The organism is Azospirillum canadense, from assembly GCF_025961225.1.
GTDB lineage: Bacteria > Pseudomonadota > Alphaproteobacteria > Azospirillales > Azospirillaceae > Azospirillum > Azospirillum canadense.
The window spans coordinates 1,233,583-1,328,175 of sequence record NZ_JAOQNG010000007.1; the positions used below are offsets into that span (position 1 = coordinate 1,233,583).

81 protein-coding genes and 1 pseudogene (1 of these 82 only partly in view) are annotated in these 94,593 nt (G+C 68.4%); 30 read left to right on the plus strand and 52 right to left on the minus strand.

Annotation, left to right across the window (positions count from 1 at the left end; all coding sequences use genetic code 11):
- Both M2351_RS33375 and M2351_RS33380 read right to left on the minus strand, forming a co-directional pair.
- Nucleotides 1–919 carry the 5' portion of an AMP-binding protein gene (locus M2351_RS33375; RefSeq protein ID WP_264660286.1) on the minus strand. The gene continues 575 nt to the left of window position 1, outside the view, so 919 of the gene's 1,494 nt are visible here — the first part of the coding sequence; the start codon lies at nucleotides 917–919; its stop codon lies off the left edge, out of view.
- Nucleotides 916–2,082 (minus strand): acyl-CoA dehydrogenase family protein, encoded by a 1,167-nt coding sequence (locus M2351_RS33380; RefSeq protein WP_264660287.1) that lies wholly within the window; start codon nucleotides 2,080–2,082, stop codon nucleotides 916–918. Before M2351_RS33380 ends, M2351_RS33375 begins: the two co-directional genes overlap by 4 nt.
- Before the next feature lie 206 nt (nucleotides 2,083–2,288).
- On the opposite strand from M2351_RS33380, the gene M2351_RS33385 reads away from it, so the two are divergent.
- From M2351_RS33385 to M2351_RS33405, 5 genes are all read left to right on the plus strand, one after another.
- Nucleotides 2,289–3,137 (plus strand): phytanoyl-CoA dioxygenase family protein, encoded by an 849-nt coding sequence (locus M2351_RS33385; RefSeq protein ID WP_264660288.1) that lies wholly within the window; start codon nucleotides 2,289–2,291, stop codon nucleotides 3,135–3,137.
- Nucleotides 3,138–3,142: 5 nt separating this feature from the next.
- The gene (locus M2351_RS33390; protein ID WP_264660289.1) at nucleotides 3,143–4,264 is read left to right on the plus strand and encodes an alcohol dehydrogenase catalytic domain-containing protein; all 1,122 of its coding nucleotides are present in this window, start codon (nucleotides 3,143–3,145) and stop codon (nucleotides 4,262–4,264) included.
- Nucleotides 4,257–5,057 (plus strand): enoyl-CoA hydratase-related protein, encoded by an 801-nt coding sequence (locus M2351_RS33395; RefSeq protein ID WP_264660290.1) that lies wholly within the window; start codon nucleotides 4,257–4,259, stop codon nucleotides 5,055–5,057. The genes M2351_RS33390 and M2351_RS33395 overlap by 8 nt, the downstream gene beginning before the upstream one ends.
- A 240-nt stretch (nucleotides 5,058–5,297) precedes the next feature.
- Nucleotides 5,298–6,590, plus strand: a complete 1,293-nt coding sequence (locus M2351_RS33400; protein WP_264660291.1) for an ABC transporter substrate-binding protein — start codon at nucleotides 5,298–5,300, stop codon at nucleotides 6,588–6,590.
- A gap of 132 nt (nucleotides 6,591–6,722) precedes the next feature.
- Nucleotides 6,723–7,442 (plus strand): GntR family transcriptional regulator, encoded by a 720-nt coding sequence (locus M2351_RS33405; RefSeq protein ID WP_264660292.1) that lies wholly within the window; start codon nucleotides 6,723–6,725, stop codon nucleotides 7,440–7,442.
- Nucleotides 7,443–7,559: 117 nt separating this feature from the next.
- Here M2351_RS33405 and M2351_RS33410 read toward each other — a convergent pair whose 3' ends face one another.
- The 7 genes from M2351_RS33410 to M2351_RS33440 all read right to left on the minus strand — a co-directional run bounded on the left by M2351_RS33410 (nucleotide 7,560) and on the right by M2351_RS33440 (nucleotide 15,277).
- A complete protein-coding gene (locus M2351_RS33410) occupies nucleotides 7,560–8,198 on the minus strand; it encodes a dihydroxyacetone kinase subunit L (protein WP_264660293.1) in 639 nt (212 codons plus the stop codon).
- A gap of 1 nt (nucleotide 8,199) precedes the next feature.
- Nucleotides 8,200–9,201 carry a dihydroxyacetone kinase subunit DhaK gene (locus M2351_RS33415; RefSeq protein WP_264660294.1) on the minus strand — a complete coding sequence of 334 codons (1,002 nt, stop codon included), beginning with the start codon at nucleotides 9,199–9,201 and terminating at the stop codon, nucleotides 8,200–8,202.
- Nucleotides 9,202–9,229: 28 nt separating this feature from the next.
- On the minus strand, nucleotides 9,230–10,978 hold the full coding sequence (locus tag M2351_RS33420) for an acetolactate synthase catalytic subunit (RefSeq protein WP_264660295.1): 1,749 nt from the start codon (nucleotides 10,976–10,978) through the stop codon (nucleotides 9,230–9,232).
- A 70-nt stretch (nucleotides 10,979–11,048) separates the two neighbouring features.
- Entirely contained in the window at nucleotides 11,049–12,254 is a 1,206-nt protein-coding gene (locus tag M2351_RS33425) for a CaiB/BaiF CoA transferase family protein (protein ID WP_264660296.1), read from the minus strand.
- Between the two features lie 9 nt (nucleotides 12,255–12,263).
- A complete protein-coding gene (locus M2351_RS33430; protein WP_264660297.1) occupies nucleotides 12,264–13,109 on the minus strand; it encodes a CoA-transferase subunit beta in 846 nt (281 codons plus the stop codon).
- Nucleotides 13,102–14,007, minus strand: coding sequence for a CoA transferase subunit A (locus M2351_RS33435; RefSeq protein WP_264660298.1), 906 nt, complete (start codon nucleotides 14,005–14,007; stop codon nucleotides 13,102–13,104). The genes M2351_RS33430 and M2351_RS33435 overlap by 8 nt, the downstream gene beginning before the upstream one ends.
- Nucleotides 14,008–14,119: 112 nt before the next feature.
- Nucleotides 14,120–15,277: a LacI family DNA-binding transcriptional regulator gene (locus M2351_RS33440; protein ID WP_264660299.1), complete on the minus strand. Its 1,158-nt coding sequence runs from the start codon at nucleotides 15,275–15,277 to the stop codon at nucleotides 14,120–14,122.
- A gap of 150 nt (nucleotides 15,278–15,427) precedes the next feature.
- Here M2351_RS33440 and M2351_RS33445 point away from each other — a divergent pair, with 150 nt between their 5' ends.
- From M2351_RS33445 to M2351_RS33465, 5 genes are all read left to right on the plus strand, one after another.
- Nucleotides 15,428–16,942, plus strand: coding sequence for a sugar ABC transporter ATP-binding protein (locus tag M2351_RS33445; protein WP_264660300.1), 1,515 nt, complete (start codon nucleotides 15,428–15,430; stop codon nucleotides 16,940–16,942).
- The gene (locus M2351_RS33450) at nucleotides 16,939–17,937 is read left to right on the plus strand and encodes an ABC transporter permease (protein WP_264660301.1); all 999 of its coding nucleotides are present in this window, start codon (nucleotides 16,939–16,941) and stop codon (nucleotides 17,935–17,937) included. The genes M2351_RS33445 and M2351_RS33450 overlap by 4 nt, the downstream gene beginning before the upstream one ends.
- A gap of 30 nt (nucleotides 17,938–17,967) precedes the next feature.
- The gene (locus tag M2351_RS33455; RefSeq protein WP_264660302.1) at nucleotides 17,968–18,981 is read left to right on the plus strand and encodes a substrate-binding domain-containing protein; all 1,014 of its coding nucleotides are present in this window, start codon (nucleotides 17,968–17,970) and stop codon (nucleotides 18,979–18,981) included.
- Between the two features lie 196 nt (nucleotides 18,982–19,177).
- Nucleotides 19,178–20,077 carry a CoA transferase subunit A gene (locus M2351_RS33460; protein ID WP_264660303.1) on the plus strand — a complete coding sequence of 300 codons (900 nt, stop codon included), beginning with the start codon at nucleotides 19,178–19,180 and terminating at the stop codon, nucleotides 20,075–20,077.
- A complete protein-coding gene (locus M2351_RS33465; RefSeq protein WP_264660304.1) occupies nucleotides 20,074–20,943 on the plus strand; it encodes a hypothetical protein in 870 nt (289 codons plus the stop codon). The genes M2351_RS33460 and M2351_RS33465 overlap by 4 nt, the downstream gene beginning before the upstream one ends.
- A gap of 96 nt (nucleotides 20,944–21,039) precedes the next feature.
- Here the strand turns inward: M2351_RS33465 and M2351_RS33470 are convergent, their stop codons facing one another.
- Nucleotides 21,040–21,441 (minus strand): 6,7-dimethyl-8-ribityllumazine synthase, encoded by a 402-nt coding sequence (locus M2351_RS33470; protein WP_264660305.1) that lies wholly within the window; start codon nucleotides 21,439–21,441, stop codon nucleotides 21,040–21,042.
- A 220-nt stretch (nucleotides 21,442–21,661) separates the two neighbouring features.
- On the opposite strand from M2351_RS33470, the gene M2351_RS33475 reads away from it, so the two are divergent.
- Nucleotides 21,662–22,105, plus strand: a complete 444-nt coding sequence (locus tag M2351_RS33475; protein ID WP_264660306.1) for a cupin domain-containing protein — start codon at nucleotides 21,662–21,664, stop codon at nucleotides 22,103–22,105.
- An 11-nt stretch (nucleotides 22,106–22,116) separates the two neighbouring features.
- Nucleotides 22,117–22,569, plus strand: a complete 453-nt coding sequence (locus tag M2351_RS33480) for a carboxymuconolactone decarboxylase family protein (RefSeq protein WP_264660307.1) — start codon at nucleotides 22,117–22,119, stop codon at nucleotides 22,567–22,569.
- Nucleotides 22,570–22,589: 20 nt separating this feature from the next.
- Here the strand turns inward: M2351_RS33480 and pdxR are convergent, their stop codons facing one another.
- On the minus strand, nucleotides 22,590–23,981 hold the full coding sequence (pdxR, locus tag M2351_RS33485; RefSeq protein ID WP_264660308.1) for a MocR-like pyridoxine biosynthesis transcription factor PdxR: 1,392 nt from the start codon (nucleotides 23,979–23,981) through the stop codon (nucleotides 22,590–22,592).
- Between the two features lie 405 nt (nucleotides 23,982–24,386).
- Here pdxR and M2351_RS33490 point away from each other — a divergent pair, with 405 nt between their 5' ends.
- Nucleotides 24,387–24,890, plus strand: a complete 504-nt coding sequence (locus M2351_RS33490; protein ID WP_264660309.1) for a VOC family protein — start codon at nucleotides 24,387–24,389, stop codon at nucleotides 24,888–24,890.
- 84 nt (nucleotides 24,891–24,974) lie between these two features.
- Here the strand turns inward: M2351_RS33490 and paoC are convergent, their stop codons facing one another.
- The 10 genes from paoC to tauA all read right to left on the minus strand — a co-directional run bounded on the left by paoC (nucleotide 24,975) and on the right by tauA (nucleotide 36,061).
- Nucleotides 24,975–27,194 carry an aldehyde oxidoreductase molybdenum-binding subunit PaoC gene (gene paoC, locus M2351_RS33495; protein ID WP_264660310.1) on the minus strand — a complete coding sequence of 740 codons (2,220 nt, stop codon included), beginning with the start codon at nucleotides 27,192–27,194 and terminating at the stop codon, nucleotides 24,975–24,977.
- A 4-nt stretch (nucleotides 27,195–27,198) separates the two neighbouring features.
- Nucleotides 27,199–28,149: an FAD binding domain-containing protein gene (locus M2351_RS33500; RefSeq protein WP_264660311.1), complete on the minus strand. Its 951-nt coding sequence runs from the start codon at nucleotides 28,147–28,149 to the stop codon at nucleotides 27,199–27,201.
- The gene (gene paoA / locus M2351_RS33505; RefSeq protein ID WP_264660312.1) at nucleotides 28,146–28,817 is read right to left on the minus strand and encodes an aldehyde dehydrogenase iron-sulfur subunit PaoA; all 672 of its coding nucleotides are present in this window, start codon (nucleotides 28,815–28,817) and stop codon (nucleotides 28,146–28,148) included. Before paoA ends, M2351_RS33500 begins: the two co-directional genes overlap by 4 nt.
- Before the next feature lie 150 nt (nucleotides 28,818–28,967).
- Nucleotides 28,968–29,969, minus strand: coding sequence for an MFS transporter (locus M2351_RS33510; RefSeq protein ID WP_264660313.1), 1,002 nt, complete (start codon nucleotides 29,967–29,969; stop codon nucleotides 28,968–28,970).
- 363 nt (nucleotides 29,970–30,332) lie between these two features.
- On the minus strand, nucleotides 30,333–31,745 hold the full coding sequence (locus M2351_RS33515; RefSeq protein WP_264660314.1) for an aminotransferase family protein: 1,413 nt from the start codon (nucleotides 31,743–31,745) through the stop codon (nucleotides 30,333–30,335).
- Between the two features lie 43 nt (nucleotides 31,746–31,788).
- Nucleotides 31,789–32,550: an SDR family NAD(P)-dependent oxidoreductase gene (locus tag M2351_RS33520; protein ID WP_264660315.1), complete on the minus strand. Its 762-nt coding sequence runs from the start codon at nucleotides 32,548–32,550 to the stop codon at nucleotides 31,789–31,791.
- A 14-nt stretch (nucleotides 32,551–32,564) separates the two neighbouring features.
- Entirely contained in the window at nucleotides 32,565–33,317 is a 753-nt protein-coding gene (locus M2351_RS33525; protein ID WP_264660316.1) for a sulfite exporter TauE/SafE family protein, read from the minus strand.
- Between the two features lie 27 nt (nucleotides 33,318–33,344).
- Nucleotides 33,345–34,211 carry an ABC transporter permease subunit gene (locus tag M2351_RS33530; protein WP_264660317.1) on the minus strand — a complete coding sequence of 289 codons (867 nt, stop codon included), beginning with the start codon at nucleotides 34,209–34,211 and terminating at the stop codon, nucleotides 33,345–33,347.
- Nucleotides 34,208–34,999: a taurine ABC transporter ATP-binding subunit gene (gene tauB / locus M2351_RS33535; protein WP_264660318.1), complete on the minus strand. Its 792-nt coding sequence runs from the start codon at nucleotides 34,997–34,999 to the stop codon at nucleotides 34,208–34,210. The genes M2351_RS33530 and tauB overlap by 4 nt, the downstream gene beginning before the upstream one ends.
- A 54-nt stretch (nucleotides 35,000–35,053) precedes the next feature.
- On the minus strand, nucleotides 35,054–36,061 hold the full coding sequence (tauA, locus tag M2351_RS33540) for a taurine ABC transporter substrate-binding protein (protein ID WP_264660319.1): 1,008 nt from the start codon (nucleotides 36,059–36,061) through the stop codon (nucleotides 35,054–35,056).
- Between the two features lie 295 nt (nucleotides 36,062–36,356).
- Between tauA and M2351_RS33545 the strand changes: the two genes are divergently transcribed.
- Complete coding sequence (locus M2351_RS33545; RefSeq protein WP_264660320.1) at nucleotides 36,357–37,898, plus strand: aminotransferase-like domain-containing protein; 1,542 nt, start codon at nucleotides 36,357–36,359, stop codon at nucleotides 37,896–37,898.
- A 27-nt stretch (nucleotides 37,899–37,925) separates the two neighbouring features.
- Here M2351_RS33545 and M2351_RS33550 read toward each other — a convergent pair whose 3' ends face one another.
- From M2351_RS33550 to M2351_RS33575, 6 genes are all read right to left on the minus strand, one after another.
- On the minus strand, nucleotides 37,926–39,608 hold the full coding sequence (locus M2351_RS33550; RefSeq protein ID WP_264660321.1) for a methyl-accepting chemotaxis protein: 1,683 nt from the start codon (nucleotides 39,606–39,608) through the stop codon (nucleotides 37,926–37,928).
- A 172-nt stretch (nucleotides 39,609–39,780) separates the two neighbouring features.
- The gene (locus M2351_RS33555) at nucleotides 39,781–41,091 is read right to left on the minus strand and encodes an MFS transporter (RefSeq protein ID WP_264660322.1); all 1,311 of its coding nucleotides are present in this window, start codon (nucleotides 41,089–41,091) and stop codon (nucleotides 39,781–39,783) included.
- A gap of 211 nt (nucleotides 41,092–41,302) precedes the next feature.
- The gene (locus M2351_RS33560; protein ID WP_264660323.1) at nucleotides 41,303–41,944 is read right to left on the minus strand and encodes an N-carbamoylsarcosine amidohydrolase; all 642 of its coding nucleotides are present in this window, start codon (nucleotides 41,942–41,944) and stop codon (nucleotides 41,303–41,305) included.
- Between the two features lie 14 nt (nucleotides 41,945–41,958).
- Nucleotides 41,959–42,711 carry a maleate cis-trans isomerase family protein gene (locus M2351_RS33565; protein ID WP_319801957.1) on the minus strand — a complete coding sequence of 251 codons (753 nt, stop codon included), beginning with the start codon at nucleotides 42,709–42,711 and terminating at the stop codon, nucleotides 41,959–41,961.
- An 18-nt stretch (nucleotides 42,712–42,729) separates the two neighbouring features.
- Nucleotides 42,730–43,542, minus strand: coding sequence for an alpha/beta fold hydrolase (locus M2351_RS33570; RefSeq protein WP_264660324.1), 813 nt, complete (start codon nucleotides 43,540–43,542; stop codon nucleotides 42,730–42,732).
- Nucleotides 43,539–44,687, minus strand: a complete 1,149-nt coding sequence (locus M2351_RS33575; RefSeq protein WP_264660325.1) for an FAD-dependent monooxygenase — start codon at nucleotides 44,685–44,687, stop codon at nucleotides 43,539–43,541. Before M2351_RS33575 ends, M2351_RS33570 begins: the two co-directional genes overlap by 4 nt.
- 402 nt (nucleotides 44,688–45,089) lie before the next feature.
- On the opposite strand from M2351_RS33575, the gene M2351_RS33580 reads away from it, so the two are divergent.
- The 5 genes from M2351_RS33580 (at nucleotide 45,090) to M2351_RS33600 (ending at nucleotide 51,670) form a co-directional block, all read left to right on the plus strand.
- On the plus strand, nucleotides 45,090–46,142 hold the full coding sequence (locus tag M2351_RS33580) for a 2,5-dihydroxypyridine 5,6-dioxygenase (RefSeq protein WP_264660326.1): 1,053 nt from the start codon (nucleotides 45,090–45,092) through the stop codon (nucleotides 46,140–46,142).
- Between the two features lie 179 nt (nucleotides 46,143–46,321).
- Nucleotides 46,322–46,804 (plus strand): MarR family winged helix-turn-helix transcriptional regulator, encoded by a 483-nt coding sequence (locus M2351_RS33585; protein WP_264660327.1) that lies wholly within the window; start codon nucleotides 46,322–46,324, stop codon nucleotides 46,802–46,804.
- Nucleotides 46,805–46,920: 116 nt separating this feature from the next.
- Entirely contained in the window at nucleotides 46,921–47,388 is a 468-nt protein-coding gene (locus M2351_RS33590) for a (2Fe-2S)-binding protein (protein WP_264660328.1), read from the plus strand.
- A 16-nt stretch (nucleotides 47,389–47,404) separates the two neighbouring features.
- Nucleotides 47,405–50,992, plus strand: coding sequence for a molybdopterin-dependent oxidoreductase (locus M2351_RS33595; RefSeq protein WP_264660329.1), 3,588 nt, complete (start codon nucleotides 47,405–47,407; stop codon nucleotides 50,990–50,992).
- Between the two features lie 87 nt (nucleotides 50,993–51,079).
- A complete protein-coding gene (locus M2351_RS33600; RefSeq protein WP_264660330.1) occupies nucleotides 51,080–51,670 on the plus strand; it encodes a HutD/Ves family protein in 591 nt (196 codons plus the stop codon).
- On the opposite strand, the gene M2351_RS33605 is transcribed toward M2351_RS33600, so the two are convergent.
- The 3 genes from M2351_RS33605 to hutG are packed head-to-tail and all read right to left on the minus strand — an operon-like array spanning nucleotide 51,649 to nucleotide 54,643.
- Nucleotides 51,649–52,440 carry an IclR family transcriptional regulator gene (locus M2351_RS33605; protein ID WP_264660331.1) on the minus strand — a complete coding sequence of 264 codons (792 nt, stop codon included), beginning with the start codon at nucleotides 52,438–52,440 and terminating at the stop codon, nucleotides 51,649–51,651. The genes M2351_RS33600 and M2351_RS33605 overlap by 22 nt on opposite strands.
- Nucleotides 52,437–53,834, minus strand: coding sequence for a formimidoylglutamate deiminase (locus tag M2351_RS33610; RefSeq protein ID WP_264660332.1), 1,398 nt, complete (start codon nucleotides 53,832–53,834; stop codon nucleotides 52,437–52,439). The genes M2351_RS33605 and M2351_RS33610 overlap by 4 nt, the downstream gene beginning before the upstream one ends.
- An 8-nt stretch (nucleotides 53,835–53,842) precedes the next feature.
- Complete coding sequence (gene hutG, locus M2351_RS33615; RefSeq protein ID WP_264660333.1) at nucleotides 53,843–54,643, minus strand: N-formylglutamate deformylase; 801 nt, start codon at nucleotides 54,641–54,643, stop codon at nucleotides 53,843–53,845.
- 299 nt (nucleotides 54,644–54,942) lie between these two features.
- Between hutG and M2351_RS33620 the strand changes: the two genes are divergently transcribed.
- From M2351_RS33620 to M2351_RS33635, 4 genes are all read left to right on the plus strand, one after another.
- Nucleotides 54,943–55,740 (plus strand): transporter substrate-binding domain-containing protein, encoded by a 798-nt coding sequence (locus tag M2351_RS33620; RefSeq protein ID WP_264660334.1) that lies wholly within the window; start codon nucleotides 54,943–54,945, stop codon nucleotides 55,738–55,740.
- 31 nt (nucleotides 55,741–55,771) lie between these two features.
- Nucleotides 55,772–56,434 carry an amino acid ABC transporter permease gene (locus M2351_RS33625; protein WP_209773676.1) on the plus strand — a complete coding sequence of 221 codons (663 nt, stop codon included), beginning with the start codon at nucleotides 55,772–55,774 and terminating at the stop codon, nucleotides 56,432–56,434.
- A gap of 4 nt (nucleotides 56,435–56,438) precedes the next feature.
- Nucleotides 56,439–57,248: an amino acid ABC transporter ATP-binding protein gene (locus M2351_RS33630; RefSeq protein WP_264660335.1), complete on the plus strand. Its 810-nt coding sequence runs from the start codon at nucleotides 56,439–56,441 to the stop codon at nucleotides 57,246–57,248.
- Between the two features lie 113 nt (nucleotides 57,249–57,361).
- Complete coding sequence (locus M2351_RS33635) at nucleotides 57,362–58,597, plus strand: MFS transporter (RefSeq protein ID WP_264660336.1); 1,236 nt, start codon at nucleotides 57,362–57,364, stop codon at nucleotides 58,595–58,597.
- Between the two features lie 4 nt (nucleotides 58,598–58,601).
- Here M2351_RS33635 and M2351_RS33640 read toward each other — a convergent pair whose 3' ends face one another.
- From M2351_RS33640 to M2351_RS33650, 3 genes are read right to left on the minus strand one after another with little or no spacing between them, the layout of a single operon-like run.
- Nucleotides 58,602–59,834 carry an adenylate/guanylate cyclase domain-containing protein gene (locus M2351_RS33640; protein WP_264660337.1) on the minus strand — a complete coding sequence of 411 codons (1,233 nt, stop codon included), beginning with the start codon at nucleotides 59,832–59,834 and terminating at the stop codon, nucleotides 58,602–58,604.
- Between the two features lie 35 nt (nucleotides 59,835–59,869).
- On the minus strand, nucleotides 59,870–61,438 hold the full coding sequence (locus M2351_RS33645; protein ID WP_264660338.1) for an MDR family MFS transporter: 1,569 nt from the start codon (nucleotides 61,436–61,438) through the stop codon (nucleotides 59,870–59,872).
- 27 nt (nucleotides 61,439–61,465) lie between these two features.
- The gene (locus M2351_RS33650) at nucleotides 61,466–62,581 is read right to left on the minus strand and encodes an HlyD family secretion protein (RefSeq protein ID WP_264660339.1); all 1,116 of its coding nucleotides are present in this window, start codon (nucleotides 62,579–62,581) and stop codon (nucleotides 61,466–61,468) included.
- A gap of 160 nt (nucleotides 62,582–62,741) precedes the next feature.
- Here M2351_RS33650 and M2351_RS33655 point away from each other — a divergent pair, with 160 nt between their 5' ends.
- From M2351_RS33655 to M2351_RS33680, 6 genes are all read left to right on the plus strand, one after another.
- Entirely contained in the window at nucleotides 62,742–63,668 is a 927-nt protein-coding gene (locus tag M2351_RS33655; RefSeq protein ID WP_264660340.1) for a LysR family transcriptional regulator, read from the plus strand.
- A 209-nt stretch (nucleotides 63,669–63,877) separates the two neighbouring features.
- A complete protein-coding gene (locus M2351_RS33660; protein ID WP_264660341.1) occupies nucleotides 63,878–65,089 on the plus strand; it encodes a hypothetical protein in 1,212 nt (403 codons plus the stop codon).
- Nucleotides 65,090–65,336: 247 nt separating this feature from the next.
- Nucleotides 65,337–66,392: a catalase family peroxidase gene (locus M2351_RS33665; RefSeq protein WP_264660342.1), complete on the plus strand. Its 1,056-nt coding sequence runs from the start codon at nucleotides 65,337–65,339 to the stop codon at nucleotides 66,390–66,392.
- Between the two features lie 350 nt (nucleotides 66,393–66,742).
- Entirely contained in the window at nucleotides 66,743–67,711 is a 969-nt protein-coding gene (locus M2351_RS33670) for a VOC family protein (RefSeq protein ID WP_264660343.1), read from the plus strand.
- A 111-nt stretch (nucleotides 67,712–67,822) separates the two neighbouring features.
- Nucleotides 67,823–68,248, plus strand: coding sequence for a putative quinol monooxygenase (locus M2351_RS33675; RefSeq protein WP_264660344.1), 426 nt, complete (start codon nucleotides 67,823–67,825; stop codon nucleotides 68,246–68,248).
- 242 nt (nucleotides 68,249–68,490) lie between these two features.
- Nucleotides 68,491–69,504 (plus strand): aldo/keto reductase, encoded by a 1,014-nt coding sequence (locus M2351_RS33680; RefSeq protein ID WP_264660345.1) that lies wholly within the window; start codon nucleotides 68,491–68,493, stop codon nucleotides 69,502–69,504.
- Between the two features lie 24 nt (nucleotides 69,505–69,528).
- On the opposite strand, the gene M2351_RS33685 is transcribed toward M2351_RS33680, so the two are convergent.
- The 5 genes from M2351_RS33685 to M2351_RS33705 form a co-directional block, all read right to left on the minus strand.
- Nucleotides 69,529–70,419 (minus strand): LysR family transcriptional regulator, encoded by an 891-nt coding sequence (locus tag M2351_RS33685; protein WP_264660346.1) that lies wholly within the window; start codon nucleotides 70,417–70,419, stop codon nucleotides 69,529–69,531.
- Nucleotides 70,420–70,509: 90 nt separating this feature from the next.
- Nucleotides 70,510–72,585, minus strand: a complete 2,076-nt coding sequence (locus M2351_RS33690) for a 2Fe-2S iron-sulfur cluster-binding protein (protein WP_264660347.1) — start codon at nucleotides 72,583–72,585, stop codon at nucleotides 70,510–70,512.
- Between the two features lie 66 nt (nucleotides 72,586–72,651).
- Nucleotides 72,652–73,266 (minus strand): glutathione S-transferase family protein, encoded by a 615-nt coding sequence (locus M2351_RS33695; protein ID WP_264660348.1) that lies wholly within the window; start codon nucleotides 73,264–73,266, stop codon nucleotides 72,652–72,654.
- A gap of 191 nt (nucleotides 73,267–73,457) precedes the next feature.
- Nucleotides 73,458–74,747 (minus strand): MFS transporter, encoded by a 1,290-nt coding sequence (locus M2351_RS33700; RefSeq protein ID WP_264660349.1) that lies wholly within the window; start codon nucleotides 74,745–74,747, stop codon nucleotides 73,458–73,460.
- A 536-nt stretch (nucleotides 74,748–75,283) separates the two neighbouring features.
- Entirely contained in the window at nucleotides 75,284–76,180 is an 897-nt protein-coding gene (locus tag M2351_RS33705; protein WP_264660350.1) for a LysR family transcriptional regulator, read from the minus strand.
- 112 nt (nucleotides 76,181–76,292) lie between these two features.
- On the opposite strand from M2351_RS33705, the gene M2351_RS33710 reads away from it, so the two are divergent.
- Nucleotides 76,293–77,705, plus strand: a complete 1,413-nt coding sequence (locus tag M2351_RS33710) for an MFS transporter (protein WP_264660351.1) — start codon at nucleotides 76,293–76,295, stop codon at nucleotides 77,703–77,705.
- 16 nt (nucleotides 77,706–77,721) lie between these two features.
- On the opposite strand, the gene ppc is transcribed toward M2351_RS33710, so the two are convergent.
- The 14 genes and pseudogenes from ppc to M2351_RS33775 all read right to left on the minus strand — a co-directional run.
- Entirely contained in the window at nucleotides 77,722–80,556 is a 2,835-nt protein-coding gene (gene ppc, locus M2351_RS33715; RefSeq protein ID WP_264660352.1) for a phosphoenolpyruvate carboxylase, read from the minus strand.
- Between the two features lie 148 nt (nucleotides 80,557–80,704).
- Nucleotides 80,705–81,337, minus strand: a complete 633-nt coding sequence (gene eda / locus M2351_RS33720) for a bifunctional 4-hydroxy-2-oxoglutarate aldolase/2-dehydro-3-deoxy-phosphogluconate aldolase (RefSeq protein WP_264660353.1) — start codon at nucleotides 81,335–81,337, stop codon at nucleotides 80,705–80,707.
- Between the two features lie 21 nt (nucleotides 81,338–81,358).
- Nucleotides 81,359–81,715: a GntR family transcriptional regulator gene (locus tag M2351_RS45360; protein WP_406567462.1), complete on the minus strand. Its 357-nt coding sequence runs from the start codon at nucleotides 81,713–81,715 to the stop codon at nucleotides 81,359–81,361.
- A 205-nt stretch (nucleotides 81,716–81,920) separates the two neighbouring features.
- Nucleotides 81,921–82,145, minus strand: a pseudogene (locus tag M2351_RS45365) (GntR family transcriptional regulator); the annotation flags it as partial.
- Between the two features lie 39 nt (nucleotides 82,146–82,184).
- Nucleotides 82,185–83,132, minus strand: a complete 948-nt coding sequence (locus tag M2351_RS33730) for a sugar kinase (protein WP_264660354.1) — start codon at nucleotides 83,130–83,132, stop codon at nucleotides 82,185–82,187.
- Nucleotides 83,133–83,166: 34 nt separating this feature from the next.
- Complete coding sequence (locus M2351_RS33735; RefSeq protein WP_264660355.1) at nucleotides 83,167–83,412, minus strand: hypothetical protein; 246 nt, start codon at nucleotides 83,410–83,412, stop codon at nucleotides 83,167–83,169.
- Nucleotides 83,413–83,474: 62 nt separating this feature from the next.
- Nucleotides 83,475–84,482, minus strand: coding sequence for a type I glyceraldehyde-3-phosphate dehydrogenase (gap, locus tag M2351_RS33740; RefSeq protein ID WP_264660356.1), 1,008 nt, complete (start codon nucleotides 84,480–84,482; stop codon nucleotides 83,475–83,477).
- Nucleotides 84,483–84,563: 81 nt separating this feature from the next.
- Nucleotides 84,564–85,757, minus strand: a complete 1,194-nt coding sequence (locus tag M2351_RS33745) for a phosphoglycerate kinase (RefSeq protein WP_264660398.1) — start codon at nucleotides 85,755–85,757, stop codon at nucleotides 84,564–84,566.
- Between the two features lie 153 nt (nucleotides 85,758–85,910).
- Complete coding sequence (locus M2351_RS33750) at nucleotides 85,911–86,825, minus strand: DMT family transporter (RefSeq protein WP_264660357.1); 915 nt, start codon at nucleotides 86,823–86,825, stop codon at nucleotides 85,911–85,913.
- Nucleotides 86,822–88,402: a 2,3-bisphosphoglycerate-independent phosphoglycerate mutase gene (gene gpmI / locus M2351_RS33755; RefSeq protein ID WP_264660358.1), complete on the minus strand. Its 1,581-nt coding sequence runs from the start codon at nucleotides 88,400–88,402 to the stop codon at nucleotides 86,822–86,824. The genes M2351_RS33750 and gpmI overlap by 4 nt, the downstream gene beginning before the upstream one ends.
- A 66-nt stretch (nucleotides 88,403–88,468) precedes the next feature.
- Nucleotides 88,469–90,754, minus strand: coding sequence for a formate C-acetyltransferase (pflB, locus tag M2351_RS33760; protein WP_264660359.1), 2,286 nt, complete (start codon nucleotides 90,752–90,754; stop codon nucleotides 88,469–88,471).
- A 424-nt stretch (nucleotides 90,755–91,178) separates the two neighbouring features.
- On the minus strand, nucleotides 91,179–92,702 hold the full coding sequence (locus tag M2351_RS33765) for a UxaA family hydrolase (RefSeq protein WP_264660360.1): 1,524 nt from the start codon (nucleotides 92,700–92,702) through the stop codon (nucleotides 91,179–91,181).
- A 60-nt stretch (nucleotides 92,703–92,762) separates the two neighbouring features.
- Entirely contained in the window at nucleotides 92,763–94,169 is a 1,407-nt protein-coding gene (uxaC, locus tag M2351_RS33770) for a glucuronate isomerase (protein ID WP_264660361.1), read from the minus strand.
- A gap of 210 nt (nucleotides 94,170–94,379) precedes the next feature.
- Nucleotides 94,380–94,593, minus strand: a 214-nt coding sequence (locus M2351_RS33775; RefSeq protein WP_264660362.1) for a methylglyoxal synthase, incomplete at its 5' end; no start/stop codon positions are given.

The window sequence follows — 94,593 nt, forward strand, 5'->3', positions numbered from 1 at the left end:
AGCGCGAGGCGGCGGCCGTGTTCATGGTCACCCAGCCGCCGGTTTCCGTCATGCCGTAGAGTTCACGGACGGCGATGCCCAGCAGGGCCTCGATCTCCCGCCAGACGGCCGGCGGCGCTCCACCGCCGACCGCCCAACGCAGCGGATGGTCGCGGTCGGGCTCCGCAAGGCGCTTCGTCAGGATGCTCAGCACCGTGCCGACGTAGGTGAAGCCGGTCGCGCCGTAGCGGCGCGCGTCGTCCAGCAGGCGCGAGGCCGAAAAGCGCGGCAACAGGGCCAGCGCGGCCCCCGCGTGCAGGCAGGACATCACCCCGTACATCTGCGGATTGGCGTGGAACAGCGGCAGGAACACCAGGATGCGATCGGCCTCGCTGAGATCCAGGGCCGCCGCCATGTGCGCGCCGGCCAACTCGTAGCAGGTGTTCGGGATCACGGCCCCCTTGGGCAGTCCGGTCGTGCCGGACGTGTAGAGGATGGCGTTCGCCGTCGCGCCGGCCAGGGCTAGTCGCTGCCGCACCGGACGCTCCGTCCCGGCATCGGCTTCGAAGCTTTCGTCCATCACGATCAGGGGCGGCCCGCGGTCGGGAAGGCCGGCCACAAAGGCGTCCTCCGTAATCAGTAGGGAGGCTTCGCTCTGCTCCAGCAGGTAGCGCAGGCCGTCGCCGACCATCGCCGTGTTGATCGGCACCGTGATGGCGCCCAACTCCGACAGGGCGAACCAGGCGACCAGGAAGCCGGGCCGGTTGCCGACCAGCATCGCCACCGTCTGTCCGGCCTGGATGCCGTGCCCAGCAAGACGCTCCACGGCGGCGTCCACCAGCGCGGCCATGGCGCCGTAGGTGATGGTCTGCTCGCCGAACAGCAGGAAGGGGCGGTCTGGCGCAAGGGCGGCCCGGGCGTAGAGGGCGTCGGCGATCACGGGCGGTTCTCCCCTGCTTCCGCTCTGGTCTCGGCCGCGTGCTGCTGCAAGCGCTTGGCGATCGTGTTCTTGAGGATCTCCGACGAGCCGCCGGCGATTTCGTAAGCCTTGGCGTCGCGCAGGTAGCGGCCGAAGCGCGCCGACTCCATGACGCCGTAGGCGCCGCAGATCTGAACGGCGCGGGCAGCGGTGTCGGTCGCGACCCGGCTGGCCAGCAGCTTGGCCTCGCTGCCGAAACGGGCGATGTCGGTGTGGCTGTCCAGCGCGCGGGCGGCGGCGTAGGTCAGCAGGCGCGCCGCGTCGATCTCCGCCAGCATGTCGGCGAAGTACCATTGAATTCCCTGGAAATCCAGGATCCGCCGGTCGAAGGCGGTGCGGCCGGCGGCGAAGGCCAGCGCGCCGTCGAACGCGGCGCGGGCGATGCCGAGGCTGATGGCGGCGGCCATGGTGCGCGAATAGTCGAGCGTCGTGACCGCTTGGCGCACGCCCTTGCCCTCGACCCCGATCAGGTGGTCCAGGGGCAGCGCGACACGGTCCAGCACCAGATCCACGTGCGGGCCGTTGCGCAGTCCGAAGGTCGCGGCGTTCGGTCCCCCCTCGGTCGACACACCCTCCATCCCCTGGCGCACGAAGAAGGATGACACCCCGACCGGCGTTTCCGCCAGGATCACATAGGCCTCCGCCGCGGAGCCGGAGGTGATGAAGGACTTGCGCCCCGTCAGCACCCAGCGGTCGCCCTCCAGCACCGCCTTCGTGTCCAGGCTGCGGATGTCGCTGCCGTGGTTGGCTTCGGTCAGGGCGTAGGAGGTGATCAGCCCCCGGCCGAACTCCGGCAGGACGTCACGCTTGAGGCTGTCCGCCCCGAAAATCCGGATGATCGTCTGCGCCTGGAGAATGGTGATCAGGCTGATTCCGACGGCGGCGCTGGCGTAGGAGGCTTCCTCGAACAGGGCGGCGCAGTGGGCGAACCCCAGTCCCCGGCCGCCATGCTCCAACGGCAGGGTCAGGCTGGTGTAGCCGTCGCGCGCCAACGCCTTGATCGCCGCGACGGGGTAGACGTCGTCGCGGTCGATGGCGTCGGCCTGCGGCTCCACATGCTCCGCAACGGCGCGCCGCAGCGGGTCCAGAAAGTCAGGGTCAACCAGATCGGTCCACAAAGCCATCGTTCCGCTTCCTCCCTTCAGAGCCGTCCGCGCCCACAGCAAAGGGCCCCTGCCGGCCGCCTCTGCCGACCATCGACGGATCCTGAACGTTTGTTCGTTTGTCCGATGATTGGCGATTCCCATTGCCAACGTCCGCATACAGCAATACGGTACCGATATATCGGCTGTGCATCAACAATATCCTGAACCGTTGCGAGGAGGACGCCATGAGACTGACCGACGCCCAGATGGCCGAGTATGAGGACCGCGGGTTCCTGGTGTTCCCCGGCCTCGTGTCGCGCGACGAGGTCGAGATCCTGCGCCAGGACCTTCAGCGTGTGATGGGGATCGAGAACGAGGCCGTGATCCGGGAAAAGACCGGCACCGTGCGCACCGTGTTCCGCGTCCATGACGAGGCCAGTCCGACCGCCTCGCCCCCGTTCCAGGCGCTGTCGACGCTGCCGCGCGTGCTGGACCCGGCCCGCCAGGTGCTGGGGGACGAGGCGGTCTACGTCTACCACACCAAATGCAACCTGAAGGACGCGATCGACGGCGCCATATGGCAGTGGCACCAGGACTACGGCTATTGGAAGACCGACGGCGTGGCGCGGTCGGACATGACCACGTCGCTGCTGATGCTGGACGAGGCGACGGAGATCGGCGGCTGCCTCTACTTCATCCCCAGCAGCCACAAGCTCGGACGGCTCGACCCGGAGATGGACGAGACGACCACCTCCTACAAGCTGTGGACCGTGCCGAAGCCGCAGGTCATCGCGATGATGGAGCGGTTCGGCGATCCGGTCGCTATCACCGGCAAGCCGGGCACCGTGGTGCTGTTCCACCCGAACCTCGTCCACGGGTCGGGCCACAACATGTCGCGCTATTCGCGCTGGCACATCTACACCGTCTACAATCAGGTCTCCAACCGGCCGCAGGGCGTCGAGAAGCCGCGCCCGGAATGGGTGGTGGCCCGGCGCTGCGAGCCGTTGGCGACCGGCGACGACGACGGCATCCGGCAAACCGCCACCCAAACCGCCACCCAAACCGCTGCCGACAGCGCCCGCGCGGCGGAGTAGGCCCGATGGCGGGAGCCCCCTTTCGGGCGGCGGTGCTGCGCGAGGTCGGCGCGCCGCTGTCCATCGAACGCCTGACCCTGGCGCCGCTGGAACCGGACGACGTGCTGATCCGCATGCACGCTGCCGGCCTCTGTCACACCGACCGGGAGGCGATGACGGGCGCCTTCGGCGTCCCGGTGCCGGTGGTGCTCGGCCACGAGGGCGCCGGCGTGGTCGAGGCGGTCGGGTCGGCGGTGCAGCGGGTCAAGCCGGGGCAGCATGTCGTCTGCACCATCTACGCGGCCTGCGGCCAGTGCTACTACTGCCGCCACGACCAGCCGATGCTGTGCGAGATGGTGGTGCCCAACCACCGGACGGCGTCCCTGTCGGCCGGGCGCAAGCGGCTTCGCGATGGGAACGGGGCGGAGGTCGGGCATTTCCTCAGCGTCTCCTCCTTCGCGGAATACGCGGTGGTGCCGGAGGCCGCGGCCATCCCCGTTCCGTCCGAGATGCCGTTCGACCGGGCCTGCCTGCTCGGCTGCAGCGTCATCACCGGCGTCGGCGCGGCGTTGCGGGTGGCACGGGTCGGCCTGGGCGACAGCGTCGTGGTGGTTGGCTGCGGACCGGTCGGGCTGAACGTGGTGCAGGGCGCCCGCTTGGCCGGGGCCGGCGCGATCATCGCTGTGGACCGCCGCGCCGACAAGCTGGAACGCGCCCGCGCCTTCGGCGCCACCCACACCCTGCTGTCGGAGCCGGGGGAGAGCGTCGCGGATCAGGTGCGCGCCATCACCGGCGGCCGAGGCGCCGACCATGCCTTCGAAGCGGCGGGAGTCGTCGGTTCGCTCCAGGAAGCGGTGGACGGATCCCGGCCGGGCGGCAGCGTGACCATCCTCGGCAAGACCGATCCGAACCGGCTCGTGGAGCTGCGCTTTGGGTCGATCACCGGGGAACGGCGCATCCTGCGCTCCAGCCTCGGTGGAGCGAAGGCGGCCGACGATTTTCCGGCCTACGCGCGGGCCTATCTGGATGGCCGCCTGTGCCTGGACGAACTGATCGACCGCCGGCTGCCGCTGGACGCCATCAACGACGCCTTCGAGGACGTGGAGCGCGGCGACGTGATCCGCGCCGTGGTGGTGCTGCATGAGTGAGGGAACGGGCGACGCGGGGACCGTTCGGCTGGAACGCCAGGGCGCGGTCGCCGTGCTGACCATCGACGCGCCGAAAACCCGCAACGCGGTGACCGACCCGCCGGTCCTCGGGCCTCTGGTCGCCGCCTTGGACGAGGTCGGGAGCGACCGCGGCGTGCATGCGCTGGTGATCACCGGGGCTGGCGCGGCCTTCAGCGCCGGGGGCAACATCCACGACATCCGCAACCGGCGGGGCATGTTCGGCGGCCCGGCGGACCAGGTGCGCAACGCTTACCGCAACGGGGTGCAACGCATCCCGCGCGCCATGGCCAACCTGGAAATCCCGGTGATCGCGGCGATCAACGGCCCGGCCTTTGGTGCTGGCTGCGACCTCGCCTTCATGTGCGACCTGCGCATCGCCGGGGAGTCCGCGCGCATCGCCTCGAACTTCGTCAAGCTCGGGCTGATCTCCGGCGACGGCGGGCTGTGGTTCCTGTCGCGCGCTGTCGGATCGGCTGTTGCCGCGGAGCTGGCCTTCACGGGCCGGGCGGTCACCGGGGCCGAGGCGGCAGCGCTGGGGCTGGTGTCCCGCGTCGTTCCTGATGGTGACCTGATGCCGGTCGCCCTGGCGCTCGCGCAGGAGATCGCGGCAAACCCGCCGGAGGCGGTGCGCATGACCAAGCGGATGCTGCAGCAGGCTGGGCGCGTCGACCTGCCCACCATGCTGGACATGGCGGCCGCCCTCCAGGGCATCTGCCACGCCGGCGAGGAATCGCGGCTTGCCATCGCAGCGGCGACGAAGCCGGCGTCCTGAGGGCCGGCGCTTAAAGCGGATTGTGATCCGCTTTGGACCGCGACCGCGGTCCCGGCCCCGCGTGCGGCCGAAGCCCGGCCTCTCGCGGGAACTGCGTTCCCGCTGGCGGCAGGCGGATGCCACGGGCATCCGCTGAGAGCCGGCAAATGAGGCCATATGAATCTAAAGCGAACAAAAATTCGCTTTAGAAAAGCGAAAACGCTGGAACGAACACACGAACGAATAAGGGAGGAACGATCCATGACGAGACGCTTCACGCGGGCGATCCTGGCGGCCACCACGGTCCTGGCGCTCCATGCCTTCCCCTGGCCGGCGGCGCCCGCGGCGGCCCAGCAACCCGCCGGAAGTCAGCCGGCTTCCTCCCCATCATCGGCGTCGAAGGGACCGATCCGCATTGGCGTGCTGACCGACCTGTCCGGCTCGCTCGCCGACCTGTCGGGCAGTGGCAGCGTCGAGGCGGTGAAGATGGCCGTGGAGGATTTCGGCTCCTCCGTGCTCGGCCGCCCCGTCGAGGTGCTCTCGGCCGACCACCAGAACAAGGCCGACGTCGGCTCGCAGATCGCTGCCGACTGGTACGACAACAAGAACGTCGAGGTCATCATCGACCTGCCCAACTCGGCGGTGATGCTGGCGATCCAGGAGATCACCCGGCGCAAGAACAAGATCGTCTTCGGCACCGCCGGCGGGTCGTCGGACTTCACCGGCAAGGCCTGCTCGCCCAACGGCATCCACTGGGTGTACGACACCTACGCCCTGGCGGCCGGCACCGGGCGGACCATGGTGAAGCAGGGCGGCGACAAATGGTACTTCATCACGCTGGACTATTCCTTCGGCCTGTCGCTGGAGCGCGACACCTCCGCCTTCGTCACCGGCGCCGGGGGTAAGGTCCTGGGCTCCTCCCGCCACCCGCTGAACAGCAGCGATTTCTCGTCCTATCTGTTGCAGGCGCAGTCGAGCGGGGCAAACGTCATCGGGCTGGCCAACGCGGGCGGCGACCTGATCAACACCGTCAAGCAGGCGGCGGAGTTCGGCATCACCAACCAGGGGCAGAAGCTGGCGGGCCTGCTGATGTTCCTGTCGGACATCCACGCGCTCGGGCTGGAGACGGCGCACGGGCTGGTCTTGACCGAGGCCTTCTACTGGGACCAGAACGACGGGACGCGGGCCTTCTCCAAGCGGTTCTTCGAGCGGACCGGGCGGATGCCGACCATGGTGCAGGCTGGCGACTATGGGGCGATCACCCACTACCTGAACGCGGTCAAGACCGCGGGCACCGCCGACACGGCGACGGTGCTGAAGACGATGCACGACACGCCGATCAACGACTTCATGACGAAGAACGGGCGCATCCGCGAGGATGGCCGGGTTCTGCGCGACATGTACCTGTTCGAGGTGAAAAGCCCGTCCGAGTCCAAGGGCCCCTGGGACTACTACAAGCAGCTGGGCGTGATCGCGGCGGCCGACGCCGCCCGGCCCCTGTCGGAGAGCGAATGCCCGCTGGTCCAGGGCAACGCCAAGCTTGCGAAGCCCTGAACGCACCATTCGGCGTGATGCACCCGCCGAATCTTGCGTCCCAGGCGCGAGCACGCTAAAGCCAGGGTCTGGGGCGCGTCTCGCGTCGGGCGAGGCCGGACAGCGGCCGGGGACAAGGACGGGGGCGGTGCCGTGACGGATCCGGGCAATCAGAACGGAGCGGGCCAGATCGAAGCGGGGCAGAGCGATGCTGGCTCGATGGCCGACCAGGCCTACGCCCGCATCGAGGAGCTGATCGTGTCCGGCACCCTGCCGCCGCGCGGGTTCGTCTCCGAAAAGCAGCTCAGCGCGCAGACCGGCATCGGCCGCACCCCGGTCCGCGAGGCGCTGAAGCGGCTGGAGCTGGACGGCATGGTCACCATCGTGCCGTCGCGCGGAATCATGGTGACGGAGGTGGACGTCAAGCTCCAGCTCTACGTGCTGGATGTCCGGCGCGAGCTGGAACGGCTGATCGCCCGCCGCGCCGCCCGCTACGCCCTGCCGGCGGAGCGGGAGCGTTGCCGGACCATCGCGGAGGCGATGCTGGACGCGGCCCGGTCGGGGGACGGGATGCGCTTCATGCATCTCGACCAAGAGGTCAACCAGCTTCTCGACCAATGCGCCCGCAACCCGGTGGCCACCCAGACCATCCGTCCGTTGCGGTCGCTGTCGCGGCGCTTCTGGTTCCAGAACTACCACGTGCATTCCGGCAGCCTGGAGGACGGCGCACGCACCCACGCCGACCTGATGCTGGCCGTGCACAGCGGGGATGTGGAGGCGGCGGCGGCCGCCTCTGACCGCCTCATGGCCTACGTTGAGGCCTACGCCCGCGAAACCTTGCGTTATCCGTTCGGAGACCAGGCGGCGCAGTGAAGCGTCTGCGCTGGATATCCCAAGAAAAGGGCTGGGCGCTTTCTTAAGGCACCCAGCCGCTGAGGTACCTTCGGCCGATGAAAGCCGAAGGGGGACGCACCGGGAGAGAGAGAAGCGTCAGGCCGGACCCAGGCTGGCGAGCATGTGGCGGAACGCGATCATGCCCGGATCGTCCAGCCCGATGGAGCGGTCGGCGAACATGCGGGCGCGCCCGATGCGGTTCGGCCGGTCGCGGAACGCGTCCACCGTCGCCGCAACGGTGGCACTGGCCGCGCGGTGCTGGGCGGACGGATCGTTCCGATCGTCCTCCGGCAGCCCAGCCAACGCCGCGCGTGCCGCCTCCAGCGTGTCAAGCACGGTCTTGTCGCCGAGCGACGCGCCGCCGCGCGCGGTCAGGGCGTCAAGGACGGTGCCGAGCAGCGCCGGCAATTCCGCCCACGGCACCGCGGTCCGCCCGGCGGTCGCCTTGGACAGCGTCAGGAAGGCGACGGCCAGAAGCGTGCCGAAGCTCGACCCCGACGCCTTGGAGCAGGCCATGGCGCAGCTCTTGAACGCCTGACCCAGGTCGGGCGGCAGCGTCGGCCGCACCTCCCGCAGGTTGCGGGCGCATTTTTCCAGCGTGGCGCCGAGGTCGCCGTCGCCGAGACGGCCGTCCAGCTCGTTCAGTTCCGGAGCCACCCCCTCCAGCTTGGTGGTTAGGCGGTCGAGCGCCGGACCCAGAGTGTCAATGGTCAGCGTACCGATGGTCGGGGCCATGTCAGACGCTCCAGAACGGGCAGTGGGCCGGGGCGCGCAGCAGCGATTCCAGCGCCTCGTCCAGCCGGAACAGCGTCACCGAGGCGCCGGCCATCTCCATGGAGGTCGCGTAGCGGCCGACCAACGGGAAGGTCACCGTGATACCCTTGTCCGCCAGTTCCTGCGCGATGCGGCGGTAGAGGATGTACAGTTCCTCGTGCGGCGTGGCGCCCAGCGAGTTGACCAGGACCGAAACGCGCTCGCCGCGGCCGATGCCGGTGTCGGCGAGCAGCCGCTCCATCATCTCCGCAACGATGGCGTCGGCCGGCTTCAGCGGGCCGCGCCACAGGCCGGGCTCCCCATGGATGCCCATGCCCATCTCCATCTCGTTGTCGGCGATGGTGAAGGTGGGCTTGCCGGCTTCCGGTACGATGCAGGGCGTCAGTGCCACGCCGATGGTCGCCGTGGCCTCGACGGCCTTCCGGGCCGCCGCCGTCACGTCGCCCAGCGTGGCGCCCGGCCGGTCGGCCATGGCGCCGGCAATCTTGTAGGCGTAGAGCAGGCCGGCGACGCCGCGCCGCTTGGCCTTCTCCCCGCGCGGGGCGCTGGCGATGTCGTCGGCCACCAGCACGGTGGTCGACTCCATCCCCTCCATCTCCAGCATCTCGCCCGCCATGTCGAAGTTCATGCGGTCGCCGCCGTAGTTGCCGTAGAGGCGCAGCACGCCGGCCCCGCCGTCGGCCGCCCGCATGGCGTCCACACAGTCGCCCACGCTCGGCCCGGCGAAGACGTTGCCGATGGAGCAGGCGTCGAGCAGCCCGCGCCCGACATAGCCGGTGAAGGTCGGCAGGTGGCCGGAGCCGCCGCCCGACACGACGCCGACCTTGCCCTGGACCGGCGCGTCGGCGCGGACGATCACGCGCCCGCTCTCACCCGCGCGGCGGTAGCTGTCCGGATGGGCTGCGCACAGCCCATCCAGCATCTCGTCGACGTAGTCGGCGGGGTTGTTGAGGATCTTCTTCATGATGTTCCTCCCTGATGCCTTTTCCAGGTCAGTAGTTCAGCCGGGCGTTGCCCTCGAACATCGTGACGGGCGGGTGGGCGCGCTGCTCGGTGACGATGTCCAGCACCGTGGTGGTGTTGGCGGCCAGCGCCCGCTTCAGGGCCGGCAGAAAATCCTCCGGCTTCTCGATGCGCTCGCCGGCGCAGCCGCAGGCCCGGGCGATGGCCGCGTGGTCGACGGCGGCGAAGTCGCAGACGTCGGAGTAGTCGTTGAACAGGATCTTCTCCGCGTGCTTTTGGTAGCCGAGGATCTGGTTGTTCAGCACCGCGACCACGACGTTCAGCCCCTTACGGCGGGCGGTTTCCAGCTCCGACCAGACGTGGGCGAAGCCGCCGTCGCCGACCAGCGCGAAGACCGGGGCGTCGGGACGCGCGCACTTGGCGCCGAGCGCGAAGGGCAGGCCCCAGCCGAGGCCGGCGAGGCCGCGCGGCGTGACGAAGCGCATGCCCGGCTTGCGCGAGGTCAGGTAGTTGGCGACCCAGATGGAGGAGTAGCTGGCGTCGGCGACCACGATGGCCTCCGGCGTCAGGACCGTGTCGAGGTCGCGCATCAGGCGCTCCGGACGGATCGGCGAGGCGTCCATCGGGATGGCGCGGGCGACGTCCTGCTTCCAGGCGTCGAGGCCGGCGGCGATGGCTTTCTCGATGGCCGGGCGGGCGCCCCGGCGGGCGGAAAGATCCTGGCCGCGCAACGCCTCCGTCAGGGCGGCCAGCGTCAGCTTGGCGTCGCCGACAAGGCGCAGCGCCTCGTAGTTGCGGCCGATCTCCTGCCCGTCCACGTCCAGGTGGATGTAGCGGGCGTTCTTCGGATAAAGCGACCAGCTGTCCGTACCGTTCTGGTTGGTGCGGTTGCCGATCAGCAGGATGACGTCGGCCTCCTCGACCATCGGGCGCAGGTGGCGGGTGCGCCCGCCGGTGCCCATGAAGTAGCCGACCGGGCCGAGCGACAGCGGGTGGGTCTCGTCGACCGCGCCCTTGCCCATGGCGGTGGTGGCGATGGGGAGGGAGGCTTCCTCCTGAAGGGCGGCCAGCTCCGCCGCAGCGTCGGACAGGTGGACGCCGCCGCCGGCGATGACCAGCGGCGCCTTGGCGGAGGCGAGCAGGGCCGCCGCCTCACGCACCTTGGCCGGGTCGGCGCCGACGCGGTCGAGGGGGTAGTGGCCGAGCGAGGCGAAGCGCTCCCCCGCACCGGGAGCGGGGATGTCGTTGAACAGGTCGATGGGGGCGATCAGCACGGCCGGGCCCGGCCGCCCGGAGGCGGCTGCGGTGAAGGCCATGTCGACGTAGTCGTCGATGCGCTCCACCTCCGACACGCGGCGGATCCACTTGGCGCAGCCGCGGAACAGCTCCAGGTGGTCAAGCTCCTGGAAGGCGTTCTTGTCGGTCTGCTTGCGGTGGACGTCCTGGACGATGGCGACGATCGGCACGCTGGCCTTCAGCGCCTCAGCGAGGCCCGGCACCAGCAGCGTGGCGGCGGGGCCGTTCTGCGCGGTGACGACCGGGACCTTGTGGGAGACGCGGGCGTAGGCGTCGGCCATGGCCGTGCCGGCGTTCTCCGTGCGGTAGCCGATCTGGCGGATGCCGAACTCCGGCGCCACCAGGAACAGGGCGGACGGGATGCTCTGGCCGAAGATCACCTCGACGCCGTGCCGGCGAAGGGCCGCCGCGAAGACATGGGCGCCGGTCTTGTTGGAAGCGGGAGCCGCGGCGGGCTTTTCGGCGGCGATGCGGGTGTCCATGGGATTCCTCCTCGGGGAATATATAAATCGTTTTAGTTTTTGAGCGCGCAAAAGCGCGTTGAGTGGGGCGTCAGACGATTCCGCCGTCGCGCAGGGATGCCACGTCGGAGTGGGTCATGCCCAGCCATTCGCCCAGCACGTCCTCCGTGTGCTCGCCCAGCACAGGGGCGGCGCGGCGGATGGAGCCGGGGCTGTCCGACAGGCGCACGGTCAGGCCGTGGGTGGTGAAGTTGCCGGTCTTGGTGTGCGGGATGTCGACGATCTGCTTGGCCTCGCGCATGTAGGGGTTGGCCAGCAGGTCGGGCAGGGTGGCGATCTTCGCGGAGGGAAGTTCCGCCTGCCGCAGCAGGGCGACGACCTCGTCGGCCGGCATGCCGGCGATCCACTCCGCCACGATGGCCTCGATCGCCTCGATGTTGCGCATGCGGGCGTCAAGCGTGGCGAAGCGCGGGTCCTCCAGCAGGTCCGGGCGGTTCATGATGCGGGTCAGACGCGGGAAGTGCGCGTCGTTGCCGGCCACCATGTGCAGCCACTTGCCGTCGCCGGCCTGGAAGGTCTGCGCCGGGGCGGAGTAGCGGTCACGGTTGCCGACGCGGGTCATGGCGCGTCCGAGCATCGCCTGCTCCGGGATGGCCGTGACCAGCATGGACACGGCGCTGCCCATCAGGCTGGCATCGACCATCTGCCCCTTGCCGGTCTTGTGGCGGTCTTCCAGGGCGGCCAGGATGCCGACGGTGGCATAGAGCGCCGTTGCGTAGTCCACCAGGAAGGTGCCGCCCATGGTCGGCGGGCCGTCGGGGTCGCCGGTGATCTCCATCAGGCCGGAGGTCGCCTGGGCGATGCCGTCGAAGCAAGGCTCCCCGGCCATCGGGCCTTCCTGGCCGTAGCCGGAGATGCGGGCCATGATCAGGCGCGGGTTGATGGCGCGCAGGTCGTCCCAGCCGCAGCCCATCTTCTCCATGGTGCCGGGGCGGAAGTTCTCGATCAGGATGTCCGCCTGCTTGACCATCTCGCGCAGGATGGTGTGGGCGCGCGGGTCCCGGAAGTTCAGCGTGATGCTGCGCTTGTTCCGGTTGAACACCATGAAGTAGAGGCTCTCGCCCCCGACGTGCGGCTCCAGCGCGCGGGTGTCGTCGCCGCGCTTGGGCCGTTCCACCTTGACCACGTCGGCCCCCAGGTCGCCCAGCTGCATGCCGCAGTGCGGCCCGGCGATGAAGCGCGACAGGTCGAGGACCTTCAGCCCGTGCAGCGGGCCGTTCTTGGCGGGACCAGACATCAATGCACCTCAGACGCGCAGGAGGACGCGGTTCGGGTCGATCACGCGGCGGATCAAATCCAGCTCGCGCTCGGTGGGCAGCGGGGTGGTCGGGATGCTGTCCGGGACCACCGGCCGGAAGGACAGGCGGTCCAGCACCTCCTCCAGCGTCACGCCCGGATGGAGGGAGCGGATGCGCATCAGCTTGCTCTCCGGCTCGAAGTCGAGGATCGCCTTGTCGGTGACGACCAGATGCGGGCCGCCGGGCTGCAGGCCGGCCTCCTCGCGCGAGCGACCGCCGTGCAGGTGGCCGACGCTGGTGATAAAGTCGACCTTCTCCACGAACACGCGGCGGTCGAGGTCGACCACGACGATCGGGCGCGGCACGAAGGCGAAATGCTCGGGCTGGGCCAGGCAGCCGACCAGACGGACCTTCGGCTTGCGATAGTCGCCGATGGCCGTGATGTTCAGGTTGCCGAAACGGTCCACCTGGGCGGCGGAGTCAAAGCAGACGTCGAAGGCCCGTCGCGCCAGCATGTCGCACTTCACGCCGGTGTCCGACGGGGAGGCGGCGGCCTGCCAGCGGGTGAAGCTGTCCTGCTTCAGGTCGGCCGGCACGCTGGACAGGTCCGGCTCCAGCAGGTTGCCCCAATAGACCGCGGCGGACGGGGCGTGCAGCATCTGGGCGAGGCGCACCGCCGTCAGCGGGATGCCCACCGCCAGCGTGAAGGCGCGGCCGTTGGTGCCAACACCGACGAAGGCGAGGTCGCCGTCGCGGATCTCGCGGGCAATGACGGCCGTGACCAGCTCGTTGGTCGTGGCCGGGGCGGTGCTGCCCGGCGCGTCGGCAGCTGAAACGATTTTATTTTCAGACATGGTTCAGCTCATTGGGCTGGACGTCGAGACGGTTCAGCGCGGAAAGGCCGCCGACCTTGGCGATGTAGGCGCTGTGGCTGGGGATCGCCCGCGCGTATTCGTCCAGGTAGGCCGCGGCCCCCGCGGCGCTGCGGCTGCGCTCCAGGTAATCGGTCAGGTGGGCGTCATCCTCGTCGTACATGGCGTCGACGGACACGGGGTGGGCGCCGTAGGGCACCTCCACGATCGCCTCCACCCAGTTGCCGGGGATGTAGGTCAGCGTCGGGCGCTTCTTGATCTCCTCATGCGGGATGATCTTCTCCACCGTCACGATCACGCGCTTGCCGGCGCTGGCGATCATCTGGTCGATGTCGTCGCTGTCGCGCACGATCGGCCACTGTACGTTGCCGTACTTGTCGCCGACGTAGCCGTGGACGATCGTGAAGTCCGACGTCGCGGCGGCGACGGCCTGCAGCTTCTCCCCCGTGAAGGGGCAGGAGAAGGGGCGGATCTGCTCCGGGTTCTTGTCGGCGATGTCGGATCCCAGCAGCGTCTTGATCGGCAGGAAGGCCAGCCCCTGCGTGGCGGCGCGGAAGCGGGCGACCATGGCCGTCTCGGAGAAGTCGCGCACCTCGATGGCGCCGCTCTCCACCGCCCGGCGGAAGTTGGGGGCGAGGCCGTAGCTGAACATACCGGTGTAGATGCCCTCGTACCGGCGCAAGGCGCCGGCGGCGGCCAGCATGTCGGTGGCGGTGGTCGCCGCCCAGGTCTGCACGGTCAGGTCGGTAACGCCGCGCCGGATCAGGGAGCGAATGGCCGCGTTCGGCTGGCGGCGCAGCAGGCTGCCGCCGATCGCGATGGTGCTGCCCGACGTGACGGGGGCAAGCGCGTCCTCCAGCGATACCAGTTTTTCTTTCACGGTTGATCACTCGCGTGGGTGGGGGTTCCGGCCGAGGAGGTCGGCCGGGTGTCGGTTGCACAGGGCGCGGGGGCGGCGCGGGGCCGCGGCCCGCAAAGACATCAGGTCAAGGTCAGGTCCCGGCCGTCTGGTTCTTCTCGGCCTGGGTTTTCTCAGCCTGGGAAGAGCCACGGCGGCGCGGCTTGGCGACGGCAACCGCCGGGGGCGGGGCCGAGGTGCCGCGCACGATCAGCGACGGCTTCAGGATCACCGACCGCGGTGGGTCGCCGCGGTCGCCGGCGATACGCTGCAACAGCAGGCGCGCCGCGCTGTCGCCGGTTTCACGTTTGGGGTGGTTGATGGTGGTGAGGTTGAGCAGCGGGTGTTCGGCCAACTGGATGTTGTCAAAGCCGACCACCGAGACGTCGGACGGCACCTTGATGCCCAGGTCGTGCAGGGCGCCCAGAGCGCCGAGCGCCATCAGGTCGTTGGCCGCGACGATGGCGGTCGGGCGCTGCGCCGCGGCCATCATCGTGCGGGTGGCGCTGTCGCCGGATTCGATGCTGTAGTCGCCCTGGACGACCAGCGACGGGGCGCTGTCCAGCCCGTGGGCGGCCACCGCCTCCAGATAGGCGGCCAGCCGGTCGTCGGCGGAGCTGGAGCGGAACAGTCCCTTGATGAAGCCGACCCGCCGGTGTCCCAGGCTGACGAGGTAGTCCATCGCCATCCGCACGCCGGCCTGGTTGTCGATCCCCACATAGTCGCAGGAATGGCCCGGCGCCCGGCGGTTGACCGTGACCAGCGGAATGCCGGCCGCCTCCACCCGCTCCATGTCCTGGTCGTCCAGGATTTGCGACAGAACGATCATGCCGTCGATCTGTTTGTCCAACAGGGAGCGAACGTAGGCGGTCTTCTTCTCCGCCTGGAAATCCGTGTTGCAGAGGATGAGGTTCTTGCGCTCCCGCCACACCACGTCCTCCACGCCGCGGACGACGTCCGGCACGAAGGGGTTGGCGATGTCGCCGACGACGAGCCCGATCGACCAGCTGCGCCCCATGCGCAGGCCGCGCGCCGTGGAGGAGGCGTGATAGCCGATCTCCCGCGCCTTGCGGAGCACCAGTTCGCGCGTCTGCGCCTTCACGTTCGGCTTGCCGGCCAGCGCGTTGGAGACGGTGGCCGGCGACACGCCGCAGAGTGCCGCGAGATCAAGGATGGTCGGCCGAGCCGGCGAGCCTTGGCCGGCGTCGGTGCCGCCGTTGGCCTCTTCCTGGGGGAGTCGATTTCTGCTCATGCCACACCAAAAAATGCTTGCAGGACGGAGTAAAAACGTTTTAGCTCGGAACTGCAAGCGGAAAAAACAGTGGGCTTGCCGAACCAAGCCAGCCAAAACAAGCCGCCAGAACAAGCGGAACGAACGGATCACAAGGGGGGATGGGAAGCGATGCGCGATTCTGCGCCCCTGCTGCGCCTGACGGCGATTTCGAAAAGCTTTCCCGGCGTGCGTGCCCTGGATGGGGTGGACCTGACGGTCGGCGCCGGTGAAGTGGTTGCGTTGATTGGAGAAAACGGGGCCGGCAAGTCGACGCTGATGAAGATCCTGAACGGGATCTACCAGCCCGACGGTGGCGAGATCGCGCTGGACGGCGCGCCCGTCCCCTTCCCGACCCCGCACGCGGCCTTGTCGCGCGGGGTCAGCATGGTCCACCAGGAACCGAAGCTGTGCCTCGCGCTCAGCGTTACCGAAAACGTTTTAATTGGCAGGCTCCCGAAGGGCCGGCTCGGCGCGATCGATTGGCGCCGGGCGCATGAGCGCACGCGGGAGCTGCTGCAACGGGTCGGCATGCGCGTGGAGCCGACGACCGCGACGGAACGCCTGTCCATCGCCGAGCGGCAGCTGTTGCAGATCGCCAAGGCGCTGGCGTCGGACTCGCGCCTGATCGTGCTGGACGAACCGACCGCCAGCCTGACCCCGGTGGAGGTGGACGTGCTGTTCGGCATCGTCCGCGATCTTCAGGCGGGCGGCGTCAGTTTCATCTACATCTCCCACCATCTGGAGGAGATCTTCCGGATCGCCCAGTCGGTGTCCGTGCTGAAGGACGGCCGCAAGGTCGCCGACCGCAAGGTGGCGGAAACGACGAAGGAGGAGCTGCTGTCCCTGATGGTCGGGCGCGACCTCGGCAACCGCTTCCCGGCCAAGGGCCGGCGCCCCGGCGCCCCGGCGCTGGAGGTGCGCAACCTGACGGGCCGCGGCTTCCGCAACGTGTCCTTCCGCGTCCACAAGGGCGAGGTGGTGGGCATCGCCGGCCTGGTCGGCGCCGGCCGCACCGAACTGGCCCGCGCCATCTTCGGCGCCGACCCCATCAAGGGCGGCGAGATCCTGGTGAACGGCAAGCCCGCCACCATCCGCAACCCGGCGGACGCCATCGGCCTCGGCGTCGCCTACATCGCGGAGGACCGGCGCGACGGGCTGTTCATGCCGCTGCCGGTGCGCGAGAACATCACCGTCGTGGCGCCGGAGGCGATCGCCACCAACGGGATCATCCGGGAGCGCACGCAGAAGTCCATCGCGCTCGACTACATAAAACGTTTGAACATCCGCACGCCGAGCGGGGAACAGCCGATCCGTTTCCTCAGCGGCGGCAACCAGCAGAAATGCATCCTGGCGCGCTGGATCATCAAGGGCGTGCAGACGATCATCTTCGACGAGCCGACGCGGGGCATCGACGTCGGCGCGAAGACCGAGATCTACCGCCTGATCGACCAGTTGGCCAGCGAAGGCAAGGCCGTCATCCTGATCTCGTCCGAACTGCCGGAAATCCTCGGCATGAGCGACCGCGTCCTCGTCATGGAGCGCGGGCGCCTGAGCGGCGAGGTCGATGGGCATGAAGCGACCGAGGAAAACCTCCTGGCGCTCGCCCTTCCGACCAACACCCCTTCCCACGAGTTGCAGCCATGACCGAACAGTCCCCCCCGATCGCCGGCCCCGGAGCGGGCGCGGCCTCGGCCACCTCCGCCCGGTCCGTCAACTGGACGGGCTACCTGGTCCAGTACAGCAACGTCCTCGCCTTGGTCGCCATCCTGGTGGTGGCGTCGATCCTGTCGCCGTATTTCTTCTCGTCGCGCAACATCTTCAACGTGCTGCGCGGCGCGACCATGGTCGGCATTGTCGCCGTGGGCATGACCTACGTCATCCTGAACCGGGGCATCGACCTGTCGGTCGGCTCGCTGGTCGGTTTGTCGGCGGCGCTGACGGCCTCCTTCGCGCAGCACGGCCTCCTGGTCGCCGCCTCCATCGGGCTGGCGTCGGGCCTGGCGCTCGGGCTCGCCAACGGGCTGATGATCACGGCGCTGCGGCTGCAACCCTTCATCGCCACGCTCGGCATGATGATCTTCGCGCGCGGTTTGGTGTTCGTCTACACGGGCGGCAGCAACATCGTGGTCGACAACCCGACCGACGCCTTCTCCTTCCTGGGGTCGGGCTACGCCGGGCCGATCCCGGTGCCGGTGCTGGTGTTCATCGCCATCTGGGCGGTGGCCGCCTGGGTGCTGCGCTACACCGTGTTCGGCCGCTCCATCTACGCGGTCGGCGCCAACGAAGAGGCGGCGCGCCTGTCCGGCATAAACGCCGACCGCAACAAGATCCTGGTCTACTGCATCAGCGGCGTGCTGGCGGCCTTCGCCGGCGTGGTGATGGCCAGCCGTCTGACCGTGGGCGAGCCGAACGGCGGCACGCTGTACGAACTGGACGCCATCGCCGCGGTGCTGATCGGCGGCACGACGTTCGACGGCGGCGTGGGCAGCGTGCACGGCACGGTGCTGGGCATCCTGATCCTGGCCTTTCTGTCCAACGTGTTGAACCTGCTGAACATTTCCCCCTACTCGCAGATGCTGCTGAAGGGCGTGATCATCGTCCTGGCTGTCGTCGTCAGCGAGTGGCGGAAGCGGAAGTAAGCAAAAAACCATTCCCTGAGGAAACGCATCATGGCCAAGAACGATCTCTGGACCCCGAGCCGCCGCCACGTCCTGAAGCTGGGTGCGGCGGGCGGCCTCGCCGCCGCCGGGCTGCCCCTTATCCAACGCACCGCCTGGGGCGAGACCGGCGTGGAAGGGAAGACCATCGGCTTCACGATGTCCTTCTCGAACACCGAGTGGATCAAGCAGATGCACCTCGGTGTTGTGGACACCGCCAAGAAGTACGGCATGAACACGGTGGTCTACGACGCCAACGACCAGCCGACCAAGCAGATCCGCGACATTGAAGACCTGATCGTCCGCAACGTCGACGTTATCATCATCTCCACCTACTACGCCGACGCCATCCGCCCGGCGGTGCAGGAGATCAACCGCGCCGGCATCCCCATCGTCGTGCTCAGCTCGCCGCTGCCGGCGGGGGTGAACTTCAACTGCCTGCTGTCCACCGACATGGTCGGCACCGCCCGCAAGGCCGGCGAGTACTATGTGAAGAAGCTGAACGGCCAGGGCAACGTCGTGCAGATCGACGGCAAGCCCGGTTCGCTGATCAACCAGCAGCGCGGCAGCGGCTGGCGCGAGGTGATCGACAAGAACCCGGGAATCAAGGTCGTTTCCCACGTCGTCGCCAACTACGACCGCACCCAGGCGATCCGCGGCATGGAGGACGCGCTCCAGGCCAACGGCAAGATCGATGCCGTCTACTGCCACAACGACGACATGGCGCTGGGCGCGGTGCGCGCCGCGACGGAGTTCGGCCGCAACAAGGACATGTTCTTCACCGGCTACGACGGCCTGACGCCGGAGGCGCTGGAGGCCATCCACAACGGCACGCTCGACGCCGTGTGGGAGTACCTGCCCTTCGGCGTGGAGGGCGTGGAAGCCGCGATCCGCATCCTTCAGAAAAAGCCGCTTCCGAAGACCATCGCCTTCGAATCGCCGATGATCACGAAGGATAACGTCCTGGAATGGTACGACCCGAAGGAGCGCAAGCGCCGCGTCCTGCCGTCGCGCCTGTCGCTCTGACGCCCGAAGGGCCATCTGGAAACCCCGTTGTTCCCCTCGCCCGCCTCCGGCGGGAGAGGGAGGGGCCCAAGCCTCTGGCTTGGGAGGGTGAGGGCTTGGTTCCTCGGAAAAACCTTGCCCTCACCCTCCCGCCTGCGGCGGGTCCCTCCCGCTCCCAGTGGGGCTGGGAGCGGGTGATGAGACTGGACGGTTCGACGTGACGAACAAGACTTCCAAGGTCGGCAGCATCGCCGACGCCGTGACCCTGATCCCGGACGGGACGCGGCTGGCGATCGGCGGCTTCGCCATCTACCAACACCCCATGGCGGTGGTGCGTGCGCTGATCCGCGCCGGCCGCCGCGACCTGGCCATCGTCGGCACCGTGAACGGCAACGAAGTCGACCTGCTCGTCGGCGCCGGCTGCGTGAAGCGGGTCGAGACATCCTACGTCGGCCTGGAGAAATACGGCCTCGCCCCCAATTTCCGCCGCGCGGTGGAGGAGGGCCGGGTGGAGGTCGTGGACTATCCGGAGGTGCTGAGCTTCGACCGCTTCCGCGCCAGCCAGGAGAACTTCACCTTCTGGCCCTGCGACTATTTGGGCGGCACCGACGTGCTGGCCCGCAACCCGGACATCAAGCCGTTCATCTGTCCGGCGACCGGCCGGACGCTGCACGCCGTGCCGCCCGCCGACCCGGAGGTCGTGGTCCTGCACGCCATCGCCGCCGACGAGCGCGGCAACGTCATCCTGCCGCAACGCCACCTGCTGCCGCAGGGGCTGGACGTGATCATGGCGCGCGGCTGCGACACGGTGATCGTGACCGTGGAGAAGATCGTGCCGCAGAGCATGATCCGCCGCCACGCGGCGCAGGTGCAGATCCCGTCCTACAAGACGACGCTGGTGGTGGAGGCGCCCTGGGGCGCGCACCCGACCGCTCTGCTTGGCCGCTACGCCACCGACGACGCGCATTTCCGCGATTATGTGGCCGCCTCGGCCAGCCCGGACGGCTTTGCCGCCTACCTCGACCGCTACGTGCACGGCCCCGCCGACCACCAGGCCTACCTCGACGCGGTCGGCCCCGGGCGCCTGGGCAGCCTGACGGAGTTCGACACGCTATGAGCGCGAACCTCAACGATACCCTGCTGGATAGGGCGCTGGACGGCACCCCGGACGGCGCGACGCTGGCGGAGACCATCGCGGTCAACCTCGCCCGCTCCTTCGCGGACGGGGAGGTCGGCTTCACCGGCCTTGTCACCGGCGGGGCGGCGGCGCTGTTCGGCACCTCCATTCCGCTCGCCGCCATGTCTCTGGCGCAGGCGATGCACGCGCCGAACCTGACCATCCTGCTGGCCGGCTGGTCGCACAACCCGGATCTCGGCTCCCTGTCGGTCATGCCGGATTCGGAGTTCGATTCCGTGCTGCGCGACCTTCCCTGCGACGCGCAGATGCTGACCTACCCCGGTCCCTGGGCGATCAAGCGCGGCGACATCGACTTCGGTTTCAGTTCCGGCGTGCAGGTCGACGCGGTCGGCAGCATCAACAGCGTCTGCATCGGCGACCCGGCCAAGCCCAAGGTCCGCCTCGTCGGACCGATCCTCCAGCCGGAACACATGACCCTGTTCGGGCGCGAGTATGTGATGATGCCCCACCACGCCCGTCGCAACTTCGTGGAGAAGGTCGACTATGTCTCCGGCGTCGGCTATCCGGGCGGGCTGGAAGGGCGCAAACGCCTCGGCCTGAACCACGGTGGGCCGGAATGGGTGGTCACGCCGAAATGCGTGTTCGACTTCGACAAGGAAGCCGGGCGCATCCGCGTGAAGTCCGTCCACCGCGACGCCGACCGGCGGGACCTTGCCGAGCACACCGGCTTCGCCGTCGATGCCGGGAACGCTCCCCTGACGGCCGCCCCGACCAAGGATGAACTGGACCTGCTGCGCCGCCACGTGGATCCGAACGGCATCCTGCTGGGACGCCGGGCCGCGTAGCCCCTCGGCTGTTTCTCACGCTTTCCTGGGCGGGACCGTCGTTCCCGCCCAGCCCCGATTCTCAACGGCGATCGGGAACGGTCATCACAGCCGGGATCATTCGGTCAACATCGTCGCGATCGCCTCGACCGCCGCCGCCGCGTAGGGGCGGACCCGGCTGGGAATCTGCGACGGGTGAATGTCCGGGCCCAGAATGCCGACACCGACCGGCTTCATGAATTCGAGCTGCAGGTCGATCAGGCTCTTGATCACGGCGTGGCCCATGACCAGGCCATGCGAGGTTTCGCCCCGCTCGATGATGCCGAGAGCCGCCACGCCGGCGACCTCGGGGCGCCGCAGCAGGCGCTTGACCGCCAACGGCGTTTCCATCGAACCCGGGACCCAGGTCTCGGCCGCGATCTGCAGCCCCAGCCGGGCGGCCACATCGCGCGCTTCCGCCAGCATCTCCTCGGCCTCCTTGCGGTGGAAGCGTCCCAGCACCAACCCGATCTGCGCCATCGTCCTCTCCTGTGAACCAACCCTGTGAATAGGCCCAGTGAATGGGGCCGCCACAGTACGAAAGCGCGTCGCGTCCGAGAAGCCATAGAATTGGGTGCGGCCGGACCGGATTCGCCTCGCCCCCATCGATGGTACAGAAATTCTTTCCGGTCTTGGTCCTTATGCCCGGCCAGTTGGAGGCGCATCGTCACCGGAGCGACCATCAACCGAGGATCGACGGATGCACCTGCGTTCCCTCGCCGTCATCGGCTGGCTCGCAGCGGTCGCGGCGCCCGCCGCCGCTCCCGCCGCGCAGCCCCTGCACGAAACCGTGACGCCGGCCTTCCAGCACGCAATTCCCAACATTCCCGGGAAAAACCTCCTTTCCGTCGTCGTCGACTACCCGCCCGGCGGCAAATCCGGGCCGCACCATCACGCGGGGTCGGCCTTCATCTATGCCTATGTGCTGTCCGGTGCGATCCGCAGCCAGGTCGATGACGGCCCGGACAAGGTCTATCGCGCCGGCGAGAGCTTTTTCGAAACGCCCGGCGCCCAGCACCGCGTCAGCGAGAACGCCAGCGCCACCGAACCGGCCCGCCTGCTCGCGGTCTTCATCATCGACGACGGCGACACCCCTCTGACTTCTCCCCTGGCCACCCCCCTGGCCACCACCAACTCTCATTGAGGAGCACCACCATGACCCAGCGTCTCGACTACAACAGCATCGCGCCCGCCGGCATGAAGGCCCTGGGCGGCGTTTACGGCTACGTCAGCCAGAGCGGCCTGCCGGCCGAGCTGATCAATCTCGTCTTCCTCCGGGTGTCGCAGATCAACGGCTGCGCCTACTGCATCGACATGCACAGCCGCGACCTGATCAAGGGCGGCATGGCCGTCGACAAGCTGGTGCTGGTGCCGGTTTGGCACGAGGCCGGCGCGCTGTTCACCGCGCAGGAGCGCGCCGCCCTGCGCTGGTCGGAGACGGTGACCCGGGTGGCGGACACTGCCATTCCCGACGAGGAATACCAGGCCGTCTCGGCGCAGTTCTCGGAAAAGGAGCGTGTCGACCTGACGATCGCGGTCGGGCTGATGAACGTCTACAACCGAATCGCGATCAGCTTCCGTGCGACGCCGGCCGCGGTGGCGCGCTGACGCGCGCAGCGGTCGAATGCCTAGCCGTGACGGTCCGCGAGTTCGATCAGCCGCGCGCAGTCGGAGGCCAACCGCCGCTCGTACAGATTGGTCGTTCCCAGAAGCAGGCCACGGGGCCGCGGCTCATCGGCGTCCCAGGGGGCGTACCAGGGGGACAGGGGCACCGGCGCCAAGCCGAACGGCAGGGCGTGCAACGCGACGTCGGTGTCCTTCGTCCCGTCCGGCAGCGTGACGCGGACCGACAGGCTCCCCGCGGCTTCCGCCCGAACGGCCCCGCGTCCGTTCGCGTCGGCCGCTGCGCGCATCCCGGCCAGCACGGCCTCCTGGCGGGTGGCGTAGAGCCGCTTCATCCGCCGCAGGTGGCGGAAATAGTGGCCTTCGGCCATGAACTCCGTCACCGCCCGCTGCACCACCGTCGCCGGCGCGGGGGCCAAACAGGCCGCCGCCTCGCCGAAGACGGTGGTCAGCGCGGGCGGCACCACGAGGAAGCCCAGCCGCAGCGCCGGGCTGATCGTCTTGCTGAAAGTGCCCACGTGCAGGACGCGCCCGTCCCGGTCGAGGGATGCGAGTGCCGGCGCGGCGCGTCCCTTGAGCTGAAGCTCGCTCAGGTAGTCGTCCTCGACGATCCAGGCGTCGGTCCGGCCGGCCCAGTCCAGAAGCGCTAGGCGACGGTCGAGCGACAAGGTGACGCCCAACGGCGCCTGCTGCCCCGGCGTCACCACGGCGAGCGCGGCTTGCGGGGCCCGCCGCACCCCTTCCGCAACGTCGATCCCGTCGGTGTCGACCGGCACGGCGGCGACCCTCATCCGGGCGAGGCGGAGCGCGGTCCGCGTCAGGGGAAAGCCGGGATCCTCCAGCCACGCCGTCGCGTCTTCCAGGCGCAGGGTCCGGATGATCAGGCCGAGCGCCCCGGAAAAGCCGGCCGTGATGAGCACCTGGGCCGGCGTGCAGCGGACACCCCGGGCGATGGCGAGATAGGCGGCGATCTCCCGGCGCAAATCCGGATGGCCGCGCGGATCGGGATAGCCGACGGGCGCGGCCGCGGCGGTCCGGGCGGCGCGCGCCATGATCCGGGACCAGAGCGTGTAGGGGAAGGCGTCCTGGGCCGGCACGCCCATCTGGAACGACAGGGGGGTGGTCTCGAAATCGTGGTACAACTCGGGCAGGGGAGGGGCCTCGCCGCCGCGTTCGGCCGCCGGCGCCATCGCGATGCGCTCCGCCACCCGCGTTCCGGCGGCTCCCATCCCGATCACCAACTGCTCGTCGATCAGCCGCTCGTAGGCCTCGCGCACCGTGCCGCGCGACACGCCGAGGTGGGTCGCCAGATCGCGCCAGGAGGGCAGGCGCGCGCCGCCGGCCAGCCGGCCGTCGCGAATGGCGTCGCGGAGCGCGGCGTGGATTTGCGCGGCCAACGGGATTTTCGCGCTCCGGCTGACAGCCAGATGCAGCGGCTCGAACAAATCCGGCGGGGCTGGGTGCGGTTGGGACATGTCCGCAGGATAGCGCAGGCCGCATTCGGCGACGGCGGCTTTTTCGAGCCTCCGCACGGTCGCAACGACGCGCGGCCAGCGATATTCACCACAATCCACCGTTCAGGCGATCGGGAGGATGGCGTTGTGATGGGGTGTAGAACCAGTAATTTCCATGATATATGGCGCATGGTCGTGAATAACGCCTGGTGCTTATCGGTTTTTTAGGCGGATGTAATGGGTGATCACGCTCATTGAATTTACTTGTGCTTACCGTTCTTAACGGAATCCGCAGATTGAAGAGCTGTAGCACTGGACATCTCCAAGGCAAAGCAAGCGGAGGAATTCATGTCCTATCATCCCGTGCCCGTGACGCATGTCGGCCTGACCGTCACCGCCATACGCGCCGCGACGACGTGGTATACGGAGGCGTTCAGCTGCCGGCACATCATCGGCCCCCTGCATGTGAAGCATGACGGCTCCCACATCGGCGAGGTGTTCAAGGGAATCTTCGGCGACAAGTTCGAGGAAGGCTACGTGAGCCACCTCGCCACGGCGAATGGCGTGGGGATCGAGCTGTTCCAGTTCGTCGTGCCGGCTTCGGAAGACGCTCCCGACAACTTCCTATATTGGAAGACCGGTGTGTTCCATTTCTGCCTGGTCGATCCCGACATCGAGGGGTTGGCACGCCGCATCAAGGAAATGGGCGGGAAGCAGCGCTCAAAAGTGTGGACGCTGTTCGAAGGGGAACCGTTCAAGGCCGTGTACTGCGAGGATCCCTGGGGAAACCTGATCGAGATCTACTCCCACTCGACGGAACTGATGTACGCCAATCGTGATCGTGGTGCTTGACCTTTTCGCACTGAACCGTCGAGCTTGAACAGAAGGCGTTTGATGGACCTCCCATCAAACGCCTTCGGCATCAGCCCCGGCCGCCTACGCGGTTCTGGGCAGTGCGGTGAAGTGCTTCTCCAGCGTGATCGGGTAATTGCGCACGCGCACGCCCGTTGCGTTGTAAACGGCGTTTGCCACCGCGGCCGCGACGCCGCACAAGCCGATCTCGCCGATCCCCTTTGCCTTCATGGGCGAGGACTTAACGTCCGGATGGTCGAGGAAGATCACCTCCTGGTGCGGGATGTCGGCGTGGACCGGCACTTCGTAGCCGCCAAGGTCATGGTTGACAAAGCAGCCATGGCGCGTGTCGACGGCGAGCGCCTCCATCAGGGCCGCGCCGACGCCCATCGTCATGCCCCCGATGACCTGGCTGCGCGCCGTCGTGGGGTTCAGAACGCGGCCGGCGTCGACCACCGCCAACATCCGGCGGACGCGCGTTTCGCCGGTGAAGCTGTTGACGCCGACCTCGGCAAACTGCGCGGCGAAGGTGGCTTGCACGTATTTCTTGTCGAGGTCCCCGAACGTGATGCCGTCCTCACCCGTCAACGGCCCATTCTTCGCGGCCTCGGCAAGGGCGATGGAGCGGTTGCCCGACGTGACCTTCCCATCCGCGAACTCCGCGTCCGCGGCGTTGAAGCCGAGCCGGGCGGCAACCGCTTCGCGCAGCTTGACGCACGCGGCGTAGAGGCCCGAGGTCGAGGTGTTGGCACCCCACTGGCCGCCGGACCCCGCCGATTGGGGAAAGGCGGAGTCCCCCAGCTTCACCGTCACGGCGCCGATCGGCACGCCCATCATCTCCGCCGCGGTCTGGGCAAGGATCGTGTAGGCGCCGGTGCCGATGTCGGTCATGTCGGTCTCGACCGTCAGCCGGCCATCCGGTTCAAGGCGGATCCGCGCGGCGGACGGCATCAGCAGGTTCAGCCGTATCCCGGCCGCCATCCCCATGCCGACCAGCCACTTGCCGTCGCGCACCGCGCCGGGCGTCTTGCTGCGTTTGGACCAGCCGAAATGCTCAGCACCGGTCCTCAGGCACTCGACCAGGTGCCGTTCCGAGAAGGGCCGCTGCGGGTTGCGCGGGTCCGCCTGCGTGTCGTTCAGGACGCGGAACTCGACCGGGTCGATGCCGAGCTTCTCCGCCATTTCGTCCATCGCCATTTCGAGCGCCATCAGACCCGGCGCCTCGCCCGGCGCGCGCATGTCGTTCGCCTCGCCGAGGTCGAGCGCCGCGAGCTTCAGGTAAATCTCGCGGTTGGGGGCGGCGTAGAACAGCTTGGTCGGCGCGATCCCGGCTTCGGGCATTCCGCCGGGCAGGTTGCCGCTGATGTTCACGTGCCCGATGGCGGTCAGCCGGCCGTCCGGTGTCGCACCGAGCCGGATCCGCTGGATCGTCGCCGCGCGGTGTGTGCCGTTGTTGATGATGAGTGGCCGTTGCAGCGTCACCTTCACGGGCCGTCCCGCCGCCTTCGCGCCGAGCGCCGCGAGCAGCGCGTCGGCCCGCAGGTAGAGCTTGCTGCCGAAGCCGCCGCCGATGTACGGGGACTCCACGCGCACCTTCTCCTCCGGAATGTCGAGGGTCGTCGCGAGGGCGGCCTTCGCCCAGTGGACCATCTGCTGGGACGTCCAGACGGTGACACGGTCGCCGTCCCAGGCGGCGATGGAGGCGTGCGGCTCCATCATCGCGTGGGTCTCGTCCGGGGTCGTGTAGGTCTCGTCGAGCTTCACCGGCGCCGCGGCGAAGGCGGCGTCGAAGTCGCCCACGCGGTCGTAGACCTCGGCGTCCTCGCCCTCGTTGGGGTCCACCGACGGCGGCGCGTCGGGCGCTTCCGCGGCGAGGTCGAACTTGCCCGGCGCCGTCTCATAGTCGACCTTGACGAGGAAGGCCGCCGCCCGCGCCTCCTCGAAGGTCTGCGCCACCACCAACGCGACGGCTTGGTGGTAGTGCGCCACCTCGGCCCCCCCGAAGAGCTTCGCGGTCTGGCGCAGCGGGTTCTTCTCCGCGGCCTTGTAGTCCAGCGTCGTGATCACGGTGACGACGCCGGGCGCGGCCTTCGCCGCCGCCGTGTCGATCCGCGCGATGCGCCCCTTGGCGATCGTGGCGCCGACCACATAGCCATAGGCCTGGTTCGCGACGACCTCATGGCGCTCGTAGGCGTAGGGGGCGGTGCCGGTGACCTTCAGCGGGCCGTCGACGCGGGTTGCGGGGCGTCCGACGACAATCAGCTGGTCGATCGGGTTTCGGCCGGAGGGTGTCGTGAAGTCCATCGCCTTACACTCTCCTTTCAGCAACCACCAGCGCGAGCGTGCGCTCCGCGAGCGGGATCTTGAACGCGTTGTCCTTCGTCGGGGTGGCTCCTTCGAAGGCGGCGGACACCACGGCGGCCGGCCCCTTGGGCAGGGCCGCTTCCGCCGCCTTGACCCGCCATGGCCGTGGCGCGACGCTGCCGAACGCGACGCGGCCCGTTCCGTCCTTCTGGAGGACCGCCGCAACCGAGACGATCGCGAAGGCGTAGGACGCGCGGTCGCGCACCTTGTGGTAATGGTGCGAGCCGCCGAGCGGCGGCGGCAGCGTGACGGCGGTGATCAATTCGCCGGGCTCGAGCGCGAACTCGACCTCCGGCGTGTTGCCGGGAAGGCGGTGGAAATCGGCGATCGGGATGCTGCGGGTCCGCCCGGCGGCGTCCATCGTCTCCACCGTGGCGTCGAGAACGGTGAGCGCGACGGCCATGTCGCCTGGATTCTGGGCGATGCAGCCCTCGCTCGTGCCGATTACCGCGAGCGAGCGCGACACGCCGCCCATGGCCGAGCAGCCGGACCCGGGCACGCGTTTGTTGCACGGCATGTCGGTGTTGTAGAAATACGGGCAGCGGTTGCGTTGCAGGAGATTGCCCCCCGTCGACGCCTTGTTGCGGAGCTGGCCGGTGGCACCCGCCACGATCGCGCGGGAGAGGACCGCATACTCGCGCTTCACCCGCGGGTGGGACGCGAGGTCGGTGTTGGTGACCAGCGCGCCGATCCTGAGCCCGCCGTCCGCGCTGTCCTCGATGGTGGTGAGCGGAAGGCCGCGGATGTCCACCAGATGGGTGGGAGTCTCGATTTGGAACTTCATCAGGTCGAGAAGGTTCGTGCCCCCGGCGATGAACTTGGCGCCGGGCGTGGACGCGATTGCCTTGACGGCCTCGGCCGGGCTTTTCGCCCGTTCGTAGGTGAATGGGATCATGCCTTGGCTCCCGCCACTTCGGTGATGGCTTCGGCGATGTTGGAATAGGCGCCGCAGCGGCAGATGTTGCCGCTCATCCGTTCGCGCAGCTCCAGGTTGGTGAGCTTCATCGGCGCGGCGATGTCGTCGGTGACGTGGCTCGGAACGCCTTTCTCGATCTCCGCGAGCAGAGCCACGGCCGAACAGATCTGGCCGGGGGTGCAATAGCCGCATTGAAAGCCGTCGTGCTTCAGGAAGGCGGCCTGCATCGGATGCAGCGCGTCCGGCGTGCCGAGGCCCTCGACCGTCGTGACGCGGTCGCCGTCGTGCATGACGGCAAGGCTGAGGCAGGCGTTGATGCGGATGCCGTTCACCAGCACCGTGCAGGCGCCGCAGTGCCCGTGGTCGCAGCCCTTTTTGGTGCCGGTCAGCTGAAGATGCTCCCGCAGGGCGTCGAGAAGGCTCGTTCGCGTGTCGAGCGTCAGGGACCGGGAACGGCCGTTGATGTCCATGGTGACGGTCATCATCGGGTTGGCTTCCATAGTGACGTTCCTCGTGGGCGCGGCGCTGGGCGCGGGCGTGTCGGCGGCCTGTGCCGTGCCGAAGATTGGCGTCGACGCCATCGCGGACAGTGACGCTCCTCCGGCAACGAACTCGCGGCGGGATAGCTCCCAGTCGGGACTGCTCATGACCTGCCTCCGCTGTTTTGGGTTTTCCAGGCCGCACCGGGCGCCGCCACGGGCGCCGTCATGGGCTTCGGTGGCGCAGAGACAGATAGTCCGCCACCATCGGCCGACCGGTTAATCGGGGTAAAGCGCGGTAAAAATCGACGGCTTGACTTATCGCCGGGAGTTCATGCAGGACCGCCGACGGCGGTTGGTACCCCAATCGATCACGAGCAATATTGGGGCGAGCATGCCGAGCATCGTAAAGATCGCAAAGGCTTCGGCGTAGCGTGTGCCCTCCGCCGCGATGGTGTTGAGGACCGCCGGGCCAAGCCCCGCTCCGCAGGTGAAGGCGAAGTAATTGACGCCGAATATGGCCCCGAAACTGCGCATGCCGAAGCGCTTGGCCAGCAGATAGCCCATGGCATCGCCCTCGGCTCCGGTGGCCAGCCCGAAGAAAATCCCGCTGACATAGGCGGCCGCAACGCTGTCGGAGCTTGCAAGCAGCACATGCCCCACGGACGGGAACAGAAAGAAGATGCAGGTCAAAGCGGTAGGCGGGAACCGATCGAGCAGCGCGCCGAATCCAAGGCGTGCGGCGATGAAGGCGGCGCCGACGACCGTCATGGCGCCGGCCGCCCCGGGGGCGGACATGCCCCGGTCCTCCAGGATCGTGGGCAGCGAAATGGAGCCGGCCGCCGCGGCGAGATAGTTGAAGAGGAAGGCATCGATCATCAGCCAAAAGCTGGAGGTCGCGACGGCTTCCCTCAATGTGTAGCCCGCAACCTCCTGCGAGTGCTGGCGCTTCGGTGGATCGCGGATCACGAACAGTGCAACCGGAAGCGGCACGAGCATCGATGCCATACCGGCCACGACAAAGGCGGACCGCCAGCCCCACGTGGAAATGATCATCGAAAGGGTCGGCGGAACGGTGGCGATGCCTAGCCCGACAAAGGAGAGCATGACGCCCAAGGCCAAGCCGCGTTGCCGTTGGAACCACCCAACCACCACATGCGTGTAAGGCACGCCGGTCTGGGCCGAGCCCAAAAGGCTCGCCGCAACGACGGCGAAAGCGAAGCTGGGCAGGTCTCGCGGCAGAAGCCCGACGCCGACAAGGCCCGCGGCCATCCCGATGGACGACACGATGAGCACCGCGCGTGGACCGTACCGGTCCACAGTGCGCCGACGACCGGCGCCATCAGGCCGTTCAGAAAAGCGACGGGCGCCACGACGGCGGCCACGGATGTCCGATTCCAGCCGGTTTCCTCGACGATTGGTATAATAAAAACACTAAAACCGTAAATCAGGACGATGCCGATGCTGAAATACATCCCCAGGCCCGAGCCCAGAACGAGCATGATCTTTCCCGCTCTTTCGGTCATGCCCGCCACCGCCTTGCTTTGCGCCGCATAGGGAAATCTGCATTCGCCCAAACGGCCCGGCCTGTCAATTGGCGCCGTATCGGTAATTCGTCACGGATTTCAACAAGGCCGGCCGGGCGTCCCCGCGCACCCGGCCGGCCTTGAACCGCCCTCCATGTCAGTGAAAAACACGCGACAAGGCACCGTCGACCGCGGCGACGATGCGGTCGATGTCATCGGTCGTGGCGATCAGCGCAGGGCTGAGGCACAGGGTGTTGTTCAGGCCGGGCAGCGATCGGTTGGTGGCGCCGATGATGACGCCGTTCGCCATGCAGTCAGCGACGACCGTCTGCACCTGCCTTTCGTCGGCCGCTTCCTTGGTGGTGCGGTCCTGCACCAGCTCCACGCCGCAGAACAGCCCCTTGCCGCGGACGTCGCCGACGGCGGAGTGACGCTCCGCCAAGTTCCATAGGCCTGACAGCAGCCGCTCGCCCATGGCGCGGGTGTTGGCGATGAGGCCCTCGTCCTCGATGATGCGCATGTTCTCCAGCGCTGCCGCTGGGCCGGCGACGCAGCCGCCGAAGGTCGAGATGTCGCGGAAGAAGGACATCGGGTCGTCCGGAGCGTCCTTGAACAGCTCGAAGATGCGCTCGGTCGTGACGGTGCAGGAGATCGCGGCGTAGCCGGACGCCACGCCCTTCGCCATGGTGACGAAGTCCGGCCGCACGCCGTATTGTTGGTAGCCGAACCATTCGCCGGTGCGCCCGACGCCGCAGACCACCTCGTCGATGTGCAGCAGCACGCCGTGGCGGCGGCAGATGTCCTGCACCTTGTCCCAATAGCCCTTCGGCGGGGTGATGACGCCACCGCCAGCGGTGATCGGCTCCAGGCACAGGGCGCCGACCGTGTCCGGCCCCTCGCGCAGGATGACCGCCTCGATGGCGTCGGCGGCCAGTTCGCCGTAATTCTCCACCGCACCGAATTGGCTGCGGTATTCCAGGCAATGCGGCACCTCGACGAAGCCGTCGGGGAAGGGGCCGAACTGCTCGCGCCGTTGCGCCTGCCCGGCCGCCGCCAGCGTGCCCAGCGTCGTGCCGTGGTAGTCGCGCTCGCGGTAGAGGATCTTGTGCTTGCGTCCGCCATGGTGCCGGTGCGCGATCTGGCGCACCATCTTGAACACCTTCTCGTTCGCCTCCGAGCCGGAATTGGAATAGTAGACGCGGCTCATACCCGGCATCTTGCCGATCAGCTTTTCGGCGAAGCGGGCGCCGGCGATCGACCCGGCGGAATTGGCGAAATAGTTCAGCTTGACCAGCTGGTCGCGCACCGCGTCGGCGATGCTGGTCCGGCCATAGCCGACGTTGACCGTCCAGACGCCGCCCGACACGGCGTCGAGATACTCACGCCCCGTGGCGTCCCACAGCCGCATCCCCTTGCCTTCGACGAAGATCCGCGGGTCGTTGGCTTCGAACCCCTTGTGCTGGGTCAGGTGGTGCCAGACGTGGGCGCGGTCGGCCTCGATGACGTGGCGGATGTCGTTGGGCCGGGTATCATTGGGGCGCGACTGGTCGGTCCGAAGGACGTCATCCATCGGTCTTCTCCTCGGGTGGGATGCGGTGTCGGTTGGGGACGCGTCATGCCGGCGTGTCGCGCTGGATCCTGAACGGCGACCAGGACTGGCTGACCGGCATGATTTCCAGGCTGTTGATGGCGACGTGCGGCGGCAGCGAGACCACCCAGCGCACCGTCTCGGCGATGTCCTCCGGCTGCAGCGGGTTGGCGCCGGCGTAGAGCGCGTCATAGGCGGCCGTGTCGCCGCCGGTGCGCACCAGGGTGAACTCGCTCTCCGACAGGCCGGGCTCGATGGAGGTGACGCGCACGCCGTGCGCCGCCAGGTCGCAGCGCAGGTCGAGCGAGAACTGCTTCACGAAGGCCTTGGTGCCGCCATAGACGTTGCCGCCCGGATAGGGCCAGTTGGAGGCGATGGAGGCGAGGTTGACGATCAACCCGCGCCGCGCGATCAGGCGGTCCAGCAGCAGCCGGGTGATGGTGACCAGCCCGGTGATGTTGGTGTCGATCATCGCCCGCCACTGCTCCAGGTCGCAGTCCTGCGCCGGCCCGGTGCCCAGCGCGAGCCCGGCGTTGTTGACCAGGACCGCGATGTCCTGGAACTCCTCCGGCAGGGACTGGAGCGCCGCGCGCGTCGCCGCTTCGTCGCGGATGTCGAAGCAGAGCGGGTGGACGATGTCCGGTTTGCCCAGAGTGTCGGCCAGGGCGTCGAGCCGGTCGCGCCGCCGGCCGGTGGCGACGATCCGCCAGCCGTCGGCAGCGAGGCGCCGCGCGATGGCGTCGCCGAAGCCGGAGGTGGCACCGGTGACGATGGCTGTTTTGGGCATGGTTCCGCTTGTCCTCATGATGGGTTGAAGCTGTATCCGAGCGCGACGACGGTCTGGATCAGGCCCGCCACCGCGACGGCGAGCAGGCCCCCGGAGGCCAGCCGCCGCCAGCCGTCGAAACTCAGGCGCGCGGCCAGCAGGCGGCCGGCGGCGAAGCCGGCCAGGGTGGGGGCCGTGTGGGTCGCCAGCAGGCCGACGACGCCCGGGTCGATCGCCCCCACCAGGCCGCGCCCGGCGAGGCTCAGCGCGTCGATCGCGCCGAAGAACACGGCCAGCGTGCCCTTGATGGTCCGGCGGTCGCGGCCGCCGGCGAGCAGCCACGCGGCGATCAGCGGCCCCCCGACCGCGAAGGCGGCGAGCAGGACGCCGACGACGAAGGCGATGCCCGCCCCGACGCCGCGGTGCCGCAGCCAGGGCGGCGGCTCCCGCACCAGGGCGACGCAGGCCGCCGCGAAGATGGTGACGGCGACCAGCAGCCTTGCGGTCCCGTCGTCGAGTATGGCGGCGACCACGCTGCCGCACAGGGCGCCGGCGAAGCCCATCGTCAGCAGAAGCCGCGCCACCGCCCAATCCACCGCACCCTGGTCGCGGTCCAGCAGCAGGAAACCGGTGAGCAGCAGGTCGCTGACCAGGATGAAGGGAACGCCGGCCGCGGGCGACGGCAGGAACAGCAGGCCCAGCGCCGCGATCAGGGCGTAACCGAACCCCGTCACCCCGCGGAAGGCGGCGGCCAGGAAGGTGACGCCCCCAAAAAGGACCATGGACATCGCGGGCATCGCTTTCCGGAAAGACCCTCAGACCTTGCCCTTCCAGGGCACCAGACGGCGTTCCAGCCAGCGCATGCCGAATTCGAACAGGGCGGCGAAGAAGCCGATGACGAAGATCCCCATCAGAACGATGTCGGTGCGCAGGAAGTTGGAGGCGTTCAGCACCATCTGGCCGATGCCGGTGGAGGCGGCCACCATCTCCGCGGCGACCAGGGTGGTCCAGCCCACCCCCATGCCGATCCGCAGCCCGACGAGGATGTCCGGCAGCGCCGCCGGCAGCACCACATGCACCACCACCTGCCAGCGGCTGGCGCCGAGCGCGCGGGCCGCGTTGACCTGGTCGGCCGCGGCCGCCGACACGCCGGCCCGCGCCGCCAGCGCCACCGGCGCGAAGCAGGCGAAGAAGATCAGCAGGACCTTCGATGTCTCGCCGATGCCGAACCAGATGATGACCAGCGGCAGGTAGGCCAGCGGCGGCAGCGGCCGGTAGAATTCGATGAAGGGGTCCAGCGCCGCGCGCAGTCCGGGGCTGAGCCCGGTGGCGAGGCCCACCGGAACGCCGACCAGGGCCGCCAGCAGGAAGGCGCTGACCACGCGCACGAGGCTCATGGCGATGTGCTCGGTCAGCGGCGCGCCGTCGATCCGCCCGTCCACCGCGTCGAGGAAAGCCTGGAAGACCGTTCCGATCCGGGGCAGGAACAGCGGCTTGACCAGCCCCTGGCTGGTGAGCGCCGCCCACAGGGCCAGGGCCGCGAGGATGGCGGCCATGCTGATCAGCGCCGGCTGCGGCCGGAAGCCCTGCATCCGCCGGCGCATCCGGCGGAGCGGCACCATCCCGCCGGGCAGGCCGGCGAGGTTTTCGGCTTTCGCTTGGTCCGTGCCGGTCGGTTTCATGCGGCCTCTCCTGCGACGGTGGCGCTGCGGTCGTGGATGAAGCCCAGGACCCGTTCGCGCATCGCGATGAAATCGGGGGAGGATTTGACGGAGCGCGCGTCCTGCCCGGCCAGGAAGCGCCGGCTGAAATCCAGCGGAATCTCCTGCGCGACCCGGCCGGGGCGCGGCGTCATGATGATCAGCTTGGTGGCGAGAAAAATCGCCTCCTCCACCTCGTGGGTGATGAAGAAGGCCATCTTGCGCGTCTCGGCCCACACCCGCAGGATCAGCTCCTGGATCTGCTCGCGAGTGAAGGCGTCCAGCGCGCCCAGCGGTTCGTCCATCAGCAGCATGCGCGGGTCGGCGGCCAGCGCGCGGGCGATGCCGACGCGCTGTTGCATGCCGCCCGACAGCTCGTAGATCTTCTTGTCGGCGAAGGCGGCAAGCCCGACCAGCTCCAGCATGCTGCGGGCGCGCTGCGTCCGTTCGGCCTTGGGCATGCCCTGCATCCTCAGGCCGAAGGCGACGTTGTCGACCACGCTCAGCCACGGCATCAGCGCGTGGCGCTGGAACACCACGCCGCGGTCGGCCCCCGGCCCGGTGACCGGCTTTCCGTCCAGCAGGATCTCCCCGTCGGTCGCCGGCAGGAAGCCGGCGATGCAGGACAGCAGGGTGGTCTTGCCGCAGCCCGACGCGCCGAGCGCCACCACGAACTCCCCCGGTTCGATCGTCAGGTTGACCCAGGACAGGGCGACGGTGCTGCTTTCGCCGCCGCCATACTGGACGCTGACATTGCGGACTTCGAGCATGGGCGGCTTCCTGACGTGAGAGGAGGATGAACCGGGGGCGAACGGCCGGACCGTTTACTTGGCCGCCGCCTTGACCACGTCGGCGGTCACGAAGGGGCCGTAGTCGGGGGCCAGTTCGGTGACGCGGCCCTGGCTTTTCAGGAACTCGGCGGTCGACTTCAGCGCCTCCGCAGCACCTCCGCCCAGCCATTCCTTGGACGCCTGCTCCTCAAGCGTCGGGAAGCGGTAGGCGGCCAGCCCCTCCGGCACGTCGGCCGGGGCGGCGCCGGTCCATTTGGCGATGGCCGCCACCTGCGGCGACCCTTCGGTCCAGCCCTTGCCGGTCTTGGCGTAGTCGGCGTCGGCCGCGGCCAGCAGCTTGACGAAGGTGACCATGAAATCCGGGTTGGCGGCCATGAAGGCCTTGGTCGCGACGATGCCGTCGAAGGTCGCCTTGCCCTTCTTGGCGAAGTCGCCGGCGCTGGCGATGACGGTGCCGTTCTTCTTCGCGGTGGTCAGGACCGGCGCCCAGATGAAGGTGGCGTCGATGTCGCCGCGCTCCCAGGCGGCGGCGATTTCCGGCGGGCGCATGTTCAGCAGCTTGACGTCCTTGCCCGACAGCCCCGCCTCCTGCAGCGCGTACATCAGCTGGTAGTGGGAGGTGGAGACGAAAGGCACCGCGACCGTCTTGCCCTTCAGGTCGGCGATGGTCTTGATGCCGCTGCCGTTGCGGGCGACCAGCTGTTCGGCGTTGGCGATGTCGTCGAGGATCCAGAACAGCGTGATCGGCAGCCCTTGCGAAGCCGCCGCCGCGATGGGGGAGGAGCCGGCCTCGCCCACATCGACGTTGCCCGACGACATGGCGCGGATCACGTCGCCGCCGCCGCCGAACTTGACCCACTTCACCGTGTAGCCGGTCTTCTTCTCCAGATCCCCGCTTTCCATCAGCACGCGGATGGGGGTCATCATGTCCTGGTAGGCGAAGGTGACGGTCTTGTCCGCGGCCACGGCCGGGGCGGACGCCCCGATCAGCGCGCCGAAGGTGATGACCGCGGTGGCGAGCAGGCTTTTGCTGAAGGTCATGGCGGGGGGCTCCGTCGAGGCCGATCGTTCCGATGTGGCCATTAGGACCCAGCGCTCCCCCCGCCGAAAGGTCCAGATCCCTGCGGTTTGCGGCGGTGACTGGTCCGGCGCCCGATCCGCTGCCGCATCACGCGCCAAGTGGCGCCCGTTTGGGCAAGCGCCCATCCGGCAATCAGGGCGCCCGCCGTAGCGACCGCTTTCCCGGCCCGCGTCGACCGGCACCCTTCTTGCTTTTGTGCATACCGGGGCGGGCAGGCCCGGTCGGGATATCCGAATTCGAAAGACGGTTGGCAGCATGCAGATTGACACCGCCTGGCGGCTTCTGTTCGGTGGGATGGAGCGTGACCCGCAAGGGTTGAGCGCGCGCGTCCGCGGCATCATCGCCGACGCCATCGAAACCGGCCTGCTGGCGCCCGACATGCGGGTGCCCTCAAGCCGCAGCCTTGCCGAGGCGCTGGGCATCTCGCGCAACACGGTCAACGCGGCCTACCAGCATCTGATCGATGACGGCCTTCTCGTCGCGCGCGAGCGCAGCGGCTGCTTCGTCGCCGCCACGGAGGGCAGGACGGCGGTGGAAGAGGGTCCGGACGATTGGGCGGCGCGCTTCGCCATCCGGCCGTCGCGGATGCCCCAGATCACCAAGCCGCGCAACTGGACGGACTATCCCTATCCCTTCCTGTTCGGGCAGTTCGACCCCGGCCTGTTCCCCACCAACCCCTGGCGGGAGAGCGTGAAGGCGGCGTCCAGCGTGCAGGAAATCACCCGCTGGGCCCGCGACATGATCGACGACGACGATCCCGACCTGCTGGACCAGCTGTGCCACAAGGTGCTGCCCCGGCGCGGCATCTTCGCCGGTCCGGGCGAGATCATCATCACCATCGGGTCGCAGCACGCGCTGTCGATGCTGGTCCAGCTTCTGGTCGGCCGTGACACGCCGGTCGGCATCGAGAATCCCGGCTATCCCGACGTGCGCCACATGGTCGGCATGGCGACGGCGGACATGCGCGCGCTGACCTGCGACACATACGGCGTCGTGCCCGACGGCGTGTTCGCCAGCCGGCGGGTCGCCTTCGTGACGGTGGGCCATCAATGCCCGACCACGGCCGTCATGCCGGTCGGGCGGCGGCGCGAGCTGCTGGACGCCGCGTCCCGCCATGGCGTCGTTCTGGTCGAGGACGACTATGAATCCGACCTGTCGGTGGAGGGGGACGCCGACCTCCCCTGCCTGAAGAGCCTCGACCGCGCCAACCGCGTGATCTACACCGGCAGCTTCTCCAAGGTCCTGGCGCCGGGCCTGCGCATCGGCTACGTCGTGGCGCCCAAGCCGGTGGTCGACGAGCTGCGCGTCCTGCGGCGGCTGATGCTGCGCCACCCGCCGACCAACAACCAGCGCAGCCTCGCCACCTTCATCCAACTCGGCCATTACCGCCAGCATCTCCGCCGCACGGCCACCGTCCTGCAGGAGCGGGCGGAGCGGATCGCCGAGCTGCTGCCGGAGCTGCTGCCCGGCTGCCGGTTCCGGCGCGATTTCGGGGCGAAGAGCTTCTGGATCGAAGGCCCGCCGGGCCTCGACAGCCGCGACCTCGTCCGCGCGGCCCGGGACCTGGGCGTGCTGATCGAGGCGGGCGACATCTTCTTCGTCGATCCGGCCGAGAGCCGCGACCTCGTCCGCGCGGCCCGGGACCTGGGCGTGCTGATCGAGGCGGGCGACATCTTCTTCGTCGATCCGGCCGAGGGGCGCCGTCACTTCCGCCTCGGCTTCACCTCCATCGCCACCCACCGGATCGAGCCCGGGCTGCGCCGCCTGGGCTCCCTTCTGCGGAGCGGACCGGCCTAGCCCCGGCCCTCAGGGACACAAACTTGGTCAGGCGGCGCGGACCATGCTGAGGAAGCCTTCGACTTCGTCGCGCAGCCTGGCCGCTTCCTGGGCCAGTTGGCCGGCCGCCCCCAGCACCTGGGACGCGGCGGACCCGGTCTCGTGGACGGAGTCGGCGACGCCCGCGATGTTGCTGTTGACCTCCTGCGTTCCGGCGGCGGCCTGCTGGATGTTGTTGCCGATGTCCTTGGTCGCGGCGCTCTGTTCCTCCACGGCCGACGCGATGGCCGTGGCGATCTCGCTGACGGTGGCGATGGTGCCGCCGATCCCCTGGATCGCGGCGACCGTGGAGCCGGTGAACTGCTGGATCTCCTGCACCTTGGCCTGGATTTCCTCGGTCGCGCGTGCGGTCTGGTTGGCCAGCGCCTTCACCTCCGACGCCACGACGGCGAAGCCCTTGCCGTGCTCCCCGGCGCGGGCGGCCTCGATAGTGGCGTTCAGGGCCAGCAGGTTGGTCTGGCCGGCGATGGAGTTGATCAATTCAACCACCTGCCCGATCTCCTGCGCCGCGGTGGCGAGGTTCTGGATCATGGTGTTGGTCTTGGCCGCCTCCTCGACCGCTTGGCCGGAGATGCCGGTGGACATGGACACCTGCCGGCCGATTTCGTGAATGGAAGCGAACAGCTCCTCCGTCGCGGCGGCGACGGTGTTGACGTTGGTGCTGGCCCGCTCCGACGCCGCGGACACGGCCTTGGCCTGCTGGCCTGACTGCTCGGCCGTGGCGGCCATGGCGGTGGCGGTGCCTTCCATCTCCGTCGCGGCGGAGGAGACGATGTCCACCATGCCCATGACGTTGGCCTCGAAATGGGCGGCCATGTCGAGCAGGGCACGGCGGCGCTCCGCCTCCGCCCGCTGCTTCTGCTCGGCGGCTTCGGCCTCAAGCCGGCGCATCTCCAGACCGTTGCGCTTGAACACCTCCAGCGCGCGGGCCAGCGTGCCGACCTCGTCCCTGCGGTACAGGAAGGGGATGTCGGTGGACAGGTCGTCGGCGGAGATGCGGTTGGTGACGTCGGTCAGGCGCAGGATGGGGCCGGCGATGCGGCGGCCGATCCAGATCGCCAGGCCGAAGGTGACCAGCGCCAGCACCGCCACTGTCCCCGCCATGTTGACGAGGTTGTTCCAGCGCGCCGCTTCGACCGTGTCGAGGTAGACGCCGGAGCTGACGACCCAGTTCCAGCCCTTGGTCGCCTTGGTGTAGGCGGATTTCTCCACCGGCTCGGACGAACCGGCCTTAGGGAACTGGAAGGATGAATAGCCGCCGCCGGACTGCGCCGCCTTGATTTCGTCGCGGACAAAATGGCGGCCGGCCTTGTCCTGGCTGTCCCACATCGCCTTGCCCTCGACTTGGGGGTTGAAGTGGGCCAGGACGTTGCCCTTCTGGTCGAGGACGAGCGCGTATTCCGTGCCGTCGTAGCGCATGGCGCGGGCGATATCGAGCGCCGCCTTCTGCGCGTCGGCCACCGGCATCTCGCCGTTCGCGGCGCGCTGCTCGAACCGCTCGATGATTGAGATCACGGCTTCCACGGCGACGCGGGCGCGCGCCTGCCGCTCTTCCAGCATCACCGTGCCGAGCGACTGGACGGTCAGCGCGCCGGCCCCGGCGAGCGCCGCAACGGCAATTAGGGGTAGCAGAAGAAGGCGGCCCCGGATGCCGCCGAACATCGATGTCATGGGTTGTGCCTCGGAAATGCGTTTGGCGGAGCCGCCGTGTGCCGCGAAGGATCGCGGCCGCTGATCACGCGATCAGGGCCGGCACCGAATGGTGCCGACCCTGATTGCATAACACGGAAAAGTTGATAAACCGTTTCCCGCCGGTCGCAAACGGCCGGCGGGAGCCATCGGTTCAGCGGTTGACGACCTTCGCTGGCAGGGCGAAGACCAGCAGGCTGCCGAGCAGAAGGCAGAAGGCGAAGAACCACATGGCGGCGGCGCTGCTGCCCGTCAGGTCCAGCACCAGACCGATCAGCGAATTGCTGATCAGGCCGGCGATGCTCGCCAGCGAGATGGCCAGCGCGAAGCCGGTAGCGGCGGCGGTGCCCTTCAGGAAGGTCGCCGGCAAGCTGAAATAGACCGGAAGCGGCCCCAGGACGCCGATGGAGGCGATGGAGAACAGAAGCACGGTGGCGGCCAGGTTCTCCGCAAAGAAGGTGCTGACGCACATCGCGGCGGCGGCGGCCAGGAAGGGCACGATGATGTGCCAGCGGCGCTCGCGGTGCTTGTCGGAGCTGGCGCCAATCAGCAGGATGGCGATCACGGCGGCGATGTTCGGCAGTGCCGTCAGCAGGCCGATGTGGAAGGTGTCGATCACACCGGTCTTGCGGATGAAGGTCGGCAGCCAGAAGCCCAGCGCGTAGGCGGTCAGCAGGATTGAGAAGTCGATTCCGCCCAGCATCCAGACCTTCAGGTTGAAGAAGCCTTCCTTGAAGCTGTGCTTGGCGCCCTTGGCCTCGGCGTCGTCGGCGCGCAGGTCGGTGGCGAGCTGGGTCTTCTCGTCATCGCTCAGCCACTTGGCGTCCTTGTAGGAGTTGGGCAGGGCGACGAAGGTCAGCAGGCCCAGGATCACGCTGGGGATGGCCTCCAGCAGGAAGAGCCACTGCCAGCCGCGCAGGCCGTGCACCTGGTCGAAATGGCCCATGATCCAGCCGGACAGCGGGCCGCCGATGACGCTGGACAGCGGCAGGCCGATGATGAACAGGGCCATGATCCGCCCGCGGCGGTAGGAGGGGAACCACAGGGTTAGGTAATAAAGAACGCCCGGCAGGAAGCCGGCCTCGGCGGCGCCGAGCAGGAAACGGACGATGTAGAATTGGGTCGGGGTGGTGACGAGCATGGTCGCCGCCGACAGCAAACCCCAGGTGATCATAATGCGGGCGATCCAGACCCGCGCGCCGACCTTGGTCAGCACGAGGTTGCTGGGCACCTCGAACAGGATGTAGCCGACAAAAAACAGCCCGGCGCCGAGCCCGTAGGAGGCCTCGCTGAACTGAAGGTCGCCGATCATCTGCAGCTTGGCGAAGCTGATGTTGATGCGGTCGAGATAGGCCGCCAGATAGCAGAAGCACAGAAAAGGAACCAGTCGCCAGGTAATCTTCTTATAAAGATTCTGCGTCGTGTCGAGCGCCGAAGCCTCGGCCGGGGTTTGGGCATAGGACATGCCAGTCGTCTCCATTCGCGTTTACGCGTTGTGAACCCGTCCCATTGGTACTCTCACTCACACCGGCGGCTTGTCGGGCCGGGGCTGTGCCCCAGTCTTCCCGTCGACGGCGTTGCGCGGCATGGCTGGTCCCGGTTTTTCCGGATTTTTGGGCCGCGCACCGCCCCCGTCGGCCTGTCGAAGCGTGCTTCGCCAGGATCCGCCGTGTTCTTCAGGCTCCGTGTTGTGCGAACTGCGCAATTGCCTCCTGTTTGCTCACCACGTCGCCGTATTTGCTGTCGATGTCGAACAGGTTGGCCTCGTGCGGCCCCTCGTGACGGTCGCCGACGCAGTCCCGCACGACGATGGTGCGGAAGCCGTGCTGGACGGCGTCCACGGCCGAGGCGCGGATGCAGCCGCTGGTCGAGCAGCCGGCCAGGACGACCGTGTCGATGCCCTGGGCGTGCAGCATCGACGCAAGGCTCGTGCCGAAGAAGGCGCTGGCGTACTGCTTGCTGATCACCACCTCGTCGGCGCGGGGCAGCACCCGCGGGCAGAAGGCGGCGAGCGGGTTGCCCTCCACCATGTCCTTCATCACCGGGGCCTTGCGCACCCAGACGCCGCCATCGGCGAAATGGCCGGGGTGATAACGGATGTTGGTGTGCACCACCGGCACGCCGTGCCGGCGCGCGGCCTCCAGCAGGCCGGCGGCCTCCTCCACCGCGCGCACCACGCCGGGGGCGTAGAGCGGCGCGCCCTCCGTCGTGTAGCCCTGGAGGAAGTCGATCACCAGCAGCGCCGGCTTCGCGCCGAAGCCGATGCGGTTGCCCCACACGCCCTTGTAGTTGTCCTCGGCGGTCTGCTCGTCGGCCATGGTGGCGCCTCCCCTCAATAGGCGCCGGACAGGAGCGCGCCGGCCCCCGGCACGACCGGTTCGAGGTCGAGCGCCTTCAGCATGGCGTAGGTCGTGGCGATGGCGGCGGTCAGCACCGGCTTGCCGGTCTCCGCCTCCACGCGCGGCACCACCAGCAGCGAGGGCATCTGCACGCAGGCCGACAGGACGACGACGTCCACGCCGTCCAGGTTCATGCCGCGCACGATCTCCGGCAGGCGGTTCGGGTCGTGGCGACCCACGTCCAGGTTGTCCGGGATCTCCAGCGCCCGCCAGTCCTGCACCTCGAAGCCTTCGGCGCGGATGTAGTTCACGACCAGCTCGGTCAGCGGGCGCATGTAGGGGGCGACGATGGCGATGCGCTTGGCGCCCATCACCTTCAGCGCGTCCACCAGGGCGCCGGCGCTGGTGATGACCGGCGTCGGGGCGTCGTTCTCGGCGGTCTTGGCGGTCAGCCGCGCCTCGGAATTGCGGTGGTAGCCGAGCCCCATGGACATGATGGCGACGAGGCAGGCGTAGCCCAGCACATCCACGCGGGCGTCGGACAGCTCGACCGCGCAGCGGTCGGACTCCGCGTCCATGGCCGCCAGCTCTTCCTTCTTCACCGTCTTCATCCGCATGCGGCTGGAATGGAAGGTGAAGCGCTCCGGCCGGATCGACTGGCGCGCGGCCAGCATCGCCGGGATCTCGGTCTCCATGGTGATGTTGGAACTCGGGACGATCTGACCGATGCGGTAAAGCTTTGACATGACTTTATCTTTCGTAAATCAGGCCAGGGGAGCGCCGAGGAAGTCGCCGAAGGCGGCGAAGAAGCCGTCGAAGTCGTCCCAGGGGATCATGTGCCCGGCGTTCGGCACGCGGGCGATCCGGATGCCGGGCTGGAGGCGGCGGATTTCCTCCTCGTCCTGCGGCAGGATCACGCCGCCGCGGCCGGCGACCATCAGCAGGGCCGGCACCGGCAGGTTCGGCAGGTCGCCGTGGATGTCATCCTCGTGGAAGCCCTGGTAGGTCTTCACGATGGCCGGCTCGTAGCAGGTGTGCAGCCACTCCGCGCGCAGGCGCAGCTGCTCCTCCGTCCAGGTCGGGCAGAAGGCGCGCATCGCGTCGGCGTCCATGCCCTTCAGCGACTGGCGGATGGAGTCCACGTACCAGGGCAGGCCGCTGGGGTAGGGCCGGCGGCCGGGGCCGGACACCGGCGGATCGACCAGAACCAGCCGCTTCAGCCCCTTGCCGCTTCGGACCGACGCGCGGATGGCGAAGCGCGCGCCCATGGAATGGCCGACGAGGTGATAGCCGTCCAGTCCCAGCGCCGCGACGAAGGCGTTGACGTCGTCCGCGCAGGCGTCGATGCCGTAGTCGAGATCCGGGCCGGTCTCCGACAGGCCGCGGCCGCGCACGTCCAGCACGTAGGTGTCGAAGCGACGGCCGAGCCGCTCGGCCACGAAGCCCCAGGTGATCGCCGGGCTGGTGATGCCCGGGATCAGGACGAGCGGCTCGCCCTTTCCGCCATAGCGCAGATAGTGCTGGCGGATGCCGTTGGCCTGGACGTTGGCGCCGTAGAGATATGTGGAGCCGGTCATGCCGCCAGACCCGTGGTCAGCGGGTGCTCGTACACGTCATAGCCGAAGACCCAGGCCGGATCCTCCTGCGTGCGCAGGAAGGTGTTGGCGTTCGACACGGCCTGGACGCGGGTCGCGCGGTCCTTGCGGTTGGCCTCGTACAGCGCGAAGGCGCTCTGGTAATCGGTCAGGCCGGTTTCCTGGAGGCAGCGGGTCAGCATCGCCGCGTCCTCGATGGCCATGCCGGCGCCCTGCGCCATGTGCGGCTTCATCGGGTGGCAGGCGTCGCCCAGCAGCACGAGGCGGCCACGGCTCCACAGCGGCAGCGGGTTACGGTTGCGCAACGGCCACTTGGTGACGGTCTCGGTGCACTCGATCAGCGCCTGGACGGTCGGGTGATAGCCCTGGAAGGCCTCGAACATCTCCTCGCGGCTGCTGTCGATGAAAGCCTCCTGGAAGTCCCAGGCCGGGTGCGGCACGCCGGTGACGTAGTAGTACTCGTCGCGCTTGTCGGTGGTGAAGTAGACCATCATGTGACGGTCCTCGGTCCACCACTTCACGCAGTCCTCGAAGGCCAGGTCGTACTTTTTCAGCTGCTCGCCGCGGATCAGGGCGCGGTGGGCGACCCAGCCGCTGTAGTTCGGGGCCTCGACGCCCAGAAGCTCCTCGCGGATGCGGGAGTTGATGCCGTCGGCGCCGATCACGATGTCGGCGCGGGTTTCCGTGCCGTCGCTGAAGGTCAGCTTCACGTCGTCGCCGCTGTCGTGGATCGACGCCAGGCGCTTGTCGAAATGAACGGAGCCCGGCTTCAGCGTGCCCATCTGCAGCAGGTGCATGTCGCCGCGGTGCACGGTGACGTAGGCGGCGCCGTATTCCTTCCTGGCGAAGGCGCCCAGCGGGATGCGGGACAGATAGTCGCCGGTCAGGCCATCGCGGCTGAACCAGAAGTCGGGGGCGGAGCCCATCGCCTCAAGCTGCGTCTCGATACCCAGGCGGCGGAAGACCTTCATCACGTTCGGGCCGACGTGAATGCCCGCACCCAGGCGCGAGAACTCCGGGGCCTGCTCGTAAACATCGACGTCGAAGCCGGCCCGCTGCAACAGGGCGGCCGCGGCGGCGCCACCCAGGCCGGCGCCGACGATTGCGATCTTCTGGTTCTTTGCCATGGGGCCTGTCTCCCTCACTCCGATGAATTCTTTGGCCAGGATTGCGGTGGCCGGATTCCGTTGGCGGGACGCTCTCGGCGCCGAAGCAGCGTGTGCGCTGGTGTAGGCGGGGTTCCACGCCGTCATTTAGAGCGTGTACGCTAAATTTGCTTGCCGGGCAACAGTTTTCAACGTACACATAATTCACGGTCGCAACGAAGCCGTGGAGACGCGTATTGCCCTGAAAAAGAACAGGTATTTACGATTGACCGGGTTGGCTTGTCCGGCTTGGCCCTTCGCCAATCGGGATGCAATCCCCTACACTGATTGTGATTACCCACTCTTAATAGCCGAGCGCACCGCTCATACTTTTGTGCTGATTCATCGCGAAAAGACCGACTTTCGTGCCAAGGGAGGGACCAAATGCCCGTAAGCGATTTCGAACTGACGCACATGTTCGAACGCGTGCTGACGCTGTCCAAGGTGGACGCCACGCAAAGCGTCGCGGTGCTGAAGAGCGACTATTCCAACCCGCGCATCGCCAAGGCCGCCATGGACGCGGCGCAGCGGCTGGGGGCCAAGGTCTTCGGCGTGGAGTTGCCGGCCTTCAACCACCCCAAGGCGATGGGGCTGGACATGACCGCCTATTGCGGTGACACGCCGCTGACCGGCAACCTCGCCGCCCAACGCGCGCTGGAGGCGGCGGACCTGATCGTCGACACCATGATGCTGCTGCACTCGCCGGAGCAGGAGCAGATCCTGAAGACCGGCACCCGCATCCTGCTGGCGGTCGAGCCGCCGGAGGTGCTGGCGCGCATGCTGCCGACGGAGGAGGACAAGGCGCGCGTCGTTGCCGCGGCCGAGCGGTTGAAGCGTGCACGCTCCATTGCCGTCACGTCCAAGGCCGGCACGGATTTCCGCGCCAGACTTGGCCAGTATCCCACGGTGACCGAATACGGTTTCGCCGACGAGCCGGGACGCTGGGACCATTGGCCGAGCGGCTTCCTCTTCTCCTGGCCGGACGAGGGCAGCGGGGAAGGCACGCTGGTGCTGGACGTCGGCGACATCCTCCTGCCCTTCAAGACCTACACCCGCGAGACGATCACGCTGGAGATCGAGGAGGGCTTCATCCGCCGCATCCATGGCGGGTTCGAGGCCGAGTACCTGCGCGACTACATGGCCTATTTCAAGGATCCGGAGGTCTACGGCATCTCCCACATCGGCTGGGGCTTGCAGCCGCGAGCGCAGTGGACGGCCATGGGCCTGCACGACAAGAACGACGGCATGTGCATGGACGCGCGTGCTTTCTACGGCAACTTCCTGTTCTCCACCGGCCCCAACACCGAGGTCGGCGGCAGCCGCAAGACGCCCTGCCACATGGACATCCCGCTGCGCGGCTGCGACATCCACCTGGACGGCGAGCCGGTCGTGCTGGCCGGCGACGTGGTCGCCCCGGAAGCCTCGCGTGCGCCATGATGGCTCTATGATGATGGAACGGAGGCTGCCGGACGGCCCGTTTCAGCCGCCCTTCTCAGTCCATGCCACGGCTGTTATCGTGGCCTGTACGGCGGCCTCCGTTTCTTTTGGCCCGGGCGGGAGCTTCGGGCGTTCCATCGGTTCCAACGTCAACCACGATCGTTCAGAAATTGTCCGCAATGCCGTCAGATACGCCGCCCGACCTCGCCAGCACCCCGAACGCCGCGTCGGACGACTACGTCTTTTCCGACCAGATTGGGCACCTGCTGCGTAAGGCCTACCAGCGGCACCTCGCGATCTTCCAGCGCAACGCCTGCGATCCGCAGCTGACCGCCGTGCAGTTCGTGACGCTCTGCGCCATCCGCGACAACGGCCCGAGTTCCCTGACGGAACTGGTCAAGGCCACCGCCGTGGACCAGGCGACCATCCGGGGCATCGTGGAACGGCTGAAGGCGCGGGGGCTGATCGACCAGACCTCCGACGCACACGACCGCCGCAAGGTCATCAGCAACCTGACCGACGCGGGCTGGCGGGTGCTGGAGGACATGGTGCCCTGCGCCAAGACGATCAGCGAACTGACCATGGGCAGCCTGAACCCGGCGGAGCGGCTGGCGATCACCTTCGTCCTGCGCAAGATGATCGAGCAGGACGGGGACGAGTGACGCCCCGCTGACGTCTGCCGCCGAAGCGGGCGGTGTCGATCATAGAGCCTCAAACGGCAATCGGAAGGGCCTGGACGAGGCCGGCGCGCGGCGGTTCGCCGATGCGGGGGAGTGTTATGGAAAAGACTGTGTCCCTGAAGGTCAACGGCCGCGACGTCCAGGTGACGGCGATGGCCGACACGCCGCTTCTCTACATCCTGCGCAACGACCTCGCCCTCAACGGCCCGAAATACGGCTGCGGCCTCGGTGAATGCGGGGCCTGCACGGTGATCATGGACGGCGTGGCCGCGCGGTCCTGCGTGATCCCGCTGGCCGGTGCCGAGGGGCGGGAGGTCGTGACGCTGGAGGGGCTGGGCTCCTCAACTGAGCCGCACCCGGTGCAGCAGGCCTTCATCGCCGAGCAGGCCGCCCAGTGCGGCTATTGCATGAACGGCATGATCATGACCGCCAAGGCGCTGCTGGACCGCAACCCCAACCCCAGCCTGGACGACATCCGCCGCGAACTGTCCGGCAACCTGTGCCGCTGCGGCACCCATGTCGAAATCCTGCGCGCCGTGCAGCGTGCCGCGCGCGGCACCCGTTGAGCCCGTGGACCGCATCATGACCAAAAATCCCCACCCGACGCCGACCCGCGACGAACTGCTGCGGTCGAGCGGCGTGCTGCTGATCGTCGACGACATTCAACCCCCGCCCGGCCTCGTGCCCAAGGGCGGCACCCCGACGCCAAAGCCCAAGGAATTGGCGCTGTTCATCGCCGTCTGCGAGGACGGGGCGGTCTACGCCTTCAACGGCCATGTGGACCTTGGCACCGGCATCCGCACGGCGCTGATCCAGATCGTCGCGGAGGAGCTGGACCTGTCTATGGAGCAGGTCCGCATGGTGCTGGGCGATACGGAGCGCGCGCCGAACCAGGGCGCCACCATCGCCAGCGCGACCATCCAGATCTCCGCCGTCCCGCTGCGCAACGCCGCGGCGGAGGCGCGCCGCTTCCTCCTGCAACGGGCGGCCGACCTGTTCGGCGTGCCGGTTGAGGATCTGCGGGTGGAGGAGGGCGTGGTGATCGCGGGGGAGGGCAACCGCCGCATTTCCTACGCCGAACTGGTCCAGGGGCAGCATTTCCAGATCCGTGTTTCCGGCACCGCGCCCCTGAAGAAGCGGGAGGATTACACGCTGGTCGGCCGCGCCGCGCCGCGGGTGGACATTCCGGCCAAGGCGACGGGGGAGTTCACCTACGTCCACGACGTGCGCGTGCCCGGCATGCTGCACGGCCGGGTGGTCCGCCCGCCCTACGCGGGGATCGACAGCGGCGAGTTCGTCGGCAACAGCCTCGTCGGCGTGGACGAGTCCTCCATCGCGCACATCCCCGGCGTGGTCGGGGTGGTCGTCATCCGCGACTTCGTCGGCGTGGTCACCGAACGGGAGGAGCAGGCGATCAAGGCCGCGCGGGAGCTGAAGGTCACCTGGAAGCCCTGGACGCAGAAGCTGCCGGACCTGTCCGACCTCGCCCAGGCGCTGCGCGACAACCCAAGCTCGCCGCGCAAGGTGCTGGACAAGGGCAACGTGGACGCGGCCATCGCCGGTGCCAGCCAGCGCATGTCGCGCACTTACGTCTGGCCGTACCAGATGCACGGCTCCATCGGTCCGTCCTGCGCGGTCGCGGATTGCAACGACGAGCGGGTCAAGGTCTGGTCCGGCACGCAGAACCCGCACCTGCTGCGCGCCGACATCGCGTGGCTGCTGGAATGGGCGGAGGAGCGCGTCGAGATCATCCGCATGGAGGCGGCGGGCTGCTACGGCCGCAACTGCGCCGACGACGTGGCCGCCGATGCCGTGCTGCTGTCCCGCGCGGTCGGCCGCCCGGTGCGCGTGCAGTTGACCCGCGAGCAGGAGCATGTGTGGGAGCCGAAGGGCACCGCGCAGCTGATGGAGGTGGACGGCGGGCTGAACGCCGACGGGACCGTCGCCGGCTACGACTTCGCCACCAGCTATCCGTCCAACGGCGCGCCGACGCTGGCGCTGCTGCTGACCGGGCGGGTCGATCCGGTGGGGGCGGTGTTCGAGATGGGCGACCGCACTTCCATCCCGCCCTACGACTATGACCACATGCGCGTCGTCATCAACGACATGGCGCCCATCGTGCGGGCGTCGTGGATGCGCGGCGTCTCAGCCCTGCCGAACTCCTTCGCGCACGAGTCCTACATCGACGAGCTGGCCTTCGCGGCCGAGGTGGACCCGGTGGAGTTCCGCCTACGCCACCTGCGCGACGAGCGCGCCGCCGACCTGATCAAGGCGGTGGCCGAGCGCGCTGGGTGGCAGCCGCGCACCGCCCCGCAGCAGACCCCGCCGGACGAAAACGTGCTGCGCGGGCGCGGCTTCGCCTACGCCCGCTACATCCACAGCAAATTCCCCGGATTCGGCGCCGCCTGGGCGGCCTGGGTCGCCGACGTGTCCATCGACAAGCGGACCGGCGACATCGCCGTGACCCGCGTGGTGGTGGGCCACGACGCCGGCCAGATGATCAACCCGGACGGTGTGCGCCACCAGATCCACGGCAACGTCATCCAGTCCACCAGCCGCGTGCTGAAGGAACAGGTGGCGTTCGAGGATTCGCTGGTCGCCAGCAAGGAATGGGGCGGCTACCCGATCCTGACCTTCCCGGAAGTGCCGGACATCGACGTGCTGATGATCCCGCGCGAGACGGAACAGCCGCTGGGCTCCGGCGAATCCGCGTCGGTGCCCAGTGCGGCGGCCATCGCTAACGCCATTTTCGACGCGACCGGCATCCGCTTCCGCGAACTGCCCATCACCGCCGAACGCGTGCGGGAGGCGCTGCATGGCCCCTCCGATCCCGGCGTCCAGGCCCCCGCGGAGCCGCCGAAGGGCGGGCGCCGGTTCTCGAAATGGCTGACCGGCTCCATCGCCGGTCTGTGCGGCGCGCTGTTAGGCGTGGCGGCGACGGCGCTGCCCTTCCGGGCGGAGATCGCGCCCGTCTCAAGGCCGTCCGCCGACACATGGTCCGCCGCGACCATCGAGCGGGGCCGCCAACTGGCCGCGGCCGGCGACTGCGCCGTGTGCCACACCACCGCGAACGGCGCGGTGAACGCCGGTGGGCTGGCCTTCGAGACTCCGTTCGGCAAAGTCTACAGCACCAACATCACGCCCGACCCGGACACCGGCATCGGCAACTGGTCCTTCGCCGCCTTCGACCGGGCCATGCGCCAGGGGATCAGCCGCGACGGCCGGCATCTCTACCCGGCCTTCCCCTACACGTCCTTCCAGAACATCAGCGAAGGCGACATGCAGGCGCTGTACGCCTACCTGATGGCGCAGGCCCCGACCCGCAGCCGGACGCCGGAGGCCGACATGGCCTTTCCCTTCAACCAACGCCCGCTGCTGGCCGGCTGGAACGCCCTGTTCCTGAACCGGACCAAGCATCAGCCCGACCCGCAGCAGAGCGCGGAGTGGAACCGCGGCGCCTATCTGGTCAATGGCCTCGGCCACTGCTCCGCCTGCCATTCGCCGCGCAACGCGATGGGGGCGGAGAAGACGGGTGCCGCCTATCTCGCGGGCGGCATGGTGGACGGGTGGGAGGCGCCGGCCCTGAACGCCCTGTCCAAGGCGCCGAAGCCCTGGACGGAGGACGACCTGTTCCAGTACCTGCGCACCGGCTTCTCCGACCGGCACGGCGTCGCCGCCGGTCCGATGACCGCCGTGGTCAAGGAGCTGTCCACCCTGCCGGAAGCGGACGTGCGCGCCATGGCCGTCTACCTCGCCTCGCTGGGGACCGGTGCGGAAGCGCCGGCGGTCCAGCCCGTTGCGGCCTCGGCTGCGCCGGTGCCCACCACGGCATCGCTCAGCAACGGGGAGCGCATCTTCAACGGCTCGTGCAAGGCCTGCCACAGCGATGGCACCGGTCCGGTGCTGTTCGGCGTCAGCCCCTCCATGGGCGTCAACACCAACGTCCACAGTGACACGCCGGACAATCTGGCGCGGGTGATCCTGCACGGCATCGCCCAGCCGGCCACCCGCGACCTGGGCTACATGCCGGCTTTCAAGGACAGCCTGTCGAACCGGCAAGCCGCCGACCTGCTGGCCTACCTGCGCCACCGCTTCGCGCCGGACAAGCCGGCCTGGGAAAGCCTGGAATCCGCAGCCGCCCATGCCCGTGCGAATCTGGGGACCCATTGATGCGCGGGCCGCGGCAGTCTGGCCCGGACACCCGCGGGCGATTATAACGGGCACGAACGAACAACGCCGAAGGCCTGTCGAACACCGATGCCGATCACGCTTCTCGATCCCGCCGACTACCGCCGCATGCCGTGGAAGAATGGTGGCGGAACCACCACGGAAATCGCGCTGGCGCCCCTGCCCGGCGACGCCGGCCGCTTCCTGTGGCGGGTCAGCATCGCCGACGTGGCCCAGCCCGGCCCCTTTTCCGCCTTCAGCGGCTATGAGCGGCTGATCGCCGTGGTGGAAGGGGCCGGCATGCGCCTGACCGTGGACGGCGTCCCGGCGACGGTGCAGCACCGTGCCTCCGCCTTCCGTTTTTCCGGCGACGCCGTGGTGGATTGCGCCTTGCTGGACGGGCCGATCCGCGACTTCAACCTGATCGTGGACCGCGCGCACGCCGAGGGGCGGCTCGACCTCGTCCCGGCCGGCGGCTCCGTTGCCGTGCCGGCGGAGGGCGTCGCGCTGGTCCATGCCTTGGACGGCGGCGTGACCCTGCGCACGGCGGATAGCGAGGTTCTCGTTCCCGCGGGCTGGACCGCCCGGCTGGACGCCACGGCCGCCACCGTGGTGCCGGAACTGGGCGCTTATGCCGTCGTGGCTGCCGTGGCGGCCCGTCAGGACGCCGGCGGCAGGTAACCGAGCTGGTGCGAGATGGCGTCCGCCGTCTCCACCACCTTGGCGGTCAGGCGGTCGAGCGTGGCGGGCTGGTCCATCACCGCGCTCGGCCCCGACAGGTTGATGGCGGCGATGACTTGGCCGCGGTGGTCGCGGACCGCCGCCGCGATGGCGACGATCCCCGACACGAAGGACGAGCGGTTCATCGTCCAGCCGCGCTTGCGGTCCTCCGCCACCTCCTGGATCAGCGAGGTCAGGGTGACCGCCGTGTTCTCGCTGAAGCGGTCGAGCCGAACGCCGGTGTAGAGCTGCGCAATGGCGTCGTCGCCGAGGCCGCTCAGCAGCATCCGGCCCATCGCGGTGGCGTGGGCCGGCAGGCGGTAGCCGACCGCGATGTTGCTGGACAGCGTCATGTGCGAGTGCGCGCGGTAGACGTAGACGACCTCCGTCCCGTCGCGCACCCCCATGTGGGCGGAGATCTGCGTGGCGTCGCGCAGCCCGTCGATGAAGGGGATGGCGACCTCGATGCAGTCCAGCCCGGACAGGTAATGGTAGCCGAGCTGCATCGACCGCGGGGCCAGCCGGTAGGACTTCCCGTCGTCGATGCGGCCCAGGTAGCCCAGATGTTCAAGCGTGAACACCAGCCGGAAGGCGGACGCCCGGCCGATGCCCAGCGCGTTGGCGATCTCCGTCAGGCTCAGCGCCCGGCGCTGCGGCGTGAACAGCTCCAGGATGGCGAGCCCGCGCTGCAGCGCCGGAGCGATGTAGGTGTTCGGATCCGTTTCGCTCATGTGTCCTGGCGCAACCCGGTGATGGCCCGCCGGTAGGCGGCCACGATGGCGTCCTCCCGCACGTGACGCCCGTCGCGCACCACGGTCCGGCCGGCGGCGACCACGTCGCGCACCGCGTGCCCGTCGCTTGCGAAGACATACGCGTCGAGGAGGCTGTCCTCGTCCCGAGAAAGCAGTTTCGGGTTGTCGGCGTCAAGCACAACCAGATCGGCCGGCTGCCCGACCCGGATGCCGCCGCCCGCGACCGGCTGTCCCAGAGCCTGCGCGCCGCCGGCAACCGCCGCACGGTAAAGACCACCGCCGATGGAGGACCCTTCCCCCACCCGCAGGACGTTGCGCCGCCGCTGTACCAGCCGTTGCCCGTATTCCAGAACGCGCAGCTCCTCCGCCGCACTGACGGAGATGTGGCTGTCCGACCCGACCCCGAACCGCCCGCCCTTCGCCAGGAAGGGGCCGGCGGGGAACAGGCCGTCGCCCAGGTTGGCCTCCGTCGTCGGGCAGAGCCCGGCGATGGCGCCACTCTCCGCCAGCCGGTCGGTTTCCTCCGGGGTCAGGTGGGTGGCGTGGACGAGGCACCATCGTGGGCCGACGGCAGTGTTGTCCAGCAGCCATTCCACCGGCCGCTTGCCGCTCCAGGCCACGCAGTCATCGACCTCCCCCGTCTGTTCGGCGATGTGGATGTGGATGGGGGCGCCGGGGGCGATCGATTCCAGCCCGGCCAGCGCGTCCCGCATCTCCTCCGGCGTCACCGCCCGCAGGGAGTGCAGCGCCAGCCCGACGCGGCGGCCCGCCGCGTCCCCCATAGCGTCGCGCATCGCCGCGACGATGGACAGCAGCCCGTCCACGTCGTTGATGAAGCGCTTCTGCCCGTCCGACGGCGGCTTGCCGCCGAACCCGCTGTGGGCGTAGAGCACCGGCAGGTGGGTCAGGCCGATGCCGGCCGTGTCCGCCGCCGCCAGGACGCGCCGCGACATCTCCGCCCGGTCGGCGTAGGGGCGGCCATCCCGGTCGTGGTGGAGGTAGTGGAACTCCGCCACCGCCGTGTAGCCCTGCTTCGCCATCTCCATGTAGAGCAGGGCGGCGACGGCCTCCGCCGCTTCCGGCGTCAGGCGGCGGACGAAGCCGTACATGGCCTCCCGCCACGTCCAGAAGCTGTCCTCGGACGGGCCGGCGCGCTCCGCCAAGCCGGCCATGGCGCGCTGGAAGGCGTGGCTGTGCAGGTTCGGCATCCCGGGGATCACCGGCCCGGACGCCCGCGGCAGGTCGCCGGCCTCCGCGTCCCGCTCCACAGCGGTCAGCGTGCCGCGCCCGTCGAAGCGCAGCGCAACGTTGGCGGCCCAGCCGTCGGGCAGAAGCACGCGGTCGCAGAACAGCCCGCTCTTGGATTCCATCATACTCTCCGTCACGCCTGCCGTTCCGCCCAGTCTACCAGCGTTTCCACGAAGCGCCGCAGGTGCGGCCGGATGCGGTCCGCCCGCGCCGCGTCGAAGGGGAAGGGCGGCTCTTCCACCATGTAGCTGTCCTGGGTCATCTCCAGCTGCACGGCGTGCCAGCCCTCGGCCGGGCGGCCGAAATGGCGGGTGATGTGGCCGCCCTTGAAGCGCCCGTCGCGCACGTGGGTGAAGCCGTCCGCCCCGGCCCCCGCGCAGACCGCGGCCAGCTTTTCCGCCAGCCCGGCGTCGATGCTGCGGCCGTCGTTGGTGCCGAGGTTGAGGTCCGGCAGGCGCCCGTCGAACAGCCGCGGCACGACGGACTGGATGGAATGCGCGTCGAACAGCACCGCCCGGCCGAACTGGCCGCGCAGCCGCGTCATTTCCGTCTCGATGGCCTTGTGGTAGGGCGTCCAGTAGCGGGCGACGCGCTCCGCCACCTCCGCCGCGTCCGGCTCGGCGCCGGGGGTGTAGAGCGGTGCGCCGTGGAACAGCGTGGTCGGGCACAGGCCGGTGGTGGCGCCGGCGTAGAGCGGCGTGTCGTTGCTCGGCCGGTTCAGGTCGATGACGTAGCGCGAAAAACTGCCCTGGATCAGGCCGACGCCCATCTCTTCCAGGAAATCGTAGAGCTGCGGCAGGTGCCAGTCGGTGTCGGGCAGGCCCTGCGCCTCCGGGACGAGGCGATCGGCGAATCCCGCGGGAAGGGCCGTGCCGACGTGCGGCATGCTGACCAGCACCGGCCGGCGTGCGGCGCGGAACGCGAAAACCTCCATCCCCTTACTCCCACTGTCTTTGTGTTTTGTTGACAAAACTTTTGCCGTCCTTGTTGGCGTGGTCGGACCGGTGCCGCCGGCCGTCTGGGGAAAGGTCACAACGCGGGCGTTGCCATTCCACGGAACCCATGCTCAGTATGACAAACGGCGTTGACGCGGCCGTTTCCTGTGTGCGACGTATGTTTTATAGGCAAAACACGCCAATGCCAAGACGGTCGCTTCGCAGACCGCCGACATCCGTCCAACACCGCCGGCCGGCCGCACGCCGAAGCGGGCGCAACGAACAGGGAAAGCTACGCATGAAGTCCTTCGGAAAGTTTCTGGCCGCTGCCTCCTTCGCTGCCGCGGCGGTGATCACCACCGTCGGCGCGGGCTCCCTGCCGGCGCGCGCGGCCGACGCGGTGCTGGAGTCCATCCAGAAGACCGGCTCCTTCCGCGTCGGCGTGGACGCGACCTTCGCGCCCTTCGAGTTCTCCCAGGAGGGCAAGAAGACCGGCTTCGACATCGAGCTGGTGGAGGCCATCGCCAAGGAACTGGGCGCCACCAAGGGCGTGGAGTGGGTGGACATCGACTTCAAGGGCCTGATCCCCGGGCTGATGGCCAACCGCTTCGACATGATCGCGTCGGCCATGTACATCACCGACGAGCGCCGCAAGGCCGTAGCCTTCTCCGACACCTACTACCCGGGCGGCTTGGTCATCATGGTCAAGGCCAACAACGCCGCGATCAAGGGGCCGAACGACCTGCCGGGCAAGTCGGCCGCCGTGCAGATCGGCACCAAGTCGGTCGCGCACCTGAAGCAGAATTTCCCGACCGTAAAGGTCGTGGAGGTCGAGACCAACGCGGAGATGTTCGGGCAGGTGGAGACCGGCCGCACCGACGTGGCCGTGACCGGCAAGCCCGCCGCCAAGCTGTACGCCCAGGCGCACCCGACCGTCACCGTGCTGGACAACCAGCTGACGACCGAAGACTACGGCTTTGCCATGCGCAAGGACAACCCGGAGCTGGTCGCCAAGGTGAACGCCGCCATCGCCAAGCTGAAGGCCGACGGCACCTACCAGAAGCTCGTCGACAAGTGGTTCGAAGCCAAGAAGTGATCGGTAGCATAGTGAACGGAGGACTCCTCCCGTGACGCTCGATTTCGCTCCCGTCTGGGAGGGGTTGCCGGAACTGCTGAAGGGCGCCGTGGTCACCATCGAGGTGACCGCGGCCGCCTTCCTGCTCAGCGGCGTGCTCGGTCTGCTGGTCGGCATCATCCGCCTGAACCCGGCGCGCCGTTTCCTGTATGGGCTGGCGACGGGCTACGTCGCCTTCATCCGCGGCACCCCGCTGCTGGTGCAGCTGTTCCTGCTGTTCTTCGGCCTGCCGCAGTTCGGCATCCTGCTGCCGGCGACGCTGTGCGGAGTCATCGGCCTCGGGATCTACAGCGGCTCCTACGTGTCGGAGGTGGTGCGCGGAGCCATCCAGTCCCTCGACCGCGGCCAGATGGAGGCCGCCCGCTCGCTCGGCATGTCCTACCGCGAGGCGATGTGGGAGGTGGTGCTTCCCCAGGCCTTCCGCCGCATGCTGCCGCCGTTGGGCAACGAGACCATCGCGCTGATCAAGAACTCCGCACTCGTCTCGCTGCTGACCATCGACGACGTGATGCGCGAGGGCCAGCGGATCATCTCCACCAGCTTCCGCGCGCTGGAGGTCTATCTGGCCGTTGCGGTGATCTACTTCATCCTGACCAACGCGGCCACGCAGGTCCTGCGCGTGATCGAGCGGCGCATGACCGTGGAAAGGGGCTGATCCCGTGATCGAGATCCGCAACGTCTACAAGAGCTTCGGCAGCACGGACGTGCTGAAGGACGTCAGCATGACGGTGCAGCCCTCGCGCACCACCGTCGTCATCGGCCCGTCCGGATCGGGCAAGAGCACGCTGCTGCGCTGCTGCAACGTTCTGGAGACCGCCGACCGCGGCGAGATCCGCATCAACGGCCGCAGCATCATCAAGGACGGCATGCCCCTGCCGGACAAGGAGCTGAACGCGCTCCGCGCCGAAACGGGCATGGTGTTCCAGTCCTTCAACCTGTTCCCGCACATGACCACGGTGGAGAACGTCATGCGTGCCCCCGTCGTGGTGCGCCGCATGCCGAAGGCGGAGGCGCGGGCGCTTGCCATGGACCTGCTGCGCAAGGTGGGGCTGGGCGACAAGGCCGACGTCTACCCGTCCACCCTGTCGGGCGGGCAGAAGCAGCGCGCCGCCATCGCCCGCGCGCTGGCCATGAAGCCCAAGGTGATGCTGTTCGACGAGCCGACCTCCGCCCTTGACCCCGAACTGGTCGGCGAGGTGCTCCAGGTCATGAAGACGCTGGCCGAGGAAGGCATGACCATGATGGTCGTGACCCACGAAATGGGCTTCGCCCGCGAGGTCGCGGACACGGTGGTCGTGATGGCCGACGGCCGCATCGTCGAATCCGGCCCGCCGGACCAGATCTTCACCAATCCGACGCAGGAGCGCACCCGCGGCTTCCTGCGCGCCCTGGTGGACGGCCATCTCGCGGGCGCCCGCCCGCAAGTCACCGCCCCGGACCCGCTGGCGGCCTTGCCCGACGATCACTGACGCGCGCTTCAAGCCCTTTTCCCCTCTCGCGGGAGAAGGGCTTTGCCCCTGGACCGGCGCGGCTTGCGGGGCGTCGCGCCGGGAACCGTTTCGCCCGCGCGACACATCCCATCTTGCCACACTCTCCCCAGGCGTCTTCCTCCGCCACGCCGGTGCTGGTCGCGCTGATCCTCGGCATCTGCGTCATCCAGATCGCCAACGGCATCCTGCAAATCCTGCTTCCCCTGCGGCTCGCGGAGGCCGCAGCCCCGCCGCTGGTCGTGGGCGCGGTGGCGTCCGCCTATTCGGTCGGCTTCGTGGCCGGTTGTTGGGCAGCATCCCGGCTGATCCGGCGGATCGGCGGCGTCGGGGCCTTCGCGGCCTTCGGGCTGCTGGCCGCGGCGGCGACCCTGGCCCTCCAGCTTCTGCCCGACGCCACCGCCTGGGTGGGGCTGCGGGTGCTGATGGGAATGTCCTACGTCGGCATGCTGACGGTCGGGGAAAGCGGGCTGGCCGCGCTGGCGCCGGTGCACGCGCGGGGCAGTGTCTTCTCCCTCTACATGATCGCGTGCAAGGTCGCGGTCATCGGCGGCCAGATGCTGCTGGCCAGCCCGGGCCTGTCCGGCCCCTGGCTTACCGCGATGGCGGCTTTGTGCTACGGCCTGTCGCTGGTGCCGGTCGTTGCCATCCGCCCGCCGGCTGCACCCACCTCCGCCGAGCCTCAATCCGCCGAGCCCCAATCCGCCGAGCCCCAATCCGCCGAGCATGGGCAGCGGTCGGGCTCGCCCTGGCGGTTCGTCCGCCGCTCGCCGGTCGCCTTCGCCGGCTGCCTCGTGGTCGGTCTGTGCAACACGGCGGTGACCGGCATCGGCCCGGCCTATCTGGCCGGGCTGGGTCTGTCCGGGGCCGGCGTGGCGCTGGTCATGTCGGGCATCCAGGTCGGCAGCGTCGTTCTGCAATGGCCCATCGGCCGCCTGTCCGACCGGCGCGACCGGCGTCTGGTGATCTGCGGCGTCGCCGGCACGGCGATGGTTGCGGCCCTCCTGATCGCCAAGGCCGGTGCGGCATCGCAGGATGTGCTGCTGGCACTGTTCACGCTGTGGGGCAGCGCCGGCATGTCGCTCTACGCCATCTGCGTTGCCCACGCCAACGACCACGCAGCGCCCGAGGAAACGGTCCCGCTGGCAAGCGCCATCCTGCTCGCCTGGGCGGTTGGCGCGGCGCTCGGCCCGCTTCTGGCGACGGCGGCGATGGAATGGTTCGGGCACGGCGCGCTGTTCGCCTATGTCGGCGCGATGTCCGGCGGGCTGACGCTGTTCGCCGCCCTGCGGCGGTGGTTCGCCGGGCCCAGCCGTCCGCGCCGGACGTGAGCCCTCACACGTCCGTCCCCTCCGATCGTTCGTAGAGGTCGACCGGTTCGGCGAATCCCTTCAGGCTGAAGGCGCCGACCGGTGCGGCACCCCCGGGCGGCAGCAGTTCGGCGAAGCGCCGGGACATCAGCAGCGGGTGGCCGGTGCGGCTGCCCACGGCCTGGATGCGGCTGGCCAGGTTCACGTCGGGCCCGATCAGCGTGAAGTCCAGCCGCAGCCCTGACCCGATGTTGCCGTAGCTCACCTCTCCGTAATGCAGGGCGATGGTCGCCGCGAGCGGCGGGTCTGCCGTGGCGAAGGGGTCGAGGCGGGCGCACACCTCCTCGGCCGCGCGCAGCGCCGTCGCGCAGGCCGCTTCCGGTGGGCTGCCGGGGAAGAAGGCCAGGACGGCGTCGCCCATGAACTTCAGGATCTCGCCCCCGGCCTCCGCCACGGCCGGCAGCACCTGGTCGAAATAGAGATCGAGCAGTTCCAGGACGCGCGCACCCGGCAGGCGGTTCGACAGGTCCGTGAAGCCGCGCATGTCGCACAGCATCAGCGCCGTGCACAGCGATTCCACCTGGCCGCGCCGGATATGCCCCGCCAGTATGCGCCGGGCCGTTCCCGGGCCGACGTAGGTGTCCAGCAGCGTCAACTCCACTTGGCGCAGGGTGCGCAACTCACAGCCGTTGCGCAGCGCCGGCAGGATGCGGTCCAGAGCGGCGCGATCGGCGGCGGAGAAGCCGCGCGGCCGCACCGTGCCGAAGGCGGCGGCGCTGACCGGGCCGTCAGCGGTGTTGAGCGGCACGAACAGCAACGCGGCGAGCCCGCGTCCGGCGAAGACGTCCATCAGCGGCCAGGGCGGGTCGCTCGGGTCGTTCGGCCGCACCAGCACCGTTTCTCCCGTTTCCATGACGCGCCGCACCGGGCTGTCGAGAAAGGCGGCCGACTCTTCCAGGCCATGCCCCCGGTCGTGGATCTCCACGGGTTCGTTCGGTGCCCAGGCGACGGTGCGGCCCAGGATCTCCGGGTGGAGGGTGCGCAGATGGAGCGTCAGCCGGTTGACGGGCAGCCCGGCCGCCCGCAGCCGCCGTCCCAACCCGGCGATGAACGCCGCCTCGTCCATCGCGTGGCATTCATCGCCGGCCAGCCATTCCACGACCTCCAGGATGGACGCGGGCTGGTGGGTGCGATGGAAGTCCTGTCGGCGGGCGTGCCTTGGGTAAATGGTCGCCGATCGGTCGAGCATATGTTTCATGACATCCCTCCGGATTGTCTGCCCAAAACCGTCGATCAGTGGGCGCCGCCGGCGCTCAGATGGTCTGGTTTCTTCAACAGCAGCGTTGCGACCAAGGCGACGAGCAGGGCGATGCCCAGCAGAAAAAAGGCGTCGCTGAAGGCCATGACGAAGGCTTGGCGGCGCACCACCGCGCCGATGGCGACGTAGGCGCGGTGCCCGGCGTCGATCGGGTCGGTGATGCCGTGCGACTGGAAGTACCGGGTCAGCTGCGCGATGCGCGCCGTGGTCGCCGGCTCGAACAGCGAGACCGCGTGCGACAGGATGTTGGAGTGGAACTGCTCCCGCTTCGTCAGGAAGGTCTGGAGGAGGGCGATGCCCACGGCACCGCCCAGGTTCCGCATCATGTTGAACAGGCCGGAGGCGGAGCCCGCGTTCTCCTTCTCGATGCCCGCGGTCGCCACCGCCGACAGCGGCGCGAAGACCAGCGCCTGCCCTACGGCGCGGACGATGTTCGGCACCAGCAGCTGGTCGGCAGCGTAGGAGGCGGTCATGGCGATGTTCATGAAGGCGCTGCCAGCGAAGAGCGCGAAGCCGACGGCGATCAGCAACCGCGCGTCGAACCGCTTCATCAGCTGCGGCACCAGCGGGATCAGCAGAAGCTGCGGCAACCCGGTCCAGGCCAGCACGCCGCCGATCTGCTCCGCGTTGTAGCCCTGGATGCGCGACAGGTAGACCGGCAGGACGAAGACCGACCCGTAAAGCGCCACGCCCAGCATGAAGTTGGCGAGGATGCCGAAGCCGAAGTTGCGTCGCACCAGCAGCCGCAGGTTCAGCAGCGGCCGCGCGCTGCGCAGCTCGATCCACAGGAACAGCCCCAGCGAAACCGCCGCGAGGATGCTCAGCTGCAGGATGAAGGGCGATCCGAACCAGTCCTCCTTGTTGCCTTCCTCCAGCACCGTCTGCAACGCGCCGAGCCCGACGGCCATGGTGACGATGCCCGGCCAGTCGCCGGTCCTCAGCAGGTCGAGCTTCATCGGCGCGCCGTCGAGCGAGTAGGCCAGCAGGCCAACCATCACCGCGCCGGGGATCAGGTTGACGTAGAAGATGTACTGCCATCCCCAATTCTCGGTCAGATAGCCGCCGATGGTCGGCCCGATGGCGGGGGCGAAGGTCGCCGACAGGGCGAACAGGGCAAGCCCGACGGACTGTTTCGCCTTGGGCAGCAGCGTAATGATAATGGTGAAGGCCATGGGGATCAGCACGCCGCCGCTGAAGCCCTGGATCGCCCGCAGGACGATCATCTGCTCCAGGTTCGCGGCGAAGGCGCAGAGGACGGAGAAGACGAGGAACAGCACCGCGTTGGTCAGCAGGTAGCGGCGGATGGAGAAGACCTGGGCCAACCAGCCGCTCAAGGGGATCACGATGATCTCGGCGACCAGATAGGCGGTGGAGATCCAGCCCCCGTCGTCGATGCCGGCGCCGATGGCGCCCTGGATGTCGGCGAGGGAGGCGTTGACGATCTGGATGTTCAGCACCGCCATGAACGCACCCAGCGTCGAGCCGATCACGGCGAGCCAGTTCCGGGCGGACGCGGCGCCGGCGGGGATGGCGGGGTTGGACATGGTCTTGATCCTTTGCCGAGGAGGAAGTCAGCTTGCGGATGCCGTCGTTTCGCGGGTGTCGATGGTCGGCTCGACCGACATGCCGGGGCGCAGCAGGCCCGACAGGCGTCCCGGGTCCAGGACGATCCGCACGGGAATGCGCTGCACGATCTTGGTGAAGTTGCCGGTCGCGTTGTCCGGCGGCAGCAGGGCGAACTCCAGGCCGCTGGCCGGCGACAGGCTGTCCACATGGCCCTTCAGCTCCACGCCGGGAAAGCCGTCCACCGCGATCTCCACCGGCTGTCCGGCGTGGACGTGGGTCAGCTGGGTTTCCTTGAAGTTCGCGACGACGTAGACCGCCTGCAGCGGAACCACGGCCATCAGCTGCGTGCCGGTCTGCACATACTGGCCGACCCGCAGCGAGCGGGCGCCGACCACACCGTCGATCGGGGCGGCGATGACCGTGTAGGACAGGTTCAGCCGCGCCTGGTCCAGTGCGCTGCGGCTGCGGTCGCGCTGTGCCTCCGCCTTGCCGCGCTCGGTGGTCAGCACCGTGACCTTGTCCCCGGCGGCGACCAGGGCGGCGCGGTCGCCGCGCAGCTTGGCCTGCGCCTGGCCCAGCGTCGCCTCGGCTTGCTGCGCCCGCTGCGTCGTGCCGTAGCCGGTCTGCATCAGGTTGCTGTAGCGGGCGTTGTCCTTCTGCGCGAAGGCCCGCGCGACCTCGCTCGCCGCCACGTCGGCCTTCTCCTGCTCGATCAGCGACCGTTGCAGCACGATCTGGGCGTCCAGGTTGCGGATGGCCGCCTCCGCCGTCTCCAGGTCCGCCTGGGCCTGGGCCAGCGCGACGCGGAAGTCGCGGTCGTCGATGCGGGCCAGCGGCTGACCGGCGGCGACGCGCTCGTTGTCCTGGACCAGGACCTCGGCGATGTAGCCGGACACCTTGGGTGCGATCACCGTGTGGTCGGCCTTTACGTAAGCGTCGTCGGTGGTTTCCAGGTACCGCCCGACTGTCCAGTACCGGTAGCCGGCGTTGCCGGCGGTTACGACGCCGCCGAGGAGGACCAGCGCCAGCGCGGCGCGTTTGACCGTCGTGCGTGTGCCGACGGCGGCCCGCGGCGCCTCGGCCTTGCCGTCTTGCCTGCCATCGTGAGTGAGTTCGACCATCGCACCCCGTCCTGTTCTGCGGCAACGCCAGGGGGCCTGGCCGCCCCGGACCGCGACGCCAGGATGAGGCGGGACCGGCGGCCTTGAGAATTCCGGAAAGGCTGGAAAGATTATCCAGCGTGGGTGGATAATCAGGCCGGAACGGCGAAGCGGGGCGCGCGTGGACCGGCTGACGAGCCTGACGGCCTTTGTGCGGGTGGTGGAGTGCGGCGGCTTTTCCGCGGCGGCGCGGCGCCTGAACATGTCCGTCACCATGGTCAGCAACCACGTCCAGGCGCTGGAGGACCGGCTGGCCCTCCGCCTGCTGAACCGGACCACGCGGCGGGTCAGCCTGACCGACGCCGGCCGGGCCTATTACGACCGCTGCGTCAACATCCTGGCGGAGCTGGAGGCCGCCGACGAGCTGGCCGTGGCGCTGAACGCCACGCCCCGGGGCACGTTGCGCCTGCACATCGGCACCCATCTGGCGCGCTTCATCGCGCCGGCGATCAGCGACTTCGTCGCGCGGTACCCGGCGGTTTCCGTGGAGCTGACCATCGGCGAGGCTTCGGTCGACATCGTGGATGAAGGGTTCGACTTGGCCGTGCATCCCTTGCAGCCGCAGAACGCGAGCCTGATCTGTCGCCGGCTGACGCCCTGGCGGCACGTGCTGTGCGCGGCGCCGGCCTATCTGGAGAAGCACAGGGCGCCGCAAGGCCTGGAGGACCTGGCCCGGCACAACTGCCTGCGCTACAGCCATTACCCGTTCGGCAACGAGTGGCGCTTCATCGGGCCGGACCAGACGGCCGCGTCGGTACGGGTGTCCGGCAATCTGGTGACCAACAGCGGGGAAACCATGCGGCTGGTCGCGCTGAGCGGCGAGGGGCTGTTGCTGCTGCCCAGCTTCATCGTGCTGGACGACCTGCGCAGCGGTGCCCTGCGCCAGCTGCTGCCGACCTACCGCCCGCTGGAATTCGCCATCAACGCCATCTACCCGCACCGCGACCACCTGTCCAGCAAGGTGCGGACCTTCATCGACCTGCTGGCCGTGCATTTCGCCCGGCATCGCGAGTGGCTGAACCCCTTCGACAGCGCGTCCGCCGTATAGGGCGCCGCGCTGGAAGATACACCGGCTCGTCCGGAATGAGGCCGTAATTGCGGACCTCAGATGGGATTTTGCTCAAATCCGACTCTGTCCATTGTGAACCGGCCTTCCCTTAGCCCGATCCTCCCTCGGCGTTATCGTTCACCGCCACCTCTTCCGTCGCCGCTGGACGCCGCGACGTCCGTGGCTGGGACCATGACCGGGAGGGATGAATGCCGACGAAACTGGACTCGATCATCTCTGGAAAGAAAAAAGACATCAATTTCAGCAACTTCGACATTGGCAAGGTGCTTCGGGACATCGCCGCCGATCTGTCGGAGGCCGGTGCGAAGGATGTGCAGGGGCTGAAGGTTCTCGGCAACTACAAGAACTTCATCTCCTACGAAAAGGCGGCCAAGCGCGCCGCGAATCCTTACCTTCAGGTCGCCGTCACCAAGGGCACGCTCGTGCTCGTCCTTCGCGACAAGGACAACGACAAGTTCGAGGCGATGGATGTCCTGGTCAAGGGATACGACGGGATCAAAGACAAGCTGGTCAAGGAGACCGCCGCGGTCATCAGCCTGGACCCCGACGACAGGGTCATCGGCCCGGCGGGCAAGGCCCAGGCCGACAAGTTCGGCACCAAGGTGATGACCGAGGATGATTACGAATTCGGGGCCTTGACCGGCAACATCGTCATCTGCGCCCACGGCACCCCCGACGGGACCGGCAGCGCGCGCATCATCGCCAGCCATCTGGGCAAGAAAACACCCAAGGACATCGTCAAGCTGCTGACCGGCAGCAAGGACGCCAAGCAGCGGATCGGCAAGGACTATTCGGGCAAGATCTTTCTGTCCGGCTGCTTCACTGCGTCGGGTGGGCCGGAAGCGGTGAAGCAGGACGATCCCTTCGCCAAGAAGGTCTGGGACCTGCTGAAAAGCGCCGGCTACACCAAGGCCAGCGTCGTCGGCATGCCTGGCCCGTCCATCACCGCGCGCAACGACGGCGACACCGACAGCTGGGACAAGGACAATCCCACGGCGATGAAGCGCGGCGACAAGCATGTCGTGACCAACATGCGCACCGTGGACGACTACAAGAAGAACGCGAAGCTGGAGAAGGCCGTCAAGGTCGCGGTGGAGCAATTCAACGCGCTCGTCGGCAGCCACAACGCCCTCCTCGACGACATGAACGCCATCGCGAAGCAGGGCGAAGACCGCGCCAACGAGCTTGGCAAGGACCCGGCGGCGATCAAGGCCGACAAAGCCTACCAGGGCTACAAGAAGCAATATCTGGCTCTGAAGGCCGACCTTGAGAAGGAGAAGAAGAAGCTCGCCAAGGCGAAGCCGGTCCTGGACAAGGCGCGCAAGGACATGGAAGACAGCGGCCTCGGCAAGACGCTGGCGAAGATCGAAGGGACGTTCGGGCTCCGCACGCTCAACTGACCACGCCAAAGCCACCCCGACACCCGCGCCATCCTACCCTGTGCCACACCAACGCGGCGCCATCATCCTTGTGTTTGATTGATCGAACGCCATTTTGGCCGGCCAATAGGGCGACGTCGCACAGCCGCCGCTTCGGTGGTGCCGACGGGGCAAGCAAAGGGGCCGGTCGCACCTTCGGGCGCGGCCGGCCTTGCGCCGTCGTCGTTCCGAAGCGGGAAAGGGCCGACAACGCAAGGAAGGGGATGTCATGAGGCAGGAGAGGGTTGCGCATCGCTCCATGGGACGCTCCGGGGGCCGGTCGCTCGCTCGCGGGTTCGGATTGGCCGGCCTCGCGGGCACGTTGGGCTTGGCGGCCCTGCTGTCGGGGACCGCGACCCCCGCCTCGGCCGAGGAGGCGTCGGTCGAAGAGCAGATCGTCGACGCGTTTCAGGGCGCCTTCGGCGCGCATCCGGGCAAGCGCGCCAACCACGCCAAGGGGATCGTCGTGGAGGGCACCTTCCAACCGGTCCCGCCCGCGGCGTCGATCACCCGCGCGGCGCATCTGCAAGGCACCGCTGTTCCCGTCGTCGCGCGCTTCTCCAACGCGACCGGCATTCCCAACATTCCGGACGGTGATGCGAACGCCAACCCGCATGGGCTGGCCGTCAAGTTCCATCTGCCGGACGGCAGCGACACTGACATCGTGATCAACAGCCTGCATTTCTTCCCGGTCGCCACGCCGACCGAATTCCGCGATTTGCTGCTCGCGGCGGGGGCGACCAAGCCCGACAGCCCGAAGCCGACCAAGCTGGACCAGTTCCTGGCCAGCCATCCGGTCGCGGTCCAGGCGGGAGCGACGACCAAGACCCCGGCGAGCTTTGCGACCGAGCAGTATTTCGGCATCAACGCGTTCCGCTTCACCAACAAGGCCGGGGAGCAGCGCTTCATCCGCTATGTGGCGGAGCCGGCGGCCGGGCTGTCCTACCTCACCGCGGACGACGCGGCGACGAAGCCCGCCGACTTCCTGATCGCCGACATCACGGACCGGCTGCAAAAAGGCCCCGTCCAGTTCCGCCTCCTGGCGCAGGTCGCCGCGCCGGAAGACCCGATCACCGACGCGACCAAGCCCTGGCCGGACAGCCGGCCGCGCGTCGAACTCGGCACCCTGACCCTGACCACCGTCACAGCGAACAACGAGGAGGCGGCGAAGACGCTGCTGTTCCTGCCTGGGCAGGTGACCGACGGGATCGAGGCGTCCGACGACCCCCTGATCGCCGCCCGCGACGGGGCTTACGCCGTGTCCTTCTCGCGGCGCAGCCAGTGAGGAATCCACCCCGCGCCGGGTGAACAACAAAATCGCGCTGATCGACGCCGCCAGATCGCGGCCGACCTTTGGGCGGGGCACGCACAGCCGGGGCCGGTGCGCCCGCCCCACCACCGGGCGTGGTCGCGGCCCCGCCCGGATCGTATGAGGCGCGTCACGGTCAAAGGACCACACCTCCGTTTTACCGCGCTTTACCCTGATTAACGGGGCTGTCGAAGCCGGCGGACTATTTGTGTCTGCACCACCGAAGCCCATCACGTCAGAACCGGGTTCGGGGAGGAGCCTCCGGCCAGCCTGAGGCTTGCACGCGGATGCCATCCCCCGCGGCATCGCGCCGGCACTTGGGCCGGGTGACCCTGCACGAGCGCTCCACCACAAAGAAACGGAGGGAAATCATGTCTGACCAAGCACATGGCGGGAACGAAGCGGCTCACGACGAACCGGACCAAAAGGAACCAGCGGGCCCCGATCGCCGGACTGTTCTGCGCACCGCGGGGGCCGCGGCGATCGGCGGCATGGCCGTCGCGTCGGCGATGGACACCCCCGCGTTCGCGCAAACCGCCGCTGCCGCCCCGAGTGCCGGTGCCCCAACTGCCGCCGCGGGCGCGCGCGATCAGGCACCGCTCGGCGCCCGGCTCCAGGGCATCCAGCATTTCGGTCTCACGGTCCAGAACATGAACCGCGCGTTCGAGTTCTACACCGAAGTGCTCGGCGGCAGCGAGGTGATGCGCGATGGCGATTTCCATGGCGAGAAGATCCACAACACGCTGCTGGTCGACCAGGAGATCCTGGCTCGGGAGCGCAAGGTCAATTCGCGGACCATCGGCGTTCCGGACCTGAAGGACGGGGCGCAGCGCCTCGACGTGCGCTTCGTGCAGTTCGACAACGTCGTGATCGAACTCCTGCAATACCGCGATGTCCAGCAACCGATGGGCAACGGGGACAGCTGGGCGGAGCCGCGGGACCATATGAGCCCGGCCTATCCACGGTCGATGCACATCTGCTTCTACATCCGCGACGACGTTGACTTTAACAAATTCGTCCACGACCTTGAGGCGGAGTCGGCGCGCCGCGGCATGACCCAGGTGAAAGCCAATCGCGTGATCACGGTGACCTCCGAACAGGAGCGTCTGGCCGCCCCCCTCGATGCGAACACCAACAAGATCACGGAAGGCAAATCGAACGGCTGGTCCCTGATCTACTGCAAGGGCCCGGAGGGCGAGCAGATCGAATTCGTCCAGGCGCTCGGGCCCGTGAAGAAGACTTTCGAGGAGGCCATGGCGGCCCGGCGGCGCATGGTCGCCGCGTCCGGAGGCTGACGATCCGCCGTCCGGCATGCGACGCGATGGAAACAGGATACCGCACGCCGGGCGGCGCGGCCTTCGGGCCGGCCATAATTCCAAGACCAAAAATCGAGGGAGTGACCAGCCATGTCCAACAGGACGCGCCCGGGTGTCGGGCTTCCCGTGCTTGCCAGCCTTGCATGCGTTGCTGGCGCCACATCGGTGATGGCGCAGGAAGGGCCGGGCCGGGGCTATGCCCAGGTGCCTCAGGGCGCCTATTCGATCGTCGCGGAAGTGCGGGCAAAGCCCGGCAAGGAAGCGGCGCTGCGCGACGCCACGCTGCCGCTCGTCGCGCTCGTCCGAAGCGATCCGAAGAACCTCGTCTACTTCCTTCAGGAAGACCGCGCGGCGCCCGGCCACTTCATTTTCTACGAAATCTTCGCCAACCGAGCCGATTTCGAAGCCCACAACGCGATGCCCTACGTGAAGGACTGGTTCGCGAAGCTGCCCGAACTCGCCGACGGGGGCGTCAAGGTCATGAAGATGGAGATCCTTGCGGGCCCCCGTTCCTGAGCAGGTCCGCGCAACTCGCCGAATGCTGGACTAGGCGTACCACGCTCAACGCGCGGTCGTGACGAGGCATTGCACGAATGAAGCGGAGCGGAGCAACCGGGGCCTTACGCTGTACGCACTGGCGCTGTATGGCCGCGGCGTGACCGTCGGCAACCTTTCACCCTGCGGAAGGCGCCCCAACTCGCACCGGCGTAACCACGCCCAAATGCCGGCCAAACCAAACAGACATGGAGGACCCTGCGATGAGCATCGAGAGCACCCTGCTCAACGGCCCATTGGGCTTCGGAACGGCGCCGCTTGGGAACATGTTCCGGAATATCCCCGACGAGGAGGCCGCCGCCACCGTCGCGGCGCCCTGGGATGCCGGGACGCGCTTCTTCGACACGGCGCCCTTCTACGGCGCCGGCTTGGCGGAAATCCGGCTGGGAAAGGAATTGGCGAAGCACAGGCGCGACGACTACGTTCTCAGCACCAAGGTCGGCCGCATCATTCTGGACGAGGTCGCGACCGGGCCGCAGGAATTCGGCGAGAAGGGCACGCTGTTCCAATACGGCCGCAAGAACAAGATCGTCTACGACTATTCGGCGGACGGGACGAAGCGGTCCATCGAGGACAGCCTGACGCGCATGGGGGTCGATCGGATCGACTTCGTCTGGATCCATGACATCGCGCAGGACTTCCACGGCGACGAGTGGCTGGCCGGGTTCGAAACGGCGCGGACCGGCGCCATGCGCGCGCTGACGGCGCTTCGCGACGAAGGGGTCATCAAGGGCTGGGGCCTCGGCGTGAACCGCATCGAACCGGTCGAGCTGATGCTCGGCCTCTCCGACGTAAAACCCGATGGAACGCTGCTCGCCGGGCGCTACACGCTGCTCGACCACGAGCACGCGCTGCAACGGCTGATGCCCGCCGCGGCCGAAAAGGGCGTGCAGATCATCGTCGGCGGTCCTTACAGCTCCGGCGTGCTCGCCGGCGGCAGCCACTTCGAATACGCCGACGCGTCGCCCGAAATCCGCGCGAAGGTGGCGACGATCAAGGCCCTCGCCGAGCGATACGGAATTCCGATCAAGGCGGCGGCGTTGCGGTTCTCGCTGGCCCATCCGGCCGCGGTCGCGGTGATTCCCGGGGCGAGCAAACCGGACCGCATCCGGGAGGACCATGATGCGCTCAAGGCAAAGATTCCGGATGATTTCTGGCGCGATCTGCGGGAGAGAGGCCTCGTCGCGCCGAACGCCCCGCTGCCGATCGAGCGCTGAGCGGCGGCGCGGCTGCGATCCGCCTCAATTGAGGAGGCGGTTTTCGCGCAGGCGCGTCACGGCGAGGTCGACAAAGGCCCTCACCTTCGCGGGTGCGTGGCGTCCCTCGGGGTGGAGGACGTGGATGGGCAAGGGCGGCTCTTCATAATCGGCGAGCACGATCTGAAGCTCGCCCGCGACCAGCGCCGGGCCGATCTGGTAATGAAGGACCCGGGCGAGACCCCATCCCGCCCGGGCGGTCGCGATCGCCGCTTCGTTGGTGTTGCATTGCAGGGTCAGGTCGATGGTCACCCGCTGGTCCTGCGCGAAGCGCCATTCCGGCGATGCCCAGGCGGTCGTCGACGCCGCGATGCGGTGATGCTTGAGGTCGGCCGGCGTCGTCGGGACGCCATGGCGGTCGAAATAGGCGGGCGAACCGCAGATCACGCGCCGGACCGTGCCGACCCGGATGGCCGTGAAGCCCGAATCCGGAAGGCGGCCGATGCGCACGGCGACGTCGATGCCCTCTTCCACGATGTTCACTTGGCGGTCGACGAAGAAGCTTCGCGCGCGCATGCCGGGATAATGATCCAGATATTCGGTCATGATCGGCAGCACATGCATCTGTCCGAACAGTGCGGACGCGGTGACCGCGAGCGTTCCGGTCGGGGTGGCGTAGGATCCGCCCGCGGCCGCCTCCGCCTCGGCGATGTCCGACAGGATCCGGCGGCAATCCTCGTAATAGCGTGTCCCGGATTCGGTCATTTTCACCGAGCGGGTCGTGCGGACGAACAGGCGGGCGCCGATCAGATCCTCAAGGGCGGCCACGGCGCGGGTTACCGCTGGCGCGCTCATGTTCACGTGGCGGGCGGTTTCGGAGAAGCTGCCCGTCTCCGCGACCTTCACGAAAATCCGCATTGCCTGCAGCCGGTCCATGCGCCCCCCTGTGCCATCCCGCACCGGGATCCTCATCCGGATCTCGGGCGCGATGCAAGGGCTCCGCCGCCGGTTCTTGTGCTTGGGCCGTCAAACCGCCAGTTGAATGGCACCGTCCTCGTCCGCCTCCGGCTGGGCGGGGACGGCGCAGCACAGGAGCACCTCGTCCTCCGCGACCGTCGCGGTCGGTTCCTTGATGTAGGTCACCGCACCTTTGAGCAGCTTGGTGCGGCAGGTTCCGCAGGTGCCCTCGCGGCAGCTGAAGGCGGGATCCAGGCCGCGCGCTTCGGCCAGTTCGAGCAGCGTGCCTGAATCGGGAGTCCAGCGCGCTTCCTTCAGCGAATCCATGAAGGCGACCGGCACCGGCTTGGTGGCAGGTGGGCGCCGCACCGGCGCTACGGTGCCGGCCGTTGCCGTGTCGGCCGTCCGTTTCAAGGACGACGGGCCGAACGCCTCCGCGTGGATCCGAGCGTCGGCGATGTTGTAGCCGCGCAACCCGTCGTAGAGCGCCTGGGTGAAGGCGGGCGGTCCGCAGAGATAGAAGTCGTAGTCGTTGAAGCCGAGGATGCGCGTCAGCAACGCCATGTCGATGCGCCCCCCTGCGTCGTAATCGACGCCTTGCTCGGCGTCGCCGGGATCGCTGAGGACGCGGACGAACCGGACGGCGCCGTTCGCCGCCGCCACAAGTTCCGCGATCTCCCGGTCGAAGGGGCGGTCCTGCCTGGACCGCGCCGCCTGGACCAGGATGGTGGGCCGGATCCGCTGCTTGCGAAGCCCCTCGTAAACAATATGGCGCAGCATCGCGAGCAGGGGTGTGATGCCGACCCCGCCCGCCAGCAGCACCGCCGGCCGCGTGGCGCCGGCGTCGATGGTGAAATCGCCCGCCGGCGCGCGCGCCTCGATGACGTCCCCGACCCGGACACGGTCGTGCAGGTGCCGGGACACCAAGCCCTCGCGCTTGACGCTGATGCGGCAGATCCCGTCCGACGGGGCAACCGACAGCGTGTAGGTCCGCACCACGGGCTTGTCGGCGCCGGGCAGGGCCACGCGGATGGGCAGGTGCTGTCCGGCCTGATGCGGAAGAAGCCCGACGCCGTCATCCGGCTGCAAATGGAAGGAGCGGATCGAGGCGCTTTCCTCGACGATCTTCGTCACCTTCATCGGTCGCCAGCGCGTCGCGATGTCCGTGGCGCGAAGCCGGTCGGCGGCGTGGCTCCAGTCGCCCGTCATCAGTGAACTGGGAGACCAGCCGTCCTTCCGGAAAGTCCAACGCAGGGCCAGGGCGCCGGGCCGGCGGACGATCTTACGCGCCTTGAACGTCCACAGCCGCTCGGCCCCCTGGAAGGCCGCGATCTCCGGCGAGTCCAGGATCACCGCGGCATCGCCCGTCATCTGCAGCAGGTCGCCGCTTTCGAAATCGACGAAGGCCAGCCCCGCCCTTCCGTTGAGGACGATGTTGCCCAGAGTGGCGAAGAAGAGGTTGCCGTCAAAGTCCGGGATGGTGAGCGTTCCGTCCTCGGCCACGCGTACGAAACCGGCCTTGCCGCCGCGATGCGACACATCGACCTGGCGACGGTCCCCGCGATCGGCGTAGGAGGCGACGAAGAAGGCGTCCGCCGCCTCGATCGTCGCACGCGCCGCGGCATCAAGGCCGGGCAACTCTTCCGCGGCGCCGGCGAAGGGCTGGCCGGGGTCGCGGGCATACGAGAAATCACGCAGCTGGATGTAGCGGGGGCAGTTCCCGAAGCTCTGGTCGACGTCGACGCGGAAGCCGTTCGGCGTGGTCGAGACGAAGCCGTTCATGCGGTTGCGGCGCCGCGTGTGCATCTCGATGCCGAGCAGGCCGATCGGCTCCCCATCCGCAAAGCCGGCTGTGGCCGGATCGCTCGGGTCCAGGCGCGCGCCGATGTCGAGAGTGGTCGGGCTGGGCGAGGACATGAAGCCGGGCCGACCCTCCAGGAACGTGGCCCAGGCATCCCCGCGCGGGTCGACGCTGCCGATCACGATGAAGGGAAGCTGGGCGTAGAAGTCGCGGTGCTGGTCGGGCATGAAGTCGCGCACGACCCGCTGCCCCACCGCCGCCATCCGTTCGGCGACGCCGACCTTCTCCTGGATGAACGTCTCACCCTCGTGCCACGTCGGCAGCGTCTTCCGATTGTCGCCCATGTCCCGTCTCCCCGTGGAAAGACATTGAAGGATGCGGGCGCGCCGGTTGCGCGCCCGGACGCAGCGTCACGCGGCGGTGAGCCCCGCCCGCGTCTGGACGAACGGGACGAAACCCGGCAGAGCCTCGACCCGACGGAGGAAGGCGTTGACGGCCGGATAGCCCGACAGGTCGACGTTGCCTTCCGGAGCGCGCGCGACGTAGCTGTAGATGGCGACGTCGGCGATGGTCGGCCGGTCGCCGACCAGCCAGTCGCGGCCGGACAGGTGGCTATCGAGCTTCTTCAGCAGGGCGTGGGCCCGGCCGATAACCTCTTCCGCGTTGTACTTGGCGCCGAACACCGTGACCAGCCGCGCCGCCGCGGGGCCGTAGGCGACCTCGCCGGCGGCGACCGACAGCCAGCGCTGGACGGCGGCGGCACTCTGCGCGTCCTCGGGCAGCCAGTCGCTGCGCCCGGCCTTCTTCGCCAGATAGACCAGGATGGCGTTGGAGTCGGAGACGACCACGCCGTCGTCGTCTAGCACGGGCACCTGACCGAACGGGTTCAGTGCCAGGAACGCGGGCGTTTTGTGCGCCCCCGCCATCAGGTCAACCTCGACCAACTCATGCGGCAGTCCGAGCAGCGACACGAACAGGCGGGCGCGGTGGGCATGGCCCGACATCGGATGGTGATAGAGCTTCATGGCTGACTCCTGCGATGCTGGCCGGGTTCATTCCCGATCCGCACACAGAAGGTGCCACCGCCATCCGATCACGAGAATGAGTCGATTTGGTAGTTCATTATTGCGTATGCCGTAATAATGCTGCCCGAAAACGATGAAGGGCGGAGCCCGGACAGGCCCCGCCCTTCAATGATACGCTCAGGCGTTGAACGTCAGTCCGCGCCGGCCGCGTTGGCCGACAAGTGCTGGGGTGCCGGCTCCCCACCGCGGCGCTGGCCGAGCACCAGGGCGACGACGATGAAGGCGGCGATGTCGAAGACCGACAGGCAGGCGAACAGCGGCTCGTACCCGATGGTGTTGGCGAGCTGGCCGATGATCAGCGAGAAGATCATGCCGCCGAGATAGCCGGCCATGCCGCCGAAGCCGGTCGCGGTGGCGACGTCCTGCTTCTCGAACGTGTCGGTGACCAGGGCGTAGAGCAGGCTCGACAGCATCTGGTGCGCAAAGCCGCCCAGGGAGAACAGGAAGATCGCGGTGATCGGGCTGCTGGACAGGCCGATGAGGGCCGGGCCGATCATGCACAGCGCGCCGATGCCGATGCCGGCAATGCGGGAGTTGACCAGCGTCATCTTGAAACGCTTGGCAAAGAAGGGCGACAGGTAGCCGGACAGGATGCAGCCGAGGTCGGCGAACAGGAAAGGCAGCCAGGCGAACAGGGCAAACTGCTTGATGTCCATGCCGCGCACGCTGACCATGTACAGCGGGATCCAGAAGCTGAAGGTCTGCCAGGCCGGCTCCGTCAGGAAACGGGCGGCGGCGATGCCCCAGAACTTGCCCTTGGTGACCACCCGCTTCATGGAGGGCTTGGGCAGCGCGACCTGCGGTTGGCCTTCCAGGATGTAGGCGTGCTCGTCCTTGGTCAGGCGGGGATGGTTCTCCGGGTTGCGGTACAGCGACACCCAGATCAGCGACATCGCCACCCCCATCAGGCCGGTGACGACGAAGGCGATTTGCCAGCTGTAGCTGACCGACAGCCAGATGACCAGCGGCGGGGCGACCATGGCGCCGACTGAGCTGCCGGTGTTGAACCAGCCCGTGGCGATGGAGCGTTCCTTGGCCGGGAACCACAGGGTCGAGGTCTTGGCGCCCGAGGGCATGGCGGCGGCCTCAGAGATGCCCAGCAGGCCGCGGAAGAAGGCCATCGACTGCCAGCCGCCGGCAAAGGCGTGCAGCGCCGCCGCGGTGCCCCAGACGAAGGCGAACATGAAGTAGCCGAACTTCAGCCCGATCAGGTCGGTGATGTAGCCGGCGATCGGCTGCATCAGGCTGTAACAGAGCTGGAACGTGCTGACGATGTAGGAATATTGCTCCGTCGTGAAGTGCAGTTGTTCCTTCAGCGTCGGCGCGAGAATGCCCAACGTGTTGCGGTCGATGTAGTTGACGATCGTGCCCAGCATGACCAGGGCCAGAATCTGCCAGCGCAAACCACGAATTCTCTTCATAAGCGTTCTCCCATCCCCGCGGCGGCGGAGGTTTCTGCGCGCGCCTGTGAACCGACCCTTTGTGTGGTCGTCGGCTTCGGGCGTCTTCGGCGCGGGGCGCGTCCCGCAGCGCCGGTTATATTAATATATCAGTTGTTGGTGCAAGCATCTTTTTCGGGTGCGGACGATCGGCCGACCAAATTCCGCACGGCCTGTCCGTTCGGCGTAAGCCTCTTCGCAAGCGCAGCATAGGTGATCGGAAGACTCGGAGGCGGGGGCCACGCTGCACCATAATAATCGCGATTGTACAATGCGTTAGGGGGCGGGCGCGGCAAGTCCCTCGCACCCGGCAAACCAACCGAAAGCGCGTCAAGGCAAGAAAAAAGCCACCAGGGACAGACCCCGGTGGCCTCAGTTTAGGGAGGAAACGTCCAGGACGTCGTGCCGCCCGATGATTGGGCACGCCACGCTGAACAACGGGGTCAGCATACTAATATATCAGAATGGGCGCAAGCGCGAACGTGGCGCTGACGGAATTTTACCGGCTGGAATGCGAGTCAGGGACCCTCGCGGCAGGCAGCAAGCACCTGTCCACGCAACCAGTGGTGGGCCGGGTCGGCGTCGTGGCGGGGGTGCCACATCTGAATGACGGTGACGTCGTCCATGGCGACGGGAAGCGGGAAGGTTCGGATGCCGGCGCGGCCGGCGGCGACCTGTCCCTCGGACACCAGCGCGATCAGGTCGGACGCGCGGACGATCGCCAGGGCGGCCGGGAAGCTCGGCACCACGGCGACCACCTTGCGGGTGAGCCCGAGCGCGGCGAGCGCGTCGTCCACCGGCTCCCTCGTGCGGCCGCCGCGCGAGGTGACCACATGGCGGCCGGCGGCGTAGAGTTCCGGCGTTACGACCTCGTGCCGGGTCAGCGGGTGGCCGTCGCGCACGGCGCAGACCAGCCGGTCGCGCAGCAGGCTCTGCACCTTCAATTCCGGTGCGGTTTCGAAATGCGCGCCGATCTCCAGGTCGACACGCCCGTCCCGCAGGGCCTGAACGTCGCGGTCCGGCCTGGGCGCGAAGCGCAGCAGGACGCCAGGGGCCTCGGCGGTCATGCGGGTCACCAGCCGGGCGGCGAAGACCTCGATGAAGCTCTCGCTGGCGCGCAGGGTGAAGCTGCGCTCCAGCTTCGCGATGTCGATAGCCGCCGCCGGGCGCAGGACCGCGCGCGCTTCCTCGGCGAGGCCGTGCACCCGCTCCTGCAGCTCGATGGCGTGCGGCGTGGGCACGAGGCCGCGCCCGGCGCGGACGAGCAAGGGGTCGCCGGTGGCGTCCCGCAGCCGCGCCAGCGTGCGGCTCATGGCGGAATCGCTGAGGCCAAGCCGCTTGGCCGCCCTGACCACGCTGCCCTCCGCAAGCAGCGCGTCGAGCGCGAGGAGAAGGTTGAGATCGGGATCGGCCATGGGCGGCCACGCTAACACATGGCGTTCTATGCAGGAATAACCTGCTTGGGCTGCGTCTTCCGCCAGGGCTCGCTATGGGCGACCTTGAGTCCGACCATTATCGGAGACCCTGATGCCCTCATCGATGCCCGCCACCCAGCCGCCGGACGGACTTCCGGTTCCCCGCCGCATCATGGCCGCTGCGTCCGTCATCGCCGCGATCGTGCTCGTCGTGCTCGACGGCGCCATCGCCAACATCGCCCTGCCGGTCGTCGCCGACACGCTTCGCGTCGCGCCGGCCGACTCCGTCTGGATCATCACCGGCTACCAGCTGGCGCTGGTTGTCGCGCTGCTGCCCATGGCGGCGCTCGGCGAAAGCCTGGGGTACCGGCGGGTGTTCGCCGGCGGCGTGCTGCTCTTCACCGTTGCCTCGGCCGGCTGTGCCCTGGCGCCGACCCTGCCGTGGCTGGTGGTCGCAAGGTTCGTCCAGGGGCTGGGCGGGGCCGCGGTGATGGCGCTCGGCGTCGCGCTGCTGCGCTTCGTCTACCCGCAGCGGCTGCTGGGGGCGGCCATCGGGTGGAACGCGGTGGCCATCGCCTTGTCCTCGGCGGCGGGGCCGACGATCGGTGCGGCGGTTCTCGCCGTCGCGCCCTGGCCGTTCCTGTTCGCCATCAACATCCCGATCGGCGCCATCGTGTTGGCGACCGCCCGCGCCTTGCCTGCCATCGAGGGCGCGAAGCGGCGCATCGATCCCATCAGCGTCGCGCTCAACGGGGGCTTCTTCGCCGCCCTGGTGATGGGGGCGGAGATCCTGCCGTCCCAGCCCGGCCAGGGCGGCGCGTTGCTCACAGTCGCGGCGGTCTGCCTGGTCGGCCTCGTCCGGCGCGAGAGCGGGCGGGAGGCGCCACTGGTCCCACTCGACCTGCTGCGGGTGCCGTCCTTCCGCCTGTCGGTCGTCGCGTCCGTCCTCTGCTTCGCCGGCCAGATGGCGAGCGCGGTGGCGCTGCCCTTCTACCTGCAGCATGGCCTTGGGCGAGACGCCTTCACGACCGGGCTGTTCCTGGTGCCCTGGCCGCTCGCCACCGCCGTTGCAGCGCCAGTGTCCGGCCGGCTGGCCGATCGCATGGCGACGGGCTGGCTGTGCGCCTTGGGCGGGCTGCTGCTTGCCGTCGGCCTGACCCTCTCGGCGGTCTGGCCGCTGGAGGACGACCTGACGCCGCTCCTGGCCTTCATGGCGATCAGCGGCTTCGGCTTCGGCCTGTTCCAGACGCCCAACAACCGGAACATGCTGCTGACCGCGCCCAAGGCGCGCAGCGGCGCGGCGGGCGGGATGCAGGGCACCGCCCGGCTGGTCGGGCAGACCGCCGGTGCGGTGATCATGACGCTGCTGTTCTCGCTGGTTGCCGGCGCGGTGACAGCACCGCGCATCGGCCTCACCGTGGCCGCCGCCCTTGCCCTGGCCGGGGGCGCCGTGAGTCTTCTTCACGTGCCTGCGCGCCGCGCCCGGCCCGTCACGACCGCGGACGCCTCTGTCCGCGGCCAGTGACCACCCGGTCTCGCCGTCAGCCGCTGTTGCGCAGGCCGGCGGCGATGCCGTTGATGGACATCAGGACGCCGCGGCGGACGCGCTCGTCGGTGCTGCCGGCGCGGTGACGGCGCAGCAGCTCGATCTGCACGTGGTTCAGCGGATCCATGTAGGGGAAGCGGTTGCGGATCGACCGCGCCAGCAGCGGGTTGTCGGCCAGGAAATTCTCCTGCCCGATGATCGCCAGCAGATGCTTGCGCGTGCGCTGCCACTCCGCCCGGATCTCGCCGAAGATGCGCTGGCGCAGCTCCGCATCCTCGACCAGCTCCGCGTAGCGCGAGGCGATGGCGAGGTCGGTCTTGGCCAGCACCATGTCCATGTTGGACAGCAGCGTGCGGAAGAACGGCCAGGCGCGGCTCATGCGCTGCAACAGCTCCAGCCCGTTCGGCTCCTCCTTCAGCCAGGCCTCCACGGCGCTGCCGAAGCCGAACCAGCCCGGCAGCATCAGGCGGCACTGCGCCCAGGAGAAGACCCAGGGGATGGCGCGCAGATCCTCGATGCGGTCCGACTTGGTGCGCGAGGCCGGGCGGCTGCCGATGTTCAGCGTCGCGATCTCCGAGATCGGGGTCGCGGTGCGGAAATATTGGGTGAAGCCCGGCGTCTCGTAGACCAGCCCGCGGTAGGCCTCGAAGGCCAGCTGCGACAGGCGCTCCATGGCGGCGTAGAAGGATTCCGCCGGCTCGACGTCGTTCTCCAGGTCGAGCAGCGTCGCTTCCAGCGTCGCGGCGGTCAGGACCTCCAGGTTGCGCTGCCCAACCTCCGGACGGCCGTACTTGGAGGCGATGACCTCGCCTTGCTCGGTAATGCGGATCTGGCCGGACACCGCGCCGTGCGGCTGGGCCAGGATCGCCTGGTAGCTCGGCCCGCCGCCGCGGCCGACCGAGCCGCCGCGGCCGTGGAACAGCCGCATGCGGACGCCATGGCGGTCGAACAGCTTGGCCAGCTCGATCTCCGCCTTGTACAGCTCCCACCCCGACGTCAGGAAGCCGCCGTCCTTGTTGCTGTCGGAATATCCCAGCATCACCTCCTGCTCGTCGCCGCGCGAGGTGACCAGCGCGCGGTAGGCGGGCAGGGTGAACAGCCGCTCCATCGTCGCCGGGGCCTGCCGCAGGTCCTCGATGGTCTCGAACAGCGGAATGATGTTGAGGGCGAGCGTCGAGGCCTTGTCCGGCCCGGCCGCCGGGCGCAGCAGCCCGGCCTCCTTCAGCAGAAGCGCCACCTCCAGCAGGTCCGACGCGCCGTCGGTCTTGGAGATGATGCAGTTGGGCAGCGCTGCGGCGCCGTAGGTCTCGCGCAGCTGGCGGGCGGTGAAGAAGATCGCCAGTTCGCCGGCGGTCTCCTCCGAATAGGGGTGATAGGGCGAATGCAGCGGCCGGGGCGAGGCGATCTCCTCGGCCAGCAGGGCGATGCGCTCGTCCTCCGGCAGGGCGGTGTAGTCGGCGCAGCGGCCGGCGACGGCCAGCAGTTCCGCCACCGTACGCTGGTGCACGTCGGAGTTCTGGCGCAGGTCGATCGGCGCCAGATGGAAGCCGAACACGTTCACCGCGATGATCAGCCGGCGCAGGCGCCCGCCCGCCAGCCGTTCGGCGTGGTGCGTCTTCAGCGCCTTCGACAGCACCTCCAGGTCGGCCAGCAGCTCGGCGCTGGACGGGTAGGGCTCCGCCTTGCCGACGGCGTTGCGCAGCGCCTCGTGCTGGTCGAGCGTCTGCAGCGTGGCGGCGAGACGGGCGTAGATGCCGGTCAGCGCGCGCCGGAACGGCTCGTCCGCGCGGTGCGGGGAATGGTCGGGGGAGCGCTCCGCCAGCGCCTCCAGCTCCGGCGACTTGCCGAGCAGAAGCTCCGACAGCGGCAGTTCCGCGCCCAGCTCATGGATTTCCGACAGGTAGTGGTCGAGCGCTGCGGTCGATTGCAGCCGCATCGCCTCGCGCAGGATGGGCGCCGTGACGAAGGGGTTGCCGTCGCGGTCGCCGCCGATCCAGGAGCCGATGCGGAAGAAGGGCGGCAGCGTCCATTCCCGGTCGGGGGAGCGCTTGGACAGCAGATCCTCGAACCGGCAGAACAGCTTGGGCAACTCGGTGAAGAAGGTGTCGGTGTAGTAGGAGATGCCGTTCTTGACCTCGTCGATCACGGCGAGGCGCTGCGGGCGCAGCATGCGGGTGCGCCACAGGGTCAGGACGGCCTCCTGAAGGCCGTCGAGGTTGGCCTCCGCCTCCTCCGGGGTCAGGCGGGAGCGGTCGCGCTCGTGCAGCAATGCCGCGACCTTGTGCTCCAGCCCCAGGATGCTCTTGCGCTGGACCTCGGTCGGGTGGGCGGTCAGCACCGGGCTGACCAGCGCGATGCGCAGCACCTCCTCCAGCCGGTCGGGGGTGACGCCGGCCTCCTGAAGCCGGTCGAGGGCGAAGGCCAGGGTTCCCTCGCGCGGCGGCGACCCGGCGGCGGCGTGCTCCCGGTTGCGACGGATGTGGTGCTGGTCCTCGGCGATGTTGGCGAGGTGCAGGAAGTAGGAGAAGGAGCGCACCACCGACATCATCGTGTCGCGCGGCAGGGCGTTCAGGATCTCCGCCATCTCCCGTCCGGCCGAGTCGTCGTCGTCGCGGTTGAAGCGGACGGAGGCTTGGCGGACCCGCTCCACGACGCCGTAGACGTCCTCGCCCTCCTGCTCGCGCACCGTGTCGCCGATCAGGCGGCCGAGCAGGCGGATGTCCTCGCGCAGCGGGGCGTCCTTCTCGGCCTCATGATCGGTGCCCTGGGACGTGGTGGTGTCGGCCTCGGTGACCGGAGCGGCGTGACGGAGGGCGGCGTCGGTGGTCATCGTGGGATCGCTCCGGCGTGAGAGGGACATTTTCTAAGCATCGGCACCCGATTGTAGAACGATTTGCTGCAGGTGCTCAATCATACGCGCACCGATATATCACCTCGGGGGCAACTCCGCCAAGGCACCACGTCCGTGTTTGGGGGGATTAGGCCACCAAAGCAGCAGCCTCGCGGGCGAGGCGCTCGATGTCAGCCCAGCGGCGCTCCTTGACAGCGTCGGCCGGGGTCAGCCACGTGCCGCCGAGCGCGAAGACGTTGGGCAGGCCCAGGATCTCGCGGACAGTCTCCGCCTTGATGCCGCCGGTCGGGCAGAAGCAGATTTTCGGGAGCAAAGGGGCCATGCCGCGGAGCGCCGGGGCGCCGCCGTTGAGCATGGCCGGGAAGAACTTCAGCTCGCGGAAGCCGTGCTCGTAGGCGATCAGCGCCTCGGTCACCGTGGCGATGCCCGGCAGGTAGGGCAGGCCGGCGGCCTTGGCGGCCTCGGCCAGCCGGTCGGTCAGGCCGGGGCTGACGACGAAGCGGGCGCCGACGTCGCGGGCCTGGGCGAACTGCTCCGGCCGGATCAGCGTGCCGAGCCCGACCAGCGCGCCCGGCACCTTGGCGGCGATCGCTTCCGCGCAGGCGAGCGCGCCGGGCGTGCGCAGCGTGATCTCCAGCGTGGTCAAGCCGCCGGCGACCAGCGCCTCGGCCAGCGGAACGGCCTCGGCCGGGTTGTCGAGCACCAGGACCGGGACGATCCGGGCGCCGGTCAAGGAGGGTTCAAGGCGAGGAACGGTCATGATGTGGCCTTGGCAAAAGGATCAGTGGGGCAGACGCCCGTCGGGAGCGCCGGAGAAGAAGTGCGGATAAACGCTGCGGATGTCGTCGATGGACACGAGCAGCCCGTCCAGGTGGAGGTCGAGCGCCCGGATGGCGCGGTCCGGGTCATGGGCGGCGATGGCCTGCACCACCGCCTCATGCTCGGCGATCACCTTGCCCATGCGGCCGGGCGACGGCAGGGTCAGGCGGCGGCAGCGGTCCACCTGCACCTTCACTTGCTGGACCAGCGTCCAGAAGCCGGGATAGCCGGCGACGTCGGCGAGCATCGCGTGGAAGGTCTCGTCGGCCTGATGGAAGGCGTTGGCGTCGTGCGCCAAATCCACCTCGTGCTGGTGCACCAAGCAGGCTTGCAGGTTGGCGACCTGGCTGCGCGTCGCCCGCTCGGCTGCGCGTCGCCCGCTCGGCGGCGCGGCGCACGGTGGCGAGTTCCAGCGCCTTGCGGATCGCGCCGGCCTCGGGCAGCGCGTCGACGGGGATGCGGGCGACGAAGGTTCCGGACTGCGGAAAGACCTTGACCAACCCCTCGTCGGCCAGCTTCAGCAGCGCCTCGCGGACGGGGGTGCGGCTGACGCCGTAGGCTTCCGCGACCTGCTTCTCGACAATGGATTCGCCCGGCCGGCGGCGCAGGGACACGATCTCGTCGCGCAGGGAGCGGTAAATGCCGCTGGCCGCGGTGGCCGAACGCCGGGGAGCGCCGGCCGCAGTCTTTTTGGTGCCCCGCCCCGACCGTCGCGGGGGCAGGTCACGGGGGTGGAGGCTGTCTGGCATCGGTGACCGGTCTCCCTGGTGAGGGTGGGCGCGGGGCGCTCAGGCTAAGGCGGGTTCCGCGTCGGCGTAGGTCATCGCCTCACGCGGGATGATGGCGCCGCGGTGCTGGATGACGACGGCGGCGATGCGGTGGGCGGCACGGGCGGCCTCCACCGGGTCGCGCCCATGCAGGCGGGCGGCGAGGTAGCCGGCGGAGAAGCTGTCGCCGGCCGCGGTGGTGTCCACGATCTTGGCGACCTTCTGACAGGGCACCTCCTCCTGGAACCCGTCCGCGGTGGCGATGATGCAGCCGGGCTGCTCCAGCTTCAGCACGATCTCCGGCATGCCGGCGGCGCGCACGCGGGCCAGCGCCGCGGCGGCGTCGGTGTCGCCGTACAGGCCGCGCAGATCCTCCACGCCGGGCAGGGCGATGTCGGCGCGCTGGAACATGGCGTCGTAAGCGCGCTGCGCCGTTTCCTTGTCCGGCCACAGGCGCGGGCGCCAGTTGGTGTCGAAAGCGACGCGACCGCCGCGTTCCCGCAGCCGGTCGAGCAGCGGGAACAGCACCTCGCGCCCGCGCTCGCCCCAGATCGCCAGGCTGATGCCGGAGAGGTAGAGCAGGTCGTAGCTTTCGAGGTCGGCGATCAGGGCCGGCGATTGCGGCAGCACGAACAGCTCACGGGCCGGGGCGGCGTCGCGCCAGTAGAGGAAGCGGCGTTCGCCCCGGTCGTCAGTCTCGATCATGTAGAGGCCGGGCACGCGGCCGGGCACGCGCAGCACATGGCCAGTGTCCACGCCCTCCACGGTCCAGGCGGCGACCATGGCGTTGCTGTTCGGGTCGTCGCCCAGCGCCGTGACATAGTCCACCCGCGCGCCGAGCCGGGCCAGATAGACGGCGGTGTTCAGCGTGTCGCCGCCGAAGCCCATGGTGAAGGTGCCGTCGGGCCGGCGGACCATCTCCAGCATGCATTCGCCCAAGCTGGCAACTTTGAAACGTGACGTGTTCATGGTGCGTCCCCTGGGACGGTCCCGGCGTGCCGGATCAATGATCGCCGAGATCGCGTTCGATGTCGGCGACGAGGCGTTCGGCGATCATCATCGACCGCAGCCGGTCCTCCTCGCCCATGCCCTGCGCTGGGTCGATGGCGGCCAGGAAGGACTCCGACCGGCACACCGCTTGGCCGGAGGTGCAGACCATCACCTCGAAGCTGCGCGAATCCTCGTTGAACAGGCACTCGGACTCGAAACCTTTGGAGTCGGTCTCGTCCCACATCATGGTCTTGCTCATGGCACCTTATCCTCGTCTGGATGTCGCGCAGCGTTCGGTTAGCGGTTATTTGGCGTTCGCGGTTACTTCGCGTTCGTCATGGCGACAGCGGTGTCGCTCATGCGGCTGGAGAAGCCCCACTCGTTGTCGTACCAAGCCATGATACGGACGAAAGTCCCGTCGATGACCTTGACCTCGTTCAGCGCGAAGGTCGAGCTGTGCGGGTCGTGGTTGAAGTCACCCGACACCAGCTCCTCGGTATAGGTGCCGAGGATGCCTTTCAGCGGACCGTTGGCGGCCTCGGTGATGGCCTTCGTGATTTCCTCGACGGAAGTCGCGCGCTTGGCGGTGAACTTGAAGTCCACGACCGAGACGTTCGGGGTCGGAACGCGGATGGCGGTGCCGTCCAGCTTGCCCTTCAGCTCCGGCAGGACCTTGCCGACGGCCTTGGCGGCGCCGGTGGAGGTCGGGATCATGTTCAGCGCCGCGGCGCGGGCGCGGTGCAGGTCCTTGTGGTTGGTGTCCACGACCCGCTGGTCGCCCGTGTAGGAGTGGATCGTGGTCATGAAGCCCTTCTCAATGCCGATCAGGTTGTGCAGAACGAAGGCCACCGGGGCCAGGCAGTTCGTGGTGCACGACGCGTTCGACACGATGCGGTGCTCGGCCTTCAGCTGGTCGTGGTTGACGCCATAGACGACGGTAATGTCCTCGTCCGTCGCCGGGGCGGAGATCAGCACCTTCTCCGCACCCGCCTCCAGGTGCTTGGCGGCGTCGGCGCGCTTGGTGAAGATGCCCGAGCATTCCATAGCGACCTGGACGTTCAGGTCCTTCCACGGCAGCTTGGCCGGGTCACGCTCCTGCACGACCTTGATCGAATGGCCGTTGACGATCAGCTCGCCATCGCGGGTCTCGATGGTGCCGGGGAAGCGGCCGTGGACGCTGTCGTACTTCAGCAGGTGGGCGTTGGCCTTGAGATCGGCGAGGTCGTTGATCGCCACGACCTCCACGTCGGTGCGGCCGCTCTCGTAAATGGCCCGCAGGACCAGACGACCAATGCGGCCAAACCCGTTGATCGCAACACGAACAGTCATAACCGAAACTCCAATGCTTGATGGGGCCCTTGATAGGGAATGGCGCTGCGAAGGCGCGCCCCTGTTGATCCGTGATCGCGCTTATTTCTTCAGCGCGGCGACGCCGGGCAGGTCCTTGCCTTCCAGCCATTCCAGGAAGGCGCCGCCGGCGGCGGAGATGTAGGTGAACTTTTCCTCGACCCCGGCGTGGGCGAGCGCCGCGACCGTGTCGCCGCCGCCGGCCACCGACAGCAGCCCGCCTTCCGCCGTGCGCTCGGCGACCAGACCGGCCACCGCGTTGGTGCCGGCGTCAAACGGCTGGATCTCGAAGGCGCCGAGCGGGCCGTTCCACACGATGGTCTTGGCGCCCTGCAGCTTCAGGCCGAGGAACTCCACCGTCTTCGGCCCGACGTCCAGCGCCATCTCATCCGCACCGATGGCGTTGGCGGCGACGGCGCGGTTGGCGGCCCCCGCCTTGAACTCCTTGGCGACGATCAAGTCCACCGGCAGCAGAAGCTCGCAATTGGCCGCCTTGGCCGTCTCCATGATGGCGCGCGCCTGGTCGGCCATGTCCTTCTCGCACAGCGAGGCGCCGACATCGACGCCCTGGGCGTAGAGGAAGGTGTTGGCCATGCCGCCGCCCAGCGCCAGCATGTCGACCTTGCGCACCAGGTTGCCCAGCAGGTCCAGCTTGGTCGAGATCTTGGCCCCGCCGACCACCGCGGCGACCGGGCGCTCCGGCTTCTCCAGCGCCTTGGTCAGCGCCTCCAGCTCCGCTTGCATCAGCCGGCCGGCGGCGGCGGGCAGGTACTGCGCCACCCCTTTGGTGGAGGCGTGGGCGCGGTGGGCGGCGGAGAAGGCGTCGTTGACGTACAGGTCGCCCAGCTCGGCGATCTGCTTGGCGAAGGCCGGGTCGTTCTTCTCTTCCTCAGGATGGAAGCGGGTGTTCTCCAGCAGCACGATGCCGCCCGGCTGGGCGCCGGCGATGGCCTGCTTGGCCTTGTCGCCGACGCAGTCCTCGCCGAAGGCGACGCTCTGGCCGACGGCGGCGCTGAGCGCGTCCAGCACGTTGCGCAGGGAGTTCTTGGCGTCCGGACCGTTCTTCGGACGGCCGAAGTGCGACAGCACGACGACCTTGGCACCCTTCTTGGACAGCTCGGTCAGGGTCGGCGCCAGCCGGTCGATGCGGGTCGTGTCCGATACCTTGCCATCCTGCATCGGAACGTTCAGGTCGGCGCGCACCAGCACCGTCTGGCCGCTCACGCTAAGGTCATCGATGGTGTTGAAGTCCGTCATCATCCTAGCTTTCTGGAGGGGCCTTCGGGAGGGAGCCCGGTCGTTTGCCGTTGAAGAAGTATATTAATATATCAGTTTGGAGGGCAAGTGCGAACCGATGGCCGGGGTGGGGGCGTTACAGTTTGTCGCACCCCCCACTCATTCAGGGGCAGGTCAGGCGCGGCGGCGCGTCTCGCGGATCAGGATCAGCAGGCCGCTGGCGATCAGGACCAGTGCCCCGACGACCACGTGGGCGGCCGGCGTGTCGCCCCACAGCATCCAGCCGAACAGCGTCGCCCACAGGATGCCGGAGTAGCTGAAGGGGCTGACCACTGCGCCCGGCGCCAGTGCGTAGGCGCGCGTGATGAAGTATTGCGACCCGCCCCCGGCCAGCCCCATCAGGGCCATCAGACCGAAGTCGGCAAGGCTCGGGGTCACCCAGGCGAAGGGGAGGGCCAGCGCACACAGCGCCGTTGCGAAGGCGGTGAAGTAGAAAACCGTGGTCACCGGCGCCTCGGTGCGACCCAGCTGGCGCAGGGTGATCTGGGCGAGCGCGTAGGCGACCGCTGCGGCGATGGCGACCGGCGCGCCCTGGCCGAAGGTGCCTTCGCCCGGCTGCACGATGACCAGCACGCCGACGAAGCCGACCGCCACCGCGCCCCAGCGGTAGGGGCCGACCCGCTCGCCGAGCAAGGGCACCGATAGGGCGGTCAGGAACAGCGGCGCGGAGTAGGAGATCGCCACCGCGTCGGCCAGCGGCATCAGCCGGTACGACCAGAACAGCAGCACCATGGAAATCAGGCCGACCACCGCCCGGCCGATGTGCCCGCGGAGATTCGCCGTGCACAACGCCCGCCGGCCACCAGCCGCTGCGACCATCGCCACCGCCGGCAACAGGCCGAACAGGTTGCGGAAGAAGGTAACCTCGGCCAGCGGGTAGCCGTCTGCCAGAACCTTGGACAGCGCGTTCATCACGGCCATCAGCGCGATGCCCGCGAGCATCGACAGGATGCCGAGCCGGACGTTGTCCACGCGCGGACCGGACCGCTCCAGAAGGCGGGCGGGGACTTGGGCGAACGCGCCGCTCATGGGAGCGCTCCTCCGCTGCCCGACCGATCGAGCAGGCTGGTGCCGGTCATCTCCACCGGCTTGGGCAATCTCAGAAGGTCGAGCAAGGTCGGCGCGATGTCGGCCAACCGGCCGCTGCGGATCGCCTTAACGTCCGCCGGGTCGTTGACGAGCAGCAGGGGGACGCGGTCGAGCGTGTGGGCGGTGTGCGGCCCGTCCGTCTCCGGGTCGGTCATCATCTCGCAGTTGCCGTGGTCGGCGGTGACCAGCATGACGCCGCCCTGGCGGCGCACCGCGGCCTCCAGCCGGCCGAGGCTCGTGTCCACGGCCTGGACCGCCTTCATGGCGGCGTCCAGGAAGCCGGTGTGGCCGACCATGTCCGGGTTGGCGTAGTTGATGACCACCAAGTCGTACTTGCCGCTGTCCACGGCCGCGACGACCTTGTCGGTCACCTCCGCCGCCGACATCTCCGGCTGAAGATCGTAGGTCGCGACCTTCGGGGAGGGCACCAGGATGCGGTCCTCGCCCGGGTACACCCGCTCCTCGCCGCCGTTGAAGAAGAAGGTGACGTGCGGGTACTTCTCCGTCTCCGCGATGCGCAGCTGGGTTAGGCCAGCCTCGCTGACCACCTCGCCCAGCACCTTCGTCAGGGACTTCGGCGGGAAGATCGTGGTCAGGAAGGGCGCCAGGGCGGAGGAATACTCCACCATGCCCACCGCGGCGGCGAGCGTTGGGACGGTGCCGCGGTCGAAGCCGTCGAAGGCGGGGTCGACGAAGGCGGCCAGGATCTCGCGGGCGCGGTCGGCGCGGAAGTTGGCCATCAGGATGGCGTCGCCGTCCTTCAGGCCGGTGTAGCCGTCGATGATCGTCGGCAGGATGAACTCGTCGTGCTTGCCGGTGGCGTAGCTCTGTTCGATCGCCTGGATCGGGTCGGCGTCGCGCTCGCCCTCGCCCCGGACGATGGCGGCGTAGGCCTTGGCGACGCGGTCCCAACGCTTGTCGCGGTCCATGGCGTAGTAGCGGCCGGACACGGTGGCGACGTTCACGCCGGCCAGTTCGTGCCCATCGGTCATAAATGTGGTGGCCATGAATTCGGCGACTTGGTCCTTGGCGCTCTGCGGGGGCACGTCGCGGCCGTCGGTGAAGGCGTGGACCTCGACCGGCACGCCCTCATGCGACAGCACGGCGGCCAGCGCGGCGATGTGGTCCTGGTGGGAATGCACGCCGCCGGGCGAGAGCAGGCCGAGGATGTGGCAGCGCCCACCGGTCTGGTGCAGCGCCGTGACCAGATCGTTCAGCGCTTTGTTGCGCTCGAACTCGCCCTGGACGATGGCGTGGTCGATCATGACGAGGTCCTGCATGACCACGCGGCCGGCGCCGAGGTTCATGTGCCCGACCTCGGAGTTGCCCATCTGCCCCTTGGGCAGGCCGACCTCCTCCTCGCTGGCCTCCAGGAAGGCGCGCGGCTCCGACGACCACAGCCGGTCCCAGGTCGGCGTGTCGGCCAGCGCGATGGCGTTGTCCGTCCGCTCCTCGCGATAGCCCCAGCCGTCCAGGATGCACAGGACAACGGGGCGGGGACGTGTGGTCTCGGTCATGGCGGAATCTTTCGGTTCGCAAACAGGAAAGGGCGCGCGCCTTGCGGCACGCGCCCCTGGCCTTGGTCAGTTCGCCTTGTGGAAGGTGCGGCTGATGACATCGAGCTGCTGCTCGCGGGTCAGCTTGATGAAGTTGACGGCGTAGCCGGACACCCGGATGGTCAGCTGCGGGTACAGCTCCGGATGGTCCATGGCGTGCAGCAGCGTCTCGCGGTCGAACACGTTGACGTTGATGTGGTGCCCGCCCTGCCCGAAGTAGCCGTCGAGCAGACCGACCAGGTTGTCCACCCGCTCGCCCTCCGTGCGGCCGAGCGCGCCGGGCACGATGGTGAAGGTGTAGCTGATGCCGTCCTGGGCGTGCGCGTAGGGCAGCTTGGCCACCGAGGCCATGGAGGCCATGGCCCCCTTCTTGTCCCGGCCGTGCATCGGGTTGGCCCCCGGCGCGAAGGGCTCGCCCGCCTTGCGCCCGTCCGGCGTGTTGCCCGTCTTCTTGCCGTACACCACGTTGCTGGTGATCGTCAGCACCGACTGCGTCGGCGTGGCGTCGCGGTAGGCCTTCTGCTTGCGCAGCATGGCCATGAACGCCTCCACCGCCCAACGCGCGATGCCGTCCACCCGCTCGTCGTTGTTGCCGAAGGCCGGGTACTCGCCCGCGATCACGAAGTCGGTCGCCAGCCCGCGCTCGTCGCGCACCACCTTCACCGTGGCGTGCTTGATGGCCGACAGGCTGTCCGCGACCACGCTCAGCCCGGCGATGCCGCAGGCCATGGTGCGCAGGATGTCGCGGTCGTGCAGGGCCATCTCCAGCCGCTCGTACATGTACTTGTCGTGCATGTAGTGGATGGCGTTCAGCGCGTTCATGTAGACGCGGGCCAGCCACTCCATCATCGGCTGGAAGCGGGCCATCACCTCGTCGTAGGCGAGCACGTCACCGGTGATCGGCGCGGTGGCCGGGCCGACCTGCTCGCCCGACAGCTCGTCGCGGCCGCCGTTGATGGCGTAGAGCAGCGTCTTGGCGAGGTTGGCGCGGGCGCCGAAGAACTGCATCTGCTTGCCGATGCGCATGGCCGAGACGCAGCAGGCGATGCCGTAGTCGTCGCCCCAGTACGGGCGCATCAGGTCGTCGCTCTCGTACTGGACCGAGCAGGTCTTGATCGAGGTCTCCGCGCAGAAGGCCTTGAAGCCCTCGGGCAGTTGCTCCGACCACAGCACGGTCAGGTTGGGCTCCGGCGCCGGGCCGAGGTTGTTCAGCGTGTTGAGGATGCGGAAGCTGTTCTTGGTGACCAGGGTGCGGCCGTCCAGGGCCATGCCGCCGACGCACTCCGTCACCCAGGTCGGGTCGCCCGAGAAGAGCTGGTCGTATTCCGGCGTGCGCAGGAAGCGCACGAGGCGAAGCTTCATCACGAACTGGTCGATCAGGGCCTGGGCCTCGACCTCGCAGATGCGATGCTCACGCAGGTCGCGCTCGATGTAGATGTCGAGGAACGTGGAGGTGCGGCCCAGCGACATGGCGGCGCCGTTGGCCTCCTTCACCGCCGCCAGATAGCCGAGGTAGGTCCACTGCACCGCTTCCTGCGCCGTGGCGGCGGCGCGGCCGACGTCGAAGCCGTAGGACTTGGCCATGGCGACCAATTCCTTCAGTGCCTTGATCTGCTCGGAGATCTCCTCGCGCAGGCGCAGGGCGTTCTCGTCGAGCCGGTCAAGCTCCAGGCTCTTCAGTTGGGCCTTCTTGTCCTTGATCAGGAAATCGACGCCGTAGAGCGCGACGCGGCGGTAGTCGCCGATGATGCGGCCGCGGCCATAGGCGTCCGGCAGGCCGGTGATGACGCCGGACTTGCGGCACTTCAGCGCCTCTTCCGAATAGACGTCGAAGACGCCGTCGTTGTGCGTCTTGCGGAGATTTGGAAAGACCTCCTCAAGGGCCGGCGGTACGGGGAAATCGTAGGCCTCCAGGCTGTTCTTGACCATGCGCCAGCCGCCGAAGGGCATGACGGCGCGCTTCAGCGGCTTGTCCGTCTGCAAGCCGGCGATCAGCTCCAGGTCCTTGTCGATGTAGCCCGGCGCGTGGGCGGTGATGGAGGAGAACACCTCGCTGGACACGTCGAGCACGCCACCCTTGGCCGCGCGCTCCGCCTTCAGCAGATCGGTGACCTTGGCCCACAGCAGCTTGGTCCCGCCGGTCGGCCCGGCGAGGAAGGCGCTGTCGCCCTGGTAAGGGCGCACGTTCTTCAGGATGAAGTCGCGGACGTTCACCGCCGTTTGCCAGTCCCCACCGGCAAAGCCGCGCCAGGGAAGCAGAGTCTCCCCCTGCGCCGAGCTTGCGACCAGCTGATCCGTCAACAAGGTGTCCATGGTGTTTTCCTCAGGTGAAGGCCCGGCGCGGAGCGTCGCCGCGGGCCGGACCCGGTGGCCGAGCGCTGCTCTTGATATGACCGCGCTGGACCTGTCTTGTAGTTTTGCTACATACACCCGTGGACTTGGGCCGGCAAGACGGCATCGACTGTGAATACTTGGTGTTAACAAATCAATCTGCGACATGGCGTCGCAGAAGCGAAGAAGGCATCTGGTAAAAGTGGCGGAAATGGCGGCCTTGTGGCGGGCGGCTTACGGCGCGGCATGTAGTTTCGCTATACGTGCCATGTTTTGCAGCGCTGCGGAGCCGGCCGTGCCGCCAATGCCGGCCTTGTCCGCTGATTCCAAACGAAAAAAGGGCACCGCCGGGCATTGCTGCCCGGTGGTGCCCTGAACCTGGTTTGCCGTCTGAGAAAGTGACGGTTTACATCACCGCGCCCATCTGCCACGGCGTGAACTCGTCAGCGCCGACGCCGAGCAGTTCGCTCTTGCTCTTCTGGCCCGACGCGGTGTCGAGGATCAGCTGGAAGATCGCCCGGCCGATCTCCTCGATGGTCGCGTCACCGGTGGCGATCGGGCCGCAGTCGATGTCCATGTCGTCGGTCATCTTGCGGTAGAGCGGCGTGTTGGTCGCCAGCTTCAGCGACGGCGTCGGCTTGCTGCCGAACACCGAACCGCGGCCCGTGGTGAAGCACAGCACGTTGGCGCCGCCGGCCACCTGACCGGTCGCCGACACCGGGTCGTAGCCCGGCGTGTCCATGAAGACGAGGCCCGGACCAACGATGGGCTCGGCGTAGCGCACCACGTCCACGAGGTTCGTCGTGCCGGCCTTGGCGACCGCGCCCAGCGACTTCTCCAGGATGGTGGTCAGGCCGCCCTTCTTGTTGCCGGGCGACGGGTTGTTGTTCATCTCGCCGCCGGTGCGGCTGGTGTAGTCTTCCCACCAGCGGATGCGCTCGACCAGCTTCTCGCCGACCGCGCGGCTGACCGCGCGGCGGGTCAGCAGATGCTCTGCCCCGTAGACCTCCGGCGTTTCGCTCAGCACGGCCGTGCCGCCGTTGCGGACCAGCAGGTCGACCGCGTAGCCCAGCGCCGGGTTGGCGGTGATGCCCGAATAGCCGTCGGAGCCGCCGCACTGCAGCGCCAGGGTCAGATGGCTGGCCGGCACGGTCTGACGGTGCACCTCGTTGGCCTTGGGCAGCAGCGCCTTGATCCGCTCCACGCCCGCGCGCACCGCCGAGGCCGTGCCGCCCAGGTCCTGGATGCTCATGGTGTGCAGCGTCTCGCTGGGGTCGAGCCTCTCCGCCTCGACCAGACGGTCGATCTGGTTCACCTCGCAGCCGAGGCCCAGGATGATCACGGCGGCGAAGTTCGGGTGGCGGGCGTAGCCGGCGATGGTCCGGCGCAGCGCGTCGATGGCCTCCCCCTGGGCACCCATGCCGCAGCCGTAGCCGTGCGCCAGGGCCACCACACCGTCGACGTTGGGGTAGGCGTCCAGCGCGTCGCCGCGGAACTTGTCGGTGATCAGCCGGGCCGCGGTGGCCGAGCAGTTCACCGAGGTCAGCACGCCGATGAAGTTGCGCGTCGCCACGCGGCCGTCCGGGCGCACGATGCCCTGGAAGGTGGCGCGCTCGGCCTCCGGAATGAGGGCGGTCGGGTGGGCGTCCGCGCTGAAGGCGTAGTCGCGCTCGAAGCTGTCGCCCATGCCGGTGTTGTGCACGTGCACGTGGTCGCCGGGCTCGATCGGCTGGGTGGCGAAGCCGATGACCTGGTTGTACTTGCGTACCGGCTCGCCGACCGCGATGGCCCGCACCGCGACCTTGTGGCCGGAGGGGATCGCGGCACGGGTGGCGACGTCAGTTTCGGGCAGAGGGGTGCCCGGCAGCAGGTCGACGCCGGCGACGACGACGTTGTCCGCGGGGTGCAGGCGGATGGTCAGCGAGGCCATGGGAATTCGTCCTTTTTCAGGAAATGCCCTCGCCCCATAAAGGGCGAGGGCATTTGTGCGTCAGAGCTTGTAGGCCTTCTTGACGAGGTTGTAGGTGAGGTCGACGGCCAGCTCGGCGGCCTCGTCCTCCTCCAACCGGTGCTCGGCGACCAGGCGGGCCAGGAAGGCGCAGTCGACGCGGCGGGCGACGTCGTGGCGGGCCGGGATCGAGCAGAAGGCGCGCGTGTCGTCGTTGAAGCCGACCGTGTTGTAGAAGCCGGCCGTCTCCGTGACCATCTCGCGGTAGCGGCGCATGCCCTCGGGGCTGTCGTGGAACCACCAGGCCGGGCCGACGCGCAGCGCCGGGTAATGGCCGGCCAGCGGCGCCAGCTCGCGGGCGTAGCTGGTCTCATCCAGCGTGAACAGGATGATGGTCAGGTCGCGCTCGTTGCCGACGCGGTCGAGCAGCGGCTTCAGCGCCCGCACATAGTCGGTGCGGGTCGGGATGTCGGCGCCCTTGTCGCGGCCGAACCGCTCGAACACCACCGGGTTGTGGTTGCGGAAGCTGCCCGGATGGATCTGCATGGTCAGCCCGTCTTCCAGGCTCATCTTGGCCATCTCGGTCAGCATCTGGCCGCGGAACAGCTCGGCCTCCGCCGCCGTCACGCTGCCGCGCAGCGCCTTGTCGAACAGCGCCGAAGCCTCGGCGGTGGAGAGGTCGGCGGTGACGGCGGTGGCGTGGCCGTGGTCGGTGGAGGTGGCGCCGCCGACTTCCTTGAAATACTGGCGGCGGTTGCGCAGGGCGTTCAGGTAACCGGCCCAGGTCGTGGTGTTCTCACCGGCCAGCGCGCCCAGCGTCTCCACGTTGGCCTGGAAGCCCTCGAACTCCGGATCGACGACCGGGTCCGGGCGGAAGGCGGTGATGACGCGGCCGTCCCAGCCGCTCTCGCGGATGGCGCGGTGATGCTCCAGCGTGTCGAGCGGCGACTCGGTGGTGGCCAGCAGCTCGATGTTGAAGCGCTTGAACAGGGCACGCGGGCGGAACTCCGGGCTCTTCAGGCAAGCGTCGATCTGGTCGTAGATGCGGTCGGCGCTGGCCGGGCTCAGCCGCTCGGTGACGCCGAAGACGGTCTCGAAGGCGTGGTCGAGCCACATGCGGGTCGGCGTGCCGCGGAACAGGTGCCAATGCTGGGCGAGCAGGCGCCAGATCTTGCGGCTGTCGGTCTCCACCGCGCCGCCGTCGGCGCGCGGCACGCCCAGGCTCTCCATCGTCACGCCCTGGCTGTAGAGCATGCGGAAGGCGTAGTGGTCGGGCTTCACGAACAGCGCGGCCGGGTCGGGGAAGGCCTCGTCCTTGGCGAACCAGGACGGGTCGGTGTGGCCGTGCGGGCTGACGATGGGCAGGTTGCTCACCGCCGCGTAGAGCCGGCGCGCGATGTCGCGTTGCGCGGGGTCGCTCGGGAACAGACGGTCGGGGTGGAGCATCATGCTTCTCCGGTAAGGAATTCGGGTGCGGGCCGGTGTCCAAGGGGTGAGGCGGTGGGCCGTGCGCCCGTCCAAGCCCTGCATTCCGGGAATATATTAATATATCAGTTCCCGATGCAAGTGGAATGAAGGGCCTCGGCGCATTTCCTACAGTATGGGGTTCCGTTTTCCGTCCGCAACACCCATTGTTGGCTCAGCGGATGGGATGGCGGCTCAGACAGTGCGGCTGTCGTGGGCGGCGAAATCGACGGGGCGGGGGCAATAGCCGTCGGAGAACAGCGGCGAGGAAACCACCATGTCCGCGGTCGCCTCGTTGCAGGCCATGGGGATGTTGTAGAGCGTGGCGAGGCGGGTCAGCGCCTTGACGTCCACGTCGTGCGGCTGGGCGGTCATCGGGTCGACGAAGAAGACCAGCAGGTCGATGCGA

Coding starts and splice junctions, on each gene's coding strand:
- M2351_RS33575 (WP_264660325.1), bottom strand. CDS start 44,687: ATGGCAAAGAACCAGAAGATCGCAATCGTCGGCGCCGGCCTGGGTGGC.
- M2351_RS33705 (WP_264660350.1), bottom strand. CDS start 76,180: ATGGCCGATCCCGATCTCAACCTTCTCCTCGCGCTCGACGCGCTGCTT.
- M2351_RS33650 (WP_264660339.1), bottom strand. CDS start 62,581: ATGGTCGAACTCACTCACGATGGCAGGCAAGACGGCAAGGCCGAGGCG.
- M2351_RS33490 (WP_264660309.1), top strand. CDS start 24,387: ATGTCCTATCATCCCGTGCCCGTGACGCATGTCGGCCTGACCGTCACC.
- M2351_RS33645 (WP_264660338.1), bottom strand. CDS start 61,438: ATGTCCAACCCCGCCATCCCCGCCGGCGCCGCGTCCGCCCGGAACTGG.
- M2351_RS33695 (WP_264660348.1), bottom strand. CDS start 73,266: ATGAAGCTCTATCACCATCCGATGTCGGGCCATGCCCACCGCGCCCGC.
- M2351_RS33440 (WP_264660299.1), bottom strand. CDS start 15,277: ATGAGCAGAAATCGACTCCCCCAGGAAGAGGCCAACGGCGGCACCGAC.
- M2351_RS33565 (WP_319801957.1), bottom strand. CDS start 42,711: ATGTCAAAGCTTTACCGCATCGGTCAGATCGTCCCGAGTTCCAACATC.
- M2351_RS33585 (WP_264660327.1), top strand. CDS start 46,322: ATGCCGTCAGATACGCCGCCCGACCTCGCCAGCACCCCGAACGCCGCG.
- paoC (WP_264660310.1), bottom strand. CDS start 27,194: ATGGACTTCACGACACCCTCCGGCCGAAACCCGATCGACCAGCTGATT.
- M2351_RS33610 (WP_264660332.1), bottom strand. CDS start 53,834: ATGATGGAATCCAAGAGCGGGCTGTTCTGCGACCGCGTGCTTCTGCCC.
- M2351_RS33675 (WP_264660344.1), top strand. CDS start 67,823: ATGTCCAACAGGACGCGCCCGGGTGTCGGGCTTCCCGTGCTTGCCAGC.
- tauB (WP_264660318.1), bottom strand. CDS start 34,999: ATGCTCGAAGTCCGCAATGTCAGCGTCCAGTATGGCGGCGGCGAAAGC.
- M2351_RS33420 (WP_264660295.1), bottom strand. CDS start 10,978: ATGGACACCCGCATCGCCGCCGAAAAGCCCGCCGCGGCTCCCGCTTCC.
- M2351_RS33690 (WP_264660347.1), bottom strand. CDS start 72,585: ATGGGCGACAATCGGAAGACGCTGCCGACGTGGCACGAGGGTGAGACG.
- M2351_RS33455 (WP_264660302.1), top strand. CDS start 17,968: ATGGCCAAGAACGATCTCTGGACCCCGAGCCGCCGCCACGTCCTGAAG.
- M2351_RS33640 (WP_264660337.1), bottom strand. CDS start 59,834: ATGAAACATATGCTCGACCGATCGGCGACCATTTACCCAAGGCACGCC.
- M2351_RS33595 (WP_264660329.1), top strand. CDS start 47,405: ATGACCAAAAATCCCCACCCGACGCCGACCCGCGACGAACTGCTGCGG.
- M2351_RS33500 (WP_264660311.1), bottom strand. CDS start 28,149: ATGATCCCATTCACCTACGAACGGGCGAAAAGCCCGGCCGAGGCCGTC.
- M2351_RS33530 (WP_264660317.1), bottom strand. CDS start 34,211: ATGAAACCGACCGGCACGGACCAAGCGAAAGCCGAAAACCTCGCCGGC.
- M2351_RS33470 (WP_264660305.1), bottom strand. CDS start 21,441: ATGGCGCAGATCGGGTTGGTGCTGGGACGCTTCCACCGCAAGGAGGCC.
- M2351_RS33590 (WP_264660328.1), top strand. CDS start 46,921: ATGGAAAAGACTGTGTCCCTGAAGGTCAACGGCCGCGACGTCCAGGTG.
- M2351_RS33390 (WP_264660289.1), top strand. CDS start 3,143: ATGGCGGGAGCCCCCTTTCGGGCGGCGGTGCTGCGCGAGGTCGGCGCG.
- M2351_RS33600 (WP_264660330.1), top strand. CDS start 51,080: ATGCCGATCACGCTTCTCGATCCCGCCGACTACCGCCGCATGCCGTGG.
- M2351_RS33525 (WP_264660316.1), bottom strand. CDS start 33,317: ATGTCCATGGTCCTTTTTGGGGGCGTCACCTTCCTGGCCGCCGCCTTC.
- M2351_RS33545 (WP_264660320.1), top strand. CDS start 36,357: ATGCAGATTGACACCGCCTGGCGGCTTCTGTTCGGTGGGATGGAGCGT.
- M2351_RS33745 (WP_264660398.1), bottom strand. CDS start 85,757: ATGACGGACTTCAACACCATCGATGACCTTAGCGTGAGCGGCCAGACG.
- M2351_RS33560 (WP_264660323.1), bottom strand. CDS start 41,944: ATGGCCGACGAGCAGACCGCCGAGGACAACTACAAGGGCGTGTGGGGC.
- M2351_RS33605 (WP_264660331.1), bottom strand. CDS start 52,440: ATGAGCGAAACGGATCCGAACACCTACATCGCTCCGGCGCTGCAGCGC.
- M2351_RS33480 (WP_264660307.1), top strand. CDS start 22,117: ATGACCCAGCGTCTCGACTACAACAGCATCGCGCCCGCCGGCATGAAG.
- M2351_RS33450 (WP_264660301.1), top strand. CDS start 16,939: ATGACCGAACAGTCCCCCCCGATCGCCGGCCCCGGAGCGGGCGCGGCC.
- M2351_RS33400 (WP_264660291.1), top strand. CDS start 5,298: ATGACGAGACGCTTCACGCGGGCGATCCTGGCGGCCACCACGGTCCTG.
- M2351_RS33580 (WP_264660326.1), top strand. CDS start 45,090: ATGCCCGTAAGCGATTTCGAACTGACGCACATGTTCGAACGCGTGCTG.
- M2351_RS33550 (WP_264660321.1), bottom strand. CDS start 39,608: ATGACATCGATGTTCGGCGGCATCCGGGGCCGCCTTCTTCTGCTACCC.
- M2351_RS33430 (WP_264660297.1), bottom strand. CDS start 13,109: ATGTCTGAAAATAAAATCGTTTCAGCTGCCGACGCGCCGGGCAGCACC.
- M2351_RS33665 (WP_264660342.1), top strand. CDS start 65,337: ATGAGGCAGGAGAGGGTTGCGCATCGCTCCATGGGACGCTCCGGGGGC.
- M2351_RS33395 (WP_264660290.1), top strand. CDS start 4,257: ATGAGTGAGGGAACGGGCGACGCGGGGACCGTTCGGCTGGAACGCCAG.
- tauA (WP_264660319.1), bottom strand. CDS start 36,061: ATGACCTTCAGCAAAAGCCTGCTCGCCACCGCGGTCATCACCTTCGGC.
- M2351_RS33710 (WP_264660351.1), top strand. CDS start 76,293: ATGCCCTCATCGATGCCCGCCACCCAGCCGCCGGACGGACTTCCGGTT.
- M2351_RS33445 (WP_264660300.1), top strand. CDS start 15,428: ATGCGCGATTCTGCGCCCCTGCTGCGCCTGACGGCGATTTCGAAAAGC.
- M2351_RS33660 (WP_264660341.1), top strand. CDS start 63,878: ATGCCGACGAAACTGGACTCGATCATCTCTGGAAAGAAAAAAGACATC.
- M2351_RS33410 (WP_264660293.1), bottom strand. CDS start 8,198: ATGGCCCCGACCATCGGTACGCTGACCATTGACACTCTGGGTCCGGCG.
- pflB (WP_264660359.1), bottom strand. CDS start 90,754: ATGGACACCTTGTTGACGGATCAGCTGGTCGCAAGCTCGGCGCAGGGG.
- paoA (WP_264660312.1), bottom strand. CDS start 28,817: ATGAGCAGTCCCGACTGGGAGCTATCCCGCCGCGAGTTCGTTGCCGGA.
- M2351_RS33380 (WP_264660287.1), bottom strand. CDS start 2,082: ATGGCTTTGTGGACCGATCTGGTTGACCCTGACTTTCTGGACCCGCTG.
- eda (WP_264660353.1), bottom strand. CDS start 81,337: ATGACCGTTCCTCGCCTTGAACCCTCCTTGACCGGCGCCCGGATCGTC.
- M2351_RS33465 (WP_264660304.1), top strand. CDS start 20,074: ATGAGCGCGAACCTCAACGATACCCTGCTGGATAGGGCGCTGGACGGC.
- M2351_RS33750 (WP_264660357.1), bottom strand. CDS start 86,825: ATGAGCGGCGCGTTCGCCCAAGTCCCCGCCCGCCTTCTGGAGCGGTCC.
- ppc (WP_264660352.1), bottom strand. CDS start 80,556: ATGACCACCGACGCCGCCCTCCGTCACGCCGCTCCGGTCACCGAGGCC.
- gap (WP_264660356.1), bottom strand. CDS start 84,482: ATGACTGTTCGTGTTGCGATCAACGGGTTTGGCCGCATTGGTCGTCTG.
- M2351_RS33555 (WP_264660322.1), bottom strand. CDS start 41,091: ATGTCCTATGCCCAAACCCCGGCCGAGGCTTCGGCGCTCGACACGACG.
- M2351_RS33765 (WP_264660360.1), bottom strand. CDS start 92,702: ATGGCCTCGCTGACCATCCGCCTGCACCCCGCGGACAACGTCGTCGTC.
- M2351_RS33425 (WP_264660296.1), bottom strand. CDS start 12,254: ATGTCTGGTCCCGCCAAGAACGGCCCGCTGCACGGGCTGAAGGTCCTC.
- hutG (WP_264660333.1), bottom strand. CDS start 54,643: ATGGAGGTTTTCGCGTTCCGCGCCGCACGCCGGCCGGTGCTGGTCAGC.
- M2351_RS33685 (WP_264660346.1), bottom strand. CDS start 70,419: ATGGACCGGCTGCAGGCAATGCGGATTTTCGTGAAGGTCGCGGAGACG.
- M2351_RS33680 (WP_264660345.1), top strand. CDS start 68,491: ATGAGCATCGAGAGCACCCTGCTCAACGGCCCATTGGGCTTCGGAACG.
- M2351_RS33520 (WP_264660315.1), bottom strand. CDS start 32,550: ATGCCCAAAACAGCCATCGTCACCGGTGCCACCTCCGGCTTCGGCGAC.
- gpmI (WP_264660358.1), bottom strand. CDS start 88,402: ATGACCGAGACCACACGTCCCCGCCCCGTTGTCCTGTGCATCCTGGAC.
- M2351_RS33415 (WP_264660294.1), bottom strand. CDS start 9,201: ATGAAGAAGATCCTCAACAACCCCGCCGACTACGTCGACGAGATGCTG.
- M2351_RS33620 (WP_264660334.1), top strand. CDS start 54,943: ATGAAGTCCTTCGGAAAGTTTCTGGCCGCTGCCTCCTTCGCTGCCGCG.
- M2351_RS33385 (WP_264660288.1), top strand. CDS start 2,289: ATGAGACTGACCGACGCCCAGATGGCCGAGTATGAGGACCGCGGGTTC.
- M2351_RS33730 (WP_264660354.1), bottom strand. CDS start 83,132: ATGAACACGTCACGTTTCAAAGTTGCCAGCTTGGGCGAATGCATGCTG.
- M2351_RS33735 (WP_264660355.1), bottom strand. CDS start 83,412: ATGAGCAAGACCATGATGTGGGACGAGACCGACTCCAAAGGTTTCGAG.
- M2351_RS33515 (WP_264660314.1), bottom strand. CDS start 31,745: ATGGATGACGTCCTTCGGACCGACCAGTCGCGCCCCAATGATACCCGG.
- M2351_RS33570 (WP_264660324.1), bottom strand. CDS start 43,542: ATGACCGGCTCCACATATCTCTACGGCGCCAACGTCCAGGCCAACGGC.
- M2351_RS33475 (WP_264660306.1), top strand. CDS start 21,662: ATGCACCTGCGTTCCCTCGCCGTCATCGGCTGGCTCGCAGCGGTCGCG.
- uxaC (WP_264660361.1), bottom strand. CDS start 94,169: ATGATGCTCCACCCCGACCGTCTGTTCCCGAGCGACCCCGCGCAACGC.
- M2351_RS33700 (WP_264660349.1), bottom strand. CDS start 74,747: ATGAAGAGAATTCGTGGTTTGCGCTGGCAGATTCTGGCCCTGGTCATG.